Raw genomic sequence first — 113145 nt, forward strand, 5'->3', positions numbered from 1 at the left:
GAGATACCCTCGAGAGAGCACTCGAGCGCCGCCCCGGATCAGCGCGGAGAGGGGACCGACCGACTCGCCGTCGACCATCGCGTCGGGCTGTTGGACCCGGAAGTACGTCTCCTGGCGCTCGACGAGCTGCCAGCCGTACTTCTCGAACGTCGCTTTGCTCAACTGATTCGGGAAATCGAACACGATCTCGAACCCGTCGGCGGCGAACCGATCGAGCCCGATCCTGAACAGTTCGGTGAACAGCCCCTCCCGCCGGTGTTCGGGTCGAACCGCGCCATCACAGGACTGAACGGCGGGAATCTGCCGCGAACCGGTGTGTAACTCGAGGACCCAGAAGCCGACCGCGCCGACGAGTTCGCCGTCGAACTCGGCGACGTAAACCGGGATATCTTCGGTGTACGGGTTGGTTTCGTACTTCCACGCGAACCAGTCATCGGACAGCGTCGAATCCAGCACCTCCTGGTACACCGCGAGTAGTTCCTCACGATCTCCCTCGCGGTACTGCCGGATGGTGTACTCGCGGTCGCCGCTGGCGTACTGTCGCTCCAACGAATCCATCCGATCCCGTCCGAACATACCCTGTCCAACGACCGATCGGCCATAGTAATACATCCGGTATTTCGCACCTCGAGCGGGGTAGTCTCGCGCTGACCGCAGTACCGGCGCGCTAGTGGTCGCTGCACTGATAGCTAGTTGCTCGATCGAGTGACGGTCTCGAGAGCACACCATCCGGACAGTTACGGTCGCACTACTGCGCTCTCGAACTCGTGTGGACTGTCCGCGAGGGCGTCTTGTCCCACGTAGTCCGTCGCGGGACCATTACCATTTGCTTGCACTGCTGTCAAAACGTGGTCGTCTATCAGTCGTACTTTCGAAACCCCATCTCGCGGGCCATCTCTCGAAACGACTGTCGGCAGAGCCAGATGTCGTACTTCGCGATCAAGCCCTGTTCTCGGCCAGTGTCTCTACAGACGCGTTCGTTTCCGGTACGTTTGGCGCTCGGGTCGGCGTTGTCGGTTGTTTCGCCCACGGAGTTAGTCGACGCGTCACTGGTCATGCCAACTCCCCCGCCCGGCGTCTCAGTGACGGTTCGATCGTCGTGTCCTCGGAGAGTTCCTCGAGCACAGTCGTGGCGTTACAGTCGCCCAACCCGTTGAGTGCGTGACGACGGAACTCGCCGCTGAGGCCACCCGTCTGGACGAGAATTGCGAGATTCGTCTCTTCGTTCGCTCGGACGAGTTCGTCGATGGCTTCGTAGCGTTGCGTTCGCGAAACGTTCTTCTTGACTGCCGTTTGGAATGTCGTAGACATCGTGTAGTGGATTATCGTGCGTCTGCAAGCGTGCGATACGATCCTTCTCGGGCCGAGATCCACGCCGTAACCAGCGAGTCCTCGGACGCGACCGAGTAGATCGTACACAGATCCGGCCCCGAATCGGTCGGTTCAACGACCGCGAGACACTCCGACGCTGGTTCTTCGACGGCCGGTGGTGACCCCGCTTCGATCGCGTTGTCGTTCGAGTCCTGATGAGTCAATCTGCGATTCCGATCTCTTCTTGGCTATCGTGGTCCGGTTCTCCTGGCTCCCCTTCTTCGGCCTCGTCGGGTTCCTCGAACGTCGGGAAGCGATCGTCGAAGGCCTCCCAGTCGGCCTCCATCTCCTCGTCGGTGAGCAGACAGAGTTCGAGATGGTTCCGGATCGACTCGTGGTCCATCTCGGTCCCGATGACGACGAGTCTCGTTCCGCGATCCCCCCACTCGTCGTCCCAGGTCTCCTCGAGTTCGGGATAGGCGTCGAACTGCTCCTCGCGTTCCTCGGGCGGGAGCGTTGCGATCCAGTTCCCGGCGGGTGCGACTCGGATCGATCGTCCCGCGACGTTCAGCATGAGCGCCATCTCCTCGCGGCCGGCGAGCCAGAAGTGACCTTTCGATCGGACGACGTTCTCGGGGAACGCGTCGAGCAGTTCGGCGAACCGTTCGGGGTGGAAGGGACGTTGCGCGCCGAAGACGAACGAGGTGACACCGTGTTCTTCTTCGGCCGATTCGTGAGGCTCCTGAAGTTCCTGCATCCAGCCGGCCGATCGGCTCGCCTCCTCGAAATCGAACCGACCGGTGTCGATGATGTCGTCAGTCTCGATTCGACCGTGCGTCGTCCGAACGATCTCGGCTCGAGGTTGGAGCGTCTCGACCGTCGCTTCGATCTCGGCCAGCGTCGCTTCGTCGACGAGATCACACTTGTTTAACAGGAGCACGTCACAGAACTCCACCTGCTCGACGAGCAGGTCGCCGAGGTGTTTTTTCGTCCCGTCGTCGTCGAGAATCTCGTCCGACTGCATCGCCTCGTTGAACTGGTGGGCGTCGACGACCGTCACCGTCGTATCGAGGTGGCAGCCCTCGAGTGGCTCGATTCCCGTCTCCTCGTAGAACTCCGTGGGATCGACGTCCGACTGGTCGAATCCGAGCGTGAGCGTCTGTGCGACGGGGAGCGGTTCGGCGACGCCCGTCGACTCGACGACGATCGCGTCGAACTCCCGTTCGCGGGTGAGTCCACCGATCGCGTCGAGCAGGTCGCCGCGTAGCTCACAGCAGATACAGCCGTTCGAAAGCTCGACCAACTCCTCTTCGTCCGCAGAAATGTCGGACGATTCGGCGACGAGGTCCGCGTCGACGTTCACCTCGCCCATGTCGTTGACGAGCACGGCGAGGTCTCGATCGCCGCTCTCGCGTAGGAGATGGTTGAGCGTGGTCGTCTTGCCAGCGCCGAGCGTCCCGGAAAGCACCGTCACGGGGATCGTCTGCTCTTCCATGTGTTACCAACGGGACTCTACTAGCTAATATAAGTTATTATCTTTCTTAAAGTTCTTATTAACTTTCGAGGATTGTGTTCGGACACTGACGCGGCAGATCCCATATGACGACAGACAACTCAACCCGGAAGTTCGGCTGTACCATTGTCGGAGGCGGTATCCACGGCACGTATCTCGCCCAGCGTCTCCTCGACGAGACGCAGTTTGACAGGGACGACGTACTCATCGTCGACCCGCACGATCGGTTGCTGGCGTCGTTTCGCGAGAAGGCCAAAGCCTGTGGGATGGAGGCACTCCGATCGACGTTCGTCCACCACATCGGAACCGAACCGTTCGGTCTCGAGAGTTTCGCCGAAGCGAACGATCGGGAGGACGAACTCGTTCCGACGGTCGACTACCCGCCGCGGCCGTCCATTGATCTCTTCCTGGATTATTCGGAATCCGTGATCGACCGAAAGGATCTCGGCTCGCTGCATCGTCGGGCCGCCGTCGACGCAGTTCACGAACTCCCCAGCGAGGCGGGGCTTCGACTCGAGACGACTGCGGGACCGATCGACACCGAACGCTGCGTCTTGGCGATCGGCTACGGCGGTCGGTACCGCTGGCCCGACTGGGCCGTCGAACTCGACGGCGTCGAACACGTCTGGGACGGGTTCGTACCCGACGCGTCGGTCGATCGAACCATCGTCGTCGGCGGCGGCATCACGGCCGCCCAAGTCGCGTGTGACTTGAGCAAAACGCAGTCGGTGTCCCTGCTCTCACGGCATCCGTTCGAATGGGAGGTCTCCGAGGCGGATCCACCGTGGATCAACTGGTCGCACATCGAGGAAACCCTCCACCAACATCCACCGGGATCGAGCGACCGGCTCGAGGTGATTTCGGCTGCTAGGAACACTGGAACGATTCCGCCGTACCGCTATCAGGAGTTCGAGGACCGAATCGACGAGGGCGCACTTACGCTCGCACAGGGAGCGGTCGACTCGGCCGCGGTCGAAGACGGATCGGTTCGGCTCTCGCTGGATCACGGGTTGGAGCTACTAGGCGACCGCGTCGTTCTCGCGACCGGATTCGAACCGGTGTTCGATCACCCGTTCGTCGATCAAATCGCGGACGGACTCGATCTAGCGCGTGGCTATCGAGGGATGCCCGTTCTCGACGATGACACGCTCGCCTGGCAGGGCGAGGACGGACGACCCGTTCCGTTGTACGTCTCCGGGGCACTCGCGCTCGGATCGGTCGGTCCGTACGCGCCCAACGTTCCGGGAGCCAGGCGAGCAGGCGATCGGATTACGGCCGCGATCACCCAACGCATTCGTCGTTCTGACGCGACAGGTATGAACGAATCAGTGCACCGAACGGAAGTTTTCGACTGAGCTAGCTTCTACTGGGGTCCAGAACAATTCACACACTGACCGCAAAACTGCCCTGCGAATAGGAGTGAATCGAATTTTAGTCACTACTATCGAATGGCTTCCGGTCACGGCTTCGTCTCGCACATTTCGGCCCCGAGTTTGGACTCGAGAAACCCAACGATGAGCGCTCCCGCTCTCCTGGCACCGATCACGTTGCGAGCGAACGGACCGAGGACCTGCTGTGCGGCGACGCCCGAAACCGCGATCCGCGAGGGCGATCCGTCTCGACGCATCCACCGGAGCGTCTCGTCGTCGAGGACGGGTGCCCCACAGTAGCCCGTTTGCAGTGTCGATTGCCGGCGGAGGTGGCGAAACAGTCCACCGTCGTACGGCGAACCGAACCCCGTCGCAAAGATCAATTCGTCGAGACAGAACGCAGTGCCGTCTTGACAGGTAGCGACGACCGTTCCGCCAGCTTCAGTCGCGACCGTTATTTCGGATCGCTCGAGTTCGATTCGCTTGCGCTCGAGCGCCCGCTGTAGTCGGCGAAACACGTACGGTGGCATCGTACCATCGTATCGAGCCTCGGCTACCAGTTCCTCGCGGGCACGCGACGCCGGTGGATGTTCGTGGAATTTCTCGATAACGCCCGAGAAGTGCATCCAGTCGGTGCTCGCCTCGAGTGTCTCGACGCGAAACGGGCTTCGGGCGAACAGAACCACGTCTCGTCCCGGCAGTTGGGAGAGCGTCGTGGCGAGTTGGGCGGCAGTGATTCCGCCACCGACGATGCCGACGGATGCCGTTTCGCCGACCGAATCGCGGTCGAAAGATGGATCCAAGACGTGGGTCACCGGTTGTGTCGAGATCAGTTCCGTTGCCCACTCCGGATAGGTAACAGAGCGACCGTGTCCGACGGCGAGGAGACACCACCGGGTTGATATGCGGCCCTCTGTGGTTTCGATCTCCACGGCACGCCGCGTGTCCTCGATTGCAGTGACTCGAGCATCCGTGTGAAGCGATTCGAGATCGTATCGATCACAGATCCACTCCGCGTGGTCGAAGAACAGCGATGTCGTCGGTCGTTCCGCACCGACCGTCGTCGGACGCAGTTCGTCCTCACGGCCACGTGCCTGAGCGAAATCCCTGAGAGAGAACGGATCGGTAGCGACGTGGTGGACGAACGGCGATCTGAACTCGACCATTCCACACTGGCGACACGTTCGCCGAAACGACTCGAGGAGGCCAACTGGATCGACGATACGCAGCTTGTTGGGATCGATCAGATCCGCCTGAAGGAGCCGAACAGCCAGATGAACACCGTGGACGCCGCCACCGACGATCGTGACGACGGCGTCAGTATCCGTCTCCGACATCACCGTCAGCGGAGCCATCGAGGAGAGAACTGCAACCGACTCGAGCTGGTGCAAACATCATCTTCGATTTAGCGCCGTGCCAGCACGTGGCCATCGTGGCACCGACAGTTGCACTGGAAATAGGCCGCGATATATCCCGCCGTTCCGAACGAGTCGACGAGTGTCTCAGCATCCCCTCGCTCCTCGACTTCGACGTTGACGATCGATCGTTCGTCGCATTCGAGCGCCTCGAGTGCTCGCTCAGCCCGCTGTCGATCGGGCTGGAGGGCCTCGATAAGTATCGATTCGACGGTCCACTCTGGAAGCACCGGCACGCGTCCGCCGGCGATCGCCGTCGAAATATCCTCGTCAGTGTAGAAATACTCCGCGAGCTCCGGGCCGTCGAACGTTCGAAGTCGTTCCTTCGCCGCCTCGTGGAACCGATTGACTACGAGGAAACACTCGATGTCATGCTTGCTCACGCGACGCTCATATTTCGTGGCACTCTCGAGTTTCTCGGGCGTCGTGACGACGAACACTACATCCAGGTGTTCCGTTCGTTCACCGACCGCTTCCACGCCCGGCGGACAATCTTCGACCGTCCATTCGACTCCGAGCGCGTCGTCGGTGCTCGTCTCGCGGTCTTTTACCAGCCGCGTTGCCTCACCAGTAATCTGTACACGGGTTCGCTCGGCCAGTCGGGACGCGACGAGCGCGGCGATCGTCGTCTTCCCGACACCCGGATCGCCGGCGAACGCGAGACGACGCGTCTCGCACTCGGACTCATCCTCGAGCGCTCCGATCGCCGTTGGGTTCGTTGACACAGTTGTTGCTAGCAAACACATCTACGATGATCAAATTTGTTATTTTAGAGTTGGGGATTAATAATACCGGTCGCGAGCACGGCTCGAGCGTTCGGACACGGCCATGAACAGAAAGCCGACGACGTCTGGGGCTCCTAAGCGTACGCAAAAGAAGGGACGCTACAGGCGCAGAACCAGAGACAGTGTATACACCCTGAGAGTACAATTGAAGGGAGTTACCGCGCTTGTGTCTTATCGATTACGCTTCCTATCATATAATACCAACCCATACAGGGTAGTATATGACCCCGGCCGTTAGTCCCCCTTCACATTGCGTAATTTGGCGAGGAACTGGTCTGGATTGTCCGTCGCAAGCCTGAACATCGCCGTATGGATCTCCCATGGATATGCGGTGAGGAATTCGTCATGTTCGATTTCCAATTTGGCGATCTCGCGTTTGAATTCATCACCGTCCTCAACTCGGATTGTTACTGGTTCGCTCGTCATGCCTATACCTAAGCGATGGGAGAGTATTGGCGATTGGTTAATGCGTTAAAGTAGCGAATCGATAATGCAGTGCTCGAGATCTGCTCTCTCGAGGGTCATTCGCCGGTCGCGATGAGGGGTTCGCAGGATGTGGGGGTCGTCAAGAGGTATATTATTGTTCCCGGTGCGCCATATGCTGTCATGTCGGGTGATTTGCCCGATAACGAGGAGTTAGCACGGTTGATTGTGCAGGAAGTGGGTCAGGAGGGGGACGCTGATGAGGATGAGGTTCAGCGGCTGGCAGATCTCACGGAGAAGACGAAGATTTCGGAGGATGAGATAAATGAGATTATTGAGGAAGCTGATGACGGGGAGGAGTTGGTAGAGAGGTACACCGAGAGGACTGCGGAATTGATGGATGATGTCGATCCCGATGATCTTGGATCTGGTGAGTGGTTGGTTGGGATAACGTTAGCGAGTTGCGTCGAGGTGGTGCAGTACGCGTCTGATTTGGTTTACAACTCCGTCACACTTTCTGATGGCTATATCTAATAGATCATATATATTATTCTAATCTATGTTGTGTGAGGTTTAACAGATAAGCTGTGTCAATAGCAGACATGGGGAGAACTAATACATCCTCTCAATCGTGCACTATCAGAAGACGAAGCTATCTACTCGGAACCGTAGGCGTAGTAGCGTTGAGTGGGTGTGCAGGTGAAGGAGAAGAAGAAAATGAAGAGGAAGAACAAGAGCCAGAAGATATTGTGGCTGCATGGATCAACGATAACAGGGGTGACATTACCAGTGCATTTGACGAAGTGGAAGAAGGTGAGGATTTTGTTGGACGAGAACGCTTCGTAGCTGCGCTATCTCATTTCTATGATGGATTTGAAGCATTACAATCTCTGCATGAGGATATTGAAGGACGAGCTGGTGATGCCGATGACGAAAATCTATCCGAGTTATGGACTATTACGGATGATTATCTTTTCAATCTCTCGGAGGCGGCCGCTAGTCAGTATCTTGCGATGAATGAGATGGCGGATGGGAACAGATATGTGGCAATAACTGAGTACGATCATGCAACTGAATTTTATCAAACCGCGTCTGATTACGCAGAGGAGTTAGATAATAATCTGGATAATGCAATTGAGGATTCAATACCAACGCATAGGCCCACTGAGATCTTGTAGTCCTAATTCTGGAATATGAATCGACGCACCCAATATTCACAATTAAAACCAACTCGAGTTACGCTCGCCGAGATCGCGAACGTTCGTTATTGTCCACCCACCTCTCCCATTTATTATTCTAAACCATGAATGTCAAGGTAGGCACAATGAACGAACTCCGAACGCTTAGAGACGCGTTTTATATGGGATTGATGGGAGTGTTGAGCCTGTTCATTTTTGTCGCGGCAATGCGCATTTGGGCCGCGGACTCACCGGGAGAGTCAGTTGAAGTGTTCGCACAGTCTGTCTCGATTCTTGTTCTCGTCGCCCTTCCGACGTCGGAGATTGGCATAATCCTCGCAATGATTATGGCGACGGTCGGCGCAGCGATCCCGTTATCTGGTCGTAACCCGCACCTCATCCTTGCTGCAGTATTCGCAGGGATGGGTTGGGGAGCCGCTAATATTCTCGTTAAACTGGTGTTCGGCATCTGAGGTCAAATTCAACTACTTACGAGAACGTTCACTCGAGCCGATAATTATTTGCGATTACCATTACTGGGTGCGACCATGAACAGACGCGCGTTCGTCGCAGCCGCGGTCTCCGGGTCGGCTTTGCTTGCCGGTTGCTCGGAAGCGGAGGAATTGGCGAGCGAAGCGACATCGGCGGCTAGTAGCGGGACTTCGCTCGGCGACACTGCAATGTACGGCGATATCGAAGTCACAGTCAGTGACTCGATGACGGCTGAGCAGTTCTTTCTAAATGATGAGGAGATCGAGTCCCCGGGGAACGGCACCTTCGCCCTATTCGAAGTTGAATCTCACAATACGGACATTACCGAGCGGGAAGTCCCGCATGTGAGCGACACTCATTATGAAACGCTCGAGAAAGAAGAGAATACGTTCTACATGGGAGATATCAACGATATCAGAGTCTACGGCGATGGTGAGGGTGGGCACTTCCCAGATGTCGAGTGGCGGGGAGAGTTCCAGATGGAGGAGCAGGATGATGGGATGATTACTATGGGCAGTCAGATGCAGTTCCGCGTTGATGGAGAAGAGCTGGACCCGTATCCAGTCGGCGTTAGTCGACCGAGAATTGACGCAGATACAACGGTCATAGGCTGGGTGGTGGGTGTGATTGATCGCGATGCGACTCCAGCTCTCAAAATCAATTTTGACGAGACGGAGGTGATGTGGGAGGCTAACGATTAATTTCATCGGTCGCCGCCTTGTCCCGCATATATGTCAAGGGTTTTGCTCACATTCTCACGGTGACCTTCCGCGTCTTGAGCTACTCCGGGGCGTATCTGAACGCTCGTAATCGACCATTCGCCGTCAAACATACAATCCATCTTTCAGTGACCACCAACAACGGTGAACCACCCTCTGCTACCCATGGTATGGTCAATCCCTTCGTTTTCGTTCACGATCCCCCGAAACTCGCCTCGTGTTATCGGCCAAGTGGGGAAGTCCTCGAATAGTAGCGATTCGTAGTGATCTCGAAGTTGCCCTGTCGAAACCCACTACGCTTTCCAGAAACCGGGTGGAGAGGGGATCGACGCTCCTGCAATTGCATAACAGTAGTTCGCAATGCGATTTCTTTATTCAAAGTTGGGCGTGAAAATAGCGTTCAGTATAGGTGAAGGACTTACCACTGCGGTCGCGTCGCAAGCGCAGCACCCGCGAGCGACCGTCGGGAGCGAGCGGCCTTTTTAGCGTAGATTTTTGGAGGAGCGGTGAGCGAGCAACGCGAGCGAACCCGACGAGAAAAAGGTACTTCTGCACACGTAGCTACCGAATTGCCTGTTTCAGTTTCAGGCGTGATCCTGAATAAAGAAATTCTGATACTATCTACTGGTAGCCTTAGATTTTCTTTGGTTCTCATGGTAACATACAGGGGTGTATGGGAGGTATATGACACCCTGATATGTAATCCCATGCCCTCATATGTGAGTTATCAATTATGATATCGGACCAGATAGTCCGCTTTGGAAACATTGAATCCGTCCTAATCGCACACGGGAGTGGAGGAGGAACCTGCGACGGGTTGAACTTTAGATGGAAACGCCCGCCAAAACTAAGTAGGAGTCGACGCCGTCTTGTGAATCCGAATTAATTTCAGAAGGGATGGGCGCTACAGGATTTGAACCCGTGGCAACTTGGTCCGAAGCCAAGCACTCTGTCCAGACTGAGCTAAGCGCCCTCACTTCAGCATTTTCCGGCGACCCCGTATAAGTCGCTCGGTTTGGAGGCATTTCGACAGCCACCATCACGCACACTATCGGCACTTCTCAGTCGATGAAAAGTGCCGCCCAGGGTCTTTGCCGTGTACCCCGAACACCTAGCTACTCATGACGGTGAACGAGCCCCCACTCCCCGACGATGGCCAATCCAGCGACGCACCGCTCGAGTTACTCACCGACGACGAGGACGTCTGGACCGCCGTCCCTGCCGATGCGACGGGCGACGATCGGGTCTGCAAGTGGCTCTCGATCGACGCCGACGCGCTCTGCGATCTCGAGGAGTGGCGGTGACCGCCGCGCTCGAGTGAAACCGATCGCCGACTGTCCCCAATTGCACCGCCGTCTGTGCCGTGTTCCCGCCCGAGTGTGGACCGTACCGTTTAACCACCAGCGCTGAGCACTCCCGGCAATGACAGCGGGGGAGACGATCCGCGGGGTGCTCGAGTTGACGCGGCCGGTGAACGTGATCGCGGCGAGTGCGTTGCCGTTCATCGGCGCGTTCGTCGCCGGCGGCGTCGCCGACGATCCGCTCGCGGTGGCGGCTGCGGTCGCCGCGACCGGGTTTGCGGTCGGGGCCGGAAACGCGATCAACGACTACTTCGACCGGGAGATCGACCGGATTAACCAGCCCGACAGGGCGATTCCCCGCGGCGCGGTGAGTCCGCGGGGGGCGCTCGCGTTCAGCCTCGTCCTCTTTGCGGGTGCGGTCGCGCTCGCGCTTACGCTCCCGACGGCAGCGCTCGCGATCGCGGGGATCAACCTCGTCGCGCTGGTAGCTTACACCGAACTCTTCAAGGGGTTACCGGGGCTCGGCAACGCGCTGGTTGCTTATCTGGTCGGGAGCACGTTCCTCTTCGGTGCCGCCGCGGTCGGCGACATGGGACCGGCCGTGGTGCTCTTCGTCCTGGCGGCGATCGCGACGCTGACTCGAGAGATCGTCAAGGATGTCGAGGACATCGACGGCGACCGCGAAGAGGGGTTGAACACACTCCCGATCGCGGTCGGCGAAACGCGCGCGCTGCAGATCGCCGCTGCCCTGATCGTCGTCGGCGTCGCCGCGAGTCCGATACCCTACCTACTGGGGTACTTCGGCGTCGCGTACCTACTCGTGGTAGTCCCGGCGGACGCGATCATGTGCTATGCGGCCTACGAGAGCTTCGAGGATCCCACCGCCGGACAATCACACCTCAAATACGGAATGTTTCTCGCCGCGCTGGCGTTCGTCGTTGGCCGGGCGGCGGTGACGATGCCGGTCGGGTTCTGAACGCGATTCCGAGACGGTTCAACGACGAACGCGGATACAACCAGTATAAATTAGCATTGGTTGTGCTCCTACAATCAAAAGTAATATAAGCTGGATCACGCATTCTCATAGCAACGCCGAAGTAGTCAGCGGAGCCAGTAATGGACGTCACTACGGCTGATGGATGTGAGTATCTGGTATGTATGACCTCGCCGATGTCATTCCGGACGCCGAAATCGATCCGGGGGCGAATCTGCTCGTCGCGGGCCCGCCACTGACCGGGAAGCGACAGATCGCGTTCGATATCCTCGCGAGCGGTGCCGATCGAGGCGACGGATCGATCGTCGTCACGACGAAAGACAGCGCCGACAAAGTTCTCGAGACGTTCACCGACTCCACCACCAGCACCGACGCCAACGTCGGTGTCGTCGACTGCGTCACGAAACAGCGCGGGATCGGCACGGTCGACGACGACCCGCGGATCAAGTACGCCTCCTCGCCCGTCGATATGACCGGCATCGGGATCAAGCTCTCCGAGTTCCTTCAGGAGTTCTACGAGGGCCGCGGGCTGACCGAGAACCGCGTGCTACTCCACTCCGTCTCGACGCTGCTTATGTATTCGAATCTCCAGACGGTGTTTCGCTTCCTCCACGTCTTCACCGGCCGCATCCAGAGCGCCGACGCTATGGGCGTCTACGTCATCGATTCGACGGCCCACGACGACCAGACGATGAACACGCTCAAACAGCTGTTCGACGCCGTTATCGAACTCGAGGAGACCACCGATGGCGAGGAACCCGAGATCCGGACGGCCGGGCTCTCGACCTGAGACATCTACACCGTCGCGCCGAGACATCCGCCGCTTTCTTGCTGGTCCCCGAAACGTTTCACCCACGACCCCCCTACGCTTGCGTATGCCCGTCGACACCATCGACGACCTCGCAGACGTGTTCGAGTACGAAACCATCGCCGTCGTCGGCTGCTCGAGCACCCCAGGAAAGGCCGCCCACGACGTGCCAAACTACCTGCGCAAGCAGGGCTACGACGTGATCCCGGTCAACCCCTTCGCCGACGAGATTTTCGGTCGGCCGGTCCCCGACTCGCTGGCGGACGTCGAATCGGAGATCGACATCGTCTGTCTCTTCCGCCCCAGCGAGGAGATGAGCGAGATCGTCGACGCGGCGCTCGAGCGCGATGACATCCAAGTCGTCTGGGCCCAGCGGGGAATCCGCGACGACGAGGCGGCGGCTCGCGTCGAAGACGACGGCCGGGTAGTCGTTCAGGACCGGTGTATGATGGTCGAACATCGCCGGCTCGCGGCGTGATCGGTTCCTAAGTCAGAGCGGATAACCAGCGATGTCAGGCCGTCCTCGTCGCACGTCGCTCGAGCGTCGAGAGCGCCTCCTCGAGCGACGTGCTCATGACGCCGTCGGCGACCGTCGCGACGTGGGTGAGCGCGACGAGCACGTCCGCGAGTGGGTCGGCCGGCAGATCGGCGACGGCGTCGGCCAGCATCTCAGGGTCGACGGCAGCCGCAGTCTCGGAATCGGCGACTGCGCCGAACGGGAGGTCGGCGACGACCGTCTCAGCGGCACGTCGTCTCGTCCGCTCGTCATCGGCCACCTGCGTGCGGATCTCGCGTTGCCGAGCCAGCGGCACGGACTGTGCAACCGGAATCGAACACGCCGACTCGCAGTACCATGTCAGTGCGCGAGACACCGCGTCGAGAATCGCCTCGTTCGGTCGATCGACGGTTTCCAGGAGGTCGCGAACGCCGGTCTCGAGGGCGACTCGTCGATCGGCGAGTAACACCTCGAGTCGCCGGGGTGCGTCGGACGCGAGAAACGACTCGACGGCCGCCGCGGTCGAGTCGGATGCGGAGAGATCGCCGTCGTAGAGCGCGATCGGGACGTTTGCTACGCCGTTGGCGACGTCCTCTGGGAGGTCCTCGACGTCATCGACGACTGTGAGAACGAACATGGCGTCTCTCGTGACCGTCCGAAGTCCCTCGAGTTGCTCGTCCGAGTAGCCGTCGACCGCGCCGATCAGCGAGACCGCGAGGTCGGCCCAGACGCCGCCGCGTTCGTCGACGCGAGCGATGGTATCTTCGAGCGTCGCCGTGGACGGCTCGAGCGCCTCTTTTCCGAGTTGTCCCCGCCCGATCTGCCGGACCGTCTTCAGGACGGGCGACAGATCGACCTCGGCGGGGAGCGAGTTCGCGGCCTCGAGAGCGCTGGTAAAGGCAAGATCGCCGAGCGTGACGTGTTGGTTCAGTCGACGTTTTCGATCCGCCGCCCAGCAGTCGGCCTCGTCGATCGCATCGTCGTGGAGACTGCTCGTGACGAAGAGGGTTGTCGGGATCGAGGCCAACGTCGCGGCGAGCTCGTCGTCATCGGTCTCGAGGACGACGGCGGCGTAGGTGAACGCGCCGAGCAGGCCACCCTGTGCGGCGTATCCCTCGTACTTCGTCCGCACGGCGGGGGAGAGCTCTCGTTCGGCGGGGAGAGCGAAAAGCGGCTGGTCCATACGCTCACCTGTCAATAGTGCATGATCAATGTACTGGTCACCGAGCCAGCAGCGTCTCGGACAGGGACGGACGACTGCCGCACGACTCGAGTTAGCCCTCCCACTCCTCGAACGATCGGTAGATCCCCTTCGAGAGGTAGCGCTCGCTCGAGTCCGGAAACACCGTCACGACCGTCTCGTGGGGCGCGTCGATCTCTCCCTCGGAAATGCCGCGGGCGACCCGTTTCGTCGCGACGCTCGCGGCCCCGGCGCTCGAGGCGACGAGGTGGCCTTCCTCGCGAGCCAGCCGTTCGAGTTCCGCGTGGGCCTCGCGGTCGGGGACGGCGTGGACGGCGTCGACGAGGTCCGGCTCGAACAACTCGTTGGTCTCGATGTTATGCGTGCCGATGCCCTCGGTCTTGTACTCGCCTTCTTCGCGGTCTTCGTCGAGGAACTCGCCGTACAGTGACCCCTCAGGTTCGACGGCCGCGACGTAGGTGTTCGGGTCCCGCTCGCGTGCGTATCGCGCGATGCCCATGAGCGTCCCCGCGGTGCCACAGCCGGCGACGACGGCTCCGACCTCGCCCTCGAGCGCCTCGTAGATCTCGGGGCCGGTCGTCGCATAGTGGGCCTCCGTGTTGAGCGGGTTCGAGAACTGCTGGGGGACGACGGCGTCGTCGAGTTCGGCCGCCAGTTCGTGTGCGCGCTCGATCGCTCCGCCCATCCCCGCGTCCGTGGGCGTGTTGATGATTTCGGCGTCCAGCGCGGCCATGAGCTGCTGTTTCTCCAGACTGAAGCGCTCGGGCACGACGAAGATCGCGTCGAGCCCCAACTGTTTCGCGGAGATCGCGAGCCCGATCCCGGTGTTCCCCGCGGTCGGCTCGACGATCGTTCCGCCTTCGTTCACGTCACCGCGCTCGAGCATCTTCCGGATCATGTAGCGGCCGATCCGGTCTTTCACGCTCGCGCCGGGGTTGAACGACTCGAGTTTCGCGTAACACTGGACGTCCTCGGGACCGTCCTGAAGGGCGACGAGTGGCGTCCGACCGATCGTCTCGAGGACCGAGTCCACCGGCTGCTCGTGGGTCGTCATCGTGCTGGCAAAAGTTGCCCCTGCTGTTAGGTTTTACTCATCGGCCGGGACGCGGTAGTCGGTACCGAACGGCCTACTCGGCGGTCGCATCGGGCGCTTCGGTGTCGCTGGCGTCCGCGTCACCGTCGGCAGACCCTGCGTCGTCGCCGTCCTCGTCGTCACCATCGGCCACGGCTTCGGCCTCGTCGATGGCTGCCTCGGCAAGGATCTGTTCGCCGTCGATTCCCTGCTCTTCGGCCAGTGCGAGCAAGAGGGCGCGCTGTTCGGTTAGCTGATGGTCGATGCTCTTGACCGTGTCGTGAGTGTCGTCGACCTCTTCCTCGAGGCCGATGATGCGCTGTTGGAGCTCCTGTACCTGCTTGTACATCGCTTCGGCGCGGTCCGACAGCCCCTGGATCTTCTTTGCAGTGCTTCCAAGTCCCATGTCTATCCGATGTGTTGGGTAACTAATGGGCCTTTTCCTCCGTCGGTCGCGTTCGCTGCCGGTTACGCCGCGCTCCCGTTCTCGAGGAACGCCGCGCTCGCGGCGTTGAACGCTTCGGGTCGGTCCTGATTGACGAGGTGGCCCGATTCCGAGAGCTCCAGGTGCTCGCCGGTCGCGACTTCCGAGACGAGTTGTGCGCCCTGTTGCTTGACCAGCGGGGCCTCCTGTTCGCCGTGGACGACGAGCGTCGGCGTCTCGACGTGCGAGAGGTCGGAGGCCTCGTACCGATAGAGCGCGCCGAATACCTTCCGGAACTCGCTGCGGGAGATGTCGTCGACGGCGTCCATCGCCGTCTCCCGAACCTCGGGATTCACCGACAGCCAGCGCTCGCCGGTCGTCGCCTGAATTGAGTACAGCATCGAACGGAACGTCGTCTGCGGGCCGGTCATCGACAGCGAGGTCGACAGCGCCGGCAGCGGCGACATGAGGGGTTTCATCATCGGCGGTAGATCCATCGGCGGCATCGATCGCACCGCCCCGCCGAGGACCGCGCTCGCCGCGCGGTCGGGGTGGCGATCCATGTACTCCTGGACGACCATCGAGCCTAGCGAGAGGCCACAGAGGATTGGGTTCTCGAGATCGAGTTCCGAGAGGAGCGCCTCGAGGTCGTCGGCGAAGAGTTCGATCGAGTACCGGTTGGGTTCGGTCGCGCCCGTCTGACCGTGACCGCGGACGTCCATCGTGATCGCTTGGTACTCGTCCGCGAAACGGTCGACCTGTGGCTTCCAGGCCTGTCCGTTCATCCAGCCGCCGTGAATGAAGACCAGCGGCTGGCCGTCGCCGCGCGTTTCGTACCAGAGCGTGCCGTCCTCGAGAGCGAGTTCTGCCATTAGTACGTGATAGGTCGGCACAGGTAAAGAGGAACGGGTTGCAGGACGTGCGAACAGCGATCGGTCGTCGCGCTTCGAATCGACGGATCGTCCTGTTCGGATCGACTTCCGTACAGCCGAGCGTCCTGCGATCCTGGCAACGATGATCGCCACGTCCTCCCCAGCCGATTCGTTCACACCCTTCGTGTGCTCACTCATCCAACGGAAGACGCTTTGCGTCTTCCGAGCCGTTCGCTCGTGTTACTCGCGAAGACCTCGCACGATGTTGGCGACGCACCCTCGCTATAGTCGGGCACGCCGCCAGCGTGCGCCACCGCACGTGGCTCGGTCGGTCCGAAGCGACGTGTGGTGCCGAAGACGAGCGATACTCGAGAAACGTCAGTCCTACCGATCGGAGCCGACCCACCGGTCCCAGACGCTCTCGAACTCGGACTCGTCCTCGGTGATCCGCTCCCATTGAGCGAGACCGCGCTCCTCGCGGGTGCCCGGAATCGTGTTGTCGAGAACGAGGGCCGCGAGTCCGCCGACGGCCATCCCCGTCGAACCGATGATGAACACGGTGTCGACGACGGCCTCAGCAGCGGTCTCGAGCGGAGCCGGATAGCCGGCGAGTGCGGCCTCGAGACCGACCGCGTCGCGGAACGCGAGGGTGGACTCGAAGTTGCCCATGTAGGCGGGCATCGCCAGCCCGATGAAGAGGGCGAAACCGACGACGAAGAGGTTTCTCGAGGAGTCCAAATCGACGTGTTTGAGGTTCCCGATACCGACGGCGACGATCTGGGCGAACATGGCGATGAACAGCCCGCCGACGATGGGATCCGGAATCGTCGCGATGAGTTGGCCGAAGTAGCCGATGAAGCCGAATATTAGCATGATAACCGCGCCGATCTGGACGACGTAGCGGGAGGCGACGCCGGTTAGACCGATCGCGCCGATGTTCTCGGAGTAGGAGGTCGATCCGCCGGTGCCCATCACGCCGGAGAAGACGTTCATCAGTCCCTCCATCCCGATCCCGTGATTGATCCGTTTCTCGCTGGGTGCCGCGGCACCGGTCAGGTTGGCCACGGCGTAGTAGTCGCCGATGCTCTCGACGATCGAGGCGAGCACGCCCGCGAACATCCCGATAATAAAGGCGGTCGTGAATTCGGGGATCCCCCACTGGAACGGGTAAATCGGCAGGATGAACGTCGTGTCTGTGACCTCACCCAGCGGAACGTATCCGGGGTGCTCCCCGCCGAAGACATCGGCGACCGAGAGCCCGGCGGCGACGAACCAGGCGATCCCGATCGCCAGAATCACCGGATACAGCCGAAACGCCTTGTGTTTGATGTCGAGATACTGTGAGAACAGCAAGATCAGTCCGAGCGTCAGTCCGAGCAGCAGCCAGCTCTGATCCGGCGTCGTGATCTGGGGCGCGTCGAACAACGCCAGCCCGATCAGCGCGATCGTCGGCGCGATGACGACGGGCGAGAGGAACCGTCGGAGTTTCCCGACGAGACCGAAGTATCCCATCGCGACCTGAACCGCCGCGGCAACGATGATCGCTCCCTGTAGTTGTAGTAAGGCCGCCTGCCAGTCGTCCCCCGTTCCGACGCCGCCTGCGGTGACGACGGCGACGATGGCGAGTGCAGGCGCGAGCATCGAGAACGGCGCACCCTGGACGATCGGATACCGGTTTCCGAACGTCGTCTGGGCCAGCGTCGCGATCCCCGAAACGATGAAAAAGGTGCCGACGAACTGCGCCGTCACGTCGGCGGGCATCCCCATCGCGCTAGCCAGAATCAACGGCACCGCGATGTTCGCCCCGACCATCGTCAGGTAGTGTTGGATCCCCAGCACCGCCGATTCGCCGACTGGCGGCCGGTCGTCGATGCCGTACTCGATATCGTCACTGACGTCGCGATCGTCTGGATCACCGCCAGCGTCAGCACTTCCGTCTGCCGATTCGTCCCCCGTTTCAGTCATGTCTCGTCGGATAACGAGCGACCGGGGTCAAATGGATGTTGATCCGTCGGGCGCGACGCTCCGACAGAACCGGGATCGGCGGACGCTCACCGAATGTGCCGCCAGAGGTGTCCGCAGTTGTCGCACTCGAGGCGCCGTTCAACCCGACCGTCGAATACGCGTCGCTCGAGTTCGGCTCCGGCGTCGGCCAGACACAACGGACAGTCGTGTCGCTCGCTGCTGTTCACGAAACACGATTATCGGGCCGCGACCTGTGCGATGTGCCTACTTAGTTGGGGGAGTCGTCCGCCGCTGCCCGATCGGCCGCAGCGCGAACCGTCTCGGCCGACAGCGACGAGAGGTCGACCAGTTCGCCGTCGGCTTCGGCTGCGACCAGTTTCGAAAGTCCGGCACGGGAGTCGTCACCGGCGTCCACGACGATAACGGTCGCGTCGTCGGCCGCAAGTCCCCGCGCAGCCCGACGCGTGGCCTCGGTCGGACTGCCGTCAGCCACGTTCGCCCGGCCGTCCGTCACACAGACGACGACTGAAGCGTCCGTCTCCGCTCGCTCGAGCACCCGTCTCGAGGTCTCGAGCCCCGCCGGGAGCGGTGTCCGATCGCCCGACGGTAACTCCTTCAAGTGCCGCGCGGCCAGCGAGACGCTGTCGGTCGGCGGCAGGAGGACGTCGGCATCCTCGCCCGCAAAGGCGACGAAGGCGACCTGGTCGCGGTGTTCGTAGCTGTCCCGCAGGAGCTCGAGGACGACCCCCTTCGCGGTGCGCATCGCGGGTCGCATCGAAGCGCTGGCGTCGACGGCGAAGACGATCGTCACCGACGTTTCGCCGGCGCGGACCGACTGGCGGAGGTCCCGTTTTTCGATCTTCGAGTCCCCTCGAGCGGCGGCGGATCGAACCGACGCCGCCGCGTCGATGGGGCCGTCTCCCGACGCCGGTTCGGTTCGAACGCGCGCGCCGCGGTTGTCGACACTGGGTGTGGTGCTCGCTCGAGCGCCACCGTTCCCCGTCGCCCGTTGGCTCTCGACGTTCGGCGAGTCGAGGTCGGGTGCTCGCGCCTCGCCGACGTCGGCAACCTCGCCGCGTCGCTGGCCGGGGACGAGGGGCCGAGCTTCGTCCTCCTCATCACCGTCACCGTTTCCGCCGTCGTCATCGTCCGAATCCCGTTCGCTCGAGTCGTTTGCCTCGCTATCCGTGCCGGAGTCAGCGTGGGAGGGTTCGGGAGTACCCCCTGCTGGCTCGGTGCCGTCGTCGAATTGGCGTTCGGATCCGGAGTCGTCGGTCTCCGGGTCGGTATCCCCGTCCGAGTCGTCGGTCCCGTCGTCACCATCCTCCGAGTCGGACTCGCCACGGACCTCACGTCCATCGCCGCCGGACTCGTTTCCCGACCCACCCTCCTCTTCTCCGTCGTCAGCCTCGTTCTCGTCCGACTCACCCGCGTCGCCGTCCTCACGATCTTCGGGTGCGTCCTCCTCGAACCGGTCCTCGAGTATATCCTCCAAATCCGGTTCGTCCTCGAACGGCGTGCTCCGGAGTCGGTGCGGAAGGGCGTAGCGCGCGGCCTCGTGCACGTCCGGCTCGATGACAGTCGTCCGGCCCTCGAGGGCGGCGATGGTCATCGCGGTCCGAGCCGTCGCCACGTCGCCGCGATGGCCATCGACGCCGGCCTCGAGGCAAAGGTGGGCGATCTCTTCTTTGAAATCGGTGGGGAGGGCGACGCTCGAGAGCCGCTCGCGGGCCGCGAGGAGACCCTCCCGCAAAGCTGCCGTCTCGTCGGCGTAGGCGGTCCAGGGATCCGACTCGTCGGCTCCGTTTTCAGTGCCTGAACCGTTGGACTCGAGCGCTCGATCGATGATCTCGACGCGGTCGTCGACCTCGCGACAGCCCTCGACGGTGGCCTGAAGGGCGAACCGATCCCGTAACTGCGGCCTGAGGTCGCCCTCTTCGGGGTTCATGGTCCCGATCAGGGTGAATTCGGCAGGGTGAGAGACGCTGATTCCGTCGCGCTCGACGGTGTTGACGCCGCTTGCGGCCGAGTCGAGGATGACATCGACGAGGTGGTCGTCGAGCAGGTTGACCTCGTCGACGTAGAGAATGCCCCGGTGGGCGCGAGCGAGCAGCCCCGGATCGAAGTCGGCCGCACCGGCGAGGGCGTCTTCGACCGAGAGGGTCCCGACGACGCGGTCTCGAGTCGCTCCCAGTGGGAGGGTGACGAGTGGAACGGACCGAGTCTCGACTGGCAGTTCGTCGGGGTCGCGTTCACGGCACTCCTCGCACTGCTGTGTCGAGTCGGTGGGAGAACAGCCGTACGGACAGTCCGCGACGGCTCGCTGGTCGGGGAGGAGGTCGACGAGTCCCCGGACGGCGGTCGACTTCGCGGTGCCTTTCTCGCCGACGACCAGGGCCCCGTCGAGGCCGTCGTTGGCCGCGACGGCGAGCAACACGCGCTTTAACTCGTCCTGCCCGACGATCGCCGGAAAGGGGAGTGACGACAGCTTTTTGCCCCCAGCGTCTGCAACCATAGTTGAGCTAATACAATAGAGGTTTAAAAGTACGATGACACGGATCGGGATCTACACCGCGACGGAGAACGAACTCGGCTCGATCGGCCAGGCCGCCGAGCGCCTCGAGGGGATCGAGCTGGTCGTACGCTCGGAGAGCGACCTCGAGGACGAGCCTGACATCGAGGAGTTCGTCGAGGAATTGACCGACGCCGCCGCGGCCATCTTCTGGCTGCACGGCGCCGAAGACAGCATGCCGGGCTACGACTACGCGACGGGCGCGCTCGAGGCGGCGGGCGTCCCGTTGATCGTCAAGGCGACCGGCGACGCCTTCGCGTTCGAGGATACGACGGTCTCGGAGGGTCATCGCGACCTCGTCTACGACTATCTGGAGAAGGGCGGCACGATCAACGTCGAGAACTGCTGCCGATTTCTGACTGCCGAGTACGAGGATCGCGATATCGAGTACGACGAGCCCGCCGAACTCCCCACGGAGGGCGTCTACCACCCCGACTATCCCGGTGTCGAGTACGAGGAACTGCTTGAGACTCACGATCCCGAGAAGCCGACGGTCGCGGTCTGGTTCTACGAGTCCCACTGGACCCACGAGAATACGCGATACGTGGATACACAGGTTCGGGCGCTCGAGAAGCAGGGCGCAAACGCCCTGCCGATCTTCTGTAATCCGGCGACCGATACGGAAGAACAGGAAGACGCCGAGTGGGTCACGGACAACTGGCTCTTGGACGGTGCAGGTCAGCCCGTCGTCGATGCCGTCCTCTCCTCGTTCATGTTCTCCCTCTCCATGGACGAACGCGGCCGCAGCGCCAGTGACGAGGGCTCGAGCGCCGAGGACGTCTTCCTCGACCGACTCGGGGTGCCCGTGCTCCAGACGATCACCACAATGCGATCCCGGTCGCGGTACGAATCCAGCGATACGGGCGTGATGGGGTTCGAACTCGCGCTCTCGGTCGCCCTCCCCGAGTTCGACGGCAACGTCATCACCCACCCGATCTCGGGCAAGGAGCGCACCGACGACGAGGCCGGCATCGGCAGCGCGCCGAAACACCACTATCCGATCGAGGATCGCGTCGATCACGCGACGCGGCTCGCGGTCAACTGGGCCGAGCTTCGACACACCCCGAACGAGGAGAAGCGGGTCGCTGTCGTCCTGCACAACTACCCGCCGAGCGACGACGGGATCGGGACCGCGTTCGGGCTCGACTCGCCGGAGTCGACCGTCAATCTGCTCGAGGAACTCGAGGCTCGAGGGTACGATCTGAGCGGAAAAATGCCCCAGGACGGGCAGACACTCGTCGAGAAGCTTACCTCGCAGTTAACTCTCGAGGACCGCTGGGTCGCCCCGGAAGACGTGCGTGATCTGTCGGTAGATGTCGTCTCCTCCGACACCTACGCGGACTGGTTCGCGGAGGCCGACGAGCGATTCCAAGAGAATATCGTCGAGGAATGGGGCGAAGTTCCCGACCGGCCGTTCGCGATTCCGGGCGTCGAGTTCGGCAACGTTCTCGTCACCGTCCAACCCCCGCGCGGGTTCGGAATGGATCCCTCGAAGGTCTACCACGACTCCGACCTGCAGCCCCCACACGACTACTACGCCTTCTATGGCTGGCTCAAGAATACATTCGAGGCCGACGGAGTCGTCCATCTGGGCACCCACGGCAGCCTCGAGTGGCTCCCCGGCAAGACCGTCGGGCTCAACGGCGAGAGCGCGCCGGACCAGCTGATCGACGACATCCCGAACGTCTACCCGTACATCGTGAATAATCCCGGTGAAGGGACGCAGGCCAAACGCCGGTCCTACGCCGCCATCGTCGATTATCTGACGCCCGTAATGCGAAACGCGGGCACCTACGACGAGTTGTCCGAACTCGAGGAACTCGCGAACCAGTACCGCGAGGCCGGGATGGAAGACGCCCGCGCCGACGACGGCCAACACCTCGAGGACCTCATGCGTGAGAAAGTCGAGGAACTGGATCTCGCCGTCGAGTTGGGTATCAAAGGCACGGTCGACGAGAAGGCCGACGTTCGCGGTCCGGACGAGGCAGGTTCGACCTTGGCAGAGGGCGAAGTCGAGGGTGAGGACCTCGCAATCGACGACCTCGTCGAACGCATCCACGAGTACCTGACGGACGTCAAAACGACCCAGATTCGGCTGGGGCTTCACACGATGTCCGAACCGCCGGCCGACGAGCGCCTCGTGGAGTATCTCGTCGCGCTGACGCGCCTCGAGAATCCCGGCGCGCCGAGCCTGCGCGAGAGCGTGGCCGGCGCGCTGGGGGTCGACTACGACAAGATGCTCAACTCGCCCGGCGAGCACGATGAGGACCTCGGCATGACCTACGCCGAAGCCGCGGACGAAGTCTACGAGACCAGCGTCGACCTGATCGAGACGCTCGCGGAACACGACTTCGACGTGCCTGAGTCCGAACTCGAGGGCGGACCCGAGAACGAGGTCAATATCAACCTCCTGATCGTCGACCTCGAGACGATCGGCGACGGTCGTGCAAAGTCACGCGCCCACGACAACCTGCGGAAGGCGCTGGCGTACATCTGCGAGGAGGCCCAGCCCCGCGTGCAGGGAGCCGAAGACGAGATTCCCCGGACCGTCGACGCGCTCTCGGGCGAGTACGTGCCGCCGGGCGGCTCCGGCGCGCCGACCCGCGGCGGTGTCGACTTGCTCCCCACGGCGCGGAACTTCTACACGCTCGACCCCCGAAAGGTGCCCGCGAAGGCAGCCTGGGAGGTCGGAAGCGAGGTCGCGGAAGGTGTCCTCGAGCGCCATCACGCCGAACACGACGAGTACCCCGAAGAGATTGGCGTCGTCGCCTGGGGGACTCCAACCGTGCGCACCCGCGGCGAGACCATCGCGCAGGTGCTCGCGATGATGGGCGTCGAACCGAAGTGGACCGACGCCGGTCGAATCGACCATGTCGAGCCGATCCCGCTCGAGGACCTCGACCGCCCACGCGTCGACGTGACCACCCGCGTCTCCGGGCTGTTCCGGGATGCGTTCCCCGCCGCAGCGGGGGTCATCCACGACGCCGTCGATGCCGTGGTCGATCTCGACGAACCGCTCGAGATGAACTACGTCAAAAAGCACGTCGAGGAGGAGGTCGAGCAACTGCAGGAGGAAGACGGTCTCGAGGAGTCCGACGCTCGAAAAGCGGCCTTACACCGCGTTTTCACCACCAAACCCGGCGGCTACGGTGCCGGGACGAACAAGGCCGTCGACGAGGGCAACTGGGACGACCGCTCCGACCTCGCCAACGTCTACGTCCAGTGGGGCGGCTACGCGATGGGATCGAGAGGGCGGGTTTCGGACGCCCACGACGCCTTCGAACGGCGACTTTCCAGTGTGGACGCCACCGTCAAGATCGAGGACACGATGGAACAGGACGAGTTCGACTCCTCGGACTGGTACGCGTTCCACGGCGGCTTCATCTCCGCGGTGTCCGAAATCTCGGGCGAGGAGCCTGCCTCCTACGTCGGCGACTCCTCCGATCCCGACAACGTGGATGTCTACACGAACGAGGAGAAGGTCCGCAAGGCGATGCGCGCCCGGGTGCTGAACCCCGACTGGCTCGAGTCCATGGAAGAGCACGGCTACAAGGGCGCGGGCGACCTCTCGACGACCGTCGACGTAACCCTCGGATGGGACGCGACCACCGGCGTTATCTCGGATACGCTCTGGGAAGACGTCGCCGAGAAGTTCGCCTTCGACGAGGATCGCCAGGAGTGGATGCGCGACGTGAACCCGTGGGCCCTCGAGTCCATCACGGACACCCTCCTTGAGGCCGTCGAACGCGACCTCTGGGACGCCGACGACGAGACGGTCGACCGGCTTCGGGATCTGAATCTCGAGGTCGAGGGCGACCTCGAGGCCAGAACGACTAACGAGGCTGTGGGGGTAGCGAACGATGACTGACGACGCGATGTCGACGACTGATGAAGGTGTTCGGGCGACCACCGATACCAGAGGAACAGAGAGTGATACTTAATGAGCGATAGCCAGGAGTTCGAGAAGGAGTACGCCGATCTAGGTGCAACGACGCAGAACGCGATGGATATTGCCGAGACGAGTATGGACATCGTCCGACAGTTCGTGCCCGACGAGACGCTCGCGGACCGAATTCGACAGAAGTCCGTCCACTCGATGGGCGATATCGAGTTCCAGCACCTGATCGAGTTCACGGGCAGCGACGACCTCGGCGACGACGAGGATGCCCCTGTCCGGGCCGGCGCTCGAGCGGTTCTCGAGGAGGCGACCATCGTCACCGACATCACGATGTCCAAAGCCGGGATCACCGGGCGCGGCCACAACTGCGAGAAGCGCAAGGCGATCGGCAACGGCGCTGAACTAGCGAAAGAAACGGGGATGACCCGGACCGCCGCCTCGGTGCTCGAGTTGGACAAACAGGGCGTCTACGACGGGGCGATCGCGACGATCGGCAACGCGCCGACGGCCGCCTTCGCCCTCGCGGACTGCATCGAGAACGGGACCCGACCCGCGGCCATTGTCGCGACGCCAGTCGGCTTCGTGAAGGCCGAAGAGAGTCGCCAGCGCATTCGCGAGGTCAGCGAGGAGTACGACGTACCGGCGATCACCAACGTCGGCCGCCGCGGCGGCAGCGGACTCGCGGCCGCACTGACGAACGAGTTGATCCACGTCGCGAAGGGCGTCCGGACCGACGAGTTCGAACTGGAGCTAACGGCGGAGGCTCGAGCCGAACGCGCCACTCGAGGGGACGAATGAGCGGCGAGTACGACCTCGAGGCGGGGCCGGATCCCGCGACGTTCGCCGCCGCAGCGGCGGAACCAGACATTGACGAAGAGACCGACAGCCCGGTCTACGCTGTCGGTGTCGGTCCCGGGAATCAAGAGTTCCTGACTCCTCGAGGGCGGCGGGCGATCGAAGAGGCCGACGTCGTCGTCGGCTTTACGACCGTCGTCGAGTTCGTCGACGACCTGACCGACGCCGATCTGCTGACCTGTGGCTATAAGGACGAAGCCGAGGCGCTCGAGAAATTCGGCGAGCGCGTCGCAGCCGGCGAGTCCGGGACGGCGGTCGCGATGGGCGATCCGAACCACTCGGGCTACCAGTTCGTCGGGAAAGTACAAGATGCGGTCGAGCGAGAGGCGAGCGCTCGAGGGACCAAGCCGCGAGCGGTCCGCGTGATCCCCGGCATCTCCTCGCTCCAGATGGCCGCGAGTCGCGCCCGGACGCCGATGGAGGATACCGAGTTCGTCACGCTCCACAAGAGCGGCGACCTCGAGAGCGATATGGAACGCATGGCTCGCGCAGTCGACGACAGACACCTGCTCGTGTTACCACGTCCGTACGATCGGATGCCCGGCGATCTCGCCCAGTTCCTGCTCGAGGAAGGTGCGGAGCCGGACCTCGAGGCACTAGTGCTCGAGAAGCTGACTCACGACGACGAAGAAATTCACCGGTTCACGCTGGCGGAGTTGTCCGAACACGCTGGCGGGTGTGGCAAAGACGAGACGTCGTTTTCGGATCTGGTCGTATTGGCGGTCAGACAGCCCGTCTAGGCACACGAAATTCACCCTTTGTCCTGCGACATCGTTCCGAACTTCGATTCTTCGCTCCGTCGCGAACGCCGAGGACTCGAGGCACGTTCTCCCCACGCATCCTCGAACTCCTGGCCGAAGAGCGCGACGTAGATCACGCCGATCATGTCGGCGCTCGGGGGCTCTCAGTCCTCTTCCCAGTAGAATAGTTCCTCTCTCTGGGCCCCGCATTCGGGGCATTCGGCCGGTAACTCGTCCTCAAGTTGACCCATCTCGCCGCATTCACCGCAGCGCCACATAACGTGCGCTCGGCTCTCTGGGTCCAGTGACTCGCCGATGGGAATTTCGGTCTCCTCCTTGTTGCGCAGTTCGCTAACGGTCGGCGACTGGTCGTTATCGGGACTCATTACGGTCGCCACTACGTCCTGTGGTATGTTAAAACAAACCAATGGCAGGCGGACTGATCTGTACTCGGGGCCGATACGTCGAGAAATGATCTCGCAGTAGTCAGGGGCGACGGCTGGGATCGATACTACCAATTGAAACTATTTACACACTGATCGCACGACTACTGTGCGATCAGGTGTGCATTGACTTTCAATTGGTACTATACTCGTCGCTCTCGTATTCTCGCAACACCGTCGACACGGTGTTCGAGACTTCCTCGAGCGCGATGGCGTTCGTCTTCCGGAGGTCGCCATCCAGTGCCTTGCCGAGGTGACGAAGCGCCTCACGGAGGTGTCGTTCAGTCTCAGGGTCGGTATCGTCGGTCATGGTGGGGGGAGGGCGTAACGGATTGCGTCGGTTAAGTTCGTCGCCGGGAGCCCCATTCGCGACTGGCCACGTACTCAGTCGAGGGTGTCCCGAACCGCCGCTCGCCGCTCGGCGAACGTCGCGTCGCCGAGGACGGGCGTCGCTGACTCGCGGTCGACGGCTACCTCGTCCTCGAGTTCGATCCAGGCTCGACAGCCGCGATAGCTGCCGCGTTCCTCGATACGTTGTGGCGACTCGAGTTCGTGCACACGGAGCAACAGTACCCGCAGGTTGTCATCCGGATCGTACTTGTCGCGCAGTCCGTCAGGGGTGTAGACGTAGTGGCGAGCGAGCGCCTCGAGGGTGTCGCTCGAGACGGTGTACTCCTCGCGGACGTCAGCCACCGCTCGGATCGGCACGCCAGCGTCCGGCTTGGCACTGGCCCGGTGGTAGTAGTACTCGTACTGGGGCTGGTACCGGTCCGGCTCCTGGTGGGTGTAGGCCGGGTAGAGAGCGAACGCCTCGTTTATCGTTCCCGAATCGAGCGTGGGATGGCGAACGAGGACCGTTTGAGTGCCCTCGAGTAAGGCGTTGACCACGCCAGCGCGCTCTTTCAGTGCTGGAATCGCCGCCGCTTTGGCTTCGCTCATTGGTCTCGCTCGATCGAACGCGGACGAGTCCCAATTCGGTTTCGGTTACTCGAGATCGCCATGCCCACCGATGGATTCAAGTTCAGTTGTGCGAACGCAACTACAATGATGAACGGATTCGTCCTCGGTGGCGTCAGTTCCGGCGTCGGGAAGACGGTCGCGACGCTGTCGATTATCCAGGCGCTCGAGGACGCGGGCTACTCGGTCCAGCCCGCCAAGGCGGGGCCGGACTTCATCGACCCTAGTCACCACGAGGCGATCGCGGGCCGCCCCTCCCGCACCCTCGATCTGTGGCTCTGTGGCGAGGACGGCCTCCGACGCAACTACCAGCGCGGCGAGGGCGATATCTGTGTCGTCGAAGGTGTGATGGGGCTCTACGACGGCGACGGCTCGAGCACCGCGATGGTCGCCGAAGCGCTCGACGTGCCCGTCGTGCTCGTCGTCGACGCGAAAGCGGGCATGGAGAGCGTCGCGGCGACGGCGCTCGGCTTCCAGCAGTACGCGGAGACGATCGGTCGCGATATCAAGGTCGCCGGGATCGTCGCCCAGCGTGCCCACGGCGGTCGCCACGAGCAGGGCATCCGCGACGCGCTCCCGGATGACCTCGAGTTCTTCGGTCGAATCCCGCCGAATCCCGACCTCGAGATCCCGGATCGACACCTCGGTCTCGAGATGGGCAAGGAAGCTGCGCTGCCGAGGGAGGCGCTACGGGAGGCTGCGGAGTCACTCGAGGCCGAGCGTCTGGCAGCAGTGGCGAGCGAACCGCCCGCACCCGACGAACCCGTCCGGGCCTGCGAACCGGTCGATACGACGATTGCCGTCGCCGACGACGCCGCCTTCTGCTTTCGGTATCCCGCGACGCTCGAGCGATTCCGCGAGCGAGCCGAACTGGTCACGTTCTCGCCCGTCGCGGGCGATCCCGTTCCTGACTGCGACGGGGTCTATCTGCCCGGCGGCTACCCCGAACTCCACGCCGCGGAACTCGAGTCGACGGACACCCTCTCGGAACTCGGCCGGCGGGCCAGCGAGGGACTGCCGGTCCTCGGCGAGTGCGGCGGCCTGATGGCCATGAGCCAGTCGTTGACGACGGCCGAAGGCGACCGCCACGAGATGGCCGGCATCCTCCCGGCGGATGTCACGATGCACGACCGCTACCAGGCGCTGGATCACGTCGAACTCGAGGCGACCGAGGGAACGTTGACTGCAAACGCCGGCGAGACGATTCGGGGCCACGAGTTCCACTACTCGAGCGCCGACGTCGACGGCGACGCCCGCTTCGCGTTCGAGACGGTTCGCGGGGACGGCATCGACGGCGACCACGACGGGCTGACGGAGTACGAGTCACTGGGGACGTACGTCCACGTCCACGCCGAAAGCGGGGCGTTCGATCGGTTCCTCGAGGCGTTCGACGGGTAGTTTGCTATCTATCCCGCGTCGATATCACGGTCGTTTCGCGGTTTCGTGACGGTGGAGCGACCCGGATTTATTACGGTCTAGCGACAAGAAACCGGCATGCCGGCTGCCACGCCGACGAGCGTTATTCTCCCCACTACCGGCTGGACCGAGGCGTGCTCGGAGATCGTCGAACAGCTTCGGCCGAGAGACGAGTTGCTCGTAGTTTGCGACGCCAAACTCGAGGCAGTCGCCAACCGTATCGAGAACTATCCGGACAACGCTAAACTGGTGATCGCGGGCGAACCCGAACGCTGTTCCGGCAAGGCCAACGCGATCGCCGCCGGCATGGACGCCGCCGAACACGATCGAATCGTCTGGACCGATGACGACTTCCACCACCCGCCGGAGTGGCTCGAGACCCTCCGTGCCGACTACGACCGGTACGGCCCGACGACGGAGCTCCCACTTTTCGTCGGCTGCGATCCGCTGGCCGTCCTACTCGAACCGGTATTCGTGCTCAACGCCACGCTAGGGGTCCGTTTCACGGCGATTCCGTGGGCCGGCTCCGTCGTGTTCGAACGCCGCGACATCGACGAGGCAGCCTTTCTCGACGACCTCCGGCGGACGGTGAGCGACGACGGTCTCCTCGCGGAATACGCGGACGTCACTGCCGTCAGGCGGACGCGTCGCGTCGATATCGGCGGGTCGATCCGCGAATCGCTCGAGAACGTCGCCAGATTCGTACAGATCGTCCGCCACTGTGTACCGTTTGGTACCGCGACGCAGGCAGTTGCCGGCGCACTGCTCACCGTCGGGTGTCTCCTGTTTCCACTCCCCGCACTGGTGCTGGCAACGCTCTCGATGGGAGCCGTCTACGCCGCGTTCGGTATTCGCCGGTGGACATTCGTCCTGACGTACGCGGTGTTGCTGGCGTCCATTCCCCTCCTGATCTACGGCCTCAGCCGTCGAACGTTCGTCTGGGGCGGTCGACGCTATCGCTGGCGTAGCAAATTCGACGTGATGGTCGAGTCCGAGTGAGGACGGCCGGCTACTAAGTACGAACTGACGCTCGGCGTGGCATTCATCGATTCTAACTAGTAGTCAAATAGTTAACACCAATGCCGATGTAGTCCCGACCGTATGTCCGAATCAGTCCAGCGACTCGAGCCGCTAGAGCAGCGCCCGCTGTCCGACCGAACCTGCCTCGTCACGGGCTCCTCGCGCGGTATCGGCCGCGATATCGCGTTCGAACTCGCCCGCTGCGGTGCCGACGTGGCGGTGAACTATCGGTCAGCGGAAGAGAAAGCCCGCGAAGTGACGGAGACCATCGAAGCGAACGACGAGACGGCCGTTCCCGTACAGGCTGATATCTCCGAGCCGGCGGAGGTCGAAGCGATGGCCGAGACGGTCCGCGACGAACTGGGCGGGATCGATGTGCTCGTCAACAACGCCGGGATCACCGTCGACCGAAAGTTCGAAGACATGACCCACGAGGACTGGCAGACGGTCATCGACGTCAACCTAAACGGGACGTTCAACTGCACGAAAGCGTTCTTCGACGATATCAGACAGTCCGACAACGGCCGCCTCATCAATATCTCGAGCGTCGTCGGCCAACAGGGCAACTACGGGCAGGCGAACTACGCGACATCGAAGGGTGGCCTGTTCGCGTTCACCCGGACGCTGGCACTAGAACTCGCCGCGCACAACTCGACGGCGAACTGCGTCGCGCCCGGCTTTACGCAAACGGATATGCTCGAGAAGGTTCCTGAACGGGTTCAGGACAAGATTCGGGAGGATATCCCGCTGAATCGCTTCGCCCAGACAGAGGATATCGTCGGCATGATTCGGTTCCTCACCAGCGACTACGCGGAGTACATGACGGGGCAGGTGATCGGCATCAACGGCGGGATGGAGTGGTAGTGACGGGAGAGCCGTCTCGCTGTTTGTTGAACTGGTCGACAGATGTTCGCGCTCGAACGCACCGCCGAGGCGAGGTAGTCACAATAAACGAACCTAAACCGGAATACTGTTTTTATCACGAACTTTCATTTCGAGGGACGTGATCTAGCAACCGTATGCCAATCGAGTACAGTAACCGTGAGAAGTCGTACCAATTGTATCGAAAGGGGAAGCAGGAGGGGACCTGGGACCCGGACGACTACGACTTTGCGGCCGACAAGGACGACTGGGAGCAGTTTACCGACGCAGAGCAGAATCGGTTTTTGGCGTCGTGTGCGGGATTTTACGACGGCGAGGAGGACGTGACGCGGACGCTCGCACCTTATATGATGGCCCTCGACGCACTCGACAACGAAGAGATGCCGTTCGACACCGTCCAGGAGGAGATCTACCTCGCCCAGCAGGTCTACGAGGAAGCCAAGCACACCGACCTGTTCAGTCGGTACTTCGAGGAAGTGTTCGGTACGCAAGATACCGAACCCTACCGCGAAGGCGGCTATCAGGAGCAGGGGTACAGTACGGACAATCTGTACGACACCGCCGACGAGTTGCTCGCCGCGATCAACGGCGGCGACCAGCAGGAACTGGTGTACACGCTCGGCGAGGCGTACCTAAACTACATGGGAATTATTGAGGCCCAACTCGCCCGCGGCGGCTACCTGAGTTTCGACCAGATGATCGAACTCAAGGCCGAAGAGATGGGGCGAGACGTTGTCCTCGAGTCGTTCCAGACGGCTATCGGGAAGGTCCGACAGGACGAAACCCGCCACATCGAGAACGGCCGTTGGGTGATGAAACAGCTCGCTGAGGCAGAACCCGACATCGTCCAGGACGTCTACGAGCCACGAATCGAGGAGTACGTCGAGAACCGACTGCTTACCGATACCCAGATGGAAATGCCGTTCGAGGGCTACGACCAGAAACGAATTGGGAAACAAACGATGCAGTACCTGCAGGACACCATCGACTACATCGGCGCCGACCGATTCGACGAGTACAGCGATATTCGGCAGACGGTACAGGCACAGCGCGCTGCAGAGTAAGCCCTCGGCTCGCGAATACGGCCCTTCGCTGTGAACGAACCCCCTTCGCTCCGGTAGCGATTGCTGTGTGTGACTCCTCGGTTGGTTCTATCGCTCCCAGCAGGAGCTATTGACCAATTAGTATTGGACTAGCACAAGAAAATGTTAGCAACCCTGGTTGGTCTACTCCAAACAAAATTGTTTTAGGCACGGACTCTGTTGCCACAGGGTGATGCCACCCATCGCGCTTCCACACGATGCGAAGGCCGGACCGACCAAGCCGGAGGTCCGCGCCGTCGTCCACTCGAAGCTCGCACTCGAGGACGACGACCACTTCGCGGAGGTTGGCTCCTGTACGGGAGCCATCACGATCGAAGCCGCACAGCGAGCCGGACGGGTGACCGCTCTCGAGCGGAAACCGGAACGACTCGAGACGACCGAGAAGAATCTCGCGGCGAACGCGGAGTCGGTACGGGCCGACATCGAACTACGGAACGAGGAAGCGCCAGCGGGACTGCCAGACGACGCCGACGCGCTCTTTCTGGGCGGAAGCCGGAACTTCGAGGCCGTCCTCGACCACGCCGTCGAGACCCAAATCGACCGGATCGTGATGAACGTCTCGCGACTCGAGGTCGCGGGCAAGGCGACGGAAGCCTTCCGGGAGCGGGATATCTTAGCGGAGGTCGTTCAGTTTCAGGTGAGCCACGGCTACGAACTCGCCGGGGCGACGAGTTTCAACTCGGACAACCCGGTCTACATGCTGGTCGGAAGCGCGACACCGGAGTCGGATGCAGACAGCGATGGCGAGAACGTCGCCGACGGCAGTGGCGGTACTCGGGGTGAGGGACAATGACGCTCTTCGGCGTCGGACTCGGTCCCGGCGAGGCCGACCTCGTGACCGTTCGCGGGAAGGAGGTTCTCGAGAACGCGGACGTGGTCTACTCGCCCGGCCGCCTCTCCCGCTCCGTGGCGCTTGAGCACGTCGACGAGTCGAAGATCGGGGACCTCGATTTCCCGATGACAAAAGACGAGGAGAAGCTTCGGTCGGCGTGGAAGGAAGCCGCCGCCGAAATCGCGCCGAATGCACGCGAGGGCGACGTTGCCTTCGTCACGCTGGGCGATCCGAACGTCTACTCGACCTTCGGCCACCTGCGCCGGACGATCGACGCGTTTCATCCCGACGTGGAACTCGAGATCGTCCCCGGCGTGAGCGCCGTGACCGCGTTCGCGACCGCGATGGGCGTCGAGATCGAAGCCGGCGCGGGGCTCTCGCTGCGCGAGGCCGCGAACGGCCACAGCCCGACCGGCCCCGACCGGATGATCCTGTTTAAGGTCACCGACGCGCCGGCGACCCACGAGGGGCTCGTCGAAGCCGGCTACGAAGTGACCTACGGCCGCCGGCTGTTCATGGAACAGGGCGAGACGCTGGTGACGGAAGACCCCGCAGAGATCGACGAGCGCGACTACTACACGCTGGCGTACGCCGTGAAGGCGGACCTCGAGGTCGAGCAGGCGACGGCAGCGTTCCAGCAGGAGGGCGACGGAACTGAGGACGCCTCGAGCGAGGCGGACTCGTCCTCGAGCGGCGAGCCGGTTGCAGACGGTGGAGAAGTCGTGGTCGAAGAGATGGCGGAAGGCTGTGCGCACGGCGACTGCGGAGGCCACTGAACATGACGGAGACAAATACGAACGACGATCCTGATGCAAGCGGCGGCGACCCACAGGAAGCGATCGACGCTCAGGGGGCACTTCGCCGCGAGGAACTGGACGACCGAATTTTCGACCACAACGCCGGCGACGAACAGGAAGGGATTCCCTTCGTCGGCGCTGGCCCCGGCAACCCGCGACTGCTGACCGTTGCGGGCAAGGAACTGCTCGAGGAGGCCGACCTCGTCGTTCACGCTGGCTCGCTGGTCAACAGCGAACTGCTCGAGGAGTACTGCGCCCACGCCGAGTTGGTTAATTCGGTTGGCAAAGACCTCGAGGAACTGATCCCGCTGATGCGGGACGCCTACGAGGACGGCGAGAACGTGGTGCGACTCCACAGCGGCGATCCGGCGATCTACGGGGCCGCACTCGAGCAGATGGACGCCTTGGAACACGAGGGCGTTCCGACGTACTTCGTTCCGGGCGTCACGTCGGCCTTCGCGGCCAGTGCGACCCTCAGAACGCAACTGACGCTCAACGAGGTCTCGAATCATGTCGCGTTCACTCGGCCGCAGGGCAAGACCCTGACCGAGGAGGAAGATCACATCTCCGAGTTCGTCGGCATGGGCGACGTGACGAGCTGTATCTACCTTGGCACCCACGCGGTTCGGGATACGATGGATCGGCTGCTCGAGGACGGCCACGACCCCGAGACGCCGGTCGGCGTGATCTACCACGCCTCCTGGCCGGACGAGGACGTCATCATCGGAACGGTCGGGACGATTGCAGACAAGGTCGAGGAGGCCGGCTACCGCGCCTCCGCGATGGTCGTCATTGGCGACGCCGTGACGGGGGCCGGTTACGAGCGGTCGTTCCTCTACGGTGACTGGGCGAATCGGGGATCGTCTTCATCGGAATCAACAGGCGAACCGGAGGCGAGCGATGACTGAGATTCGCCGCTGCTACCGCGAACAAACCGAAAGCCCCTGGCGCGCCAGCCCCTTTCAGTCCCACCCGAGCGGTGGTCTGAACCGGTCGATAGGACGTGAACAGGACGATTTCGGTACGATGGAGGTTTCACAATGAGTTCAGGAACTGAGAATACAGACGACACAGACGACTCGAGTACGGATTCCGGCGGCCACTGTTCGACGGCCGACTCGGACGGAGAAGTCGCCGAAGAGATCGCAATCATCTCTTTCAGGCGGAAGATGGACACGGCCGAGGAGATCAAAGCGGAGATCGGTGACCGATACGAGACAATCGACATCATCGAGTACCACGGCGACGTCTTCGAGGAGCACTGGGGCGAGTACGACTGCTTTATCGGGCTGATGGCCTCCGGTATCGCGATGCGCAAGACGGCCCACCTGCTCGACGACAAGTGGGACGATCCCGCAATCTGTGTCGTCGACGAGGAACTGACGTGGGCCATCCCGATCACGGGCGGCCACCACGGCGCGAATCAGGTCGCACAGGATCTGGCGACGATGGGCGCGATTCCGGCGATGACCACCGCGAGCGAGGCCGCAGGCAAGCAGGGCGTCGAGTCCCGCGCGAAGGCGATGGACACCCACGTCGTCAACGGCGATTCGACGGTGAAGACGAACCTCGCCGTCCTCGACGACAACCTGGGACCCGTGGCGCGACTCGAGGGCCCGAAAGCCGTCCTCGTCGGCGACGACGTAACCGTCCTGAAGCGAAACAAGAACGACGGGATCGTCATCGGCACCGGTAGCGTCTCCGGCGCGAGCAGGGAGTCGTTCATCGCCGCGTGGGAGGAAGCGCTTGACCAGACCTCCCACGACCTCTCGGACGTCGAATTCGTTGGGACTGCAACCCGGAAGGAGGACGAGGAAGGCTTACTCGAGGCCGCCCAGGAACTCGATCTCGGCGTGGTCGCCTTCGACAAGGAGACGCTCCTCGAGCACGAGGGGCCGACGCCCTCGAAGTCCAAAGAACTGATCGGCTGGCCCGGCGTCTCGGAGGCGAGCGCGATCGCCGGCGGTGCCGAACAGGAACTGGTGCTCGAGAAGATCGGCTACGAGAACGAGGTTACGGTGGCGATTGGCCGATGAGCACCGAAGAGTCGGCTGCCGATACTGACGGCGGGACCCCCGACGACCACGGCACGCTCTACGTCGTCGGCATCGGCCCCGGTCTGCCAGATCACATGACTGCGAAGGCCAAACGCGTCATCGAGTCCTCGGAGGTCGTCATCGCCTCGAGTCTCTATCAGGAGTTCCTAAGAGACGACGGAACCCTGCCGCAGAAGGACGCCGTCGACGACGACGGATTCGTTACCCGCGAGGGCGGCTTCGAACAGGAGATCGTGCGCTCGTCGATGGGACGCCAGATCGAACTCGCCCGCGCGGCGTTCGACTACGTCCGCGAGGGGAAAGACGTCGCCCACGTCTCGGGCGGCGACCCCTCGGTCTACGGCAAATCCGACCTCATCTTCAAGATGGCCGAAGAAGAGGACGCGACGGACGTGCCGATCGAGATCGTCCCCGGCATTACGGCGGCGCTGGGCGGCTCCGCCAACGTCGGCGCGCCGCTGTGTAACGACTTCTGTACGATCTCGCTGTCGGACAAGTGGCGCGGCTGGGAGGAGATCGAGGAGAAACTTCGCGCAGCGGCCATCTCGGGCTTCGTGATCGTTCTCTACAACTGCTGGCGCAACTACGAGCAGGCCGTCGAGATTGTCCGCGAGGAGCGAACCGACGACGCCCTCGTGGCCATCGTCAACGACGCGGGCCGCGAAGACGCCGGCCGCAACGGAGAGAGCGAGTGCATCACCACGCTCGGCGAGGCCGCCGACCACGACGACAAGGTCTCCGGGATGGGAACCTCGCTGATCATCGGCAACCACGAGACTGAGACCTGGCGCAACGACGATCGAACGTATCTCGTCACCCCCCGCGGCGGGCGTGACGTCGACGACTTCTGAGAGATCAACAAACACACGACATCCAATCATGAGCACGGACACCAACGCAGACGCTGATGACGAATCGACATCGAAGTGCGGTGCCTCGAGCAGCATCGAAGCCGAGACCTCGAGCGGCTCGAACTGTGGTGCCTCCTCGAGCGAGACGAGCGATGACTCCTCGAGTTCGAAGTGTGGTGCTTCGAGTTCCGGTTCCTCGGATTCGTCCAGTTCGAGTTGTGGCGCCTCGAGTTCGGACGACAGCGGATCGAACGAACAGGAGGTCGGCGCGACGATCGAGGACTTCGACGCCGACTCAGGCCAGCTAACTGCCGTCGGACTCGGCCCCGGCCACGCTGAGGGGATGACCGAGCGCGCGAAGACGGCGCTGCTCGAGGCCGACCACATCGTCGGCTACACGACCTACATCGAACTGATTCCGGACGAGATCACTGAACAGGCCGACGACATCTACGACACGCCGATGTGCGGCGAGGTCTCACGAACCGAGGAATCTATCGACCGTACGCTGGCGGGCAACGACGTCGCCATCGTCGGCAGCGGCGACCCGAACGTCTACGCGCTGGCGGGGCTGGCGCTCGAGATCCTCGAGTCCAAGGGCGCGACGGCCTCGATGGTCGACTTCGATGTGATCCCTGGCGTCCCGGCAGCACAGTCCTGTGCGGCCCGTCTCGGCGCGCCGCTGGTGAACGACACCGTCTCGGTATCGCTGTCGGACCATCTCGTCCCGATGCCCGAAATCGAGTCTCGGTTGCACTCGGTCGCCAGCGAGAACTTCACGATCACGATCTACAACCCGTGGAGTCGCAAGCGCCGGGAGAACTTCCAGAAGTGCTGTGAGATCCTCCTCACGCATCGAGATCCCGACACGCCGGTCGGCATCGTCCACGGCGCGGGTCGCGAAGACGAGCAGGTGATGATTACGGACCTCAGCGAACTCGAGGAGTTAGGCGAGAGCGAGATTATCGACATGACGACGACCATCGTCGTCGGCACCGAGGACACCTACGTCTGGGACGACCGGATGGTCACGCCGCGTGGCTACGAGACGAAGTACGACTACTGAGCGACCGATCCGATCAGCGACTACACTACCCCACAACCCATGCCACGATACGAAGTTACCATCGAAAAAGACGCCTGTGACGGCATCTTCGCCTGTCTGACCCGCGATCCACGATTCGTCGAAGGCGAGGACGGTCTCGCGACGATCGATCCGAGCGCGGACCCCATTTACGACTGCGAGGGCGAGGTCACCGACACCGCCGAGCGCGTCGTCGCGAAGTTCGACGACGACCGAATCGACGAAGCAAAGCAGGCTGCTGCAGCCTGTCCGACTGACGCGATCATCGTTGAGGAGGTGGGCAAATGAGTGAGACCCAGCCCACATCCGACGAAGCGCTCGAGATCGAGATTCCAGCCGATCCGCTCGCCGGCCACCCGGCGTCGGCGTACCTCTGGGGCCACGTCGCCGGCAGCGGCGACGTATCCAACGATCGGATCGAGATCGTCACCAACGACGAGGCGTCCGCACAGGTCCTCGCCGCGGTCGCCGGCGGCGACCTCGAACACGAGACGACCAGCCGCGAGTACGCCCACGATACGTCGATCACGCGCACGGAAGACGAGTACACGCTGTCGATCGGAGGAGACGAGGGTGACGAGAGCGATGAATCCGGGCTGCTCGGCCGCAGCGGCCCGCTGGGACTCCCCGTCGACGGTCGCGGGAACTACCGCTTCGGAGCCTTTGCGAGCCACGATCGGGAACTGATCAGAGGGCTTCTCGAGGGCTGTGGGACGATCTGTTTCAAGTCCTCGAGTGGCACCGTCGGAATTTCGTTCGTCCACGAGGATCGGGACCTGCTCGAGCTCACGCGAGAGCTGATCGCGGACTGCCCCGTCGAAGCACCGCTGGGCGACCTCGGGGAGACCTCCTCCGGCGGCTACTGGTTTGGCGTCGACGACGACGCCGCGCCCGCGTTCGGCACCTGGCTCTACGAGAACTGCGAGGAGACTGGGCTCTTCGCGCCGAGTCGACGTCGGAAACTCGAGCGAAGCCTCGAACAGGCCGACGCGTACGACGAGTAGCCCAGCGAGAATCAACCGACGAACAGCGATCGAACCGGACACGATCCGGCACCCCACAATGAGTACACCCGACAACGCCGACGAGACCACGTCCGCTCGCGCCACGGCCTTCGACGACGAAGCGATCCTGCTGATCGGCCACGGCTCTCGCCGCGAGAAGTCGAACGAACAGGTGCGCGAACTGGCCGCCGCCCTCGAGTCGCGACTCGGTATCCCGGTCGACGCCGCGTTCCTCGAACTCGCGGAGCCGGCGATCGACGAGGCCATCGCGGAACTCACAGCCCTCACCTCGCAGGTGACGGTCGTCCACTGCTCGCTGTTCGCGGCGAGTCACGTCAAGAACGACGTCCCGCTGGCGATCGAACAGGCCCGTGCGACACAGGATATCGAGATCAACAACGGCGCGCATCTGGGAATTCACCCCGCAATCCTGGACCTGCTTGACGACCGGGCCGCTGCAGTCGAGGAGAAACTGGGTGTCGACCGAACCGAGGACGACGTCGCCGTCGTCCTCTGTGGCCGAGGCTCGAGCGATCCGGACGCCAACGGCGACGTGCACAAACTGGCCCGACTGCTGTACGAGGGCCGGGCGTTCGACCGCGTCGAGGCGTCGTTTATCGGGGTTACGGAGCCGACGCTCGAGGGGAGCCTTCACGGGCTCTCGAAACACCGCCCGGACGCGGTCGTCGTCCTCCCCTACATGCTCGGCGATGGCGTGCTTACCCAGCGCGTGCGAGACTGGACGGCGGAGTTCGATGACGAGTATCCGTACGTCGACGCGCTAGCCGGCGACCCGCTCGGCACCGACTCGAGACTGCTCGACGTCTTCGCCGACCGGTGGCAGGAAGCGAGGACTGAAAGCGTCGAGATGTCCTGTGACACCTGTAAGTACAAAGTCGACCTCGAGGGGTACGAGGAGGACGTCGGCGGCGCGCGAGCGATGCTGCGAGCGCTGGCCCACCAGCAATCCCACGCGGATCGCGAGGACATCGACGACGAACCGCACACCCACGACGCACCGGAAAAGCACGTGGCGGTCTGTACCAACCAAACCTGTGCGAAGATGGGTTCGCCGGCGGTGCTCGAGCGGCTTCGACAGGAGGCCCGCGACTCCGAACACTGCGACGCCCGCATCACGCGGTCGTCCTGTCTGGGACGCTGTGGCGACGGACCGATGGTCGCCGTCTACCCGGACGGAATCTGGTACGGTGACGTCGCGAGCGAGGACGCCGAACGGATCGTCGGCGATCACCTAGATCGCGACCGGATCGTCAGCGACCTGGTCGATCAGACGCTCTGAGAGAGGTATCGTCACGCAACTACCGACATGAAACATCACACTGGAACGCATACATGAGCTGCCACGAAATCGAAGCGCTACGACTCGGACTGATGAACGTCCTCGGCGTCGGGGACCAGAGTACCCGCGACCACGCCGAGAAGGAACTCGAGGGCCATCTCGAGGGCCCCATCGAGGCCCTCGTCGAAGCCGAGAGCCTCACAGAGATCGAACGCCACCTCGACGCCGCACTCGTCGATTTAGAGGAGGAGGTCGCCGGAATGGATACCGACGATCCCGAGTACGACTACACGCGAGGACGGCTGCTCGAGGTCCGCAACGCCGAACGGACGATTCAGCGACTGACCACGCAGGGCGAGAGCATCGTCGACGGACTCGGTGAGTCCCACGACATGCTTCACGAAACCTTCCCGGTGGAGGAGTGACGATGGCCGAGACCGCGGATGCCGAACGCGACGACGAACGGGCACAGTCGCTCGAGTTTCGGTCGGTTCCCCTGGGCGAGATCGAGACGGCCCGAAGTCGCCACATGTGGACTCGCTCTGCGGTTCACGTCGCTTCGGGTGGTGATCTCGTCGTCACGGGCGAGTGGGACGGGACCGTCACTGCTCGCGAGATCGGATCGGACTCGGAGTCGCTCGAGAGCCGTTGGACGGCTAACCATCCGGATCACGCAGTTGGGATCACAACACTCGAGAGCAATGGCGGAGCCGTCATCGTCGCCGGCCGGGGTGAAACCGGGACCATCGCGGCCTATGACGCCGCGACGGGAGAGCAGCGGTGGCGCTACGACACGGCCGACGATCTCGGCGAGGCCGTCAAAGACACTGTCTTCTATCTGCCCTACGTCGTGGCGCTCGAAACGGGAACCGACGTGGACGGTACCGAACGGCTCTACGCCGCCGCGCGACGCTACGAACGCGACGGCGAGACCCGCCAGTGGCACAGCACCGTCTACGCGTTCGAACCCGACGGAACGGTCCGCTGGACCTACGAAACCGATGCCTCGCCGATCACGATCGAGTTGGACGATGCGGGTGAACGCCTCGCAGTCGGATACAACCGCTGTATGGGCGACCACGATACGGGGCTGGTTGTCCTCGAGACCGAAACCGGCGACCTCGAGTGGAACTGGGACCCCGGCACGGAGGGAGACCGACGCGTCGGTGACGTCTCGTTCGACGGCGATTCGATCGCAGTCTCGAGTCACGGCGACAAGCGCGGCTATCTGCTCGGACCCGGTGGAGCCGAGCGGTGGCGTGTCGATCTGGCGGTCGAGACCAACCTCGACGACGAGACGCTCTACGCGTATCCGAACCACGCCCACGCGAGCGACGGGCGCGTGACGTTCGTGACCGGCAACACCTACGCCGTCGAGAGCCGCGAAACCGAGCGTCGACACCCCAACGAGCACCGAATCACGACGTTCGACGGAGACGGCGAGTTGCGCTGGGACGACGACGTACGCGGGTTCGTTCATGGCCTCACCGCCGACGGCGAGACGGTCGCCGCGCCCTGCGCCCAGAACTTCCGCGTTCGCGACCCCGAGACGCACGCCGTCCGCTGGTTCGACCTCGAGTCCGGCCCGATCGGAATCGAACGCCTCGAGGGAATTGCCACCGCAGCCGACGTGGCCGACGACACCCTCGCGGCGATCGAGGAACCGGTCGAGTACCACGACAAAGGGCAGACGCGCGGCGAGTACGTCCTGCACGTCGCCTCGCTCGAGTAACAGTACGATTGTTGCCGGTTTCTAGACTGATACGAGTGCTCCGTTTCTCGCTTCCGTAGCCCGTCTGACTCGTGAGCGTTCTGTACGACTAACAGTCGCACACGCAAGGCCAATTACCACAACGCCAACTCGCGTCTGTTTGCCCGTATAATGACAACGGGCCTAGAAGATGTTGGCTCCGAGGAGTGTTCCGATCCGAAGGAGATCGGAGATTCCTCGAGTCACTGTCACGGCGGTGAGCAAGCGAAGCTAACGGATCGCAGAGTGATGACGGACGGCGGTCAGGCGGAGATGGCAGACAAAGGCGACGAAGACGAGAAGTCGGTAGCAGATAGTGACGAAGCGTCCGCAGACGATTCAGAAGAAGAAGCGGAAGAGGACGAAGCCAAAGAGGAGGAAGCTGAGGAAGAGGAAGCCGAGGAAGCCAAAGAGGACGAAGCTGAGGAAGCCGAGGAAGCCAAAGAGGACGAAGCTGAGGAAGAGGAAGCCGAGGAAGCCGAAGAGGACGAAGCTGAGGAAGAGGAAGCCGAAGAAGACGAAGCCGAGGAAGAGGAAGCCGGAGAAGAAGAAACTGAAGAGGAAGACGAGGACGCACTGGACGACACCGGCGACCTCGTCGAAGACGACCGTGAGGAGGGCCACGCCGACGACGCCGAAGTGGTGTACGAGGGCGACGACGCCTCCGGCGTCCTGCACCTCGATCTCGACGGGCTGTTTCTCGACGTACTCGGCCTCGAGGTGAACCTAAACCCGGTTACGCTCGATATCTCGGCTCGTCCGGGAGGGAACAACCTGCTCGGAAACCTCTTGTCCGCGGTCACGGGCCTGTTGGATGGACCCGGTGCGATGCTGGACAAGGCGAAATCACTCCTGAAGAAGCCGCTGGAGCTGCTCAAAAAAGTGCCGGGGAAGGCAAAGGAAGTTCTCAGCGGACTTCTGGAGAAGCCAAAGGAGATGCTCAGCGGATTGCTGAGCAAGCCGAAGGAACTGCTCACCAAACTCCTCGGTATCGGCGGCGAGGACGCAGAAGGCGAGGAAGCGGAGACGGACGAAGAGGGCGAAGAAACGGAATCCGGCGGTCGCATCGCCTCGCTCGCAAGCTGGTTGAAGGGAATCGTCAGCAAGCCGGTGAAGTGGCTACGCGGGCTCTTCGGTAGCGCTGACGAGGAATCGGCCGAGGAGGACGACGAAGCTGCAGCCGAGGAGGCCGAGGGCGCTGAGCCCGAACTAGAAGACGAAGAAGAGGCTGCAGAGGACGAGGAAGAGGCTGCAGAAGAATCACCCGGTCGAATCTCCGCTGCCGGCAGCTGGCTGAAAGGGAAGCTCGCCGGCCTCATTCCCAGCTTCCCGATCGAGGACATCGTCGCGATGGTCGTCAGTCAGGTAATCGAACAGTTGATCGAGCAGTTAGAACCTGAGGCCGACGAGGAGGAGAGCGGTGACCAATCGGACGCAGCGTCACAGGAGGCAGCCTAAATATGAGTGAAGAATCCGAATCCACGTCACTGGCACAGCGAATCGACTTCGAAAAGATCACCGAAAACATCGACGTCAACGATCTGATCGAGGGAACGCAATGGGAAGACGAGATCGACGAAGATCAACCGCTCGGAGAGGCCCTCGGTGCCCAGATCGGCGCGCTCATCGGCCGGAAAGTCGGCGAATCCATCGGCCGAACGATCGGGGACATGGTCATTGACGAACTGTTCGGACCGGACGAAGAACCAGTGCTGGAAGAGGAAGAAGTCGAGGAGGCTGAAGAAGCGGAAGACGAGGACGAAGAAACCGAAGCGGAAGACGACGAAGCCGAGGACGAGACGGAAGACGAAGGCGAGGAAGAACTCGAGACGGACGACGAAGCGGAGGAAATGACCGAAGAGGCGGAGGAGTCCGAAGTCGAAGACGCCGCCGAAGAGACGGACGAAGCCGAAAGTGAGGGCGAAGACGAGGCGAGCGAGGACGCGGACGACGAGTCCGAATCCGGCGAGGAGTCCGAGGCGGAAAGCGAGGATGAATCGACTGACGAGGACGGCGAGGACGAGGAAGAATGACCATGCTATCGAGCCTGCTTCCGAACACGGGATCGCTCCCGATAACTCGAGGTGAACGCGATGAGTAAGGGTGGCCTGAAAGAGCTGGTCGCCAGGGAGGTAAGCGACCAGCTCGAGGTGACCGACCTGCTCGGCGATGGAAGCATTGAGGACGGGATCGACGGCGGCGAGGTCGGTGCCGCGGTCGGTCGCGAGTTCGGCGAGCGAATCGGTCGCGAACTGGGCGGGGCAATCGGTCGTGGGATCCACAAATCGATCGCCGAAGGGATCGAGAAGGAGAAAGACCGCAAAGAGATTCAGTCGGACGTCACGTCGGCGGTCCGTGAGTCTATCCATGAGACGGTCGAGGAGAACGACGCGAAGGAGTCGGTTCAAGCGTTGGCCGGGGAGGTCTCCGAGGGGAGCGGTCTCGAGGGGGTCCTCGAGAGCGATGACGAACCCGAGAGCGAGGCCGAGAGTGAAGATGACGCCGAGGAGTCCGAGAGTAAAGCGGACGATGCGAAATCGGCCGTCGCGTCGGCCGCTGAGGATGTCGGTGACGCTAGTGGAATCAGCGATATGCTCGAGGGCGACGAAGAGAGGGAGGAGTCGGACGACGGTGACTCCGAAGCGGAACCAGGAGACGAGGCTGAGAAAGAAGACGAGGGAGAAACGGACGAAGCGGAAGATGAGGCCGAAGCAGACGAAACGGAAGACGAGGCTGAGGAAGAAGACGAGGCCGAAGCAGACGAAGAGCAAGCAGAGGAAGCCGATAGCGAGGAGCAGACGGAGTCGGAATCCGAAGGCGAAGGGACTGGCGACGACTCTGAGCCGTCGGTGGAAGACATCGAGGATCTCCGACAGGACACCCTCGAGGACTTCCTTGGCGTCATGTCCTACGAGGACCTCCAGTCGGTGGCCAAAGACGTCGACGTGAAGGCGAACCTTAGCCGCGAGGAGATGACGGAAGAGATCATCGCGGCGGTGACGGACGAGGACGACGAGTCCAACGACGAGAACTCGGAAGCGGAAGCCGAAGCCACGTAACCGACCGTCGTCCTTCGGGCGTTCACTGTCCGAGATCACCGGTACTGCGAACCGACGGCCGAAGCTGATCGACAGCGACAGAGAGACACTATGAGCCAGGACCTCCACGAACGGGTGAGCGAGATACTGCACGACGCCGAAACAGCGAGCGGTTCGATGATCACCGACGACGAGTCGGACGGTCCCGATTTGCTCGAGACCGCCGAGCGGGCGAGCGACCTTCTCGAGTCGTCCGACCCGGACGATCTCCTCGAGGCGGTCGAACTGGACGAACTGCCGGACGGCAGCGAACCCGATTCGCTTCCGGCGGCCATCGCACAGGGTGACCCAGAACAGGTCGAAGAACTACAGCGGCTGCTCCACCTCGGGAATCTCGCCGACGGGGACGACGGCGGTGCGCTCGAGGGTGCAGTCGGGGCGATACAGCAGTCGATCGACGACGGAGAGGGCGAGGAGGCGGACGAGTCTGAGACGGCGGACGACGATGGGGGTGAACCCGACGATGTGCCGGAGGCTGACGAAGAGGCCGGCGACGAGGACGCGGACGAGTCCGAGAGCGAAGGTGGAGTCGTCCAGAAGGCGGTCGAGTCGGTCACCGGCGACGGTGACAGCGACGCATCGGCTGACGGCGAGGAGGAAACCGAGTCCGAAAGTAAGAGTGGTGGGGCTCGAGAGGCCGTCGAATCGGTCGCCGAAGGCGCTAGTGAGGCACTCGGAGGGGAAGATACGGACGAGTCTGAAAGCGGAGACGAAGACGAGGGTGGTGTTCGAGAGACGGTCGAGTCGGTCGCCGACGGTGCCAGTGAGGCCCTCGGAAGTGAGGAGGAAGCGGAGACGGAATCAGACGACGCCGATGCGGGCGATTCCATCGGCGACAAGCTTCGATCGACGATGGAGTCGACGTTCTCGGACATCGGCGACGACCTCGAGGGGCTACAGGAGCGACTGCAGGATCGGTCTGCCAGTTCCGTCGGCGGCGAGACCGACGACGCAGACGATGCAGAAGCCGACGAGGAGGACGCGGAGGACGAAGACGACGGACTGCTCGGATCGGGACTCGGCTCGGATCAGGATCGCGGGACGTCGTCCGGCGGGGCGACGCGCCACTCCACGATGGCGCCACCACCCTCGGAGCGCGCCGATATGAAAGGCACCACCCGTCACTCGACGATGCCCGACAAACACTGATCGTCGCTCGAGTCATACCTCACACCGCCTGTAGCCGGCACAGGACCGCTGAACGCTTATCCGGTATCCCGCCGTTTCCGTTCGTATATGAGACACGTTAGCGAGACGCAGGTCCGCGAGTGGCTGGACGAGACGGCGATTCGCGACGTGACCGCCCACACCGACGAGGAGACGGCGTTCAATCTGCAGGTCGAACTCTCACAGCTTCCGGTCCACGTGATCAAGGAAGACGAGTGGGGTCCCGTCCGAATCGTCGGTCGGAGCGGCTTCGACACCGAGCGGACGAAAGACCTCCTCCGGGACGACCAGCGGCGAAGCGAACTCCTCGAGTATGTCGGGCCGATGCTGGCGGCGACGCCCGGCTTTTATACGTTTCTCGACTCGGCAGGGGAGTCCTGCCGGCTTCGACGTGCCGAGACCGTCCAGGTCGAGTACCGGCTCTACCCCGACGGGGCCAGCCAGCAGGCCCTGATGGACGCCGTGATGGCGATCGCGACGAGCATGCGCTACGTCAGAAACGTCGTTGCGGTCATTGGCGCTCGAGCGCCCGCAGACGACGAGTGACTGGTAACCTGAGTCTCGGCGGGTCGGATCACTCGTCTTGCTTCCAGTCGTCGATGAAGAGCCGAACTCCCATGATAGGGATGAACAGGAAAAACGCGAGCATCATCGCGCCGACGAACACGGCGTTGACGAATCGTGGAGAGAGTTCGAGCGAGACGGTCCCCCATGCGATGAGAAATCCGCCGCCAAGCGAGACAGCCACGAGGACGAGCAGATCCGTCCGATTTACCGGGACTTCCTCGGTCATACCTGCGCCTACGTCCCGCGACATATAGTGCTATGAGGTTTCGTCCGAACCGCGCGGTCGCGCCGTCCTGTCCGCATCGGGCGTAGGGTTTTGGTTCAGCGGGGGGAACGGAAGGGCATGTACGATTCGATCCTCGTCGCGACGGACGGGAGCGAGACGGCGACCGTAGCCGCCGAGCACGCGATCGAACTCGCTCGACAGGTCGACGGCACGGTGGACGTGATCGCCGTCCTCGAGAGCCGAACCGAGTACGATAACGCCATCGTCGATCCGGCCGAGGTCGATCGACGACGCCGGGAGCAGGCCACGGCTGCGCTCGAGGATATCTCGGAATCGGCAGCCGATGCCGACGTCCCGGTCGAGACGGAGATCCGAACCGGCGTGCCGTCCGAGGAAATCGTCGCCTACGCCGACGAGCAGGGTATTGACGCGATCGTTATCGGAGCGCGCGGCCGCTCGTCGCTCCGCGGCGCGCTCCTCGGAAGCACCGTCGACCGAGTCGTTAGAACCGCGGCGCAGCCGGTCCTGGTAGTTGGCGGAGCCGAACCCAGCCAGTAGCGCCTCGACTCGTTGTCGGAGGCCGAACATTTACCTCGAGTGTCGTCCCAGATACTGGTATGACGTTACTCGTTCCGTTCGATGCATCGCCGCTCGCGAGCAAAGCGCTCGAAAAAGCCTCGACGTTCGGCGACCTCCTCGACGAGGAACTCGTCGTGCTGACGGTGATCCCCGACGACGCGGAGTACGCGAGAGATCGAGGATGGATTACGGAGGGAGAGCCGTTCACCCCCGACGCCATCGAAACGGGAATTCGGGACCGGGCCAGCGAGATTGCACCGGAAGCGACCTACCGGACGGAGCGCGTCAGCTCCGACGAACCCACGGCGACATCGACGACGAACGTGGTCCGAGAAATCCGCCGTATCGCCGCCGAAATCGGTGCCTCGGTGGTGTTCATCGGCTCGGAGAACGCCGGCTCGGTGATCGCCCCGCAGTCGAGCGTCGGCAACCCCGTCGCCAGCGACCACCGGTACGACGTGTACGTCGTCCGCGAACCCGGCGAGGAGATCGATCCCGCGGAGCTGGCCGACATCGACTCGACGATCGAGTGAGCAGTGCGGCGACTGGCGCATCCACCGAGAACCGTTCTCGGTCGAGAAAAAACGGCGGCCAGAAATCGGACGCTGTCAGCCAAGATCCACGGACGGGAGGAACGTTTATTCCCCTGACTGTCCTCGATCGGAACGTACTATGGTCGATCGGAACGGGTGGGGAGGCGACCGTCCCGTCCTCACCGGATCCCGCCGCAGCCCGCCGCCGTCGTTCGTCGAGCAGGCGAACGTCACGGACTCGGGCATCTACGACGAGTTCGAAGCCAACTGGCCAAACTGTTGGGAACGTGCAGCCGACTTGCTCTCCTGGAACCAGCCGTACGAAACCGTCCTCGAGGACGAGGACGCGCCCTTCTATCGGTGGTTCGCCGGCGGGCGATTGAACGCGGCCGAAAACTGCGTCGACCGCCACCTCGAGGCGGGACGCAAGACCCACACGGCAATTCGCTGGGAGGGCAAACACGGCGATCGGAAGACGTACACCTACCGCGATCTGTACGTCGCGATCAACGAATTCGCCGCAGCGCTCCGGAACCTCGGCGTCGAGGAGGACGACGTGGTGACGATCTACCTCCCGATGATTCCGGAGCTCCCGATCGCGATGCTCGCGTGCGCCCGAATCGGTGCCCCACACAGCGTCGTCTTCGCCGGGCTGTCGGCGGATGCGCTTGCGACCCGAATGGACGCCGCCGACAGCGAGTTTCTCGTCACCTGCGACGGCTACTACCGGCGCGGCGACGCCTTCAACCAGAAGAGCAAGGCCGATAACGCCCGGCTCAAACTCGCACAGGACGTTCGAACGGTCGTTGTCGACCGACTCGGCGAGGACCTCCCGCACGTCCTCGGTGACGACGAGTTCGACTATCACGATCTCCGGGACAGGTTCGCGGGAGAGACCGTCGATCCCGTCCCGAGAGACGCCGAAGATATGCTGTTCCTGATGTACACGTCGGGAACGACGGGCGAGCCGAAAGGTGTCGTCCACACGACGGGTGGCTACCTCTCTCACGTCGCGTGGACGAGCCACGCCGTGCTCGATGTCAAACCCGAAGACACCTACTGGTGTGCGGCCGACATCGGCTGGATCACCGGCCACTCTTACATCGTCTACGGCCCGCTCGCGCTCGGAACGACGACGGTGATGTACGAGGGGACCCCGGACTACCCCGACCGGGATCGGCTCTGGGAGATCGTCGACCGGAACGCCGTCGACATCTTCTATACCGCGCCAACGGCGATTCGGGCGTTCATGAAGTGGGGCGAGGACTACCCAGAACGTCACGACCTCTCCTCGCTGCGGTTGCTTGGCAGCGTGGGCGAACCGATCAGCCCGCGCCCGTGGAACTGGTACTACGAACACGTCGGCAACGGGGAGTGTCCCGTCGTCGACACCTGGTGGCAGACCGAGACCGGCGCGGTGACGATCTCGACGCTGCCCGGAATCGACGAGATGAAACCCGGCGCAGCCGGGCCCGGCCTGCCCGGAATCGACGTTCGCGTCGTCGACGAATCGGGAGCGGAGGTCGAACCCGGCGAGTCCGGCTACCTTACCATCGCTCGCCCGTGGCCGGGGATGGTCCGAACGCTCTACGACGGCGACGACCGGTTCCGTACGGAGTACTGGAACCAGTTTTCGGACCCCGACCGCGGGGAGTGGTGGTACGCCAGCGGCGATGCCGCTCGCGTCGACGAGGACGGCTACATTACCGTCCTCGGCCGGGTCGACGACGTGATCAACGTCTCCGGCCGGCGGCTAAGCACGATGGAGATCGAGAGCGCGATCACCGGCGTGGAAGGCGTCGCCGAAGCCGCCGTCGTCGGCCGCTCGAGCGAGGCGAACGGTACAGATGTCCAGGCCTACGTCAGCACCGAACGCGGCTACGACGACCAAGGCGAGGTCCGCGGCGCGATAATCGACAGCATCGAAGCGGCGATCGGACCGATCGCCCGCCCGGCGGACGTGCTCTTTACGCCCGAACTCCCCAAAACGCGCTCGGGGAAGATCATGCGTCGGCTGCTCGAGGATGTCGCGAACGATGAGGATCTCGGCGATACCAGCGCGCTCCGGAACCCGGAGATTGTCGGCGAGATTCAGGCCGAGATTCGGGGAGAGTGAGTGGGCGGCGATCTCGTTTCGCTCTTTCAAATGAAGCGAAACGGCATAGCGGGGCGGTAACGGCGGAACAATAGCGTTCCGAGTTGTAATCGCCGGGAGCGTCGATAGAATTATATTCGCGGCACTTGAACGAGCGAACAATGAGTCTCGAGGAGCCGGACTCGGCGGCGCTCTCGCGGAGCCAGTACGAGTCGCTCCTCGACGCCGCCGAAACCTACCGCGAGGCGCTCGTCGTCCGCCTCTGTGGCGACGTCGGGCTTCGGCCGACGGAGCTCGCAGAACTCACCGTCGACGACATTGAACAGGTCCGCATCGATCCCCCGCGGTACCTGATTCGGGTGCCGGCCGTCGACGACGGCTCCGGACGGACCGCCTATCTGCCGACCCAGGTCGAGCGAGAACTGCGCCGGTACGCCCGGAGCAACGGGCTGACGACCGACGACCGGATCTTTCCCGTCACGGCTCGTCGACTCCAGATGCTGGTATCTGAGGTCGCCGATCGGGCCGCCGAGTTCCTCGACCAGCCGACGCTCGCCAACGTCTCGACGAGCGACCTCCGGCAGTACTTCGCTCGAACCGCGCTCGTCGACCACGCGGTCAACCCGCGCGTCGTCAAGACCGTCGGCGGCTGGCGGAGTTTCGAGGCCCTCGAGCCCTACCTGCCCGAGCCAACCGACGCGGAGATCGTCGACGCCTTCGACGCCGCGGAACGACCGTCGGGACCCGGTCGCGGCGGATCGGGAGCCGAAACCGGGCCGATGGTGAGCGACGACAGCGTTATTCGCCTGCTGCTCGCCGCGAGCGACCGGTATGCCCTCTTGCGACTCGACGCCGACGGCTACGTCGAACGCTGGAATCGAAGTGCGGCCGCCATGTTCGGCTACCGAGCCGGCGAGATCGTCGGCACGCATATTTCGACGTTCTACACCGACGAGGCCGTCGACGACGGCGTTCCCGAGCGGACGCTCACCGCGGCGCTCGAGGACTCCGGCACCGAGACCGACGGCTGGCGCATTCACGAGGACGGCACGCGGTTCCGGGCGACCGAAGTCGTCTCGCCGCTACGAGACGAGCAGGGCCGCCACCGCGGGTTCGCCGTCTTCGTCCGCGACGCCTCGGCCGTCCACGAGGAGATCGAGTCGGTCCGAGCGCGCCGGGACGAACTCGAGGGCCGCTACGCGGTCGCGACGGCTCACCGTTCGGTCACCCGATCGCTGTTCGAATCGACCGACCACGAGGAGATCGAGACGGAGACCTGCGCCGCGCTGGCGGACGGCCGAGCCTACGAATGCGCCTGGATCGACCGGGCAACGCACTCGAACCAGCGCCGGGAGTGGCGGGTCTCGAGCGGGATCGAACCCGACGCCGTCGACCGGCTGGTTCCGGAGCGGTGGCTCGAGGGATCGACGACTGACGATCTCGTCGACAAACAGACGGGTGATGAGAGCGGAGCGGCGGGCGACGAGCGCGAACTGACGGGTGGCGAACGCGAGATGGCAGTCTCGATCGCGACCGACGTTTCGCTCACGACCGAGCGCGACGACAGCGATGAGTCGAGCGACGAGCGAGGTGCTCTCGCACGCGTCCCGCTAGTCTACGGCGACACGGTGTACGGAACCCTCTCCGTCGCAACGGAGCGTGCGGGGGCGTTCGACGCTGACGAACGACAGTGGCTCGAGACCATCGGCCGGCAGGTCGGCTACGCGATCGCCGCGACCCGACGGCGGAACCTCCTGCTCTCGGACAACGTCGTCGAACTCGAGTTCGACTGTCGCGACGCCGACTCCGTCTTCGTCGCTGCCTCGCGGCGATTCGGCTGTCGGTTCGAACTCGACTCGCTCGTCCCGATCTCGGAGTCGACACAGCTGTACTACCTGCGTCTCGAGGGCGCATCGCCGGCCGACGTCTTCGAACTCGCCGCGGACGATCCCGGCGTCGCCGACTGTCGGCTGGTCGAAACCGACGAGGAGGGCTGGCGCGTCGAGTTCGTCGTCTGTGGCTCGTCCCCGGCGCTGACGCTCACCGAGTACGGCGTCACCGTCGTCGATGCCGTCACCGAAGCGGGCGTGACGACGCTGACCGCCGAGTGTGCGGCCGACGCGGACCTGCGGACCATCGTCACCGGGCTTCGGGCCGCGTTCCCCGACTCCGAACTGGTCGGCAAACGCGAGGTCGAACGGACGGTCCAGACCGCCCACGAGTTCCGCGAGGGGCTCGAAGACCGACTGACCGACCGCCAGGAGGCGTCGCTTCGGGCGGCGTACTCCGGTGGCTACTACGACTGGCCGCGAGAGAGTACGGCCGAGGAGATTGCCGACGCGATGGGGATCTCCTCACCGACGCTCCACAACCATCTGCGAAAGGGCCAACACGAACTTTTGCGAACGTTCTTCGACGACCCGACCGAAGACGACGGATCGGAAAACACCACGTAACGGTCCGGCGTCGACTGCCGCCGAATCGACACTACACCTCTAGAGCGGTGCCCTCGCATCTACGTAGTCACACGTATTGTTTGCCCGACCGGCTCGCGGCTGGTCCGCGCCGCCGCGTCGCGCGGCCGCCCAGCGGGGGATCGACCCCCAATATAACCGACTATAGTATCCTAATACAGTCAATACACCCTAGTTATTCGACCTGATTTTGCACAGCTAGATGCCGGCTTTACTATACCGGTTGTCTATTGAGTTGGTGTATCATGTCACAGGAGGATGCCAACCTCGAGGCCCGTCTCGAGGAACAGGAGACGTTCGAGCCCCCCGAGTCGTTCGTCGAACAGGCGAACGTCTCGGACCCGGGGATTTACGAAGAGTTCGAAGAGAACTGGCCCGACTGCTGGGAGCGGGCCGCCGACCTGCTGTCGTGGGAGGAGGAGTACGACACCGTTCTCGACGACGACGACGCGCCGTTCTACGAGTGGTTCACGAACGGGCGGCTGAACGCCTCGTACAACTGTATCGACCGCCACGTCGAGGGCGACCGCGCCGACGAGGTCGCGATCGAGTGGGAAGGCGAACTCGGCGAGACGCGCAGCTACACCTATAACGAACTGCTCGAGGAAGTCGAAGAGTTCGCTGCGACGCTCCGTGAGCTCGGCGTCGAGGAGGACGACATCGTCACCCTCTACCTGCCGATGATCCCGGAGCTCCCGATCGCGATGCTCGCGTGTGCCCGAATCGGTGCCCCACACGCGGTCGTCTTCGCGGGCTTCTCCGCGGACGCGCTCGCGACGCGAATGAACGCCGGCGAGAGTGAGTATCTCGTCACCTGCGACGGCTACTACCGGCGCGGGGACGCGCTCGATCACATCTCGAAGGCCAACGAGGGCCTCGAAGGCGTCGACCACGAGGTTTCGGACGTCGTGGTCGTCGACCGACTGGGCGACGATCTCGAGCACGATCTCGCGGACAACCAGCACGACTACGACGACCTCGTCGCCGAACAGGCAGGCGCGAGCGTGGATCCGGTCTCGAGAGACGCCGAGGACATGCTGTTCCTGATGTACACGTCGGGAACGACCGGCAAGCCGAAGGGCGTCAAACACACGACCGGTGGCTATCTGGCTTACACCGCCTGGACGAGCCACGCCGTGCTCGATGTCGAGCCCGACGACACCTACTGGTGTGCGGCCGACATCGGCTGGATTACCGGCCACTCCTACATCGTCTACGGGCCGCTCGCGCTCGGGACCACGACGATGATGTACGAGGGGACGCCGGACTATCCCGAGAAGGACCGAATGTGGGAACTCGTCGAGAAGAATTCGGTCGACATCTTCTACACCGCGCCGACGGCCATCCGCGCGTTCATGAAGTGGGGAGAGCAGTACCCCGCCGAACACGACCTATCGTCGCTCCGCTTGCTCGGAACCGTCGGTGAGCCGATCAACCCGCGGGCGTGGAAGTGGTACTACAAGCACATCGGCGGCGAGAACTGCCCCATCGTCGACACCTGGTGGCAGACCGAAACTGGCGGCATGATGATCACGACGCTTCCGGGGATCAACGAGATGAAACCCGGCTCCGCCGGACCGCCGCTGCCGGGAATCGACGCCCGGATCGTCGACGCACAGGGTGAGGAGATCTCGGCCGGTGAGGCCGGTTACGTCACGATCAACAACCCGTGGCCCGGGATGCTCCGGACGCTGTACAACAACGACGAGCGGTTCATCAACGAGTACTGGTCGGAGTACTCCGACGAGGAGGCCGACGAGTGGGTCTACTTCCCTGAAGACGGCGCGAAGATCGACGAAGACGGCTTCATCACCGTCCTCGGCCGGGTCGACGACGTGATCAACGTCTCCGGCCACCGGCTCGGAACGATGGAGATCGAGTCGGCCGTCGTCGGCGTTGAAGGAATCGCCGAAGCCGCCGTCGTCGGCGGCGACCACGAGGTCAAAGGCGAGGCCGTCTACGTCTACGCCATTTCCGAAGACGGCTACGAAACCGGCGACGAACTCGAGGAACGCGTCATGCAGGGCGTACTGGATTCGATCGGCCCGATCGCGAAACCGGAGGAGATCATCTTCACGCCGGAACTGCCGAAGACGCGCTCGGGCAAAATCATGCGGCGGTTGCTGGAGAACATCGCGAGCGGCGACGAGTTGGGTAACACCTCCACGCTGCGGAATCCGGAGGTCGTCGACGAGATCGCCGAACAGGTCGACATCGACTGAGTCGACCGACTTCTTTCACACGAAACCACAGTCACGAAAACACAGACAGCGACACACGGACAACACCACATGTCAGACAATAGCTCTCAAGGTTCGGAGCCGACCGCCGAAACGGACGGCGGTGTCACGACGGAAGCGTACCTCGATAAGGAAATAAATATATTCAAGCCAGCGACGCCGTTCATGCGAGATCATCTGCGGGTGATCTGGCTCTCGTTTGTCGCATGGATACTCGTCGTCTTCGGCCCGACGACGGCGACGCTGCTGGCGCCGGATCTCATGACCGGGACGACGATTCTGGGCGGGTTTCCGCTGCACTTCTTCCTCGCAGCGATCTTTACGCCCCTCGCGGCCTTGCTGCTCTCGGTCGCCTACGCCATGCAGCGCGACCGCCTCGACAGCAAGTACGACATCTCTCACGACGAGGAAACCGAGTCCGGCAGCGCCGTCGCCGCGGACGGAGGTGAGTCCGAATGATCGAGGCGGTCGATCCGGTGATCCTCCAGGAAACTGCCCTCGACGTCGGTGAGTTCAAACTGGTGCCGGCGCTCACAGTCGCCGCGATGCTGGCGCTGTTCCTCGGCGTCGGCTACTTTTTCCGGGTCGCCGCGGTTGACGAGCTGTGGGTCGCCGGACGATCCATCGGCTCGATCGAGAACGGGATGGCGATCGGTGCCAACTGGATGAGCGCCGCGTCGTACCTCGGTGTCGCGGCGCTCGTCGCGACGGCGGGCTACTTCGGCCTGGCGTACGTCGTCGGCTGGACGACGGGCTACTTCATCCTGCTCATCTTCCTGGCCGCCCAGTTCCGCCGATTCGGGAAGTACACGGCTCCCGACTTCGTCGGTGACCGGTTCTACTCCGACTGGGCGCGCGGGATCGCGGCGTTCACCACGCTCGCGATTGCGTTCACCTACGCGATCGGCCAGGCAAGCGGGATGGGACTGATGGCCCAGTACATCTTCGGCATCTCCTATGAGGCCGGCGTCATCCTGCTGATGGCCGTCACCATCGGCTACGTCGCCCTCTCGGGCATGCTGGGGACGACGAAGAATATGGCCATCCAGTACGTCATCCTCATCGTCGCCTTTACCCTCGGCCTGTACGCCACCGGCTGGACCCAGGGTTGGTCCACTGCGCTGCCGTACTTAGAAGCCGGGCCGCAGGTCGCCGAGGCGGCGAGCATCGAGGCCCAGTTCGTCGAGCCGTTCGCGAACGCGAGCTACTACGCCTGGATCGCCCTGGCGTTCAGTCTGATCGTGGGGACCTGTGGACTGCCACACGTCCTCGTGCGGTTCTACACGGTCGACAACGAGCGCACCGCGCGCTGGTCGACCGTCTGGGGCCTGTTCTTCATCTGCCTGCTGTACTGGGGAACGGCCACCTACGCCGCGTTCGGTGGACTCCTCTACGACAGTGAGGTTAGCGGTGGCGAGGGCTTCACCGGCATGGCCGGCTCCGAGGCCGACGCACTGGTCGTGTTGACCGCCCAACTCGCCGACCTGCCAACGTGGCTCGTCGGACTGGTCGCCGCCGGTGCCGTCGCCGCGGCGCTCGCGACGACGGCTGGGCTGTTCATCACCGCCTCTTCGGCGGCAGCCCACGACATCTACACGAACCTCTACAAGGAGGACGCGACCCAGCGCGAGCAGATGCTCGTCGGCCGCGCGACGATCGTCGGAATCGGTATCCTCGTCGCACTCATCGGCCTGAACCCGCCGGCGCTGATCGGCGAACTCGTCGCGATGTCCTTCGCGATCGCCGGCACCGTCTTCTTCCCCGTGTTCTTCCTCGGACTCTGGTGGGAGAACACGACTCGAGAGGGTGCCCTCTCGGGGATGATCGTCGGCATCCTGATCTCGTTCGGCGCGATCCTGAACGATACCGCGATCCCGATGTACACTGGCGTCGAAGAGGCGGTTCTCCCCGGACTCGCGACCTACCTTCCGGGGACCTCTTCGGCACTCATTGGCGTTCCGGTCGTCTTTGCGACCATCATCGTCGTCTCGGTGCTCACGGACGAGCCCCCAGAAGACATTAAACGCCTCGTTCGACAGTGCCACAGCCCAGAACCGATGAGCCAAATGGAATCGGCCGAAGACGCCGCCGCTGACGGCGGCGCACCAGCAGACGACTAACCATGTACGACACGATACTCGTTCCCACTGACGGCAGCGACGTTGCAGCGAACGCGGTCGATCACGCGATCGACCTCGCCGAAAAGTACGACGCCGTCGTCCACGCGCTGTACGTCATCGACACCAGCGCGATGGACATCAGCCTCGGCACCGAACAGGTCGACCGCATCCGACAGGGCAAGTACGACGAGATGCCCGAGATACAGGAGCGCGCCAACAAGGCGACCGGTAACGTCGCCAGCCAGGCGCGCGAACGCGGTCTCGAGGTGACCGAATCGGTCATCGCCGGCCAACCGCACAGTCGGATCGCGGACTACGCCGACGACCACGACGTCGACCTCATCGTCATGGGGTCGGCCGGTCGCGGCGGCGTCAAACGCGTCCTGCTCGGCAGCGTCGCCGAGCGAACGCTGCGGACGACCGACATTCCGGTCCTCGTGGTCGACATCCGAGAGGACTGAGACGCGGCCCCCCTACGGTGCCGCGACTCGAGTCGGGGTCCACCTCCTGTGACCGCTCGACTCGCTCTTTTGGTGCAGCGCACTCGTTTCAGGAGCGGTGAGTCCGCCGCGATTAGCGTTCCGAGGTCGCCAACTCGAGGCTCATAAAGAAGAGAAAGTAGGCGGCGATTCCGGCGAGCATGAACAGGTAGTAGGCCCAGTCGGGGCCCTGGAGGACGCGAAAGATGAGATCGACGACCGTCACCCAGGCGATCGCGAACACCAGATCGACGAGCAGTCCCCAGCGGTCCTCGCGGGCCTCCTGGATCCACTCGCGAACGCTCGTCATCGCCCGGTCACCCACCGGCGTGCGAGATCGGTCATTGCGTGATCCTTTCGCAGGGGACCGAAAAAGCTTATCGACGACCGGAGCGCCAGTTACTCGTCCCAGTAGTCCACGTCGTCGTCGATTCGGTAGTAGCCGTCGAACGTCCGTTCGTCGCGGCCGCCCGGCGGTGAGCCGACGAAGACGCCGAACTTCTCCATCTCGGGGTAGACGGTGATATCTGGTTCGTTCATCGTCGAGACCATCAGGTATCGGAGCGACTCCTCGCTGTCGTTGACGATTCGATGGCCGCCGCTTACGTCCGCCGGGAGGGTGACGAAGTCGCCGGCCGTCAGCGACGCCTCGCCGTCCGCAGTTCGGAGCAGCCCCGTCCCCGAGAGGACGTACAACGCCTCCTCGTTGGCCGTGTGGTAGTGATACGGCCACGAGCGCATCCCCGGCGGGAGTTCGTACAGGCTACAGCCGAGTTCGTCGGCGTCGACGGCGCTCGAGAGCTCCTTGCGCCGGAACGCGGTGTCTTTAGGATTGGGGTCGTACTCGGTCCACGCGAGGTCGGACTCGTTTACCTTCTCCATACTGTAACACGACAAGAGTTCAAATATATAAGATTTTGCCGGAACCGACGCGGGCGTCGAACGTTCGGCACGTGTGGTAACCGGTTTTACTGCGGCCAACACCACGAGCCTGCAAACGGACCCGCAACGACGCCACGGTTGCCGGTTCGCTCGAGGTGCGGGCGGCCCGAAAACGAAACCCCCTAACCTCGCCCGGGAGTCCACTCGAGCATGCACGACGACAGCGAGGTCGCCGTCCTCCGACTCGGCCACCGGCCCGGCCGAGACGAGCGGATGACGACCCACGTCGGCCTAACCGCGCGGGCGCTGGGTGCCGACCGCGTCTGGGTCCCCGACAACGCCGGCCAGTCAAGAGATACCGTCGCGGACATCACCGACCGATTCGGGGGTCCCTTCGAGGTCGATTTGACCGACTCGCCGCAGGGAATCATCCGCAACTGGGAGGGACGGGTCGTCCACCTCACGATGTACGGCGAGCAGGTACAGGACGTCGAGCGCGACATTCGAGCGGCCCACCGCGAGGACGGCGACCCCATCCTCGTCGTCGTCGGGGCCGAGAAGGTCCCGTTCGATGTCTACGAGGAAGCCGACTGGAACGTCGGCGTCACCAACCAGCCCCACTCCGAGGTCGCCGGCCTGGCCGTCTTTCTCGACCGGCTGTTCGAAGGTCGCGAACTCGAGCGCGAGTGGGAGGGCGCGGACCGAGAAGTGATTCCGATGGAAACGGGCAAGCGCGTCGAGTCGACGGACGAGGAGTAACGAACCGGACTCAACCGGACGGCCGGAACAGACGAAACGGGCGGAGCACTCGCCCGCCGACCGTCCGAACGACGTGTCGAACCATCGCGACGGCCCCCATCTCGTTCTCGTCGATCACGTAGCCGTTGCCGACCCGTTCGATCGGCCCCGACTCGCCGTGAGTCTCGAGGAGGCGCTCGAAGTCGGATTCGGTCAGCCCCGTCCGCGACTGGATCTCGTCGGCGGTGAGCGGTCGATCGGCCTCGCGAAGCGTCTCGACCAGCCAGCGGTTGTGCTCCCCGATCAGGAGCAGTTCGTCGTTCGAGATGTCCGCCTCGTCCTCGCTCCCCTCGTCAGGAGGATTGCCGTTTCGCCACACGTCGATCCCGTCGAGTACGATCCAGGCACCGACGACGGTGAGCGCCGGGCCGAGCCAGGAGCCGTCGGTCAGGACACCGTAGCCGCCGGCGGCGAGGACGATCGAGCCGAGGAGGACGGTCGCGAGCGCGGGTTCGCTGTCGAGTCCCGCGGCATCAGCGACCGCGCGAACGAGCGGTGCGCCGACGACGATTCCGAGGCCGAGCGCGATCGCGGTGGACTCGAGGCCGAGCGCGTAGAGCACGCCGAGGAGGACGACCGCACCGACGAGATCCGTCGTATCGATTTCCTCGCGAAGTCGTGCTGCGAACTGGTGGCCCATTTGTAGTATTGTAGATACTACCGCTCTTAACGCTATCGAGGAAACGTGGCCGTCCCCGTTCTCGAGAATCGATGTGGAGCGGTTCTCCCTATCGATCGGGAGATCTGCTCGCCGGTCGGCCCGCAGTACCAGCGACCCGAATGGATCGCGGCCCGAACGACCGACGAAGGGCTAGCTTTTCAGCGCCTGCGAACGCAGCAGGCATATGGACTCAGACTCGCCGCTGCCCAGGACCCCGATCGAGTGGTTCATGCTCGCCCCGGCGCTCGCCGTCCTCAACGGAGTCGTCCTGCTCGCGACCGGCCACACGCTTTTCGAATCGATCGCGATGGGCGTCTTCTACGGGTTCGCGATGGCGTTCGTCGTCTTGCTTCTCGCCGTCACCTGGAACGTGCTCCGGAACAGAAACGATGCGTCGGATGCGGATTCGGCGGAGTAACGGTACAGTCGCCTGAGGTCGGCTGGCGAGGGACCACCTCACCGCATTCGATAGTATCGCACGCCGTCCTCGAGATCGTACGTTACGGTGTCCCGACTCTCGAGCGTCCCGAGCGCCCCCATCGTATCCAACACGGGGGCCATGTAGCGAACGCTACCGGCCCGCTCCTCCGCGACCGACAGCGGCGTCGCGGGTTCGATTGCGGCGAGCGCCGCTTCGGTCTCCGCGACCAGGCTATTGAGTCGCTCTCGCGTGAGGCCGACGACCCGATGGGGATCCTCGAACGTCGGCCCGTGGCCGGGGAAGGCGTGGGTCGCCGTCGTCTCCAGCAGCCGATCCATCGCGTCGTAGTATCGGTCGACGCCGTCGTAGGTGTCCCAGTCGATACCGGCGTGGAACGTCCCGGCGCGGAAGGGCTCGATCAGGGCGTCGCCGGAGAGGAGGACGGTCGCCCCTTCGAGTGCCGTCTCGAAACTCAGGTGGTTCAGTTCGTGACCCGGCGTCGCCAGCGATCGAAACTCGCGGTCACCGACCGAAAACGTGGCGTTCGGGTCGATCGGCTCGGTACTCGCCGGGTCGAGCAGGTCGACGTCGCGCCGCAGCGACTCGAGTTCCTCGTCGACGATCTCTTCGCCCTTTTCGTCGGCGTACCCCACCGACCGCGCGGTTTCGCGTACCGTCTCGCGGACCGTCTCGGGGTCCCGCTCGAGTCGCTCGAGGGCCGCCCGCGGCGCGTGAATCGTCGCGCCGGCGTCCCGCAGCGTGCCGGCCTGTCCGAGATGGTCGCTGTGGGCGTGTGTGACGAGCACGTGGTCGATATCGCGAACGGCGTAGCCGGCGCGTTCGAGTTCGTTCTCGAGTTCGGATTCGCCAGCATCGGTCGGCGTGCCGGCGTCGACCAGGATCGGTTCGGGCCCGTCGATCACGTACGCGGCGACGTGTTTCGGGGGCCACGGCACGTCGAACTCGAGGCGATGAATCGTCGAAAAAACCCGATCGCTCCGACAGGCGCCTTCGGCGTCGGTATCCATTGACTCGAAGACGGCGGTCCGGAAAGGTGAATGTTACTCTCTATATAAGAAGTAGCGCGAGTACCCCGACCCACCGTGGTCGGGGGTGAAGCGCGTCTAACCCGTACTTTATCAATCACTGAACCGTACCCGAATACAGTGCAGTCGTCCAAACTCACCCAAACCCTGTCGTTCGGATTAGACATTGACACGGGGAGTGCCGACGACTTGCAAGACAGCTGTCTCGAAGCCCGACGCATCCGTAACGAAACCAACCGCCTCGATAAACAAGGCTGGGACTGGAAAGAACTCAAATCTGTCGTCGTGGACAATGCGGATCACGTTAAAAACACCAGTCAACTCATCGTAGACAAAGCCCTCGGTGAAATCGAAACCTACCACGACAACAAAGACAACAATTGGGGCCGACCATACCCATACATCGACGGACTGTACCCGATGGTCATGAACCATAAAGAAGGGTACCGACTTTTCCTCGAAGATGATGATACGATTCGGTTCCGTATCAGTGCTGCCCCACGCAACCACGTCAAAGGCGAACTTCGTGGTAATCCAGAGCATTTCGACCGGGTGCGAACCGCCCTCACATACGATGACTGGCGCGTTGGAACCGCTGAAGTCATCTACAAACATGACGAATGGCGACTGCATGTCACCGTCACACACGAATACCACAAAGTCGCCAGTAAAACAGATGCAGACACAATCGTTGGTGTGGATGTGAACGAGGATTGCGTTGCTCTTGCTGCGATGAATCGAAACGGCTCAGTAATGGACTCAGTGGTGATTGAATACCCTGAAATCAAAGAACAACGCCACGAGTTCTTCACAAAACGGAAGCGGATGCAGAAAGTCGGACAGACAGCATTTGATTTGGTCGTGCAGACCGAGGAACGCGACTATGTTCACGACTGTCTGCACAAGGTGTCGCGTCAGGTAGTTAATTGGGTGTCGCAGTTCACGGACCCGATTATTGTCTTTGAAGACCTCAAAGACATGCGAGACTCAATCGACTACGGAACGCGAATGAACCGCCGCCTACACAGCCTGCCCTTCGCCGCACTCCGAGATATGGTGTCGTATAAAGCCGCATGGAACGGTATTCCGTCGGATGATGTTGACCCGGAATATACGAGTCAGCAGTGTCCACGGACTGAGTGTCAGCATACCTCTCGGTCGAACCGTTATAAGAAGCGGTTTAAATGCGGTGAGTGTGGATTTCAGGATCATGCTGATCGGAAGGCGGCGGTTTGTGTAGTGCAGGAGTGGTTTGGAAAGCAAGATGGAAATGTGCCGTCTCTCGAAACCCTTCCACGGGTGTGGAAGGTGAGATGGGCGGCATCGGGTCGTGGTGGAGCGACCGACTCTCACGGACCTGTTTTGGGTTCGGGTGTTCACCGACACGGAACGTCGGCGCAAGACTCGCAGAGTCGAGTGCGAGAGGAATTAAAGTCCGTTGCGCCAGCAGTACAGGACTAAACACGGACGCCCCGCGCCACCGTGCGCGCGGTACTTCACCGCAAGACGGCACGCCGGGTCGAACCGGGCGCCGTGCGCGGAGCAGTTGACAAGCTTTAATGGCTCCATGCCGTTACACGTAGGTAATGGCTTTTGAGGACCTGCTCGAGGATCCAGTCATCCAGAAGTACTTGCACGAGCTGGTCGGTCCCAAGGGGATGCCCGTCGCGGCCGCGCCGCCTGACGGGGAAGTGACCGACGAGGAGCTTGCGGAGGATCTGGATCTCGAGTTGAACGACGTGCGGCGGGCGCTGTTTATCCTGTACGAGAACGATCTGGCCACCTACCGGCGGCTGCGCGACGAGGATTCGGGGTGGCTCACCTATCTCTGGACGTTCGAGTACGGCAACATCCCGGAGAATCTCGAGGAGGAGATGTATCGGCTCCACGACGCCTTAGAAGACCGTCGGGAGTACGAGCGAAACCACGAATTCTACCTCTGTGAGATCTGTTCCATCCGCTTCGAGTTCGGCGAGGCGATGGACTTCGGCTTCGAATGCCCCGAGTGTGGCTCGCCGCTGGAATCGATGGACAACGACCGCCTCGTCAACTCGATGGACGACCGCCTCGACTCGCTCGAGGACGAACTTAACATCGACGCGGACGCCTAATGGTAGTTCTCGCAACCAAACTCTATATCGAAGGCGACGCTCGCGATCGCGCGCTGGACTCGCTGCGCTCGCTCGTGAACAACGAAATTGGCGATCTCGACGTCGAGTTCGAGATCGGTATCCGCCACGACGACTTTCCGAGCGTCACGATCGAAGGGGAGGACGCCACCGTCGCGCGCAACGTCCTCCGCGAGGAGTTCGGCGAGATCGTCCCCGACCTAGAGCCCGGCGAGACCTACGTTGGCACGCTCGAGACGTGGGACGAGGACGGCTTCGTGCTCGACGCCGGCCAGGGCGAGGGCGTCCGGATTCCGGCCGAGGAACTCGGCCTGGGTCCGGGCTCGCCGATCCAGATCCGCGAACGGTACGGACTGGTTCAGCACCTGCCGCTGCGGTTCGTCTACGGCACCGGTAACGGCGACGACGGCGGCGACCCGCCGCGACTCGCCGAGGAAGAACAGGACCGCCTCTACGAGTGGACCCGCGGAAACGGCCGACTCAATGTCAACAGCGCGACCCGCGCGGAGGTTCGGGCGACGCTCAATCGTGCCGGCCACGCCCAGGACTACGTCACGGTCGAGCGGCTCGGACTCCTCGAGCAGAGTGTAATCTGCCCCGAGGACACCGACCCACCTGGCCTGCTGGCGAGCGTCGGCGAGTACCTCCCGGCGGAACTCCGCTGTGTCGTCCCATAATATGAATCGACGGCTCGTTCTCGCGGTGCTCGCGGTCGGCTTGCTCGTCGGCCTAGCCGGTTGCTCGATGGTCTTCGGCGGTATCTCCGACGAGGACCTCGACCAAGAGCAGGAGTACGACGATCTCCGGGATAGCGACGCCGACGTCGCTATCGACCTCGAGAGCGGGAGCCTGATCAGCAGTGGCGAGTTTCGCGCGGTCTACGACTTAGAAGACAGAGAGTCGCTCTCGCTGTACAGATCCAACATCTACAGCGATCGGGCGCTCGACATCCACAGCGTCCGCTACTGGTATCCTAACGGGACGGAGGTGACGGGCTCGGAGTTGGACGTCGATCAGAGCCAGACGAGTACCGATATCCGGGTTCCGGACGGCAACGGAACGATCGCGTTCTCGGGCGACGCCGACCGCAAGTCGTTCACGCTGCCGGCCTACGTCGAGGGTTCCTACGAGGTGACGATTCCCGAAGGGCACCGGACCACCGCCTTCCTCTTCGGCGATGTCAATCCTAGCGGCTACGAACGGGAAGTCGTCGACGACCGGGAACGACTCACCTGGGACGAAGTGGATAGTACGCTCAACTTGCAGTACTACCTCACCCGCGACATCCCGCTGTTCATCGGTCTGGTGGCGGTCGTCACCACCGTCGGCGGCATCGGGATCGCGTACTACTACCGGAAGGTCAAGCGACTCCGGGAACAGCGCGAGGAGATGGGGTTAGACGTCGACATCGACGACGATTCCAACGACGGGCCGCCGCCGGGCATGAAGTGAGTCCGGCGACCCACCCGTCACTTCGTTCGGTACCGACGTGAACCGACTCGGCCTACTTTCCCAGTACACAGCTCCGATGACGAGCGTTAGCCGTGAATTGCCTGCTCGTCGAGCCAGATAACGTCCTCGCCGTCGATCTCGAGGTGTCCCTTGACGTGGGGCATATGGCCTCCCATTCGCGTCGGCTCGAGATCGCTCGGCTGGATCGTCCGCGTGATGTCGACATCATCGACGAGCCAGCCGTAGTAGGCGTCGTCGACGTCGGTAACGCGAAAGACGAGCAGTTTCGGCTCCGCGACGCGAGCCGTCGTTCGAGCCGACGAGGCAAACGCCCGCGGGAGGTCGACGACCCGCACTCGCTCGCGGCCGACCGAGACCGACCCGGCGTTCCACGGGTCGTCCGCCGTCGCCATAGACTCGTCGTCCGCCACGCCGAAGACGGATGCGACGGCGTCGGCTCTGACGCAGTATCGGTCGTCCTCGAGATCGAAGGTAAGAACGGTAACGGGGTCGTCGGAATCGTCGGGCGTTGTCGCCGATGCCATGCTGCTACGAAATTTAGCAGCGGTAAAATAAACAGTTCGGGTTCGCCGATCCGGAACGAGTAGTCGTGTGGTGACGACAACCAGCGCGGTGTGACGCGCCGTGGGAGTCAACGTTTTAGTGTTGGAATGTGATGGACGAGCAAGAACATGGTACCGGATCTCTCCGAAAAACTTCTCGGAATCGATATCGACGACGCCGACGACCCTGATCGTCGGAACGCGAACGGCCCGGACGAGGAGCAAGAGGAACTCGAACAGTTCGTCTACTTCGGGCTAGGTGAACACCGATTCGCGCTGCCGGTCGACGCGGTTCGAACGCTCGCCAACGTCTCCGAACAGGTAACGCGGGTCCCGCGGTCCCCCGACGCCGTCGAGGGCATGATCGACCTTCGGGGAGAGATCACTGCCGTGATCGACCCACACGTTCACTTTCCGGGTCTCGCGACCGACGATCAGGTCGGACGGGAACGGCTGTTGGTGTTCGACCGGCCGGCCGATCAGCAGTCAGTGGCGATCCGGGTCGACGACGTGATGGGCGTCGAAACGGTTCCCGTGAGCGACGTTCACGACGAAGAGTCGCTAGAGGAATCCCCGCTTTCGGGCGATGCACTCGCCCACCCGCTCGTGGTGGCCCTCATCGAACAGGAACGCGAGGCGACCCCCGACGTCGACCGACTCGTCTCCTCGAGTCAGCCGGAGACGTCCGTTGGGTCCAAAACCGGCGGCGAGCCCGATTCTGGCGGTGTCACCACACTGTCGCCACCGGACGGAGAGTCACAGAACGGTCCCGGATCCGCCGTCGGGGAGACTTTCGAACTCGAGACCGACGAGTCGGCCCCGCCGGAGCCAGCCGAGGTCGGCGACGGACCGACCCGGGAAGTCGTCGTCGACGGCACGCCGCTACTCGACGTCGAGACTCTGCTGTTGGCGTCCGGACAGCGACCGTAGTCGACTGAGGTCGAAATAGCGCTTTCACGAGGTCGTCGTCTGAACGGGTTCTTTGCCCCGTATTCAACGTTTATCATGACTGATAATCGAGAGACAGCATTTATGGTAGTTGTATTTCTATCAGCGTTTGGTGTACTACTGAATGTCGACAGGGGTGCTCATCGTGGACGATTCTCATTTTATGCGGAATCTTCTGAGCCAAATTTTGGAACAGGATTACCGCATTCTCGGAGAAGCGTCCAACGGCGCCGAAGCAGTCAAACTGTACAAAGAACACGACCCCGATATCGTGATGATGGACATCGTGATGCCCAAGTGCAACGGCATCAAGGCGACCGCAGCGATCAAGAAGATCGATCCGGACGCCCGAGTCATCATGTGTACGAGCGTCGGGCAGCGTGAGAAAATGAAACTTGCCGTGAAAGCTGGTGCGGACGGCTACGTGACGAAACCGTTCGAAGAACCCAGCGTCAGAAAGGCTCTCACAGACGTCGCGACTGCATGACGCGAGTACTCGTTGTCGACGACTCACAGTTCATGCGGACAGTCGTCGGCAACGCACTCACGGAGGCTGGCTACGACGTTGAGACCGCGACGAACGGGTCGGAAGCGATCGAAACGGCCGCCGCGTACGATCCGGACATCGTCACGATGGACGTCGAGATGCCCGAACTGGGCGGTATCGACGCTGTCGAGCGAATTATGGCGACGAACCCGACGCTGATCCTCATGCTGAGCGTTCATACTGAGCAGGGAACGGAGACGACGCTCGATGCTCTCGAGCGGGGCGCGATCGATTTCCTCCACAAACCCGACGGCTCCGACGGGCGAACGCTCACCGAACTCAGCAGTGAGGTCGTCGCGAAGGTCGACGAACTCGCGGACGCGAACGTGTCCTCGATCGCACTCGCTCGTGCTTCCGCGTCCGCGTACGCGACGCGAACGAACCGAGCGGACCGCGACGTGGCCACGGGACGGGCAGTCGCCGGAGCCGGAGCCGACTCGCGAGGCGGCCTCGAGGTCGGTAGCGGATCGACGACGAATCGACCGGCCGGTCCCGATGCCCGGCGCTCGTTCGGTCCGGGATCCCGAGCCGGCAGTGAGAGTGAACCCGACGACGATCCGGGACCGATCGAACTCGAGGGCGACTACGCGGACGATCCGACCCTCGTCCTCGGGGCCTCGACCGGCGGCCCGAAGATCGTCGAGGGGCTGTTCGAGCGACTCCCTGCCGATCTCGGGGCGAAAGTGCTGGTCGTCCAGCACATGCCCGAGGGCTTTACCGAACGGTTCGCCGAGCGCCTCAATCGGCTCAGCGAATACGACGTTCGCGAAGCAGGCGACAGAGAGTCGGTTCGCGCCGGCGAGGCGACGATCGCTCCCGGCAACGCCCATCTCGAGGTCGTCAACAACGTCGGCGGCCGCCTCCGCGTTCGACTCGACGACGGCGAGCGGATCCACGGCGTGCGGCCGGCGATCGATGTAACGATGCAGTCGGCAGCCGAGAAGGCCGTCGACCCGCTCTGTGGCGTCGTGCTGACCGGTATGGGCCGTGACGGAGCCGCGGGAATCGAGGCGATCAAGACCGCCGGCGGGCACACCATCGCACAGGACGAAGCGACGAGTCCGGTCTTTGGCATTCCCTGTCAGGCTATTCAGACGGGCTATGTCGACGATATCGCACCCGCAACCGAACTCGTCGAGACGATCGTCGACGCGTTCGACACGGACGGTGAGACCGATGAGTGATTATCTAACCGACTTCGTTCAGGAGAGCGAAGAACGAATTACGGAGCTGAACAACGCGTTGCTCACGCTCGAGCGTGATCCGACCGACGACGACGCGATGGAGAACATTTTCCGGGTCGCACACACGCTCAAGGGCAACTGTGGCGCGATGGGACTCGAGTCGGCGAGCGATCTCGCACACGCGATCGAGGACCTCCTCGACGCCGTCCGGCGGGACGAACTCGAGGTGACGCCCGAACTGATGGACGTTATCTTCGACGCCGTCGACGAACTCGAGACGATGGTCGACGAGGTGTCGGCCGACGGCGAGATCGACACCGACCCGACGGCGACGATCGAGGCGCTCCGCGAGCACCTCGACGACGGCATCGATTCGGCCGGGATCGGCATCCCGACGACGAGCGAAATCGAAGCCGTCCTCGAGCGGTTCGAGCCGCCGGCCGACGACGAACACGACGCCTACCTGGTCCGACTCGATATCGCGGACCGCGAGGGCGTCAACAACGGCGAACTCGTCGTCGACGCGCTGATCGACGCGTTCGATCTCATCGGCACCGAGCCACCGCGCGCGGAGATCGAAGCCGACGCGTACGGCGGACAGTTCGACGCCGTCTTCGGCAGCGCCGTCGGCGAGACCGCGATTACCTCCGGTCTCGAGCCGGTCGAGGAGGTCGACGAGTTCGAACTCGTCAACGTGACCGAGCAGTTCGAACGCGTTGCTGCCGCAGCGAGCGCGGCCGACGCGGAGTCGGGCGGCGACGGACTGTCTGCCCAGCCTGGTGAGGCGATTTCTTCGGAAGAAGCCCAGGATCTCGAGGTCGACGAACTCCTCGACGAGTTCGACGAGTTCGACGACTTAGACGAGATGGTCGAGGACGTCGGTGACGACGAACTCGACGCATTCGACGATATGGGCGACGCCGGGACGTTCGACGACCTCCTCGAGGACGATCTGGCCGTCGACGACGAGCCGGCAACCGAGTCGACCGTCGAAGCCAGCGCGGAGCCGGATCCGGGAACCGAATCCGAAGATTCGGCCGCACCGGCCGACGAAGAAGATGTCGACGACGCGAACGCCGTCTTCAACGAACTCAAAAACGAAGTCGAGATGGTCGGCTTCGACGAACTGCAGGACGAACTCGACGAGCTCGAGTTCGACGAGTTCGACGACGACGACGAGGTCGAGATGGACGAACTCATCGGCGACGAGGTCGACATCGATGACACCTCGTTCCTCGACGACGAGGAGCCGACCGAGGCTGCCATCGACGACATGCTGGTCGAGTCGGATGACGAGTCCGACTCGGCAGTTGTGACGCCGGAAGCGACGACGGCGGAGGACGAGGGCGATTCGTCGCCAGCGGACGATGCGACGGAGACCGACCTCGAGAGCCATACTGGTCTCGAGTCCGACGACAGCGATATCGCAGTCGACGACGGATCGACACCGGAGTCGGAGCCAACAGATTCGGAGCCGCCAGTCGAAGCCGAACCAGCAGCCGGCCTCGAGGCGGACGCCGTCGCCGAATCCGAGATCGATTCCGATTCGGATACCGAATTCGTGGACGACGAACTCGAGGCGGCTGCCGACGCTGAATCGGAGATCGAAGTTGAATCCGAGATAGATGCAGACGCCGAATCGGACACCGAATCCGAGACCGCTGTCGGTTCCGAACCGGACGCTACGTTCGACGATGGAGACGAGAGCGAATCCAACGTGGCTACCGAAACCGAATCGCCACCGTTGGAGTCGGAAGCAACCGAATCAGTCGACGTATCCGACGACGCCCCGTCCTCGGTCGAGGCGGGCGACGAAGAGCCAATCGGCACAGCGGACGACGGCGAAGCTATCACCGCCGACGCTGCGGACGGACTCGACGACGCGGACGCGACAGCCGAATCGGACCAAGAAACCGAGGTCGAGGACGACTTTGGGACCGCTCTCGAGGACGACTTCGATTCGACGATGTCGTTCGACGACGGCTCGGACGCGGATCCGTTCGCCGACGACGAGTTGGACAGCGACGTGTTCGACGATGATGCGTTCGACGACGAGTTGGACAGCGACGTGTTCGACGATGACGCGTTCGACGACGCCTTCGGCGACGATGCCGACTTCGCCGATGCGGACGACGGTGACCCGTTCGGTGACATCTCGGCGACACCGGTCGACGATACGTTCGGCAGCGACGACGAATTCGATGCGACAGCGTCGAGTTCGTCGGAGAGCGAGACGACGGCCACCTCGTTCGACGACGCTGCCGCCGAGACTGATGCCGACGCGGACGAGGACGTCGTCCGTCGGGTCGACGAACCGACGCTCGAGGTACCGGAGCTTTCGATTCCGGAGACGGACCAGCGAGCCGACGCCGACGAGCAGACCGACGAGATACAATCCGTTCGCGTCGATGTCGAACAGATCGACTCGCTGCTCACGCTCGTCGAAGGGTTGGTCACGAGTCGGGTTCGGCTCCGACACGCGGTGACCGAGAGCGAAGACACCGGGGCACTCGAGACGGAACTCGACGACCTGGAGGATCTGACGACGGAGCTCCAAGAGACCGTGATGGACGTCCGACTCGTCCCGCTGCAGACGGTGACGAACCGCCTGCCGCGAGTCGTCCGGGACATCGCACGCGATCAGGACAAGGAGGTCGAATTCGAGATCTCCGGCGAGGACATCGAACTCGACCGGAGTATCCTCGATCGGATCGGCGATCCACTGATCCACCTGGTTCGCAACGCCGTCGATCACGGTGTTGAACCACCGGAAGCGCGTGAGGCCGCAGACAAGCCCCGTGACGGGGCTGTCGAGGTCAACGCCACTCGGTCGCGCGACCGCGTGACGATCACGGTCGAAGACGACGGCAGTGGGCTCGATCCCGACCGCCTCCGCTCGGAGGCCGTCGAAGCCGAGATCCTCACCGAAGACGAAGCCGCCGAGCTTCCGGACCAAGAGGCCTATGAACTGATCTTCCACCCTGGGCTCACGACGGCCGACGAGGTGACCGACGTCAGCGGCCGCGGGGTCGGGATGGACGTCGTCAAACGGACGATCGAGGACCTCGAGGGGACCGTCGCGATCGATAGCGAGGCCGGCGAGGGAACGAGCGTCACGATGACGCTTCCCGTGTCGGTCGCGATCGACGACATCCTGTTCGTCGAGTGCGGCGGCGAGGAGTTCGGCGTCCCGACGAAGACCGTCCTGGACATCGAACCCGCGGACCGACTGAAGACGGTCGATGGCGAACCCGTCCTGGCCGACGGTACCGACGAGTACCCGGTCGTTCGCCTCGACGAGACTCTCGAGACGCCTCGAGCCGGTGCGAACGGGGACGGCATGCTCGTCCGCATTCGAAACGACGTTCGGCCGGTCGCGCTCCACTGCGATCACGTCCACGGCCAACAGGAAGTCGTCGTCAAACCCTTCGAAGGGTTCATGAGCGACATTCCGGGGCTCAGCGGAGCGACGGTACGGGGACGGGGGGAAGTAGTCAATATTCTTGACGTGACGACACTATAACAATGAACGAATACCCATACCCACGGAGGAACCAATGACGCTAATGGTTGACATTCGAAAGCTGAGTTTCATCAACGAAATGGCAAAGGTCGGGACGAACGGCGTCGCCGATAACATGAGTAAACTAACCGGCGAGAACGCCCAGATGGAGGTGACGAAGACGAACTTCGTCGACGTCGACGACATCGAGTCCCAACTCGACGCCGGCAAACGCGTCGGCGTTCGCGTTCGATTGCTCGATCCGCCACACGGGCACATTCTCATCCTCTTCCCCGAAGCGAGCGCGAAGAAGATCACGGCGATCATGCTGCGCGACGTCGTCGACGATATGAGCGACGTCTCGGGCAAGATGGCCCGAAGTGCCGTCGAGGAGATGGGGAACATGATGGCGAGTGGCTTCATCGACGGCTGGGCGGACGTCCTCGGCCGCGCGATCGACATCGCGGCTCCACAGCTCGTCTACGCACCGACGGGAGACATCGTCACTCGGACGGCCGGGCTCGGCGGCGACGATCTCGCACTGTTCTTCGACTCGGATCTGACCGTTCCGAGCTACCAGATCGAGGCCGAAATCTACGCGTTCCCCGATCTCGAGGAGTTCGTCGAAATGGTCAACGGCATCGAAGTCCAACCCGCATGAAACTCGACGTCAACGCACTCGGAACGTTCTATCGAATGGCCCGGGAAGGTGCCGGGCTAGCCGCGGGTCGACTGACCCACATGACGGAGGTCGAGACACAGGTCGGCGTTACGAAGCTCAACTTCATGCGCGGCCGCGAGATTCGTCGCGATTTCGAGGACGCAAACGAGAAAGTCGCCGTCCGCGTCAAGCTCACCGGCGCTATCGAGGGCTACTCGATGGTCGTCTTCGAGCGCGAGAACGCGCTTCGAGTCGTCGAAACACTGCTCGCGGAATCCGATTCGAAGACCGATATCGACGTCGAAGCGGGCGAGTTCGACGAGATGACACAGAGCGCTGTCACCGAAGTCGGCCACATCATGAACAGTGGGTTCATCGACGGCTGGGCCGACGTCTTAGAGACCGTCATCGACGTCTCGACGCCCGAGTTCGTCGAGGGCGTCACGGCCGAGCCCTTCTTCGCCGACATCGACGAGACGCCGGACCAGGACGATCTCGCCTTGCTCTTCCAGAGCAGCATCGAGACCGTCGGCACCGAAGTCGGCTTCAGCCACTACCTCTTCCCGAAGCGAGAGTCGATGGCCGCACTCCTCGAGCGCCTGCGGACCAGCGGCGGTATCGAGTACGACAAACTCGACGGCTTCGACCGAATGGCCGAACGCGGTGCCGAGGAGGTCGCCAAGACGGCGACGACGCTGACCGGCATCGACACCAGCGTCGAGATTCGACGATTGAACTTCGTCTCGCTCGAGGCGATTCCGGAACAGGTCGCAGACGAGACGCTGGTCGGCGTCGCCTTCGAGTTCGACGGGATGCCCAGCGGCTATCTGCTCTTCCTGTTCGACGAGGAGTCCGCTCACGAGATCGTCGACGCGATGGTTCCCATGGAGGTCGACGAAGACGGCTTCGGCGAGATGGGAACGAGCGCGATCAAGGAACTGGGCAACATCATGGCGAGTGGCTTCCTCGACGGCTGGGCGAACGTCCTCGACACGACGATCGACCACTCGACGCCGGAATTCATCCACGATATGGGTGCCGCAGCGGTCGACCCCGTGATCATCCAGCTCGGGGAGAATCAGGAGTTCGCGTTCGTCTTCGACACGGTCGTGATGGCCGACGGTCGAGAGTTCGACTGTGAGGTGTACGCGATCCCCGACGAAAACGACCTCGAACGTGCGCTGAACAACCTCGATGTCGATCGGATCGAAGAGACGCCGACGACGGCAGAATTCCAGGAACTCGAGAACTCATGAAGACGTACGGATCCGAACCGGGCGCGCCGACGCCGGTCCAGGTCGGCATCTCCGAACTGGTCGTCAGCGAAGGTGACGATACGCTGAAATCCTACGGGCTGGGCTCGTGTCTCGCGGTTGCACTGTACGATCCGGACAGCGACATCGGCGGGTTGGCCCACGTCATGCTGCCGGACGGCGACGCCGCCGATAACAGCGACCGGAAACCGGGCAAGTACGCCGATACGGCGATCCGTGCGCTGCTGCGACGGATGGTCGAACAGGGTGCCAGCTACACCACCGTCGAGTCGAAGATCGCGGGCGGCAGTGACATGTTCGAGTTCGAGAGCTTCGGCGACGGCGTCGGACAGCGAAATATCGTCGCTGCGAAGGAGGAACTCGAGAAACTCGGCGTTCCCCTTGTCGCCGAAGACGTCGGCGGCGAGTACGGGCGAACCGTCGAGTTCACCCCAGGTACGGGATCGCTCGTCGTCAAAACCGCCGACGAACGCGCCGAGAACGGAGTGACGGAACTGTGACCGACGACGCGTTCGATGCCCTCCTCACGTTCGTCGAGGACGAACTGGCGTTCGCGACGAGCCACTACAACGACAGCTACCTCGATAGACGCGTCTCCTCGCGCATGCGCCGGACCCGAAGCGATACCTACGCCGACTACCTCGAACTGCTGCGGGCCGATGCCGACGAACAGCAGGCCCTGCTCGAAGCGATGAGCATCAACGTCACCGGTTTCTTCCGAAATCCAGATGTCTGGGCCGGGATCCGCGAGGTCCTCCAGTCGCTCACCGAGTCCAACGAGACGGTCCGCGTCTGGAGTGCGGCCTGTGCCGACGGTCGCGAACCGTACTCCGTCTCGATGCTCGCACACGATGATCCCGACATCGACGAGTCATCCATCCGGGTCCTCGGCACCGACATCAGCGAACCCGCACTCGAGACGGCCCGAAACGGCGTCTACGAGGAGTCCCGAACCGTTGACTTCGACGATCAGCTCTCGTTTCTCGACGAGTATACCGATTACGTCGAACAGGACGACCGAATCTACCGGATCGCAGAGGAGGTCAAAGGGACCGTAGAGTTCGAGCGCCACGACCTGATCAACGACGACCCGAAGACGGGATTCGATCTCGTCATCTGTCGGAACCTGTTCATCTACATCGACAACGAGTACAAAGAGCCGATGCTCCGAACGATCGCCAGATCGCTTCGGGAGGACGGCTACCTCGTCATCGGTAAGGCAGAGACGATCCCACCGACCCTGAAGTCCGCTTTTTCCGTTCGTGACGCCCGACTTCGGATCTACCACCGAGAGCCCCTGGAGACGAATCGACTCTCGCGGGAGCAATCGCAGTCCAATACGTAACTGTCGGCTACCGCACCGACCAACTCGACCGCGTTTCGGCCGCTCGTGGTGGGCGACGTTCCGGCCACTGAAAGACACACGGATGCTTACATACCGGTACGCCGAATACCACCGTAGATGAGTGTACTCGATCTCGACGCGTACGTCACCCGGTCACGTGCGCTCGTTGACTCGACGCCGCCGTCGACGCGTCGGGAAACGCGCACCTGGCTCGTCGATCCCCTCCTCGAGACGCTGGGTTGGGACGTCCACGCCGACTCGTGTCTGACCGATACGATCGTCGACGGGACCCGTCTCGAGTACGTCTGTTCGGTCGACGGCGTGCCCGCGATGCTCGTCGCCGTCGATCCCTTCGGTGACTCCCTCGAGAAGTCTCGCGCCGTCGCCTTGCTCGAGACGATGGCGTGGACGGGGATCGACCGGGCGATCTACACCGACGGCCGCGACTACCTCCTGCTCGCCGGGACGACCGACGTCGAACGGCTGGCCTGTCGGCTCTCCTCTCTGTCGGATCACGAATCGGCCATCGCTCACTACACGCACGACGCCGTCGGTCGGTCCCTTGAGCGCCACTCTCGGGAGTTCGTCGCTCGCCAACTCGCTATCGAACGATCGAATCTGGCCGAGGCGATCGTCGACGAGTTGACGGACGCTACCGAACAAGGTGAGGCCTACGCGAGCGAGTTCGAGTCCGCAGCCGATCGCTTTCTCGAGCAACTCGTCGCCTCGTTCGCGGACGGAGGGTCCGGCGGTGCCGTCGCGGAACTCGACTCGGCCGGCAGCGACGATGTCTCGGTCGAATTCTCCGATCCATCGGCTTCGGGAGCCAAGCCGGACGGGTCGACTGGCGAACGCTCGACATCGCTGGGCGAGGGCTACATACAGCGTGACCGAACCGACGAGTCGACGTCATCGGGGGAAGCCGACGAGGCACGGACCGACGGGACGGACTCGAGGGCAGCCGACGCGACCGAGTCCGACTCCGTAGCCGACGCCGGAGCCAGCACGGAGTCCGAACCCACCGACTCAGATGTGGCGCACTCGTCCGACGATACGGACGACAAAACCGAGTCCGAAGGCGACGGTGAGTACGTCGTTCGGTTCTTCAACGACCGCGGCTCGGTCGGCGCGATCGGTCACTCGAGTGCGGACCAAGCGCTCGTCGCCACCGCGGAGTACCTCTTCCAGCGGGGGCTCTCGGGCGTCACCGTCCCCTGGCATCCCGACGAAGATGAAGACGAACGCGCCGTCCTGCATGAGTCGCCGACTCACCCCGACGGGACGCCCATGTCCGAGCCACAGCAGCTATCGAACGGACTCTACCTCGAGACGGCCGGCGACACCGACGAGCGTGCGGCGCGTGTCGACGCGCTGGTGGCTCGAGCCGGCTTGCGGGCGATGTTGACCGGTGACTGGGAGGAGTGAGGTTGGCTCGAGCAGTCTGAAAAGGGTCTCGAGATCAGAACGCAATTTCAGTTTCGACGATTGTTACGACAAGTCGGTCGATGCCATCGCACGTCCCCTCGTCTTCATCGTCGTCCCACTCCCAGCCGTTACTCTTGAGAGCGGATTCCCACGCAGTGTCGTACTGACCGTCCGCACTGTTGGCCTCGATCGAGATCGCATCGCCATCATCAACGTCAATAACGGTGGAATATCTCTCATCGACGCTCATCGTGACGCCGAGTCCCTCGCTACTCCGTATCGAGTGGTCTCCACCGGTGATACTGACCAGTGAAATGATCGCCGTCCCGTCATCCTCTTCGTTTCCGTTACAGGTGATTCGTGGCTGTTTTAGGACGGCGCTCCCGGTCTCATCCGCACGGACGAGTCCGCCACCCTCGTAGGCGACCGATTCGCCGCCGTCGTGGTATCTGAACTCGCCCAGATTGATCAGATCATTGTCGGGGTTGTACTCATCTAATTGGTCCACGACCGGATCGTCGTCAATTGTTATATTGAGCGTCGTCCCGTCACCACTCGTCGTCACCGTTCCCTCCCGCATCGAAATCTCGCCGTAGCGCTGATCGACGCCGCTGTAGCGCAGCACGTCGTTGAAATTGTCCGAGAGCGCGTCCATCGCTCGCTCGGCATTTTTGAGCTGTTCGTTCTCCTGATAGTCGTGCATCGCCTGAAAGCCGACGGTGTACAGTAGCCCGACCGAGACGAGGATCATCCCGAAGACGAGCACGAACGCGACCACTTCGGAAACGCCTCGATCGTCGAATCGCGTGTTCGGACTCGAACCGTCTCGCCGATCGATCATCGGTCACCACCAGCGAGCGTGATTCCATCGTCACTATCGTACGTGATCTCAATCGATCCACCCGTTACCGAATTCCCTTCGAGTTCTCTTTCGACCGCAATTGGGACGTGGACCGTCACGTCGACATCGTGTGATGACAGCTCGAGGCAAGGTCTACTATTGTGGATGAGGGGAGCCTCGTCGTCGCGACAGTTCTCGAGTAACTCGACGGTATACTGAGAGTTCGAAATCGTTCGCGGATGGTCCGCGACGAGGGTCACGTCGTCATTTTCGTCTGCCGCAATCCGGTCGACATTGTCGATTTCACCGGCGAGTCGCTCGCCGACGGTCTCGAGCGAAGTTTCGGTCGATCGCTCCGTTTGCGAATCCAGCATCGCATTACCGGCCAGCAGCAGCATCGCGATAAGGATCGTCGTGATCGCGATCGTCAGGACGTGAGTGAGCGCAACGGACATCCCGCGGTCGGTCTCGCGTGCTGGACCGATCATGATGGGCACCCCGCTTCGATCGTCCGATTCTGCTCGTAACTGAGATCAGTTGAGTCGTACGTTATATCGACTGTCGCATTTTCTCCGGGATAGATATCACCTTCGGTAACATCGATATGTACTGCTGTTGGACTCGAATGAGCTGTCGAATTCTGGTACGTTCCCGCAAATGCCGTGATGTTCTCTTCGACTTGGCTACTGTCCCCTTCTGTCTTCTCGAGAAGACAACCGATTCCCTGGGTAATCTCGAGTTCGGTCTTCTCTGCCGTAGTCGCACTTTGACCCGTATCGGCCGACGAGAGCGTCTCAGTGTAGAGGACGCCGTTGAAGATGACGACAACGCCGAGGATAATGAACGCGAGTGTGATGGCACCGATGAGAATTACCTGACCGCGGTCCGGTGTGTCGTCTGTCTGCTGATCATTATTGCATCTCGGCGTGAACGAATCATCACTCACCATATTGATATACGGACCTCCACGACGTTGTAGATCACAGCGTCTTCGTCATCGTTCGCTGGGGGAATTGGATAGTTCGCGTCTTCATCACTGATGTTCATATTGGAATCTGTGGTCAAACTATCGTTTTCGTACAGTGTAACGGTGTAGCTCGCCGTTACGGACTCTGATTCACCCTGGTAGACGAGATCCTCACTTTCATACTCACCCTGGCTCCCGTTCCAGTAGACGAGTTCGACGTTGTAGCTCATGCCACTCTCTGTGAATCGATCGACCATAATCTCGCCAAGCACGAACTCGTCGTAAAATTCCGAGTCAGAATCACTAGTTGCTTGATAGTCTCCTTGACCGTTATCGTCGGCATTCTGGAACTCCTCATCTTCGTGATCCCAGTAGCGGATCATTTCGGAGAGATTCTTCTTGTCCTCGTCCGCCGTTGCAGCGATCATCAGCGCGTCCTGGGTCTCCTGTTGCATCTGCGCTTCGACCGTCCGATCTGCTAGTCCGCCTGTTGTCGGCGTGATGACGATCGATTGTAGCGCGAACAGGAGTGCCATCAGAACAACCATCGCGCTAATGAATCCCTCGAGGGTGTAGGCCTGTCCACGATCAGTTGTAGTGTTGTCTCGCATGATATCACCAGATCCGTACGACGAGTCGACACGCTGGCTCGCACTTGTCAGGGCCGTCCTCAACCGTCACGATCCGAGCCGAACTGGCCGCCGACTGGTCGTCGTACTCAGGTCCGAACCCGAAGCCCTCAATCGTCGTACTCCCGTTAAGCGATTGCAAACTCACGTTCACCCGTTCGATGGAGTCATTGTCCTGATTCGTCCTGAGACCGAGTCGTTCGACTTGATCGTCTTCGAGGCCGTCGGCATCATTCCAGCTTATTTCGTTCGGTGTCTCGGATACCGAAAGGTTGTGTACGACCCGATCCGCAACCCGATCGGCCTGTGCCGTCTGCCCACCACTCGTCGACGAATCGAACGGCGTCAGCATCGTCGGGAGAAACGAGAACACGAACGCGACGGCGAGGATGAACACGCCGATCCCGACGATGAAATCCTGCGTGGTCTGCCCGCGGTCACGCAGCGAGAGCGACACCGTCCGTGGCCGGGGATCTCGAGTTCGTGTCCGAGTGGGTCGTCGATCTCGAGTCATCTTAGGCCACCAGTGTCCAGCCGACGAGGGCGATCGTCGCCAGTCCAACGGAGTACTTCAGGCCGCTCAAGATGTCGGCGTCCCGGATGTAGCCGCAGATGAACCCGGAAATGATCGCCTGCATCGTGACGGCGTGGAAGAACAACACCGCCAGCATATCGACCTGAATGTTCTCGCTCAGGTCAGCATCCGCGAGTTCTCCACCGCCAGCACCACCGGCATCTGCGGCGTCAGCATCCCCACTACCGGCTTCCAGTCCCGCCATCGTATCGATGAACTGCGTCTTGAGGATCGCGATCACGGCGAGGACGGTCAGGAACGTCATGATGATAATCACGACCTGCATCCGGGTTCGGGACTTCCGTTCCCGTTCGATATCGTCGTGATTCTCGCTGGCGCGTGCGGCCGTTCGGAGCACGTCCGAAATCTGGTTCGACGCCTCTTGGGCTTCGGTGATCAGACGAGTCGTCCGGGCGAGTCGGGGGATGTGGTACTTGTTGTTGAACTCGAGAAGCGCGTCCTTCAGGCTCGTCCCGTAGTTGACCTTCGTGTGCATCATCTCGAACTCGCGAGCCAGTTTGCCGCTCGTCGTGTCCGAGACGGCCTTGAGCGACTCGAGCAAGGTCAGCCCGGTGTCGTTCGAACTCGAGAGTTTGCGCAGGTCCTCGGACAGCTGACTGACGACGGCGTTTCGGTGGCGAACGTTCCACTCGCGGAAGACCGCAAGCGGAATCGCGATGACGTACAGCGGGACGTAGATGTAGAGGAACGTCCCCCAGATGGGGTTGTCGAGGAGTTGCTCCCACGAGAGCGGTGCCGAGCCGTTCATCATGGCGGTCGCGATGATCACGAGCGACGCCGGCAGCGTCAACGCGAGCGTGAACAGGGGGTTGTCCCGGAAGAAGATGTGTGGCTTCTGAAGGACTTCCATCGTCTCGTAGGTCCCCTCGCGGTTCTTGATGCGGTCGAAGACGCTGTGTTCGCCCGTGAACTGCTCGACGAGCCCGAGGTTGAGCAGCCCCTGATCGCGCGGGGTTTCGATGCGGCGATCCTCACCGCCCATCGAGAGGTAGCCGTCGCCCGGCTCGTCGTGTTTGACCGTCGAAACCAGCACCAGAAACCCGATTCCGGTCAGCGGAATCAGGCCGTAGACGGTCATATACAGCATCTGGTTCGAGACCTCCGCGTCCGGAATCATCTGCATGACGACCATGATGATGATCAAGAGCAGCGGGAACAGCGACAGGGTCATGTACATCTCGCCGAACAGTTCGAGCGTCTCGAGCGTGAGCTCCTGTTCCTGCTTGGCGGTTCGCATGTGCTTTTCCTTTTTGTCCTCGAGGAAGTTCTCCATGTCACCGCCGCTGTTGACAATCGAGAGCATGTCCGTCAGGAACTGAGAAAGTTCGTCGCTCGGCGTCTCGAGTGCCTGTGTTCGGATCGCGGTTCGGTAGTCGACATCGAAGTACTCGGTCTCCTTGACGATGCTCTGGAACTCCTTTGCGACTTCACCGTAGGTGTCGTCGGCCTCCGCCATCGCCTCGATAATCTCGAGCTGATTGAGGCCGCCGACCGACAGCGCGTACATGAACGAGACCGAGTCAGTCATCAGCATGTTGATCTCGCGCTTGCGGGCGGATGCGCGGGAGTACGGAATCGCGACTAGCGAGCCAAAACCGAGGGCGAAACCGATCGAGCCGAAGATGAGTCCGGTGACGAAGACGAGCGCCGGCACCCGAAGCAGTTCGATGATTTCGAGGGCCAGTTCGCTGCTGACCGGGAACCCGAGGATAGTGTCGACCTGAATGAGACCGGTCGCAAAGAGGGTGTATCCGAGGAGGAGTCCGAGTAGCCACAGTGCCAATCCGCTGATGAAGCCGATCCCGAGCGCTCGAGAGAGATACAGTTCGACCGTATCAGTCATCCGAGCCTGGGCGAGTTTCGTCTCGACGTCAGTGACGAACTCGCTGTCCTCGCTGAACAGCCGGTCGTACAGGGGATAGAACGTATCGCCCAGGACGTCGGAGCTACCCGACACGCCACCGGAGCCCCCGCCGCCGGTTTGTAAGCTCATGAATCCGTCTCCTCGCTATCGTCGAACAGCGATCCGTCATCGCCGTCGTCGTTTTCGTCCCGTTCAGTGTCGTCGGGTTGCTTGAAGATCGAATCGTCCGTCTCAGTTTGCCCGGCGTCGCCGAACAGCGATCCGTCGTCGCCGTCCGGCACGTCGTCATCGTCGTCGGCGAAGATGGGATCGGCGTCGTTTTCGAATATCGATTCCGACTGGTCGACGTGCTCTCCGTCCGGTTCGCCGGACGATTCCGCCGCTGGTTCGTCGGGTGCATCGCGAGATTCGTCGTCCAGCGACTCGGAGGGGTGGTCATCTACCGACGGCTCCACGTTCTGATCGCTGTCAACCGTGGCTCCGCGCTCGTCCGTCGCCTGCTCATCACTGCGGCTGTCGTCAACAGCTCGTGCCGTGTCGGGTTCGTTCGAGTCCTCGAGTTCGTTCTCTGCCGTCTCGTCCGCCGACGGCACGTCCAGTTCGATCGTCGGCGCCTCGACACTCTCGGCGTCATCCGAATCGTCGGTCATCTCCGGCGCCGAGTCGTCGGTTTCCGCCGCCGTTGCGTCGTCAGTGGCCTCGATCTGGTCGCTGAAGTCGCCTGCCGCTTCGTCGGACGCGTCGGGATCGAAGATCGACTCGAGGTCGTCCCCGGGAAACATCGAGTCGAAGTCGGAGGTATCGGGAGTCGCCTCCGACACGGATCCGTCCGCCGGAGACGTCGTCTCACCGGCGTCGAGTCGATCGATCGTCTCGCCCATGTCGTCGAACAATCCGCCCATATCACCGTCTTCGGGGTCGTCGGTGGGGAGGACTGTGGTGTCGTCGTCCGACTGTGAGACGGCCGACGCCGATTCGGTCTCCGAACTGGTCGTCGCAGCGGGTGGCGATTCGGTTTCGGCCGGCTCTTGGCTAGCCGTGTCGAGGCCACCCGTTTCCGCACGCCGATCGGCGCCACTCGCGGACGAACCAACGGCGGAATCGGCGGCCGTTGCTTCGGCAGCCGTCCCGCCGGTGGCACTCGCGCTTCCGTCGTCCGACCCGATATCGAAGCCGGTGTCGTCACTGAGCCACGCCGGTTCGGCGTCTCCCTCCTGCGAGCCGGCCCCGAACCCGCTCGAGCCGTCGCCGAGTTCCCACTCGTCGTCCTCGATGGTCTCGTCGACCTCGCCGGCGAACTCGAACTCGTCGGCGTCGGCGCGGTCGACCTCGATCGGGTCTGCCTCCTCGACCTCGCCGAGCGAGCTCGCGAGTCCGCTCGGCACCTTGCCACGGTACTCCTCGAACAGCGACTCCTCGGCTCGCTCGAGAATGTCCATCGAGAGGTTGTACGTCTCGTCGCTCGCGTCCGGGCGGGGGACGAGCTCTTCTTTTTCGGGGTCGACGTCGATCAGGACGCTCTCCATCTCCCGGAGGTCCTCGAGACTGTCCTCGAGTTGGCCGTTCGCGATGAGCGTCAGGATCGTGTCCGGGTCGTTGATAAAGGCCTGGGCGGTCGCCGCGACCTCGGCGTACGTGTTCAACCCGTTCTTGATGAGGTAGGCGAGGATGACCTCTCGTTTGAACAACTCTTCTTCGAGTTTCTCGTTGCTCCAGCCGCGGTCGAACTGGATCTCCTCTAAAGTGTTCGAGTCCCCCATCTTGAGGTACTCGTCGGTCTCGGCCTGCCACTGGTAGACGTCCTGTACGTTAATTTCGTCGTGTTCGGCCTCGTAGTGGTTAATCTCCGTGAGGGATTTGTTTCGCCGAACCTTCCGGCCCTGCACGCGGGTCTGGGTCTGGATCGAGACCAGATCCAGCGCGGTGAACATCGTCTTCGAGACGTTGATCGGGTCCGTCGTGAAGCGCTTGAGGACTTCGTCCACGGAGTCGGCGTGGAACGTCGTGTAGGTGGTGTGACCGGTCGACATGACCTGAAAGAGCGTCCGACCCTCCTCACCACGAATCTCACCCATCACGATGTAGTCGGGCCGCTGACGCAGTGCGGCCTCGAGCAGGTCGAACTCGTCGACGTCACCCTGCTCGTCGTCCGAGAACGAGGGTCGAGTGACGCTCGCGATCCAGTTTCGCTGCGGAAGCTCGACCTCGCGGGTGTCCTCGATGGAGACGATCTTCGCGCTACTCGGGATGAACAGCGAGACGGCGTTCAGCGAGGTCGTCTTCCCGGATGCGGTACCGCCAGCGAAGATCAGGCTCTTATGGTTCTCGATGCAGAGCCAGAGGAAGGCCATCTCGTCTAAGCTAAAGGTGTTCCAGTTGATGAGGTCGATCGGAGTAAAGGGGACGTCCTTGAACTGACGGATGGTGTAGTTGGTCCCGTGGTCGGACACCTCCTTTCCCAGCGTCAACTGCGCACGCGAGCCGTCGGGCAACGTCGCGTCGACCTGCGGGAGCCGTTTACTAATCCCCTTACCCGAGCGCTGGGCGAGTTTGACGACGAAGTCGTCGAGTTCGTCCTCGCCGTGGTAGATGTTCGAGATGATCTGCTCGTACTCCGAGTGGTAGACGAAGACCGGCGAGTTGTAGCCGTCGACGGAGATGTCCTCCACGTTGATGTCGTGTTTGATCCCGTCAATGCGCTCGTAGCCGATGAAGTTCCGTTTGAGCTGGTAGAGCAGCTTCTCGACCTGGTACTCGTTTAAGGTATCCGGGTCGTCCGCGAGAATCGCCGGCTCCGGTCGAACCTCGATCCCCTCGAGCTGTGTCGGTCCCGACGCTTCCTCATCTTCCTCGTCGCTGTCGAGCAAGTTCTGAAGCGTCTCGAGGATGCCCTCCTGTGTGCTCCCGGAGGTCTTCTCGAAGAGGTCGTACCGTTTCAGCAGGCGCCGTGTTTCGTCTTCGATGACGACCCGCCGGCCGTCCTCAGTCGCTTTCTCCTTGATTCCGTCGTCGGAGTACTTGATCGCCGTCCTGAGTTTACCCGAGAGGAACTCCTGGAGTTCGATCTCGATTTCGTTCAGGTACGGCTCGATCATGTAGTACTTCTTTTCGTTTTCTTTCTCCGAATGGAAGATGATCACGTACGCGTAGGGTTTGTTCACCCAGTAGCGCTCGACCTCACGGAAGTGGGTCTTCTTGTCCATCGGGACCGCCTTCTCGAGGTCGTAGCGGTTCGAGACGGTGGTGTTGCCGTCGGCCGTCGAGAAGAACTCGTCTTCCTCGATATCGTCCTGAATATTGACGGTCCGCTCCTCGACGAGTTCGTCCAGTTCCATCGCGACTTCGTCACCGGCGAAGAGTCGCTGCTCTAAGGTGTCTGGATCGAATCCGAGATCATCCTCTTTATCGTGGCGAACGATTTCGCCGTCACCATCGCGCGGCCGGGAGCCATCCTCCTCGTAGTAGTACTCCCACTTGTGATGTTCCCACGTCCAGACGTCTTTGGTGACTGGCGTCGTCTCCGGATCGACATAGTCGAGAAAGGTCTCCTGAAGTACGTCGGCGTTGTCGCCGGCGACTGGCAGTAGCTTCGATCGTAGATCGTCCGGTTGAAAGCCGAGATAGGCCGCCGGATCGAACTCGACCTGTTCCCAGTCGTCCCCGCTCGGAACAGTCTGTCCTGCCGATTCGTCGGTCTCGAGCCCGAGTTGATCATCACCCGTGGGTTCGTCGGGATACAGCGTCGAAATCTCGTCGCCGTACCCGTGCTCATCCATGAACTCTTCCCACGTGTATTCGCCGACGCGAGCGCCGGGACTCGAATCCGAGTCCGCACTCGACGCGTGAGACCGGTTGTCCGCCGACCCAGGGTCGGATGCCCCCTCATCAGAAAAGTCCCCGGCATCCGACTGGTCGGCCTCGTCAATAGCCATTGTCGTCACCCAAACGCTTACCCTTCAAAAAATTCATCCACACATTACCACTTCTGATAACTCCGCGCACAGGGCTGTGTGCCCGTTGTATCGCCACGTGTATGTTTGTTGCCATTACTGTAGACACAGTACGATCACTCCGGTTGATTACCCCTACTTCTCTGACGATACTATTTATAATGTTGGACGAAATTATCGATCGAGTCGACTCGAGCGCACGATCGATTCGCCCCCGACTGGGTGAACGGGTGCGGCCGGGGAGAACACATATGCGGCCGGCACCAGTATCGATCGACCGATGAACACAACGCAGCAACCGGCTCGAACAGCCGAGGAACACCGTCGAAGCGCGTCCACCCTGCGGGACGAAACGGACCCGTCGCCTGAACGGGTGAGCACACGATGACCGAGCAGTTCAGCCTCGAGGGGCGGGTCGCGATCGTTACCGGCGGTGGACGCGGCATCGGCCGGGCGATTGCGCTTGGACTCGCGGACGCCGGCGCCGCGGTGGTGCCGTCGGCGCGCTCGGCCGACGAAATCGAAGGCGTCGCGGACGAGATCGAGGCAAACGGCGGCGATGCGATGGCCGTCCCCGCCGATGTCACGGATTCGGACGCCGTCACCGACGTGATCGAGCGGGCCGACGACGCGTTCGGCGGCGTCGACGTCGTCGTCAACAACGCCGGCTTCAACCCCGACGACGCGCTCGGCCGGCCCGAGGACGTCGCCACTGAGAGCCTCGACCGCGTCCTCGACGTCAACCTCAACGGCGCCTACGAAGTGACGGCCGCGGCGGCCGACCACCTCCACGAAAGCGACGGCGGATCGGTGATCAACGTCGCGAGCGTCGGCGGTCTCGTCGGTCTCCCCCGACAACATCCCTACGTCGCGTCGAAACACGGCCTCGTCGGTCTCACGAAGAGTCTCTCTCTCGACTGGGCACCCGAGGTCCGGGTCAACGCCGTCGCGCCGGGCTACGTCTCGACGGAGCTGACCGAGGACCTCGAGTCAAACGACCGTCTCAGACAGTCGATCATCGATCGAACGCCGCTGGACCGATTCGCCGAACCCGACGAGATCGCCGGCCCGGTCGTCTTCCTCGCCAGCGACGCCGCGAGCTACGTGACGGGGGGCTGTCTCGCGGTCGACGGCGGCTGGACGTCGCGGTAGTCTGCGGACCAGCCCGCCGAGCTGCAATTTCCCTTCCACCAGTAGCCTGGGTATCAGTTTCCACAACCAGTGTATCCATTCACCCGGTGCCAGTGAAGCATCGTAAATGTATTTGGGAAGGTTCCACACGCACGGGAATTCTCTCCCACACCTATCGTACGGCCGCGCGAAGGACCTGTATGCAGTACTCCGACTCGGAGCAAGCACAAGAGCTCGCCAGCCGCGCCCACGAACTGATGGAAGAGGTCGTTCTCCCGCTCGAGCGCGACCGACCGGGCGGGATGGCCGTCTCGAGTGGCACCGTCGCGGACCTCCGCGAATCGGCCCGCGAGTACGGCGTCTACGCACCCCAGATCCCCGAAAAGTACGGCGGAATGGGGATGAGCTTTCGCGACGCGCTGCCCGTCTTCGAGGAGGCTGGTCGCAGCCTGCTTGGCGCCGCCGCGATGCGCGTCGACGCCCCCGATGAGGGCAACATGCACCTGCTGGAACTCGTGGGCGACGAGATTCAGAAGGAGACCTACCTCGAGCCCCTCGTGCAGGGAGAGATCGCGTCCGGCTTCTCGATGACCGAACCGCTGCAGGGGGCCGGCTCGGACCCGAAGATGATCCAGACGACCGCCGAAAAAATCGGCGACGAGTGGGTCATCAACGGCCACAAGTGGTGGACCTCCAACGGCGTCGAGGCCGATGTCCTGATCGTCCTCGCACGAACCGATCCCGACGCCCACCCCTACGAGGGCTGTTCGCTCTTTCTCGTCCCGGCCGATGCCGACGGTGTCGACGTCGTTCGTGACGTTCCCCACATGGGCGGCGGGCCCCGCGGTGCCTCCCACGCCGAGATTCTCTACGAAGACGTCCGCGTGCCCGAGGAACACCTGCTCGGCGAACTGAATCAGGGGTTTACTCACGCTCAGGAACGACTCGGCCCCGCCCGGCTCACCCACTGTATGCGCTTTTCGGGAATGGCCCAGCGCTCCCTCGAGATCGCGAAAGCCTACACCAGCGAGCGCGAGGGCTTTGGGTCGACGCTCTCGGACAAGCAGTCGCTGCGCTACCGGATCGCCGACGCCGAAACTCGACTGCACGTGGCTCGGACAGCGATCCGTGATGCGGCCGACCGGATCGATGCGGGCGAGGACGCACGCATCCCCGTCTCGATGTGCAAGGTCTTCACCGCGAACGTCACGCAGGAGGCGATCGATCTCGCGGTCCAGTGCTGTGGTGCCAACGGTATCGGGAAGGATCTCCCGCTCGCCGACTTCTACGAAGCCGTCCGCAAGTTCCGAATCGTCGACGGCGCCGACGAAGTCCACCGGCGCGTCATCGCGCGCGACGCGTTCGAAGACACGCACGACGAGGAACTCGAGCCCCTGACCCGCTTCGGCGAGCCGAACACGCAGAGCGCCGGCGGCCACTGACTCGCGGCTCACGACCGGCGGACTGTTGCCGTTTCCTTCATCGATCCTGTTTTAAGACGCGTCGCTCGAGTCGATCGATGGGCTGCCGACTCGAGTACCTTCCTGATGGCCAGTCTCGAGGGTGAGAGGGCCGAGCCACCGTTCGCAGGAAAGCTGGTGTGGCGGAGGACGTGAGGAGCAGACGGGCGTGTGGGATTCGAACCACGGTCGTTCCGCTTCGCTCCACTCCCTGATTCGAATCCCGTCGTGCCGGTTCGCTCGACGACTCGTTTCACTCGTCGTCTCGCTGCACGGGCGTGACGGGATTCGAACCCGCGATCAGAAGGTTAGGAACCTCCTGCCCTCTCCGCTAGGCCACACGCCCCGTCAGAAAAGCGTTAGTTCGATTCCGTTTCGGTCTCTTCCTCGGTAACCGGCTCCGTGTCGACGAAGTCGTCGTCGGAGTCGGTGTCGAGTTCACCTTCGGCCTTGGCGGCGGCGAACTCTTCTTCTTCACCCTCCTCGAACCCTGCTTCGCGCATCTCCTCGAGTTCTGTTTCAACTTTTTCACGACCCTTCTGGAACTCGCCCATGGCCTCTCCGGTCGACCGGGCCAGCTTCGGGATCTTGTTCGCCCCGAAGAGCAGAATGGCGATGAAAAGGATGATCAGTAGTTCCGGACCCCCTGGAATAGGGGCAAACAGCGGTGCGATTTCGACTACCATCTCTATGCGTGGCTAGTCCGCTGGCAATTATAACCTTTTTGGACCACTTAGAAAAACAAGTATCGGCGAAAGTCCGTTTGAGAGCGGTTTTCGAGCTAATTGTAGGATCCTGGGGCCGTAATATAGTTTCGGTTTTCGAACTGACCCAACGCGTCGGCCGGTCGCCAAACGGAGCGACACACTGCAGTATCGGCCGTAAAGCGACAGGTTCGGTCGGCTCGAGGGCGAACGATCGCGCCAAAATTCGCGCCCGCGGTCACCAGTGATCCGTTCCGCGAACGAAACTGTCTTTCCGAGTTACCGTCAAACAACGGGTGATGCCAGAAACCGGAGACGCAGCACCCGACTTCACTGCACCGCTCGCGAACGGCGACGTCGACTCGTTTACCCTCTCGGATCGCCTCGCGGACGAGGCCCCGATCGTTCTCGCCTTCTTCCCCGGCGCGTTCACCAGCGTCTGTACGACCGAGATGTGTGCGTTCCAGGACCGTCTCGCGAACTTCAACGACCTCGACGCCAGCGTCTACGGCGTCAGCCGCGACTCGCCGTTTACGCTCAACGAGTTCCGCGACCAGAACGACCTCGAGTTCGGTCTCATTAGCGACTACAACAAGGAAGTCATCGACGACTACGGCATCGCGATGGACTTCGCGGACCTCGGCGTCTACGGCGTCGCCAAGCGCTCGGTGTTCGTCATCGACGCCGACGGCGAGATCACCTACGCGTGGGTCAGCGACGACCCCGGCGTCGAACCCGACTACGACGAGGTCGAGGCCGCCGTCGAAAACGCAGCCTGAGCGGATCGGTCGATCGTATCCGAAGGCACCCTATCGATCATCGAACTCCCTCGTCGCAGGGCTTTTTTAGTCGGCAGCCGACGTTCGCGTATGAGCGATTCTGCAGGCGACGACGCCGGGCGTCGCGTCTACCGTCCTGATGCCGACCATCACTTCCCCGACACCAAACTGAACCGCGTCCTCGAGTTCGTGCTCGAGGACGAGGAGATTCAGACCTATCTCGAGGCCCAGAACGTCAACGCGGTCGACCGGATGCAGTACAACGACCACGGCGCGAAACACATCGAGATCGTCCGTAACCGCGCACTGTGTCTCTACGATCTCCTCAAAGCTGGGAACGTCGATTTCAACGGCGCGCGCCAGCAGGGACTCGAGGAGGAAGACGAGTCGGTGATCATCGCGCTCGCGGCGACGCTCCACGATATCGGCCACGTCGTCCACCGCGACGAGCACGCTTACTACTCGATTCCTCTCGCGGCGGACGTCCTCGAGCGCGTTCTCCCCGAGTTCTACGGCGTAGCCGAAACCGTCCGGATGAAAGGCGAGGTGCTCCACGCGATCCTCTGTCACCACCGGACCGAGACGCCGCTGACGACCGAGGCCGGCGTGATCCGCGTCGCGGACGCCCTGGACATGGAACGCGGGCGCTCGCGGATCCCCTACGAACACGGTGGCCGGGGCATCAACACGCTCTCGAGTCAGGCGATCAGCCACGTCACCCTGCAGGAAGGCGACAGCAGCCCCGTCATGGTCGAGATTGCCATGACCAACGCCGCCGGCGTCTACCAGGTCGACAACCTGCTCAAAGCGAAGCTTCAGGGCTCCGGCCTCGAGGATCAGATCCGGATCGTCGCGGTCAACACGAACGAGAACCGCGAGCAGTTGGTCGAACGGATCGAGCTATAAAACGAACTTTTACTCTGCGGTGCGCCTTCGGCGCACCTCGGTAAAACTTCGATGAAAAGCACTCCTCCCTCCGTTTCGTGACGCTCAGCGTCACTCCACATCGGTCGTCGGCCCGCTCGTTCGCCCTACGGGCTCACTCGCGGTGACTGTCGTTGGATCGCCAGCCCTCCCCCGGATCGCGGAAGCGCCGCAGATCGCGGTGCTTCCGCTCTCGGCCGTCGAAATCGGATAACGAACGGGGTCGTCGTTCAAAATTGGACTCAGACGATCTCGAACCCGGAATCCGTCCGCTCGAGGTACCCTCGCTCACGAAGCGTGCCGGTGATCGAGAGCACGGTGCCCTTCTTGACGTTGAGATCGTCACAGAGACGCTCGATCGTCGCGCCGTCGGTCGTCACAACGTACAGATAGACCAGTTTCGCCCGCGGTGACTCGAGATCGTCTGGGACCGGTATCGTCGACTTGAGTTGTCCGTCTGCGTGCATACGCCAGCGTCTATTTTCGACGATATTAAAACTGAGTATCGTCATCTGTCGAACATCGAGCGGCTGAAAACGTCAAACCGGAAGCGAAGCGGCGGGGGCGAGTCAGAGCGCTTTTTGGTATCGACCGTCTCCTCACCGCTCATGAATCTCCAACTCATCCTCTTGGGACTGCTAACCGGGACGCTCACCGGTGCGTTCTTCGCGCTTTTCGACGTCCCAATTCCGGCACCGCCGGAGCTCCCGGGACTCATGGGAATCGTCGGTATCTATCTCGGCTACAAACTCGTCCAGCATCTAGGCGTCAGCGTCGACGTCCTCGAGTCGGTCGGTTTTTGACGAGAACCGTCACGTCGGTTGTCGAACGGGTTGTGATGTGTGGTATCAGGGCGCAGCATCGAGGTCCGCAGCGAACTCGCGAGCCCGCGCTCTGATCGCCGCGGCGTCCACGACGAGCACGTCGCCATCTCGCATCAGGACGTCGCCGTCGACCATCGTAAACTGCACGTCGTCGCCGTGAGCGGCGAACACCAGGTGCGAAAGCACGTCGTGAATCGGCGTGGCGCGGGTGATATCGGTCTCGAGGCCGACGATATCGGCCTTCCACCCCTCACGAAGCGCCCCGACTCGATCGAACCCCGCCGCGCGGGCCCCGTTGATCGTCGCCATCTCGAACACCGTCTGTGCGGGAAGGGCCTGGGGCTCGAGCCGATCGACCTTCTGGAGCAGACTGGCCTGACGCATTTCCGTGAACGGATCGAGCGTGTTGTTACACGGCGGGCCGTCGTTGCCCAGTCCCACGTTGATTCCCCGGTCCAGATAGTCGAGCACCGGCGCCACGCCGCTTGCGAGTTTCATGTTCGAGGACGGGCAGTAAGTGACGTGCGTTCCCGTCTCCGCGAGCAGTTCGCGCTCCGATTCGTCCGTCCAGACGCAGTGGGCGAGCACGACATCCTCGCCGGTCAGCCCGACCTCGTCGAGCCAGTGGATGTTCCGCCGGCCGGTCTCGTCCTCCACCGACTGGATCTCACCGCGGTTCTCGCTTGCGTGCGTGTGAATCCGCACGCCGTCGTAGGCGTCCGCGAGCTCTCGACTGCCGCGGAGACACTCCTCCGTACAGCTCACGGCGAACCGCGGTGTCACGGCGTACTGAATGCGGCCGTCCTCGATCCCGTGATACTGCTGAATCAGCCGTTCGCTCTCCGTGAGGGCCTCGTCGGTGTCCTCTAACAGCCCCGGCGGCGCTTCCTTGTCCATCATCACCTTCCCGAGTCGACCGCGAATCCCCAGTTCTCGAGCGGCCTCGAAGGCCTCCTCCGCGTGGGCGACCGAGAGGTGATCGACACAGCCCGTCGTCCCGCTCTCGATCATCTCGAGGTAGCCGAGTTCGGCCGCGGCGCCCATTGCCTCCGGCGACAGCGACGCCTCCATCGGGAGGACGTACTCGAAGAGCCAGTCGAGGAGTTCGGTGTCGTCGGCGATGCCGCGGCCGAGACTCTGGACCGAGTGGACGTGCGCGCCGACGGTTCCCGGCGCGAGGATGTCGTACGAATCCCGCTCGTGGTCCGGATACTGCTCGAGACAGGTCGACCGATCGCCGACGGCGACGATGCGGTCGTCCTCGACGACGACCGCCCCGTCGTGAATTACGGTTTCAGCGTCAACGACGACGGTTCCCGACAACAACATATCGAGACTCGATAGCCGGCGGCGGCCCTTATCTCTGTGGATCTCAGGACGATCTAAGCGACATCGACAGCTGCGAGAGTCCCCACGCGAGCGAGATGAGCACGGCGAACGTGAGGTAGCCGACGCCGAGCGGCAGGAGAATCAACGGCAGGTAGTCGGCGAAGAGGTAGAACGTGACCGCGAGCACCGGAACGAGAACGAGATTCAGCCGGACGAATCGCTCGATACCCATTACGTGAGGGAAACTGGACTGGACATTTAGCCTTGCTGGTGTCGGTCGAGAACGTAGTCGACGGGAGCCGGCCATCGGAAAACGGTCCGCAGTGAGCCGTCAGTAGCTGCGGTCTTTCGGCTCGTAGGTCTTGTCCTCGCCCTCGAGGATGACCGGGCGGTAAAAGATCTTCGGCTCGCCCTCTTCCCAGGAGATGAGCGTGTGCTTGAGCCAGTTTTCGTCGTCGCGGATCTGGTTCTCCTGGCGCCAGTGGGCACCGCGGAACTCGTTGCGCACGAGCGCGCCGAGCGCGATGGTCTCGGCGACGTCGATCAGGTTGCGCGTCTCGATGGTCTGCTGGAGGTCAGTGTTGAACGTTCGCGAGGGATCGTCGACGTAGACGTCCTGATACTCCTCGCGGCACTCGCGAATGAGTCGCAGGGCTTTCTTGACGCCCTCCTCGGTCCGGAAGACGTTCACGTAGTCCGTCATCGCGTTCTGGAGCTTCTGTCGGATCTCGGCGTGTTGGACGCCGGTATCCTTCTCCATCAGGTAGTCGACGTGCTCGCGGGCGCTTTCGACCTGGCGCTCGAGGATGCCCTCGGCGTCAGCCGTCATTCCGCCGTCCGCAGCGACGCCGCCGCTGCTGTCGAGACCGGCGCTACCGGGCTGGACGGGCAGTTCGGTTTCGGTTTCGTCCTCGACGTCGTCACCGTAGCCGGTCCGGATCTGGGGCTCGCCGAGGTCGTCGCCAGCGGCGTGGCGTCCGGCGCGCTTGCCGAAGACGATCAGTTCCGGCAGGGCGTTGCCGCCGAGTCGGTTGCCGCCGTGGACGGAGACGCAGGCACATTCGCCGGCCGCGTAGAGACCGTTGATACAGGTCTGTCCGTTCTCGTCGACCTCGATGCCGCCCATCGCGTAGTGCTGGCCGGGTTTGACCGGCATCGGTTCGATGAGGCCGTCGACGCCCTCGAAGTCCTCCGCGAGGTGGAGGATGTTCTCGAGGCGGTCCAGAATGCGCTCCTCGCCGAGGTGGCGCATGTCGAGGTGGACGTACTCGTCGTTGACGCCGCGACCCTCCTGGACTTCGGTCAGTTCGGCTCGCGCGACGACGTCGCGGGAGGCGAGTTCGCCATCGTTGTTCGCGTAGCCGTGCTCGAACATGAACCGCTCGCCATCGTTGTTGTAGAGGATCCCGCCTTCACCGCGGACACCCTCACTGATGAGGACACCCGTCGAGGGGAGGGAGGTCGGGTGGAACTGGATGAACTCCATGTCCTCGAGCGGCGCGCCCGCGCGATAGGCCATCGCGTGGCCGTCGCCGGTACAGGAGACGGCGTTCGTGGTGTGATCGAAGGCCTGACCGGGACCGCCGGTCGCGAGGATAACGCCGTCGTTCGCCTTGAACCCTTCAACCTTCCCGGACTGGACGTCGTAGGCGACGACCCCGTGACACTCGCGCTCGTTGGGGTCGTCCTCGTCGGTCGTCGCCAGATCCATGACGTACCACTCGTCGTAGACCTGAATGCCGCGTTTGACGACCTGCTCGTACATCACGTGCAGCAGGTGGTGACCCGTCTCCGCGCCCGCGTAGGTGGTCCGCGGGAACGAAAGTCCGCCGAAGGGACGCTGGGAGACGCGGCCGTCCTCCTCGCGGGAGAACGGCATCCCCCAGTGCTCGAGCGTGATCGTGTCTTCGGGGGAGTCCTGCGTGAGGGTCTCGACTGCCGGCGCGTCGGCCAGGTAGTCCGACCCCTTCATCGTGTCGTAGGCGTGGAGTTCCCAGTCGTCGCCCTCGCGGAGCGCGGCGTTAATTCCACCCTCCGCTGCACCCGTGTGACTGCGAACCGGGTGGAGTTTCGAGACGAGTGCGACGTCCGCACCCGCCTCGTCCGCTGCGACCGCAGCACGGAGACCGGCGCCGCCGGCGCCGACCACGATAACGTCGTGTTCGTACATGTTACCAGAACTTCAGGTTTTTCTTGACCGCTTCCCGCTTGAGCTCCTGAATGTGCTCGGTGAGCGGGATGTCTTTCGGACACACCTCGGTACAGGAGAACTGGGTCTGGCAGCGCCAGACGCCGTGTTCCTGCTCGATGATGCGGAGTCGGTGCTCTTTGACTTCCTCGTCCTCGCGGTCGTCCATCGCGAAGCGGTAGGCCTTGTTGATCGCGGCCGGACCGAGATACTCGTTGTCGCCCGCGGCGATGTTACACGAGGACATACACGCGCCACACCAGATACAGCGCGTGGACATCTTGATCTTCTCGCGGTTCTCTCGGGATTGGCGCTGTTCCTCCAGATCGCCCGTCGGGAGGTCGTCCTGCTGGAGGTAGGGCTCGACGGTGTGCATCTGGTCGTAGAAGTGGTCCATATCGACGACCAGGTCCTTGACGACCTCCTGGTGGGGCAGCGGCTCGATCCGAACCGGGTGCTCGAGATCGGCCATCTGCGTCTTACAGCCCAGTCGCTGCTTGCCGTTGACGAAGAAGGCGTCCGATCCACAGACGGCCTGCCGACAGGAGTGTCGGAAGGTCAGCGACGAGTCGTAGTGGTCCCGCGCGTACATCACGGCGTCGAGGACCGTCATCCCCTTCTCGAAGGGGACGTGGAACTCGTCGAAGCGTGGTTCCTGTTTGTCCGCGACCTCGGGGTCGTAGCGGAAGACCTTGATGAGGACCGTCTCCCCATCGAGTTCGCCGTCGTCGGCCGTCCTTTGATCGATCTCGCCGGTTTCTTTCTCTTTCTCGTCGACCGGCGACTCGGCCCCCTTCATTTCGGGGTCTTGCGGTGCCTCCTGACTCTCCGGCTGTTCGGGTTTCTGCTGTTGAGTACTCATATGATCACCACCCCTGCCATAGCCATTGCAACGATGATTCCCTGCACGATGAGTGCCACGCTCGCGATGACAAGCACTGCGAGCACGACCTTCTTCTGCGTTCCCTTCAGGCCCTGATTGACCAGCGCGTTGTAGACGCCGTTGACACCGTGGAACGTCCCGGCGATCAGGAACAGCACCATCGTCAGGAAGTAACCGACGTTCTCCATGCGAGCCTGCGTGCCCGCGAACGTGACATCGGCCGCGTGATTCACGAAGTGTAGCTGGAAGAAGTGGAAGGCGAGAACGACGACCAGAAACGCCGCCGTGATCCGCTGGAGCAGCCATCCGGTGCCGCCGGGCGTGAACGAGGAGTATCGTTCCGCCATTAGAGGGCCACCCCGTCCATGAAGGTTGGGACGCTCGCAACGGTGATGATTGCCGTCAGCACCAGCGAGGCGTAGAAACTCTTGTCCTGTGCGTCCAGCCCGACGCCGAGATCGACCATCAGCAGTCGAAGCCCGTTCAGGATGTGGAACACAGCTACGGCGAGGAGACCGACCTCGAGCACGCGGACGATGAACAGCGACTCGAGTCCCTGAATCGTCGTCGTGTAGATGTCATCGCCCGATGCAACCAGCGAGGCGTCGCCGCTCGCTGCGCCGACGGCTGTACTCAGCACGGCGATGTGGGTGAACAGATAGCCGATTAACATCCACCCGGTGAACTTGTGGAAGATCCACGCCCACATGCCGGCCGAGAACTCCTTCCATCGGCCGAAGTCCTCGATGAGACCGCGATTGTAAGACTGACTCATACGCTCATGTGCACCGTTAGACCGTGGGGGTATAGAAGTTACTTTTATCGCTTCTATCTTGTCTTTCGCGCGAACATGAGTGGGGCGAAACAAACCAGATTTGGCGACCGATCCCGAACAGGTTCGCAACCCGAGCAGCGGTGTGGCCGTCGGTCGTCACGTGCGCCGTCAACTCGGGGCCGGTTGTCGCGGGCCTCGTCGACCGCCGGTCCCGCCTCCGTGCGCTATCCGTTTTCGGTCTCCTCGTCGCCGGTCGGCCGGAGTTCGGAACGCGAACTCGCTTTGGTTCGTTCGCGCTCGAGTGCCGTTCGAGTATCCGGCGAAAGCCCGACGAGATGGCACAGCGGGTTCCCCGGGTAGACCACCGGGTTCTCGAGGACGCCGACGATGAGCCCGGTAAAGGGAGCCTCGACGGTGACGATGTCGTCTTCCTCCTTGAACGGGTTCGTGATCGCACAGATCACCTCGCCCTCGCGGACGAACTCCCCGCGACCGCGTTTCATGTCGACGATTCCGCCGGCGTCCGCGCGGATCCAGGTCTTCTCGTTGTCGTCGTCGATGACGGTCCGCCACCCCGGCCAGTGGACCGAAGACTCCCGGTGGAGCCCGAACTCGGCGAGGACGCTCGCGACGCCGGTTAGCGCGCGATCGATCAGGCGGCGTTGGAATCGGTGGGCTTCGCCCATCTCCACGGTGATCGTCGGAACGTCCTCTTGCGTGGCCTCCCGTCGGAGCGTTCCGGAGGGCCCCTCGCCGGCGATGATGACGTTCGAACTGAACGACTTCGCGAGACGCTCGACGATGGGCTTGTCCATATTAGCCCGCACGTGCAGCATGTTGGTCCGCCCGCGCGTGGAGGTATGAAAGTCGATTCCGAGGTCGCAGGGCTCGATGAAGTTCGTGAAAATTCGGTGGGCCATCCGCCGGGCGCTGGTCGACCCCTCGCGGCCGGGAAACGACCGGTTCAGGTCCCGGTCGTAGATCGGCAGGTAGCGTTCCTGGGCGAGAAAGCCCGGCACGTTCATCACCGGGAGACAGACCAGCGTACCGTGGAGCATCGAGTGGTCCCAGTCGTGGGCGACCTCGCGGACGACCTCGATACCGTTGAGTTCGTCCCCGTGGGCCGCCGCCGAGAGACAGACCGTCGGGCCGGGATATTTGCCGTTGATCACCGTTACGGGGATTCGTACCGGGTCTCCGAGGTACGTCTCGCTGATGCCGTACCGGATGTTGGCCGACTCGCCGGGATCGACCCGTCCGCCGTTATACGTAAACGCCTCGGCCGGGTCGGACGAACCGTCGTCGGGCGGTTCGTCGTTCTCGTCGTTCATACCAGTGTCTCCGCGGGAAGCAATGTGAATGTTCTCCTGTCGCCGCGAGAGAGGCCCCGTTCGGTCCGCAGATGTCGGCGAATACTCACTACGCACCGTTCACGCAGACGAGTATCCGATGTCACCGAAACCCCCTCGTTCCGCGGACAGAAGTCCGGGAAAAACTGACCTCGTGGGCATACGTTTTGTACGAGGGCATGGTACTAGTGGCTATGGAGATTCGTGAAGCGACCGACGACGACATCGACACCATTCGATCGATCGCCCACCGCTCGCTCGAGTCGACCTACACCGATTTCCTCGACGAGGAAACTGTCGACGACGCTATCCACCAGTGGTACGGCGAGTCGTTCGCCGAAGAACTCGCGGACGACCACTCGCTCGTCCTCGTGATCGAACGCGACGACGAGGTTGTCGGCTTCTCTCAGAACGACCTGATCGGCCAGCGCTACGACACCGGGCGGATCCTGTGGCTCCACATCGACCCCGACGCCCGCGGCGGCGGGACGGGCGTCCGCCTGCTCGTTCGGACCCGCGAGAAACTGCTGGAGAACGGTGCCGACCACGTTCAGGCGCTCGTCCTCGAGGACAACGAGGGGGGCAACGAGTTCTACCAGGACCACGGCTTCGAACGGGCCGGCCAACGCGATGTCGAGATCGGCGACGAGACCTTCACGGAGAACGTCTACGCCGAAGGCAAGATCGGCGACGAGGGCTGGGGGGCCGTCGACGAACTCGAGATCGACGGCGAGACCGTCTACGTGAGCTACGGCGAGGCTGCCCGCGGCGAGAAGTCGCCGTTCTACGGCGCCTACAAGACCGAAGATCAGGAGGAGCTCTACGCCTGGTTCTGCGGCAACTGCGACTCGCTGGACAACACGATGGACACGATGGGGCGAATCGAGTGTAACGTCTGTGGCAACCGACGGAAAGCGACGCGCTGGGACGCGTCCTACCTCTAACCCAACACCGACGGGACTGCTCGGTTGAGAGTCGTCTCCGGAGACCGGTCGTGTCGACTCCGAGCGCGAGTCGGTTCCAAGTACGTTCGGCTTACCGTTTCGGCCGCGGTTTCTCTTCACTCCTCGAGTCGGAAATCGGTCCGGGCGACGCATCGCCGGCGTATCAGTCGATTGGCACTGTAGCTGAACGTTTCACGACCAGTATCGCGACCGTACGCCGTTTGTCTCCGCATTACAATTGCCGGATCAGTCCACCGAACAACTACGTCGGTCCTCCGGCCGATCGGTCGCCGAAGCCACCACGTCGTCCAACGGAGTTCGAATGAGTAGACAGGAGCACATCGTCCACGGGTTCAAAGCAACGTTAGTCGCTCGAGCAGTCTACATGCTCTCGAGCGCGCTGTTGATGTTCGTTCTGGCGCGGTATCTCCTCGATACCGACGGATACGGAACGCTGTACTGGGTGATCGGCATTCTGGCGATGGTGCAGTTGATCGCCGACCTCGGGATCGGAAAATCCGCCGCCCGGTACATCTCGGAGTACAGCGAGAAGGATCCGGGACAGATCCCCTACTTGATCAGGTCGACGATCACGATCAAGCTCATCGCGATCACGTTCGTCGTCTACCTCCTCTTGCTGTTTCACGAGCAGATCGCCACCGCGCTGGGCAACCCCGAAGCCGCGCCGTTTCTCGCGGCCGGCGTGATCTACATCGCCGTCTTCTCCTTTAGCGGCTTCACACAGATCGCCTTCCAGGGGTTCAACAATCTCACCTACAGTGCCGGCGTACAGGCTCTCAGTGGGTTCGCACGGCTGATCTTCGCCGTCGGATTCACTCTGATGGGACTGGGTGCGCTCGGCGCGTTCTTCGGCTACATCGTCGGCTACGCGATTTCGGCCGCCGTCGGGTTAGCACTGCTTTACTACACGTACTACGCGCCGTACGACTCCGCGGAGTCGTACGAGGACGGCCTGTCGCGACGGCTCCTCGAGTACAGCGTGCCGCTGACGGCGACGCGCAGCGCGAACGTCGTCGACAAACAGATCGACACCGTCCTCGTCGGCGTCTTCCTGACGCCCACCGCGGTTGCGTTCTACACGATCGCAAAGCAGATCACCGACTTCGTGCTCTCGCCCGCGGAGGCGCTCGGCTTCACCATCTCGCCGAACTTCGGCGAGCAGAAGGCTTCGGGACAGCTCGCGGAGGCCCGACAGATCTACGAGACGGCGCTGACGAATACGATGTTGCTCTACATCCCCGCGGCCGCCGGACTGGCGATCGTCGCGGGTCCGTTCATCACGATGATCATCGGCGAGAACTACGCGGGTGCGGTGCCCGTCCTCCAGATCCTCGCCGGCTTCGTCGTGTTGCAGGCGATTACGAACCTGACCAGCGACAGTCTGGACTACCTCGGTCGTGCTCGCCATCGGGCGATCGCGAAGGGCGGAACGGCCGCGGCCAACTTCGGGCTGAACATCGTCCTCATTCCGACGATGGGCGTCGTCGGCGCTGCGGCGGCGACGGTCGCCACACACACGGTCTACGTCGCGGTGAACCTCTACATCGTCCACCTGGAACTCGATCTCAATCTGTTGCGCCTCGGTCGATCGATCGGGTTGATCTGTGCCATCACGGGCGTGATGGCCGTCGCCGTGTTGGTCGTGATGCCGATGGTCTCGAGCGTTGCGGTACTGTTCGGCGCGATCGCACTCGGCGCGGCCACGTGGGCCGTCCTCGCCGTCGCGAGCGGACTGGTGGATCCGGGGGAAGTTCGCGCAGCGATCACGTGACGAACTCTCGGAAAATCGAACAGAAACCGGGTATATCGGTCACCTTCCATCGTTCGATGACAGTATACTTTTCCCCCACCTCAACATCTACCGTAGTATGGCCGTCGACGATCCTGTCACAGTTGGAGTATTAAGTCTACACACGAGCAAGGAGACGAAGGCGATTTTGAACGCCGTCGAAGGACTCGGTCACGAGACCGAGTGGCTCCGTTCCGAGAATACGTCGATCAGCGTCAGCGACGGTAGCGTCGTCTTAGAACCCGACGTCGACGTCATCGCGAACCGAATGCTGCTCTCGAACACCGAACAGCCCGCCGAGGAACTCGGGCTGGCAAACACCTTCGCACAGCTGGTTCCGACGCTCAACGAGCCGTCGACGGTGCTGACGGCGATCCACAAGCTCGCGACGGCGACGACACTCGCAGCCAACGACGTCAGAACGCCCGACGTCACTCTCGCGCTGAGCAGCGAGAAGTTGAACGCCGCTCGCGAACAGTACGGCGAGGAGGCCGTCTACAAGACGGCGATCGGGACCCATGGCGGCGGGACGTGGAAAGTCAGCGGTGACGATCCGGTCAACGCCAAAGTCGGCAACCGATACGCCTTCCTGCAGGAACTCATCGACCGCGACGACGACCGCCACTTCGACGCTCGCGTCTACGTCGTCGACGGAGAGATCATCAGCGCGATGTACCGCTACGCGCCGGACAACGACTGGCGAACGAACGTCGCCCTCGGCGGCGACGTCGAGGACGCGACCGACGACCTCCCCGAGGAGGCGCGGGATATGGCCCGCCGAGCGTCGACCGCGATCGGCCTCGACTACGCCGGCGTCGACCTCGTCGAAGGCGACGAGGGCTGGTTCGTCCTCGAGGTCAACCCGACCGCCGGATTCAAGGGACTCTACGAGGCCACGCACGTGAGTCCGGCGCCATACATCGCCAAACTCGCGATCGAAGAGGCCGGCGGCGAGGTCGACGACGACCGCGTCAGCGACCTCGCGAACGTCCTCGACGACTCCCGACCGACGGCCCAGCCCGTCGAGACGACGTCGATGGAGACGGAATCCGCAATCATCGGCTACACCGAAGAGATCGTCCTGTCGGGAACCAGCGGCTCGAAATCCGTCCTCGCGAAGTCCGACACCGGTGCGACGCGGACGAGTATCGACACCAGTCTCGCGGCCGACATCGGAGCCGGCCCGATCAAATCCATCACGCGCATCCGCTCGGGCAGCAGCAAAACGGCCAAGAGCCGGCCCGTCGTCGACGTCGTCGTCGGCGTCGGCGGCAACCAGCACACCGTCACCGCGAGCGTCGAAGACCGCAGTCACATGGACTACCCGGTCATCCTCGGCCGGGATATCCTCGGTAACTACCAGGTCGACGTGGGTCGGCGAGCCGACAAGGACGTTCCCGACACCCCCGAAGAAGAGGAGTAATCGGCGAGACTGGGCAACGCCAATTTCGCTCTCGATGACCGACGACAGCCGTCTCGAGCGAACTCCCTGGCGACACGTCGCGTTTCGCTGTTCGAATCCCACTCGGATGGATCGAAACCTGGCGGCCAAAAACGTGAACTCAGTAACGGAAGAGAGCCACCGTCGGCGGCGAAAACGATTGCGAGCGCCCGACGACTGAAGTTCTCGGTTAGCGATGGACCTCAGCAGTTGCGCAAAGAGATAGTACGGAGACAGTTCGGGAAATTTTATGATGACGGAAAATGAGTTGCGCTACAGCGAAGAGTTAATTCTCGGATTAGGAAATCTTAATACGGGAAAGACACAATCCCCCCATGATGAATAAGTCAACCCGAGACTGGTGGCCGAACCAGTTGAACGTGGACATCCTCGATCAGAACGTCCCAACGTCCAATCCGATGGACGAGGACTTCGACTACGCCGAGGAGTTCCAGAAGCTTGACCTCGACGAAGTGAAAGCGGACATCGCGGACGTCATGACGACGTCCCAGGACTGGTGGCCGGCCGACTACGGCAACTACGGACCGCTGTTCATTCGAATGGCGTGGCATAGCGCCGGGACGTACCGGACCAGCGACGGTCGCGGTGGCGCGGCCGGCGGTCGACAGCGTTTCGCGCCACTCAATAGCTGGCCCGACAACGCGAACCTCGACAAGGCGCGTCGAGTGCTCGCGCCGGTCAAACAAAAGCACGGCCGCAAGCTCTCGTGGGCCGACCTGATCGTGCTGGCCGGAAACGTCGCCCTCGAGGAGATGGGATTCGAGACGTTCGGCTTCGCCGGCGGACGCGAAGACGAGTACAAGCCGGATGATGCCGTCGACTGGGGGCCAGAAAATGAAATGGAAACCTCCGATCGGTTCGACGAGAAAGATACCCTCGAGGGAGGGCTCGCCGCCACCGTGATGGGCCTCATTTACGTGAATCCAGAGGGTCCGGACGGTGAGCCGGATCCGGAGTGGTCGGCGGAACGGATTCGACACTCGTTCGGTCAGATGGCGATGAACGACAAAGAGACGGCCGCGCTCATCGCGGGCGGACACACCTTCGGAAAGGTCCACGGCGCTGACGACCCCGACGAACACGTCGGACCGGAACCCGAAGCGGCCCCGATTGATCAGCAGGGGCTCGGCTGGGAGAGCAGTCACGGCTCCGGAAAGGGAGCCGACACGATCACCAGCGGAATCGAAGGACCGTGGAACACCACACCGACCCAGTGGGACACCAGCTACCTCGACAACCTGCTCGAACACGAGTGGGAGCCCCAAAAGGGGCCCGGCGGTGCCTGGCAGTGGACCACGAAGAGCGGCGAACTCGACGAGGCCGCACCGGGTGCCGAAGAGCCGTCGGAAAAAGAGGACGTGATGATGCTGACGACGGACGTCGCGCTCAAGCGCGATCCCGAGTACCGGGAAATCATCGAGCGCTTCCAGGAGAACCCGATGGAGTTCGGGATGGCGTTCGCGAAAGCGTGGTACAAGCTGATCCACCGCGACATGGGCCCGAAAAAGCGGTTCCTCGGCCCGGAGGTTCCCGAGGAGGAGATGCTGTGGCAGGATCCCATCCCCGACGCCGACTACGACCTGATCGGCGACGAGGAGGTCGACGAACTCAAAACGGCGCTCCTCGACTCGGAGCTCTCGCGCTCCCAGCTCGTCAAGACGGCCTGGGCGGCGGCGTCGACCTACCGCGACAGCGACAAACGCGGCGGTGCCAACGGCGCTCGTATCCGTCTCGAGCCCCAGCGGAGCTGGGAAGTCAACGAGCCCGAGACGCTGGACACGGTGCTGTCGACTTACGAAACAATCCAGGAAGAGTTCAACGGCTCGCGGTCCGACGACGTGCGAGTCTCGCTGGCTGATCTGATCGTGCTGGGCGGCAACGCGGCTGTCGAACAGGCGGCGTCCGATGCCGGCTACGACGTGGAGGTTCCGTTCGAACCGGGCCGCACCGACGCATCCCAGGAACAGACCGACGTCGATTCCTTCGGGGCGCTCAAACCCGACGCTGACGGGTTCCGCAACTACCTCTCGGACGAGGCCGACCGATCCCAAGAGGAGCTGCTGGTCGACAAGGCCGACCTTCTCGATCTGACGGCACCCGAGATGACGGTGCTGGTCGGCGGCATGCGCGCGCTCGACGCGACCTACCAGGATTCCGGCCTCGGCGTCCTCACCGACCGGCCGGGGACGTTAACCAACGACTTCTTCGTGAACCTGCTCGACATGGACTACGAGTGGGAGACGTCCGACGACTCCCACGACGTCCTCGGTTGGGAGGCCGCCTCGGACACCGAAGAAGACCAGGGCCAGGTCTTCGATATTCGCGACCGCGAGACGGGAGAGGTCGAGTGGACGGCGACCCGTGCGGACCTCATCTTCGGGTCGAACTCCCGACTTCGAGCCATCGCGGACGTCTACGCGGCCGACGATGCCGAGGAGAAATTCGTACATGACTTCGTCGACGCGTGGAGCAAGGTCATGAAACACGATCGCTTCGACCTCGAGTAACGACTCGAGTCCCGACACCGATCTCTCTGTTACCCGTTCTTTGCGGACATCGCGCGACGCCACGGCGGTCGTGATCGACCAGCGTCGTCACTCGACGTGCTCGTCGCCGCCTCTGTGCTGGATGATTACCTCGTCGTCGGTGATCTCGTTGATCTCTGAACTCTCGACGGGATAATCGTCGTCACCGTGGCCGCCCCAGTTCAGTCGCGCTTTGAGCCGATCCGTCAGGCCCGGCTCGGGGTCGATATAGGCGGTCTGGCCCTCGACCTCCGCGACGATGCCGATCTGCTCGCCCCGCTCGTCGACGACGTCTTTCCCCTGATCGTCCGCCGAGAGTTCGACCGGTCCGGTGTCGACTGCCGGCGTGTCGGTCCCCGCCTCGGCTTCGGTGGCGCTCTCTCCCATCGTCGCACCACCGCCTGCACCGGCAGCGCTGGACTCGGCCGGCGAATCGATCTCGCCGTACTCTTCGACGTCGATGATCTCGCCCTCGAGGAGGTCGCTGCCGACAACCTCGGACTCGAGCAGTTCGGTCTCCTCGAGCGCGAAGCGCATCTGGCTTCGCTCGTCGATCCGCTCCTCGATGGTGCGGCGCTCGAGCAGTTCGCTCCGGACGGTGTCGCCTTCGCCGCGCTTGCTCTGGACGACCTCTCGGTCGACGACATCGTCGGTAGCGACGTCCGTACGCACGACGTCGCTGTCGAGGATCGATCGCTGGACGCTTTCGAGTTCGACGTTCGTCTCGACTTCGTCGTGCTCGACCTCGTCGTGCTGTTCGATGTCGACGTCGACCACCCGGCTCTCGATCGTGTAGCGTTCGACCTCTTCGACCGTCTCGAGGCGAGACTCGTCGGTCGTCACCTCGATGAGGTCCGCGCTGACGAACTCGGTGTCGACGATTTCTCGGGAGAGGAGTTCCGAGTCGACGACGGTACGTTCGGCGAGTTCGGTGTCAACGACCTCGCTCTCGATCGTGTCGCGTTCGACGACTTCGGTCTCGACGACCTGCGTCTCGACGATCTCGGTCGTCACCGTCTTTCCCTCCCGGAGCTGGTCCTCGAGTTCGCTCCGACCGAGTGACGCGCGGTCGAACGCGGCCTCGCGCTCGACGATTTCGAAGTGGCCCAGCCCCTCGTCGGCGGGTTCGTCCTCGTGGTAGACGAACACCAGGTTCTCGTTGTCGAACGTCTCCGTGAACTCATCCCAGGTGTACTCCTCGTGGTCCTCCTCGAGGTGACCCTGATGGGCAAAGGAGTGACCGTGATCGTCACTGTCGCGGACCGTGACGGGAACGGCGTCGCGGGCTTGCGCCCACTCGCGGATCCGTTCGGGATCGGTTGTCATCCGTCGCTGTTCGGGGCCGTCGTCTACGGGTGGTTCGTTTGCCATCTCGTTTCCAATCCCGCCCGGATCGTACTTGAGTCGGCATGGCCGTCTCGTCGGTCAGTATCTCGTTTCTCGAGACGCCCCGTTCAGACTGTATCGTCGGGGGCGTAATCGTCCGTTGTCCAGCCGGGACCGCCGACCCTCGGAACGGGGGTCGGTGACAGTACCGGATTACCGTAGCCGACCGACCGAAACCGTCGCGACCGGCGACCGTTTCACTCCGTTTCCCCTCGGAAACTCGTGTTTGTGCGCCGATTCCCGGAGTATCCGCGAGCCGCCACCCGTGCCCGCTATCCCGATTCGTACTCGGCCCAGATGAACCGCGTTGCGACGCTTCGGTACGGCCGCCACGCCTCGGCGATCTCGCGCATCTCCGGCCGCGTCAGCTCTTCGTCGCCGTTCCCGTACAGCTGCTCGATGCCGCGGCGAACGGCGAGATCGCCGAGCGGGAGAACGTCCGGTCGCTCGAGAACGAACAGGAGGTACATCCGGGCCGTCCAGTCACCGATTCCCTTGATTTCGGTGAGCAGGTCGATCACGTCGTCGTTCGAGTGGTCGGCCAGCCCCTCCCTGGTGTAGTCGCCCTCCTGAAACGCGCGGGCCGCGTTTCGGACGTACTCGATTTTCTGTCGCGAGAGTCCAGCCGATCGAAGCGCGTCGTCCTCCGCTGCGAGGACGGTCTCGGGCGTGACGCGGCCGTCCAACAGCTCGAAGAATCGCTCGCGAACGGCGGTCGCGCTCGCTGTCGACAGCTGCTGGTTGATGATCGAGATACACAGCCGTTCGAACTCGCTCCAGTTCGGTTCGACGTACGGGTCGTGTCGCTCGACGAGTTCCGCCATCACGGGGTCCTGCCGGAGAACCGGCTCGGCGTCTGCTAACATCTGTGTGGTTCGAATGGGAAGCGCGAAGCGTCAAAGGCGTCTCGGTGACGGTCACCGATCGGCAGAACCCGATCGATGGGCAGCGTTATTCGAGGTGGTGATAGTCGAGTTCGTGATTCTCGTCTATGGCCGCTCTGACCGCATCCGACGGATCGGCAACGCCGCGTCGCCGGATTCTGAGGCCGCCCTCGTCGGCCGAGAGGACGAGGTTCACTCGCCAGTCCGAGTCGGTCTCGGGGAAGTCGGTTCGGTAGTGAGCCCCCCGAGATTCGGTTCGCTCGAGTGCGGTCCGAAGCATCGTCTCCGCGACCGTGAGACTGAACGAGAGGTCGACGGCGTACTCGAACGATTCGGACGTCCGATCGCCGTCGACGCGGAGGTCGGCGGTCCGCGCTCGAAGTTCGGCGACGGCCGCCAGCCCCTCGCGGAGCGACTCCTCGTCGCGAAGAATGCCGGCGGTATCCCAGAGTACGTCGCCGAGTTCCTCGAGGAGTTCGATCGGGCGAACGCTGCCCTCGGCCGCGGCGAGGTCGTCGAGCCCCCGAAACTCCCGTTCGGCGAGAGCCTGCTGTGCGTTGGTGACGGTGGGAACGCGGTCCCTGCTGGTAACCGCGTTCGCCACGTGGCCACCGACGAGCTTCCCGATGGCGACGGTCTCCGCCAGGGAGTTGCCGCCGAGCCGGTTCGCGCCGTGGACGCCCGCGACGGTCTCACCGACGGCGTACAGCCCATCGACGCCCGTCTCACCGGTTCGGAAGTCGATGTCGACGCCGCCCATCGTGTAGTGGGCGGTCGGTGCGACCTCCATCGGTTCTCTCGTGATGTCGACCCCGAGCCCCTCGAAGCGCTCGACCATCGTCGGCAGGCGCTCGCGGATGTAGTCGGGATCGCGGTGAGAGATGTCGAGGTAGACGCCGCCGTGGTCCGTACCGCGGCCCTCGCGGACTTCCTGTGCGATCGCTCGCGCGACGACATCCCGCGCGTCGAGTTCCATCTGGTTCGGCGAGTAGCGCTCCATGAATCGCTCGCCCTCGGCGTTGAACAGCCGCCCGCCCTCGCCGCGGACCGCCTCGGTCACGAGTCGGCCGTCCCACTCCTCGCCGTAGCGTTCGCCGACCATCCCCGTCGGGTGGAACTGGACGAACTCGAGATCCATCAGCCGAGCGCCCGCCTCGAGGGCCAGCGCCTGGCCGTCGCCGTTGTTCTCGTCGTCCCGCGAGGAGTGACGGTGGTACAGCGCGGAGAACCCGCCCGCGGCGAGCACGACGTGGTTCGTGCGGAACAACAGCCCCTCGCCGGTCTCCATGTCGAAGCCCACGGCGCCGTCAACGCGCTCACCGTCCGAGAGCAACCGGGTGATCATCACGTTGTCGCGGTAGGGGATCTCGAGCGCTTTGGCGCGGTCGATCAGCGTCTCGAGCATGGCCTCCCCCGTCCGGTCGCCGACGAAGCAGGTTCGGCGGGAGGACTGTGCACCGAAGTAGCGCTGGTTAATCGCGCCCTCTTCGGTCCGATCGAAGGACATTCCCCACTCGTCGAGTTCGTGAATGCGGTCCGGCATGTGCTTCGCGGTCAGTTCGACGGCCTCGGGGTCGTTCAAGTGGTGGCCCTCGTTCAGCGTGTCCGCTGCGTGAATCGTCCAGTCGTCCTCGTCGAGCGAGCCGAGTGCGGCGTTGATCCCGCCCGCGGCCCACGTTGTGTGGGCGTCGCCGTGATCTCGTTTCCCGATGACGAGCGGCTCGAGGCCCGACTCGGCGAGTTCGATCGCGACGCGTGCCCCGGCGGCACCCGCGCCGACGACGAGGACGGGTGTGGTGACGGTGTCGTACTCGATCTCGCGGTCGCGGTCACCGCCGTCGTGGGTGTTGATTCGACCGTCGACGCCGGCGTCGTCGGTCGTCGGTACACCGTGGTCGGTCGGCGGTATTTTTGTCATCAATATAACGGAAGGGGCGACCGGGAATAAGCCGATCACCCAACCATGCAACCTCCCGAAAACGGTCGAACACGCGCGTTCAGCCCGGGGATTTAGTAATCCGCGTCAGCTACGTTCGAACGGATGCAACCGGTCGTTCACCTCGCCGTCGGTTACCTCTGTTATGCAGCATACACGCGATTGCATCACGGACGCGAGCCAGCCGATCTACCCGCGCTCGTCGCCGTCTTCGCGGCCGGGCTCGCGGACCTCATCGACAAGCCGCTCGACGCGGCCGGCGTCGTCCCGGTCGGCCGAACCATCGGCCACTCGCTGCTGTTCGTGATTCCGCTGGTCCTCCTCGTCTGGATCGTCGCGAGCCGTCGAGACCGACGGCTCCTCGGCGTGGCCTTCGCGATCGGCTACCTCTCGCACGTCGCGACGGACATCCCGTGGCACGTCTTTTCGGGCGACTTCGACGAACTCGGCTTTCTCCTCTGGCCGGTGACGGAGATGCCCGCGTACACGGGAGTCAAACCCCTCGGAACCGTCGCCGGGATCGAGATTACGACGCTGTGGCTCGAGGCGGTGATCCTCGTCGCCGCCGTGGCTTGCTGGTGGATGGACGGTCGACCCGGCGTCGGCCTGTTCCGTCCCAGCCACAGAGCATGACAAATAGTGAAACAGACACCTCGTTTGGGGAAATATCATAACCGCTGCGTCCGTTGGTTGTGGTATGAGTCCCGAACAGAGACAAACCGTCGAAGATGTTATGTCAACGCCACTAGAGACCGTCTCGAAGGACGCGACGGTCGTCGAAGCCGTCCAGCAGATGCGTAATAAAAACATCAACGCGTTGGTCGTTCCGACGACGCCGCGGGCGATCATCAGCAGTACGGACGTCCTCGATGCCGTCGCCGACGGACAGGACATCACGGATCTGACGGTCGCAGACGTAATGACGACTGACGTCGAAACCGTCGCACCGGATCTGTACATGGAAGAGGTCGCCGCGATGATGACCACCTACGGAATCAAACACCTCCCGGTCGTCGACGACGACTACGTCGGAATGGTCTCCTCGACCGACGTCACGGCGCACTTATCGTAAGCCGGCCGTCCGCCCGATTCGCACGCTGGAACGCTTTTTAATAGATTCAGTCGATCAGTGCCCACCGTCGCCGCGTCCCTCGAGTCCGTCGGGCGTGTCGGGTTCGACGTTCGCCAGTCGCATCGCGTTACCCGTCACGCCGAGGCTCATCCCCATATCGCCGATGACGACCGCGTGGATCACCGTGACGATTCCGAATGGGGCCCCGGCCGCGAGGACGGCCTTGACGGCCAGACTCGACCAGACGTTTTGGCGAATCACGCCGTTGGCTTTTCCGGAGAGTTCGTAGAGGTAGGGCAGTCGCGTGAGATCGTCGCCCATCAGCGCCACGTCGGCGGTCTCGAGGGCCGTATCCGTCCCCGCCGCACCCATTGCGATCCCGACGCTGGCGGTCGCGAGCGCGGGCGCGTCGTTGATGCCGTCGCCGACCATGGCGACGTGCGCCTCACCGTCCTCCCCTCCGTACTCGTCTTCTAACCGTCGAATCCACTCGAGTTTCTCGTCGGGCAGGAGTTCGGCGTGGTACTCCTCGATCCCGACCTCGCTCGCGATCGCGCGGGCGGTCCCCTCGTTGTCGCCGGTGAGCATGACGACGCGAACGCCCTGGTCCTGGAGCTGTGAGACGGCCCACTTCGCTTCGGGCCGAACCCTGTCGGCGACGCCGATGACGCCGAGCGGTCGCTCCTCGGTGCCGACGATCACGACGGTCTTACCCTCGGACTGGAGGTCAGGGACGACTTCGCTGAGCACGTCCAGACAGCCCTCCCGGTCGCACTGGGATTCACCACTGTATCCCATCTCGGCGAGTGCCACGCCGCCGTCGGTCGTCGCGTGGACGTGCTCGAGATCCGCGAGTCCGTCGAACAGGCTAGGTTTGCCGACGTAGTGGGTGGTGCCGTCGATCTCGGCGCGGACGCCCTTGCCCGTCAGCGCCTCGAAGTTCGAGACCTCGGATTCGGTCCCGTCCTCACTGTCAGCCGCAATGCCTTGCTCGTCGGCGTAGCCGACGATCGCCTGTCCGATCGGGTGCTCGCTCCGGCGCTCGAGCGCACTCGCTCGGCGGAGCAGGTCGTCCTCGTTGGTGCCCTCGAGCGAGATCACGTCGGTCACCGTCAGATCTCCCTCGGTTAGTGTCCCCGTCTTGTCCACCGCGAGAACGTCGCTGTCCCCGACGGCCTCGAGGTGTTTGCCACCCTTGATTAGCACGCCGTTGCGCGCCGCGCTGGTGATCCCCGAGACGACGCTGACGGGCGTCGAGATGACCAGCGCGCAGGGACAGGAGATCACGAGCAGCGTCAGGCCGACGACGAACCAGTAGCTCCATGATGCGCCAAACAGCGCGGGCGGCACGACGACAGCGGCAACCGCGAGCACGACCACGATCGGCGTATAGACGCTCGCGAAGCGGTCGATGAACTGCTCGCGATCGGTCTTCTCCCGTTCTGCGTCCTCGACCATGCGGACGATCCTGGCGATCGTCGAATCGTCGGCCTCGCTTTCGACCTCGACCTCGAGATAGCCCGATTCGGGGATCGTGCCGGCAAAGACCTCGTCGCCTGCAGCCTTGTCCACGGGGACGCTCTCGCCGGTGATCGGCGACTGGTCGATCGCGCTCTCGCCTTCCAACACGACACCGTCGGCCGGGACCTTCTCACCCGGCCGCACGATGACCGTGTCGCCGACTGTGAGTTCGTCCGCAGGAATCGTCTCCTCGGTGCCGTCCTCGCGTTTGACGGTCGCGGTGTCGGGCGAGAGATCCATCAACTCCCGAAGCGAGTCGCGTGCGCGGTCCATCGAGAAGCGCTCGAGCAGTTCCGCGACCGAGAACAGCACCGCGAGCATGGCCCCCTCGAACGGATGGTGCGCCGCCACGCTCGCGACGATGCCGAGGCTCATCAGGAAGTCGATGTCGAGACTCCGATTGCGAACGGAGTAGTAGCCGTTGCGGAGGATCGGCGTCCCCGCGACCGCGACGGCCGCGATGAACAGCAGGTGCGAGAGTTCGTAAGTTCGGCCCGCGAGGGTGGCCAGGGCCGGATCGAGCGCGGGGAAAACGAACTCGAGGGTCATTCCGATCGTGACGAGTACGGCACCGACCGCGGTGCCGACGGCCCGACGGCTCTTCCAGACGGAATCCCGGTCGTCGATTGGATCGCTGTCGTCGGCGGCGGGTGACGCGTCGTAGCCGGCGCTCTCGATTGCGCCGAGAACGGTCTCCGAATCGGCCCCGTCGGCGACCGTCACGGTGACTCGACCGGACGCAGGCCGAGTTTCGATGTCATCCACGCCGTCCGTGCGCTCGAGCGCGTTCTCGACCTTGCTCGCACAGGAGGCACAGTCCATGCCGGGGACCGAAAACGTGCGTTCGGCTGCCCGACCATCGATTTCGTAGCCCGCTGCACGTACGCGCTCCCGAATCCTGGACTCGTCGGTCAGCGTCGGATCGTAGTCGACCACGAGGCGACCGCTGGTCACCCGCGGATCGATGCCGTCGATCCCGTCGAGTCGCCCGACGCTGTTCTCGACCTTCCCGGCACAGGTCGGACAGTCCATGTCGGGAACGCGGAGTTCGAGGGTTCGACTCGAGTCCGGTGGCGTAGACGGGGAGGGAGCCTCGCTCATTACCTGCTCGTAGTCGCCGGGCCGACATACCGGTTATTTGGCGTGCGCCAACTCGAGGCTTGTTCCGAGACAGTTCCGACTCTCGTGTCGATGTCTTAGCGTCCGAATCAGCGAACCATCGAGGGTCCCAGGCGTTATTTGGCCCTGACTGACGTACCCTCCTCGATGGCAACACGCGTCAGGCTCGACGATTGGGAAGCGGCGGTCGACGAACTGCGCCGATTCGGTGACCCCGGAGGCGTGACGACTGGAGACGACTGGATTCGGCTCGATTTCGGCTCCGCACACGTCGAAGTGACGCAAACAGGTCACGTCAGTACGGGAATGCCACTCCACGAGTTCGAACGGGACGGGGAGGTAGACCTCTTGGTGGACCACAAGGAAGGAGCGCTCACGGTCGAGGCCGACAACGTGACCTACACGTTCAGAAGGCCTGGCGGGTGAAAAACCGCGAGTGATGAACTGCCCCTCCCGCCGACGGCTAGACGTCCGCAGCCAGCGTTTCGAGCGAGTCGTCCTCGTCGACGAACGTTGTCGCGAGGCTGGCTTCGGCCCGGCGGAGTCGGTAGGAGAGCGTCGATCGAGGGATCCCGAGTCGCTCGGCGAGGTCCGAGAGTTCGATCCGGCGCGGCGTCTCGTAGTAGCCGTGGTCGACTGCGGCTCGCAACGCGTCGCGCTGTTCGTCCGGCAGGTCCTCCGCGGGTTCGGGGTGGGACCGGTCCGGATCGAGTTCCGTCAGCCGCAGCATCTCCATTCCCGTACACTCGCCGACCTCCTCGCCTAACGCGTCGAAGAACTCGTGGATCGGCGCGTCGCTTCCCAGCACGATCCGCCAGCGGTAGCGCCGGCCCTCGCGGTAGGTCTCGAAGAGGAGCCCCTCGCCGAGATACTCGAGGGCCACGTGGGGAACCGACGTACAGACCTCGGTTCGATCCCAGTAGGTGTAGACGACTAATGTGTCGTTCGAGCGGTCGAGCACCTGCACCTCACAATCCG

112 protein-coding genes and 2 tRNA genes (2 of these 114 only partly in view) are annotated in these 113145 nt (G+C 62.8%); 67 read left to right on the top strand and 47 right to left on the bottom strand.

Features of this window, described 5'->3' with window-relative positions:
- The 5 genes from NATTI_RS0104045 to NATTI_RS0104065 all read right to left on the bottom strand — a co-directional run.
- On the bottom strand, positions 1-576 hold the 5' end (the start) of the coding sequence (locus tag NATTI_RS0104045) for a GNAT family N-acetyltransferase (protein ID WP_019991619.1). Its footprint begins 594 nt before the window's first position; 576 of the gene's 1170 nt are visible here — the first part of the coding sequence; it begins with the start codon at positions 574-576; the stop codon falls past the left edge of the window.
- A 283-nt stretch (positions 577-859) separates the two neighbouring features.
- A complete protein-coding gene (locus tag NATTI_RS0104050) occupies positions 860-1057 on the bottom strand; it encodes a 30S ribosomal protein S14 (protein ID WP_019991620.1) in 198 nt (65 codons plus the stop codon).
- Positions 1054-1311: a hypothetical protein gene (locus NATTI_RS0104055; RefSeq protein ID WP_006089327.1), complete on the bottom strand. Its 258-nt coding sequence runs from the start codon at positions 1309-1311 to the stop codon at positions 1054-1056. The genes NATTI_RS0104050 and NATTI_RS0104055 overlap by 4 nt, the downstream gene beginning before the upstream one ends.
- An 11-nt stretch (positions 1312-1322) precedes the next feature.
- Positions 1323-1535 carry a DUF7511 domain-containing protein gene (locus tag NATTI_RS27600; RefSeq protein ID WP_006089326.1) on the bottom strand — a complete coding sequence of 71 codons (213 nt, stop codon included), beginning with the start codon at positions 1533-1535 and terminating at the stop codon, positions 1323-1325.
- Positions 1532-2806 carry a GTP-binding protein gene (locus NATTI_RS0104065; protein ID WP_006089325.1) on the bottom strand — a complete coding sequence of 425 codons (1275 nt, stop codon included), beginning with the start codon at positions 2804-2806 and terminating at the stop codon, positions 1532-1534. Before NATTI_RS0104065 ends, NATTI_RS27600 begins: the two co-directional genes overlap by 4 nt.
- Before the next feature lie 104 nt (positions 2807-2910).
- Between NATTI_RS0104065 and NATTI_RS0104070 the strand changes: the two genes are divergently transcribed.
- A complete protein-coding gene (locus NATTI_RS0104070; protein ID WP_006089324.1) occupies positions 2911-4179 on the top strand; it encodes an FAD/NAD(P)-binding protein in 1269 nt (422 codons plus the stop codon).
- Between the two features lie 104 nt (positions 4180-4283).
- On the opposite strand, the gene NATTI_RS0104075 is transcribed toward NATTI_RS0104070, so the two are convergent.
- The 3 genes from NATTI_RS0104075 to NATTI_RS0104085 all read right to left on the bottom strand — a co-directional run bounded on the left by NATTI_RS0104075 (position 4284) and on the right by NATTI_RS0104085 (position 6820).
- Entirely contained in the window at positions 4284-5549 is a 1266-nt protein-coding gene (locus NATTI_RS0104075) for an FAD/NAD(P)-binding protein (RefSeq protein WP_006089323.1), read from the bottom strand.
- A gap of 50 nt (positions 5550-5599) precedes the next feature.
- Positions 5600-6334 carry an ATP-binding protein gene (locus NATTI_RS0104080; RefSeq protein WP_006089322.1) on the bottom strand — a complete coding sequence of 245 codons (735 nt, stop codon included), beginning with the start codon at positions 6332-6334 and terminating at the stop codon, positions 5600-5602.
- A 294-nt stretch (positions 6335-6628) separates the two neighbouring features.
- Entirely contained in the window at positions 6629-6820 is a 192-nt protein-coding gene (locus NATTI_RS0104085; protein WP_006089321.1) for a hypothetical protein, read from the bottom strand.
- Positions 6821-6889: 69 nt separating this feature from the next.
- Between NATTI_RS0104085 and NATTI_RS0104090 the strand changes: the two genes are divergently transcribed.
- The 4 genes from NATTI_RS0104090 (at position 6890) to NATTI_RS0104110 (ending at position 9188) form a co-directional block, all read left to right on the top strand.
- Positions 6890-7351, top strand: a complete 462-nt coding sequence (locus tag NATTI_RS0104090; protein WP_006089320.1) for a hypothetical protein — start codon at positions 6890-6892, stop codon at positions 7349-7351.
- 68 nt (positions 7352-7419) lie between these two features.
- A complete protein-coding gene (locus tag NATTI_RS25985) occupies positions 7420-7995 on the top strand; it encodes a hypothetical protein (protein WP_152423936.1) in 576 nt (191 codons plus the stop codon).
- Between the two features lie 146 nt (positions 7996-8141).
- Positions 8142-8468 (top strand): hypothetical protein, encoded by a 327-nt coding sequence (locus NATTI_RS0104105; RefSeq protein WP_152423935.1) that lies wholly within the window; start codon positions 8142-8144, stop codon positions 8466-8468.
- Positions 8469-8543: 75 nt separating this feature from the next.
- Positions 8544-9188 carry a hypothetical protein gene (locus NATTI_RS0104110; protein ID WP_006089318.1) on the top strand — a complete coding sequence of 215 codons (645 nt, stop codon included), beginning with the start codon at positions 8544-8546 and terminating at the stop codon, positions 9186-9188.
- A 916-nt stretch (positions 9189-10104) separates the two neighbouring features.
- Here NATTI_RS0104110 and NATTI_RS0104115 read toward each other — a convergent pair.
- Positions 10105-10179: transfer RNA gene (locus NATTI_RS0104115), tRNA-Arg, on the bottom strand.
- A gap of 148 nt (positions 10180-10327) precedes the next feature.
- On the opposite strand from NATTI_RS0104115, the gene NATTI_RS0104120 reads away from it, so the two are divergent.
- The 4 genes from NATTI_RS0104120 (at position 10328) to NATTI_RS0104135 (ending at position 12787) form a co-directional block, all read left to right on the top strand.
- Positions 10328-10510, top strand: coding sequence for a DUF7511 domain-containing protein (locus tag NATTI_RS0104120; protein WP_006089317.1), 183 nt, complete (start codon positions 10328-10330; stop codon positions 10508-10510).
- A gap of 118 nt (positions 10511-10628) precedes the next feature.
- On the top strand, positions 10629-11483 hold the full coding sequence (locus tag NATTI_RS0104125) for a geranylgeranylglycerol-phosphate geranylgeranyltransferase (protein ID WP_006089316.1): 855 nt from the start codon (positions 10629-10631) through the stop codon (positions 11481-11483).
- 178 nt (positions 11484-11661) lie between these two features.
- Positions 11662-12291 carry an RAD55 family ATPase gene (locus tag NATTI_RS0104130; protein ID WP_006089315.1) on the top strand — a complete coding sequence of 210 codons (630 nt, stop codon included), beginning with the start codon at positions 11662-11664 and terminating at the stop codon, positions 12289-12291.
- A gap of 85 nt (positions 12292-12376) precedes the next feature.
- Entirely contained in the window at positions 12377-12787 is a 411-nt protein-coding gene (locus NATTI_RS0104135) for a CoA-binding protein (protein WP_006089314.1), read from the top strand.
- Between the two features lie 34 nt (positions 12788-12821).
- Here the strand turns inward: NATTI_RS0104135 and NATTI_RS0104140 are convergent, their stop codons facing one another.
- The 6 genes from NATTI_RS0104140 to NATTI_RS0104170 form a co-directional block, all read right to left on the bottom strand.
- Positions 12822-13988 (bottom strand): hypothetical protein, encoded by a 1167-nt coding sequence (locus NATTI_RS0104140; protein WP_006089313.1) that lies wholly within the window; start codon positions 13986-13988, stop codon positions 12822-12824.
- A 91-nt stretch (positions 13989-14079) separates the two neighbouring features.
- Positions 14080-15060 (bottom strand): PLP-dependent cysteine synthase family protein, encoded by a 981-nt coding sequence (locus NATTI_RS0104145; protein WP_006089312.1) that lies wholly within the window; start codon positions 15058-15060, stop codon positions 14080-14082.
- Positions 15061-15133: 73 nt separating this feature from the next.
- Entirely contained in the window at positions 15134-15484 is a 351-nt protein-coding gene (locus NATTI_RS0104150) for a DUF5798 family protein (protein WP_006089311.1), read from the bottom strand.
- A gap of 62 nt (positions 15485-15546) precedes the next feature.
- On the bottom strand, positions 15547-16374 hold the full coding sequence (locus NATTI_RS0104155; protein WP_006089310.1) for an alpha/beta fold hydrolase: 828 nt from the start codon (positions 16372-16374) through the stop codon (positions 15547-15549).
- Positions 16375-16758: 384 nt separating this feature from the next.
- Complete coding sequence (locus NATTI_RS0104160) at positions 16759-18339, bottom strand: uracil-xanthine permease family protein (protein WP_006089309.1); 1581 nt, start codon at positions 18337-18339, stop codon at positions 16759-16761.
- Positions 18340-18607: 268 nt separating this feature from the next.
- Complete coding sequence (locus NATTI_RS0104170) at positions 18608-20854, bottom strand: VWA domain-containing protein (protein ID WP_006089307.1); 2247 nt, start codon at positions 20852-20854, stop codon at positions 18608-18610.
- Between the two features lie 34 nt (positions 20855-20888).
- On the opposite strand from NATTI_RS0104170, the gene cobN reads away from it, so the two are divergent.
- The 3 genes from cobN to NATTI_RS0104185 all read left to right on the top strand — a co-directional run bounded on the left by cobN (position 20889) and on the right by NATTI_RS0104185 (position 26404).
- On the top strand, positions 20889-24779 hold the full coding sequence (gene cobN, locus NATTI_RS0104175; protein ID WP_006089306.1) for a cobaltochelatase subunit CobN: 3891 nt from the start codon (positions 20889-20891) through the stop codon (positions 24777-24779).
- A gap of 72 nt (positions 24780-24851) precedes the next feature.
- On the top strand, positions 24852-25607 hold the full coding sequence (locus tag NATTI_RS0104180; RefSeq protein ID WP_006089305.1) for a precorrin-8X methylmutase: 756 nt from the start codon (positions 24852-24854) through the stop codon (positions 25605-25607).
- Positions 25604-26404: a cobalt-precorrin-7 (C(5))-methyltransferase gene (locus tag NATTI_RS0104185; protein WP_006089304.1), complete on the top strand. Its 801-nt coding sequence runs from the start codon at positions 25604-25606 to the stop codon at positions 26402-26404. Before NATTI_RS0104180 ends, NATTI_RS0104185 begins: the two co-directional genes overlap by 4 nt.
- A gap of 11 nt (positions 26405-26415) precedes the next feature.
- Here the strand turns inward: NATTI_RS0104185 and NATTI_RS27285 are convergent, their stop codons facing one another.
- From NATTI_RS27285 to NATTI_RS0104205, 4 genes are all read right to left on the bottom strand, one after another.
- Positions 26416-26550 carry a hypothetical protein gene (locus NATTI_RS27285; protein WP_019991626.1) on the bottom strand — a complete coding sequence of 45 codons (135 nt, stop codon included), beginning with the start codon at positions 26548-26550 and terminating at the stop codon, positions 26416-26418.
- A gap of 18 nt (positions 26551-26568) precedes the next feature.
- A complete protein-coding gene (locus tag NATTI_RS0104195; protein WP_006089303.1) occupies positions 26569-26790 on the bottom strand; it encodes a DUF7130 family rubredoxin-like protein in 222 nt (73 codons plus the stop codon).
- Between the two features lie 190 nt (positions 26791-26980).
- Entirely contained in the window at positions 26981-27157 is a 177-nt protein-coding gene (locus NATTI_RS26410) for a hypothetical protein (RefSeq protein ID WP_006089302.1), read from the bottom strand.
- Positions 27158-27231: 74 nt separating this feature from the next.
- Positions 27232-27786: a DUF1802 family protein gene (locus tag NATTI_RS0104205; protein WP_006089301.1), complete on the bottom strand. Its 555-nt coding sequence runs from the start codon at positions 27784-27786 to the stop codon at positions 27232-27234.
- A 108-nt stretch (positions 27787-27894) separates the two neighbouring features.
- Here NATTI_RS0104205 and NATTI_RS0104210 point away from each other — a divergent pair, with 108 nt between their 5' ends.
- The 20 genes from NATTI_RS0104210 (at position 27895) to NATTI_RS0104305 (ending at position 46711) form a co-directional block, all read left to right on the top strand.
- Positions 27895-29202 carry a cobyrinic acid a,c-diamide synthase gene (locus NATTI_RS0104210; protein ID WP_027119052.1) on the top strand — a complete coding sequence of 436 codons (1308 nt, stop codon included), beginning with the start codon at positions 27895-27897 and terminating at the stop codon, positions 29200-29202.
- Between the two features lie 96 nt (positions 29203-29298).
- A complete protein-coding gene (locus NATTI_RS0104215) occupies positions 29299-30219 on the top strand; it encodes a glycosyltransferase (RefSeq protein ID WP_019991628.1) in 921 nt (306 codons plus the stop codon).
- A 102-nt stretch (positions 30220-30321) separates the two neighbouring features.
- Positions 30322-31104 (top strand): 3-oxoacyl-ACP reductase family protein, encoded by a 783-nt coding sequence (locus NATTI_RS0104220; protein WP_006089298.1) that lies wholly within the window; start codon positions 30322-30324, stop codon positions 31102-31104.
- A gap of 155 nt (positions 31105-31259) precedes the next feature.
- The gene (locus NATTI_RS0104225) at positions 31260-32186 is read left to right on the top strand and encodes a ferritin family protein (protein WP_006089297.1); all 927 of its coding nucleotides are present in this window, start codon (positions 31260-31262) and stop codon (positions 32184-32186) included.
- 211 nt (positions 32187-32397) lie between these two features.
- A complete protein-coding gene (gene cbiT / locus NATTI_RS0104230; RefSeq protein ID WP_006089296.1) occupies positions 32398-33018 on the top strand; it encodes a precorrin-6Y C5,15-methyltransferase (decarboxylating) subunit CbiT in 621 nt (206 codons plus the stop codon).
- Entirely contained in the window at positions 33015-33833 is an 819-nt protein-coding gene (locus tag NATTI_RS0104235; protein WP_006089295.1) for a cobalt-factor II C(20)-methyltransferase, read from the top strand. The genes cbiT and NATTI_RS0104235 overlap by 4 nt, the downstream gene beginning before the upstream one ends.
- Before the next feature lie 2 nt (positions 33834-33835).
- Complete coding sequence (locus NATTI_RS0104240; protein ID WP_006089294.1) at positions 33836-34762, top strand: cobalt-precorrin-4/precorrin-4 C(11)-methyltransferase; 927 nt, start codon at positions 33836-33838, stop codon at positions 34760-34762.
- A gap of 132 nt (positions 34763-34894) precedes the next feature.
- Entirely contained in the window at positions 34895-35890 is a 996-nt protein-coding gene (gene cbiG, locus NATTI_RS0104245) for a cobalt-precorrin 5A hydrolase (protein WP_006089293.1), read from the top strand.
- The gene (locus NATTI_RS0104250; RefSeq protein ID WP_006089292.1) at positions 35887-36762 is read left to right on the top strand and encodes a precorrin-3B C(17)-methyltransferase; all 876 of its coding nucleotides are present in this window, start codon (positions 35887-35889) and stop codon (positions 36760-36762) included. The genes cbiG and NATTI_RS0104250 overlap by 4 nt, the downstream gene beginning before the upstream one ends.
- A 28-nt stretch (positions 36763-36790) precedes the next feature.
- A complete protein-coding gene (gene cobJ, locus NATTI_RS0104255) occupies positions 36791-37828 on the top strand; it encodes a precorrin-3B C(17)-methyltransferase (RefSeq protein ID WP_006089291.1) in 1038 nt (345 codons plus the stop codon).
- Positions 37829-37867: 39 nt separating this feature from the next.
- Positions 37868-38134 (top strand): ferredoxin, encoded by a 267-nt coding sequence (locus NATTI_RS0104260; protein ID WP_006089290.1) that lies wholly within the window; start codon positions 37868-37870, stop codon positions 38132-38134.
- Positions 38131-38850, top strand: coding sequence for a hypothetical protein (locus tag NATTI_RS0104265; protein WP_006089289.1), 720 nt, complete (start codon positions 38131-38133; stop codon positions 38848-38850). Before NATTI_RS0104260 ends, NATTI_RS0104265 begins: the two co-directional genes overlap by 4 nt.
- 58 nt (positions 38851-38908) lie before the next feature.
- Complete coding sequence (locus NATTI_RS0104270) at positions 38909-40150, top strand: CbiX/SirB N-terminal domain-containing protein (protein WP_006089288.1); 1242 nt, start codon at positions 38909-38911, stop codon at positions 40148-40150.
- 53 nt (positions 40151-40203) lie between these two features.
- Complete coding sequence (locus tag NATTI_RS0104275) at positions 40204-40575, top strand: DUF3209 family protein (protein ID WP_006089287.1); 372 nt, start codon at positions 40204-40206, stop codon at positions 40573-40575.
- 2 nt (positions 40576-40577) lie between these two features.
- Complete coding sequence (locus NATTI_RS0104280; RefSeq protein WP_027119053.1) at positions 40578-41882, top strand: outer membrane protein assembly factor BamB family protein; 1305 nt, start codon at positions 40578-40580, stop codon at positions 41880-41882.
- Between the two features lie 150 nt (positions 41883-42032).
- Complete coding sequence (locus NATTI_RS0104285) at positions 42033-43358, top strand: hypothetical protein (RefSeq protein WP_006089285.1); 1326 nt, start codon at positions 42033-42035, stop codon at positions 43356-43358.
- Between the two features lie 2 nt (positions 43359-43360).
- Positions 43361-43933 carry a hypothetical protein gene (locus NATTI_RS0104290; protein ID WP_006089284.1) on the top strand — a complete coding sequence of 191 codons (573 nt, stop codon included), beginning with the start codon at positions 43361-43363 and terminating at the stop codon, positions 43931-43933.
- A gap of 60 nt (positions 43934-43993) precedes the next feature.
- Positions 43994-44959 (top strand): hypothetical protein, encoded by a 966-nt coding sequence (locus NATTI_RS0104295; RefSeq protein WP_006089283.1) that lies wholly within the window; start codon positions 43994-43996, stop codon positions 44957-44959.
- Between the two features lie 90 nt (positions 44960-45049).
- A complete protein-coding gene (locus tag NATTI_RS0104300) occupies positions 45050-46147 on the top strand; it encodes a hypothetical protein (RefSeq protein WP_006089282.1) in 1098 nt (365 codons plus the stop codon).
- 87 nt (positions 46148-46234) lie between these two features.
- The gene (locus NATTI_RS0104305) at positions 46235-46711 is read left to right on the top strand and encodes a hypothetical protein (RefSeq protein ID WP_006089281.1); all 477 of its coding nucleotides are present in this window, start codon (positions 46235-46237) and stop codon (positions 46709-46711) included.
- 28 nt (positions 46712-46739) lie between these two features.
- On the opposite strand, the gene NATTI_RS0104310 is transcribed toward NATTI_RS0104305, so the two are convergent.
- Entirely contained in the window at positions 46740-46958 is a 219-nt protein-coding gene (locus tag NATTI_RS0104310) for a hypothetical protein (protein WP_006089280.1), read from the bottom strand.
- A gap of 117 nt (positions 46959-47075) precedes the next feature.
- On the opposite strand from NATTI_RS0104310, the gene NATTI_RS0104315 reads away from it, so the two are divergent.
- The 8 genes from NATTI_RS0104315 to NATTI_RS0104350 all read left to right on the top strand — a co-directional run bounded on the left by NATTI_RS0104315 (position 47076) and on the right by NATTI_RS0104350 (position 57460).
- A complete protein-coding gene (locus NATTI_RS0104315; protein ID WP_006089279.1) occupies positions 47076-47516 on the top strand; it encodes a universal stress protein in 441 nt (146 codons plus the stop codon).
- A 59-nt stretch (positions 47517-47575) separates the two neighbouring features.
- Complete coding sequence (locus tag NATTI_RS0104320) at positions 47576-48070, top strand: universal stress protein (RefSeq protein WP_006089278.1); 495 nt, start codon at positions 47576-47578, stop codon at positions 48068-48070.
- A gap of 139 nt (positions 48071-48209) precedes the next feature.
- Positions 48210-50186 carry an acetate--CoA ligase gene (gene acs, locus NATTI_RS0104325; protein ID WP_006089277.1) on the top strand — a complete coding sequence of 659 codons (1977 nt, stop codon included), beginning with the start codon at positions 48210-48212 and terminating at the stop codon, positions 50184-50186.
- A 140-nt stretch (positions 50187-50326) separates the two neighbouring features.
- Positions 50327-52621, top strand: coding sequence for a bacterio-opsin activator domain-containing protein (locus NATTI_RS0104330; protein WP_006089276.1), 2295 nt, complete (start codon positions 50327-50329; stop codon positions 52619-52621).
- Positions 52622-52884: 263 nt separating this feature from the next.
- On the top strand, positions 52885-54861 hold the full coding sequence (acs, locus tag NATTI_RS0104335) for an acetate--CoA ligase (RefSeq protein WP_006089275.1): 1977 nt from the start codon (positions 52885-52887) through the stop codon (positions 54859-54861).
- Positions 54862-54930: 69 nt separating this feature from the next.
- Positions 54931-55338, top strand: coding sequence for a DUF4212 domain-containing protein (locus tag NATTI_RS0104340; protein WP_006089274.1), 408 nt, complete (start codon positions 54931-54933; stop codon positions 55336-55338).
- A complete protein-coding gene (locus tag NATTI_RS0104345; RefSeq protein ID WP_006089273.1) occupies positions 55335-56999 on the top strand; it encodes a solute symporter family protein in 1665 nt (554 codons plus the stop codon). Before NATTI_RS0104340 ends, NATTI_RS0104345 begins: the two co-directional genes overlap by 4 nt.
- Positions 57000-57001: 2 nt before the next feature.
- Complete coding sequence (locus tag NATTI_RS0104350) at positions 57002-57460, top strand: universal stress protein (protein ID WP_006089272.1); 459 nt, start codon at positions 57002-57004, stop codon at positions 57458-57460.
- A gap of 112 nt (positions 57461-57572) precedes the next feature.
- Here the strand turns inward: NATTI_RS0104350 and NATTI_RS0104355 are convergent, their stop codons facing one another.
- A complete protein-coding gene (locus NATTI_RS0104355; protein ID WP_006089271.1) occupies positions 57573-57788 on the bottom strand; it encodes a hypothetical protein in 216 nt (71 codons plus the stop codon).
- Positions 57789-57877: 89 nt separating this feature from the next.
- Entirely contained in the window at positions 57878-58360 is a 483-nt protein-coding gene (locus tag NATTI_RS0104360; protein WP_006089270.1) for a cupin domain-containing protein, read from the bottom strand.
- A 210-nt stretch (positions 58361-58570) separates the two neighbouring features.
- Between NATTI_RS0104360 and NATTI_RS0104365 the strand changes: the two genes are divergently transcribed.
- Complete coding sequence (locus NATTI_RS0104365) at positions 58571-59119, top strand: tRNA (cytidine(56)-2'-O)-methyltransferase (protein ID WP_006089269.1); 549 nt, start codon at positions 58571-58573, stop codon at positions 59117-59119.
- 10 nt (positions 59120-59129) lie between these two features.
- Here NATTI_RS0104365 and NATTI_RS0104370 read toward each other — a convergent pair whose 3' ends face one another.
- A complete protein-coding gene (locus NATTI_RS0104370; RefSeq protein ID WP_006089268.1) occupies positions 59130-59798 on the bottom strand; it encodes a hypothetical protein in 669 nt (222 codons plus the stop codon).
- 205 nt (positions 59799-60003) lie between these two features.
- Here NATTI_RS0104370 and NATTI_RS0104375 point away from each other — a divergent pair, with 205 nt between their 5' ends.
- Positions 60004-60237: a hypothetical protein gene (locus tag NATTI_RS0104375; RefSeq protein WP_006089267.1), complete on the top strand. Its 234-nt coding sequence runs from the start codon at positions 60004-60006 to the stop codon at positions 60235-60237.
- A gap of 38 nt (positions 60238-60275) precedes the next feature.
- Here the strand turns inward: NATTI_RS0104375 and NATTI_RS0104380 are convergent, their stop codons facing one another.
- Complete coding sequence (locus tag NATTI_RS0104380) at positions 60276-61268, bottom strand: MBL fold metallo-hydrolase (protein WP_006089266.1); 993 nt, start codon at positions 61266-61268, stop codon at positions 60276-60278.
- Between the two features lie 138 nt (positions 61269-61406).
- Here NATTI_RS0104380 and NATTI_RS25990 point away from each other — a divergent pair, with 138 nt between their 5' ends.
- The 4 genes from NATTI_RS25990 to NATTI_RS0104400 all read left to right on the top strand — a co-directional run bounded on the left by NATTI_RS25990 (position 61407) and on the right by NATTI_RS0104400 (position 64867).
- The gene (locus NATTI_RS25990; RefSeq protein WP_027119054.1) at positions 61407-62747 is read left to right on the top strand and encodes an RNA-guided endonuclease TnpB family protein; all 1341 of its coding nucleotides are present in this window, start codon (positions 61407-61409) and stop codon (positions 62745-62747) included.
- A gap of 125 nt (positions 62748-62872) precedes the next feature.
- Positions 62873-63397: a transcription factor TFIIE subunit alpha gene (locus tag NATTI_RS0104390; protein WP_006089263.1), complete on the top strand. Its 525-nt coding sequence runs from the start codon at positions 62873-62875 to the stop codon at positions 63395-63397.
- Entirely contained in the window at positions 63397-64092 is a 696-nt protein-coding gene (locus tag NATTI_RS0104395; protein ID WP_006089262.1) for a DUF2110 family protein, read from the top strand. The genes NATTI_RS0104390 and NATTI_RS0104395 overlap by 1 nt, the downstream gene beginning before the upstream one ends.
- Position 64093: 1 nt before the next feature.
- Positions 64094-64867: a DUF5803 family protein gene (locus tag NATTI_RS0104400; RefSeq protein ID WP_006089261.1), complete on the top strand. Its 774-nt coding sequence runs from the start codon at positions 64094-64096 to the stop codon at positions 64865-64867.
- 86 nt (positions 64868-64953) lie between these two features.
- On the opposite strand, the gene NATTI_RS0104405 is transcribed toward NATTI_RS0104400, so the two are convergent.
- On the bottom strand, positions 64954-65412 hold the full coding sequence (locus NATTI_RS0104405; protein WP_006089260.1) for a chemotaxis protein CheW: 459 nt from the start codon (positions 65410-65412) through the stop codon (positions 64954-64956).
- Positions 65413-65559: 147 nt separating this feature from the next.
- Here NATTI_RS0104405 and NATTI_RS0104410 point away from each other — a divergent pair, with 147 nt between their 5' ends.
- From NATTI_RS0104410 to NATTI_RS0104450, 9 genes are all read left to right on the top strand, one after another.
- The gene (locus NATTI_RS0104410; protein ID WP_006089259.1) at positions 65560-66360 is read left to right on the top strand and encodes a chemotaxis protein CheW; all 801 of its coding nucleotides are present in this window, start codon (positions 65560-65562) and stop codon (positions 66358-66360) included.
- Positions 66361-66502: 142 nt separating this feature from the next.
- Entirely contained in the window at positions 66503-66865 is a 363-nt protein-coding gene (cheY, locus tag NATTI_RS0104415) for a chemotaxis protein CheY (RefSeq protein ID WP_006089258.1), read from the top strand.
- Positions 66862-68109, top strand: a complete 1248-nt coding sequence (gene cheB, locus NATTI_RS0104420; protein ID WP_006089257.1) for a chemotaxis-specific protein-glutamate methyltransferase CheB — start codon at positions 66862-66864, stop codon at positions 68107-68109. The genes cheY and cheB overlap by 4 nt, the downstream gene beginning before the upstream one ends.
- Complete coding sequence (locus NATTI_RS0104425; protein ID WP_006089256.1) at positions 68102-71632, top strand: Hpt domain-containing protein; 3531 nt, start codon at positions 68102-68104, stop codon at positions 71630-71632. Before cheB ends, NATTI_RS0104425 begins: the two co-directional genes overlap by 8 nt.
- A gap of 34 nt (positions 71633-71666) precedes the next feature.
- The gene (locus tag NATTI_RS0104430) at positions 71667-72272 is read left to right on the top strand and encodes a chemotaxis protein CheC (protein WP_027119055.1); all 606 of its coding nucleotides are present in this window, start codon (positions 71667-71669) and stop codon (positions 72270-72272) included.
- Entirely contained in the window at positions 72269-73528 is a 1260-nt protein-coding gene (locus NATTI_RS0104435; RefSeq protein WP_006089254.1) for a chemotaxis protein CheC, read from the top strand. The genes NATTI_RS0104430 and NATTI_RS0104435 overlap by 4 nt, the downstream gene beginning before the upstream one ends.
- Entirely contained in the window at positions 73525-74046 is a 522-nt protein-coding gene (locus NATTI_RS0104440; protein ID WP_006089253.1) for a chemotaxis protein CheD, read from the top strand. The genes NATTI_RS0104435 and NATTI_RS0104440 overlap by 4 nt, the downstream gene beginning before the upstream one ends.
- Positions 74043-74891: a CheR family methyltransferase gene (locus NATTI_RS0104445; protein WP_006089252.1), complete on the top strand. Its 849-nt coding sequence runs from the start codon at positions 74043-74045 to the stop codon at positions 74889-74891. Before NATTI_RS0104440 ends, NATTI_RS0104445 begins: the two co-directional genes overlap by 4 nt.
- A 117-nt stretch (positions 74892-75008) precedes the next feature.
- Complete coding sequence (locus NATTI_RS0104450) at positions 75009-76316, top strand: hypothetical protein (protein ID WP_006089251.1); 1308 nt, start codon at positions 75009-75011, stop codon at positions 76314-76316.
- A 34-nt stretch (positions 76317-76350) separates the two neighbouring features.
- Here the strand turns inward: NATTI_RS0104450 and NATTI_RS0104455 are convergent, their stop codons facing one another.
- From NATTI_RS0104455 to NATTI_RS0104485, 7 genes are read right to left on the bottom strand one after another with little or no spacing between them, the layout of a single operon-like run.
- Positions 76351-77157: a DUF7289 family protein gene (locus tag NATTI_RS0104455; protein ID WP_006089250.1), complete on the bottom strand. Its 807-nt coding sequence runs from the start codon at positions 77155-77157 to the stop codon at positions 76351-76353.
- Positions 77154-77645: a DUF7266 family protein gene (locus NATTI_RS0104460; RefSeq protein WP_006089249.1), complete on the bottom strand. Its 492-nt coding sequence runs from the start codon at positions 77643-77645 to the stop codon at positions 77154-77156. The genes NATTI_RS0104455 and NATTI_RS0104460 overlap by 4 nt, the downstream gene beginning before the upstream one ends.
- Positions 77642-78106, bottom strand: coding sequence for a hypothetical protein (locus tag NATTI_RS0104465; RefSeq protein WP_006089248.1), 465 nt, complete (start codon positions 78104-78106; stop codon positions 77642-77644). Before NATTI_RS0104465 ends, NATTI_RS0104460 begins: the two co-directional genes overlap by 4 nt.
- Positions 78100-78735, bottom strand: coding sequence for a DUF7288 family protein (locus tag NATTI_RS0104470; protein WP_019991632.1), 636 nt, complete (start codon positions 78733-78735; stop codon positions 78100-78102). The genes NATTI_RS0104465 and NATTI_RS0104470 overlap by 7 nt, the downstream gene beginning before the upstream one ends.
- Positions 78736-78739: 4 nt before the next feature.
- Positions 78740-79267 (bottom strand): DUF7287 family protein, encoded by a 528-nt coding sequence (locus tag NATTI_RS0104475; protein ID WP_027119056.1) that lies wholly within the window; start codon positions 79265-79267, stop codon positions 78740-78742.
- A 1-nt stretch (position 79268) separates the two neighbouring features.
- Entirely contained in the window at positions 79269-81341 is a 2073-nt protein-coding gene (locus NATTI_RS0104480) for a type II secretion system F family protein (protein WP_006089245.1), read from the bottom strand.
- Entirely contained in the window at positions 81338-85144 is a 3807-nt protein-coding gene (locus NATTI_RS0104485; RefSeq protein ID WP_006089244.1) for an ATPase, T2SS/T4P/T4SS family, read from the bottom strand. Before NATTI_RS0104485 ends, NATTI_RS0104480 begins: the two co-directional genes overlap by 4 nt.
- 402 nt (positions 85145-85546) lie before the next feature.
- Here NATTI_RS0104485 and NATTI_RS0104490 point away from each other — a divergent pair, with 402 nt between their 5' ends.
- Both NATTI_RS0104490 and NATTI_RS0104495 read left to right on the top strand, forming a co-directional pair.
- Positions 85547-86314 carry an SDR family NAD(P)-dependent oxidoreductase gene (locus NATTI_RS0104490; RefSeq protein WP_006089243.1) on the top strand — a complete coding sequence of 256 codons (768 nt, stop codon included), beginning with the start codon at positions 85547-85549 and terminating at the stop codon, positions 86312-86314.
- A gap of 179 nt (positions 86315-86493) precedes the next feature.
- Positions 86494-87735: an acyl-CoA dehydrogenase family protein gene (locus NATTI_RS0104495; protein WP_006089242.1), complete on the top strand. Its 1242-nt coding sequence runs from the start codon at positions 86494-86496 to the stop codon at positions 87733-87735.
- 291 nt (positions 87736-88026) lie between these two features.
- On the opposite strand, the gene NATTI_RS0104500 is transcribed toward NATTI_RS0104495, so the two are convergent.
- Together NATTI_RS0104500 and tatA are read right to left on the bottom strand one after the other, a co-directional pair.
- Positions 88027-88099, bottom strand: a tRNA-Arg gene (locus NATTI_RS0104500).
- Positions 88100-88112: 13 nt separating this feature from the next.
- Positions 88113-88439 (bottom strand): twin-arginine translocase TatA/TatE family subunit, encoded by a 327-nt coding sequence (gene tatA / locus NATTI_RS0104505; protein ID WP_006089241.1) that lies wholly within the window; start codon positions 88437-88439, stop codon positions 88113-88115.
- A gap of 317 nt (positions 88440-88756) precedes the next feature.
- Between tatA and NATTI_RS0104510 the strand changes: the two genes are divergently transcribed.
- Together NATTI_RS0104510 and NATTI_RS0104515 are read left to right on the top strand one after the other, a co-directional pair.
- On the top strand, positions 88757-89236 hold the full coding sequence (locus NATTI_RS0104510; protein ID WP_006089240.1) for a redoxin domain-containing protein: 480 nt from the start codon (positions 88757-88759) through the stop codon (positions 89234-89236).
- Between the two features lie 90 nt (positions 89237-89326).
- Positions 89327-90142 (top strand): HD domain-containing protein, encoded by an 816-nt coding sequence (locus NATTI_RS0104515; RefSeq protein ID WP_006089239.1) that lies wholly within the window; start codon positions 89327-89329, stop codon positions 90140-90142.
- Between the two features lie 260 nt (positions 90143-90402).
- On the opposite strand, the gene NATTI_RS0104520 is transcribed toward NATTI_RS0104515, so the two are convergent.
- Positions 90403-90627, bottom strand: coding sequence for a winged helix DNA-binding protein (locus NATTI_RS0104520; protein WP_006089238.1), 225 nt, complete (start codon positions 90625-90627; stop codon positions 90403-90405).
- 141 nt (positions 90628-90768) lie between these two features.
- On the opposite strand from NATTI_RS0104520, the gene NATTI_RS0104525 reads away from it, so the two are divergent.
- The gene (locus NATTI_RS0104525) at positions 90769-90963 is read left to right on the top strand and encodes a XapX domain-containing protein (RefSeq protein ID WP_006089237.1); all 195 of its coding nucleotides are present in this window, start codon (positions 90769-90771) and stop codon (positions 90961-90963) included.
- A gap of 45 nt (positions 90964-91008) precedes the next feature.
- Here the strand turns inward: NATTI_RS0104525 and NATTI_RS0104530 are convergent, their stop codons facing one another.
- The 7 genes from NATTI_RS0104530 to NATTI_RS0104560 all read right to left on the bottom strand — a co-directional run bounded on the left by NATTI_RS0104530 (position 91009) and on the right by NATTI_RS0104560 (position 97490).
- Positions 91009-92313, bottom strand: coding sequence for a 5'-deoxyadenosine deaminase (locus NATTI_RS0104530; protein ID WP_006089236.1), 1305 nt, complete (start codon positions 92311-92313; stop codon positions 91009-91011).
- A gap of 43 nt (positions 92314-92356) precedes the next feature.
- Complete coding sequence (locus NATTI_RS0104535; RefSeq protein WP_006089235.1) at positions 92357-92545, bottom strand: hypothetical protein; 189 nt, start codon at positions 92543-92545, stop codon at positions 92357-92359.
- Positions 92546-92644: 99 nt separating this feature from the next.
- A complete protein-coding gene (locus tag NATTI_RS0104540) occupies positions 92645-94483 on the bottom strand; it encodes an FAD-binding protein (protein ID WP_006089234.1) in 1839 nt (612 codons plus the stop codon).
- A 1-nt stretch (position 94484) separates the two neighbouring features.
- Positions 94485-95363 carry a succinate dehydrogenase/fumarate reductase iron-sulfur subunit gene (locus NATTI_RS0104545; protein WP_006089233.1) on the bottom strand — a complete coding sequence of 293 codons (879 nt, stop codon included), beginning with the start codon at positions 95361-95363 and terminating at the stop codon, positions 94485-94487.
- A complete protein-coding gene (locus tag NATTI_RS0104550) occupies positions 95360-95731 on the bottom strand; it encodes a succinate dehydrogenase hydrophobic membrane anchor subunit (protein WP_006089232.1) in 372 nt (123 codons plus the stop codon). The genes NATTI_RS0104545 and NATTI_RS0104550 overlap by 4 nt, the downstream gene beginning before the upstream one ends.
- Positions 95731-96159, bottom strand: coding sequence for a succinate dehydrogenase, cytochrome b556 subunit (gene sdhC, locus NATTI_RS0104555; protein ID WP_006089231.1), 429 nt, complete (start codon positions 96157-96159; stop codon positions 95731-95733). Before sdhC ends, NATTI_RS0104550 begins: the two co-directional genes overlap by 1 nt.
- Positions 96160-96383: 224 nt before the next feature.
- Positions 96384-97490 carry a succinylglutamate desuccinylase/aspartoacylase family protein gene (locus NATTI_RS0104560; RefSeq protein WP_006089230.1) on the bottom strand — a complete coding sequence of 369 codons (1107 nt, stop codon included), beginning with the start codon at positions 97488-97490 and terminating at the stop codon, positions 96384-96386.
- 212 nt (positions 97491-97702) lie between these two features.
- Between NATTI_RS0104560 and NATTI_RS0104565 the strand changes: the two genes are divergently transcribed.
- From NATTI_RS0104565 to katG, 4 genes are all read left to right on the top strand, one after another.
- Positions 97703-98452, top strand: a complete 750-nt coding sequence (locus NATTI_RS0104565; protein ID WP_006089229.1) for a GNAT family N-acetyltransferase — start codon at positions 97703-97705, stop codon at positions 98450-98452.
- A 322-nt stretch (positions 98453-98774) separates the two neighbouring features.
- Positions 98775-100244: a flippase gene (locus NATTI_RS0104570; RefSeq protein WP_019991633.1), complete on the top strand. Its 1470-nt coding sequence runs from the start codon at positions 98775-98777 to the stop codon at positions 100242-100244.
- A gap of 97 nt (positions 100245-100341) precedes the next feature.
- The gene (locus tag NATTI_RS0104575; protein ID WP_019991634.1) at positions 100342-101685 is read left to right on the top strand and encodes a RimK family alpha-L-glutamate ligase; all 1344 of its coding nucleotides are present in this window, start codon (positions 100342-100344) and stop codon (positions 101683-101685) included.
- A 356-nt stretch (positions 101686-102041) separates the two neighbouring features.
- Positions 102042-104231, top strand: a complete 2190-nt coding sequence (gene katG / locus NATTI_RS0104585; RefSeq protein WP_006089226.1) for a catalase/peroxidase HPI — start codon at positions 102042-102044, stop codon at positions 104229-104231.
- Positions 104232-104318: 87 nt separating this feature from the next.
- On the opposite strand, the gene NATTI_RS0104590 is transcribed toward katG, so the two are convergent.
- From NATTI_RS0104590 to NATTI_RS0104605, 3 genes are all read right to left on the bottom strand, one after another.
- The gene (locus tag NATTI_RS0104590; protein WP_006089225.1) at positions 104319-105620 is read right to left on the bottom strand and encodes a hypothetical protein; all 1302 of its coding nucleotides are present in this window, start codon (positions 105618-105620) and stop codon (positions 104319-104321) included.
- Between the two features lie 287 nt (positions 105621-105907).
- Positions 105908-106501 (bottom strand): DNA-3-methyladenine glycosylase family protein, encoded by a 594-nt coding sequence (locus NATTI_RS0104600; RefSeq protein ID WP_006089224.1) that lies wholly within the window; start codon positions 106499-106501, stop codon positions 105908-105910.
- Positions 106502-106586: 85 nt separating this feature from the next.
- Positions 106587-108437, bottom strand: a complete 1851-nt coding sequence (locus NATTI_RS0104605) for an L-aspartate oxidase (protein WP_006089223.1) — start codon at positions 108435-108437, stop codon at positions 106587-106589.
- A gap of 123 nt (positions 108438-108560) precedes the next feature.
- Here NATTI_RS0104605 and NATTI_RS0104610 point away from each other — a divergent pair, with 123 nt between their 5' ends.
- Positions 108561-109088, top strand: coding sequence for a metal-dependent hydrolase (locus NATTI_RS0104610; RefSeq protein WP_006089222.1), 528 nt, complete (start codon positions 108561-108563; stop codon positions 109086-109088).
- 100 nt (positions 109089-109188) lie between these two features.
- Positions 109189-109527, top strand: coding sequence for a CBS domain-containing protein (locus NATTI_RS0104615; protein ID WP_006089221.1), 339 nt, complete (start codon positions 109189-109191; stop codon positions 109525-109527).
- 54 nt (positions 109528-109581) lie between these two features.
- On the opposite strand, the gene NATTI_RS0104620 is transcribed toward NATTI_RS0104615, so the two are convergent.
- Positions 109582-112149, bottom strand: a complete 2568-nt coding sequence (locus tag NATTI_RS0104620) for a heavy metal translocating P-type ATPase (RefSeq protein ID WP_019991639.1) — start codon at positions 112147-112149, stop codon at positions 109582-109584.
- A 165-nt stretch (positions 112150-112314) separates the two neighbouring features.
- Between NATTI_RS0104620 and NATTI_RS0104625 the strand changes: the two genes are divergently transcribed.
- A complete protein-coding gene (locus NATTI_RS0104625; RefSeq protein WP_006089218.1) occupies positions 112315-112593 on the top strand; it encodes a hypothetical protein in 279 nt (92 codons plus the stop codon).
- A gap of 37 nt (positions 112594-112630) precedes the next feature.
- Here NATTI_RS0104625 and NATTI_RS0104630 read toward each other — a convergent pair whose 3' ends face one another.
- A protein-coding gene (locus tag NATTI_RS0104630; protein WP_006089217.1) for a helix-turn-helix domain-containing protein crosses the window boundary here: on the bottom strand, positions 112631-113145 show its 3' portion. 232 nt of this gene lie beyond the right edge of the window; the window shows 515 of its 747 coding nt (coding positions 233-747); its start codon lies beyond the right edge, outside the window — the gene reads right to left on this strand; its stop codon occupies positions 112631-112633.

Origin of the sequence: Natronorubrum tibetense GA33 (assembly GCF_000383975.1) — an archaeon.
Classification (GTDB): Archaea; Halobacteriota; Halobacteria; order Halobacteriales; family Natrialbaceae; genus Natronorubrum; species Natronorubrum tibetense.

What these genes read in the sequence shown, in the direction of transcription:
- NATTI_RS0104050 (WP_019991620.1), bottom strand. Translation starts at nt 1,057, where the DNA reads ATGACCAGTGACGCGTCGACTAACTCCGTGGGCGAAACAACCGACAAC.
- NATTI_RS0104055 (WP_006089327.1), bottom strand. Translation starts at nt 1,311, where the DNA reads ATGTCTACGACATTCCAAACGGCAGTCAAGAAGAACGTTTCGCGAACG.
- NATTI_RS0104065 (WP_006089325.1), bottom strand. Translation starts at nt 2,806, where the DNA reads ATGGAAGAGCAGACGATCCCCGTGACGGTGCTTTCCGGGACGCTCGGC.
- NATTI_RS0104070 (WP_006089324.1), top strand. Translation starts at nt 2,911, where the DNA reads ATGACGACAGACAACTCAACCCGGAAGTTCGGCTGTACCATTGTCGGA.
- NATTI_RS0104075 (WP_006089323.1), bottom strand. Translation starts at nt 5,549, where the DNA reads ATGGCTCCGCTGACGGTGATGTCGGAGACGGATACTGACGCCGTCGTC.
- NATTI_RS0104085 (WP_006089321.1), bottom strand. Translation starts at nt 6,820, where the DNA reads ATGACGAGCGAACCAGTAACAATCCGAGTTGAGGACGGTGATGAATTC.
- NATTI_RS25985 (WP_152423936.1), top strand. Translation starts at nt 7,420, where the DNA reads ATGGGGAGAACTAATACATCCTCTCAATCGTGCACTATCAGAAGACGA.
- NATTI_RS0104105 (WP_152423935.1), top strand. Translation starts at nt 8,142, where the DNA reads ATGAACGAACTCCGAACGCTTAGAGACGCGTTTTATATGGGATTGATG.
- NATTI_RS0104110 (WP_006089318.1), top strand. Translation starts at nt 8,544, where the DNA reads ATGAACAGACGCGCGTTCGTCGCAGCCGCGGTCTCCGGGTCGGCTTTG.
- NATTI_RS0104120 (WP_006089317.1), top strand. Translation starts at nt 10,328, where the DNA reads ATGACGGTGAACGAGCCCCCACTCCCCGACGATGGCCAATCCAGCGAC.
- NATTI_RS0104125 (WP_006089316.1), top strand. Translation starts at nt 10,629, where the DNA reads ATGACAGCGGGGGAGACGATCCGCGGGGTGCTCGAGTTGACGCGGCCG.
- NATTI_RS0104130 (WP_006089315.1), top strand. Translation starts at nt 11,662, where the DNA reads ATGTATGACCTCGCCGATGTCATTCCGGACGCCGAAATCGATCCGGGG.
- NATTI_RS0104135 (WP_006089314.1), top strand. Translation starts at nt 12,377, where the DNA reads ATGCCCGTCGACACCATCGACGACCTCGCAGACGTGTTCGAGTACGAA.
- NATTI_RS0104140 (WP_006089313.1), bottom strand. Translation starts at nt 13,988, where the DNA reads ATGGACCAGCCGCTTTTCGCTCTCCCCGCCGAACGAGAGCTCTCCCCC.
- NATTI_RS0104145 (WP_006089312.1), bottom strand. Translation starts at nt 15,060, where the DNA reads ATGACGACCCACGAGCAGCCGGTGGACTCGGTCCTCGAGACGATCGGT.
- NATTI_RS0104150 (WP_006089311.1), bottom strand. Translation starts at nt 15,484, where the DNA reads ATGGGACTTGGAAGCACTGCAAAGAAGATCCAGGGGCTGTCGGACCGC.
- NATTI_RS0104155 (WP_006089310.1), bottom strand. Translation starts at nt 16,374, where the DNA reads ATGGCAGAACTCGCTCTCGAGGACGGCACGCTCTGGTACGAAACGCGC.
- NATTI_RS0104160 (WP_006089309.1), bottom strand. Translation starts at nt 18,339, where the DNA reads ATGACTGAAACGGGGGACGAATCGGCAGACGGAAGTGCTGACGCTGGC.
- NATTI_RS0104170 (WP_006089307.1), bottom strand. Translation starts at nt 20,854, where the DNA reads ATGGTTGCAGACGCTGGGGGCAAAAAGCTGTCGTCACTCCCCTTTCCG.
- cobN (WP_006089306.1), top strand. Translation starts at nt 20,889, where the DNA reads ATGACACGGATCGGGATCTACACCGCGACGGAGAACGAACTCGGCTCG.
- NATTI_RS0104180 (WP_006089305.1), top strand. Translation starts at nt 24,852, where the DNA reads ATGAGCGATAGCCAGGAGTTCGAGAAGGAGTACGCCGATCTAGGTGCA.
- NATTI_RS0104185 (WP_006089304.1), top strand. Translation starts at nt 25,604, where the DNA reads ATGAGCGGCGAGTACGACCTCGAGGCGGGGCCGGATCCCGCGACGTTC.
- NATTI_RS27285 (WP_019991626.1), bottom strand. Translation starts at nt 26,550, where the DNA reads ATGATCGGCGTGATCTACGTCGCGCTCTTCGGCCAGGAGTTCGAGGAT.
- NATTI_RS0104195 (WP_006089303.1), bottom strand. Translation starts at nt 26,790, where the DNA reads ATGAGTCCCGATAACGACCAGTCGCCGACCGTTAGCGAACTGCGCAAC.
- NATTI_RS26410 (WP_006089302.1), bottom strand. Translation starts at nt 27,157, where the DNA reads ATGACCGACGATACCGACCCTGAGACTGAACGACACCTCCGTGAGGCG.
- NATTI_RS0104205 (WP_006089301.1), bottom strand. Translation starts at nt 27,786, where the DNA reads ATGAGCGAAGCCAAAGCGGCGGCGATTCCAGCACTGAAAGAGCGCGCT.
- NATTI_RS0104210 (WP_027119052.1), top strand. Translation starts at nt 27,895, where the DNA reads ATGAACGGATTCGTCCTCGGTGGCGTCAGTTCCGGCGTCGGGAAGACG.
- NATTI_RS0104215 (WP_019991628.1), top strand. Translation starts at nt 29,299, where the DNA reads ATGCCGGCTGCCACGCCGACGAGCGTTATTCTCCCCACTACCGGCTGG.
- NATTI_RS0104220 (WP_006089298.1), top strand. Translation starts at nt 30,322, where the DNA reads ATGTCCGAATCAGTCCAGCGACTCGAGCCGCTAGAGCAGCGCCCGCTG.
- NATTI_RS0104225 (WP_006089297.1), top strand. Translation starts at nt 31,260, where the DNA reads ATGCCAATCGAGTACAGTAACCGTGAGAAGTCGTACCAATTGTATCGA.
- cbiT (WP_006089296.1), top strand. Translation starts at nt 32,398, where the DNA reads ATGCCACCCATCGCGCTTCCACACGATGCGAAGGCCGGACCGACCAAG.
- NATTI_RS0104235 (WP_006089295.1), top strand. Translation starts at nt 33,015, where the DNA reads ATGACGCTCTTCGGCGTCGGACTCGGTCCCGGCGAGGCCGACCTCGTG.
- NATTI_RS0104240 (WP_006089294.1), top strand. Translation starts at nt 33,836, where the DNA reads ATGACGGAGACAAATACGAACGACGATCCTGATGCAAGCGGCGGCGAC.
- cbiG (WP_006089293.1), top strand. Translation starts at nt 34,895, where the DNA reads ATGAGTTCAGGAACTGAGAATACAGACGACACAGACGACTCGAGTACG.
- NATTI_RS0104250 (WP_006089292.1), top strand. Translation starts at nt 35,887, where the DNA reads ATGAGCACCGAAGAGTCGGCTGCCGATACTGACGGCGGGACCCCCGAC.
- cobJ (WP_006089291.1), top strand. Translation starts at nt 36,791, where the DNA reads ATGAGCACGGACACCAACGCAGACGCTGATGACGAATCGACATCGAAG.
- NATTI_RS0104260 (WP_006089290.1), top strand. Translation starts at nt 37,868, where the DNA reads ATGCCACGATACGAAGTTACCATCGAAAAAGACGCCTGTGACGGCATC.
- NATTI_RS0104265 (WP_006089289.1), top strand. Translation starts at nt 38,131, where the DNA reads ATGAGTGAGACCCAGCCCACATCCGACGAAGCGCTCGAGATCGAGATT.
- NATTI_RS0104270 (WP_006089288.1), top strand. Translation starts at nt 38,909, where the DNA reads ATGAGTACACCCGACAACGCCGACGAGACCACGTCCGCTCGCGCCACG.
- NATTI_RS0104275 (WP_006089287.1), top strand. Translation starts at nt 40,204, where the DNA reads ATGAGCTGCCACGAAATCGAAGCGCTACGACTCGGACTGATGAACGTC.
- NATTI_RS0104280 (WP_027119053.1), top strand. Translation starts at nt 40,578, where the DNA reads ATGGCCGAGACCGCGGATGCCGAACGCGACGACGAACGGGCACAGTCG.
- NATTI_RS0104285 (WP_006089285.1), top strand. Translation starts at nt 42,033, where the DNA reads ATGACAACGGGCCTAGAAGATGTTGGCTCCGAGGAGTGTTCCGATCCG.
- NATTI_RS0104290 (WP_006089284.1), top strand. Translation starts at nt 43,361, where the DNA reads ATGAGTGAAGAATCCGAATCCACGTCACTGGCACAGCGAATCGACTTC.
- NATTI_RS0104295 (WP_006089283.1), top strand. Translation starts at nt 43,994, where the DNA reads ATGAGTAAGGGTGGCCTGAAAGAGCTGGTCGCCAGGGAGGTAAGCGAC.
- NATTI_RS0104300 (WP_006089282.1), top strand. Translation starts at nt 45,050, where the DNA reads ATGAGCCAGGACCTCCACGAACGGGTGAGCGAGATACTGCACGACGCC.
- NATTI_RS0104305 (WP_006089281.1), top strand. Translation starts at nt 46,235, where the DNA reads ATGAGACACGTTAGCGAGACGCAGGTCCGCGAGTGGCTGGACGAGACG.
- NATTI_RS0104310 (WP_006089280.1), bottom strand. Translation starts at nt 46,958, where the DNA reads ATGACCGAGGAAGTCCCGGTAAATCGGACGGATCTGCTCGTCCTCGTG.
- NATTI_RS0104315 (WP_006089279.1), top strand. Translation starts at nt 47,076, where the DNA reads ATGTACGATTCGATCCTCGTCGCGACGGACGGGAGCGAGACGGCGACC.
- NATTI_RS0104320 (WP_006089278.1), top strand. Translation starts at nt 47,576, where the DNA reads ATGACGTTACTCGTTCCGTTCGATGCATCGCCGCTCGCGAGCAAAGCG.
- acs (WP_006089277.1), top strand. Translation starts at nt 48,210, where the DNA reads ATGGTCGATCGGAACGGGTGGGGAGGCGACCGTCCCGTCCTCACCGGA.
- NATTI_RS0104330 (WP_006089276.1), top strand. Translation starts at nt 50,327, where the DNA reads ATGAGTCTCGAGGAGCCGGACTCGGCGGCGCTCTCGCGGAGCCAGTAC.
- acs (WP_006089275.1), top strand. Translation starts at nt 52,885, where the DNA reads ATGTCACAGGAGGATGCCAACCTCGAGGCCCGTCTCGAGGAACAGGAG.
- NATTI_RS0104340 (WP_006089274.1), top strand. Translation starts at nt 54,931, where the DNA reads ATGTCAGACAATAGCTCTCAAGGTTCGGAGCCGACCGCCGAAACGGAC.
- NATTI_RS0104345 (WP_006089273.1), top strand. Translation starts at nt 55,335, where the DNA reads ATGATCGAGGCGGTCGATCCGGTGATCCTCCAGGAAACTGCCCTCGAC.
- NATTI_RS0104350 (WP_006089272.1), top strand. Translation starts at nt 57,002, where the DNA reads ATGTACGACACGATACTCGTTCCCACTGACGGCAGCGACGTTGCAGCG.
- NATTI_RS0104355 (WP_006089271.1), bottom strand. Translation starts at nt 57,788, where the DNA reads ATGACGAGCGTTCGCGAGTGGATCCAGGAGGCCCGCGAGGACCGCTGG.
- NATTI_RS0104360 (WP_006089270.1), bottom strand. Translation starts at nt 58,360, where the DNA reads ATGGAGAAGGTAAACGAGTCCGACCTCGCGTGGACCGAGTACGACCCC.
- NATTI_RS0104365 (WP_006089269.1), top strand. Translation starts at nt 58,571, where the DNA reads ATGCACGACGACAGCGAGGTCGCCGTCCTCCGACTCGGCCACCGGCCC.
- NATTI_RS0104370 (WP_006089268.1), bottom strand. Translation starts at nt 59,798, where the DNA reads ATGGGCCACCAGTTCGCAGCACGACTTCGCGAGGAAATCGATACGACG.
- NATTI_RS0104375 (WP_006089267.1), top strand. Translation starts at nt 60,004, where the DNA reads ATGGACTCAGACTCGCCGCTGCCCAGGACCCCGATCGAGTGGTTCATG.
- NATTI_RS0104380 (WP_006089266.1), bottom strand. Translation starts at nt 61,268, where the DNA reads ATGGATACCGACGCCGAAGGCGCCTGTCGGAGCGATCGGGTTTTTTCG.
- NATTI_RS0104390 (WP_006089263.1), top strand. Translation starts at nt 62,873, where the DNA reads ATGGCTTTTGAGGACCTGCTCGAGGATCCAGTCATCCAGAAGTACTTG.
- NATTI_RS0104395 (WP_006089262.1), top strand. Translation starts at nt 63,397, where the DNA reads ATGGTAGTTCTCGCAACCAAACTCTATATCGAAGGCGACGCTCGCGAT.
- NATTI_RS0104400 (WP_006089261.1), top strand. Translation starts at nt 64,094, where the DNA reads ATGAATCGACGGCTCGTTCTCGCGGTGCTCGCGGTCGGCTTGCTCGTC.
- NATTI_RS0104405 (WP_006089260.1), bottom strand. Translation starts at nt 65,412, where the DNA reads ATGGCATCGGCGACAACGCCCGACGATTCCGACGACCCCGTTACCGTT.
- NATTI_RS0104410 (WP_006089259.1), top strand. Translation starts at nt 65,560, where the DNA reads ATGGTACCGGATCTCTCCGAAAAACTTCTCGGAATCGATATCGACGAC.
- cheY (WP_006089258.1), top strand. Translation starts at nt 66,503, where the DNA reads ATGTCGACAGGGGTGCTCATCGTGGACGATTCTCATTTTATGCGGAAT.
- cheB (WP_006089257.1), top strand. Translation starts at nt 66,862, where the DNA reads ATGACGCGAGTACTCGTTGTCGACGACTCACAGTTCATGCGGACAGTC.
- NATTI_RS0104425 (WP_006089256.1), top strand. Translation starts at nt 68,102, where the DNA reads ATGAGTGATTATCTAACCGACTTCGTTCAGGAGAGCGAAGAACGAATT.
- NATTI_RS0104430 (WP_027119055.1), top strand. Translation starts at nt 71,667, where the DNA reads ATGACGCTAATGGTTGACATTCGAAAGCTGAGTTTCATCAACGAAATG.
- NATTI_RS0104435 (WP_006089254.1), top strand. Translation starts at nt 72,269, where the DNA reads ATGAAACTCGACGTCAACGCACTCGGAACGTTCTATCGAATGGCCCGG.
- NATTI_RS0104440 (WP_006089253.1), top strand. Translation starts at nt 73,525, where the DNA reads ATGAAGACGTACGGATCCGAACCGGGCGCGCCGACGCCGGTCCAGGTC.
- NATTI_RS0104450 (WP_006089251.1), top strand. Translation starts at nt 75,009, where the DNA reads ATGAGTGTACTCGATCTCGACGCGTACGTCACCCGGTCACGTGCGCTC.
- NATTI_RS0104455 (WP_006089250.1), bottom strand. Translation starts at nt 77,157, where the DNA reads ATGATCGATCGGCGAGACGGTTCGAGTCCGAACACGCGATTCGACGAT.
- NATTI_RS0104460 (WP_006089249.1), bottom strand. Translation starts at nt 77,645, where the DNA reads ATGATCGGTCCAGCACGCGAGACCGACCGCGGGATGTCCGTTGCGCTC.
- NATTI_RS0104465 (WP_006089248.1), bottom strand. Translation starts at nt 78,106, where the DNA reads ATGGTGAGTGATGATTCGTTCACGCCGAGATGCAATAATGATCAGCAG.
- NATTI_RS0104470 (WP_019991632.1), bottom strand. Translation starts at nt 78,735, where the DNA reads ATGCGAGACAACACTACAACTGATCGTGGACAGGCCTACACCCTCGAG.
- NATTI_RS0104475 (WP_027119056.1), bottom strand. Translation starts at nt 79,267, where the DNA reads ATGACTCGAGATCGACGACCCACTCGGACACGAACTCGAGATCCCCGG.
- NATTI_RS0104480 (WP_006089245.1), bottom strand. Translation starts at nt 81,341, where the DNA reads ATGAGCTTACAAACCGGCGGCGGGGGCTCCGGTGGCGTGTCGGGTAGC.
- NATTI_RS0104485 (WP_006089244.1), bottom strand. Translation starts at nt 85,144, where the DNA reads ATGGCTATTGACGAGGCCGACCAGTCGGATGCCGGGGACTTTTCTGAT.
- NATTI_RS0104490 (WP_006089243.1), top strand. Translation starts at nt 85,547, where the DNA reads ATGACCGAGCAGTTCAGCCTCGAGGGGCGGGTCGCGATCGTTACCGGC.
- NATTI_RS0104495 (WP_006089242.1), top strand. Translation starts at nt 86,494, where the DNA reads ATGCAGTACTCCGACTCGGAGCAAGCACAAGAGCTCGCCAGCCGCGCC.
- tatA (WP_006089241.1), bottom strand. Translation starts at nt 88,439, where the DNA reads ATGGTAGTCGAAATCGCACCGCTGTTTGCCCCTATTCCAGGGGGTCCG.
- NATTI_RS0104510 (WP_006089240.1), top strand. Translation starts at nt 88,757, where the DNA reads ATGCCAGAAACCGGAGACGCAGCACCCGACTTCACTGCACCGCTCGCG.
- NATTI_RS0104515 (WP_006089239.1), top strand. Translation starts at nt 89,327, where the DNA reads ATGAGCGATTCTGCAGGCGACGACGCCGGGCGTCGCGTCTACCGTCCT.
- NATTI_RS0104520 (WP_006089238.1), bottom strand. Translation starts at nt 90,627, where the DNA reads ATGCACGCAGACGGACAACTCAAGTCGACGATACCGGTCCCAGACGAT.
- NATTI_RS0104525 (WP_006089237.1), top strand. Translation starts at nt 90,769, where the DNA reads ATGAATCTCCAACTCATCCTCTTGGGACTGCTAACCGGGACGCTCACC.
- NATTI_RS0104530 (WP_006089236.1), bottom strand. Translation starts at nt 92,313, where the DNA reads ATGTTGTTGTCGGGAACCGTCGTCGTTGACGCTGAAACCGTAATTCAC.
- NATTI_RS0104535 (WP_006089235.1), bottom strand. Translation starts at nt 92,545, where the DNA reads ATGGGTATCGAGCGATTCGTCCGGCTGAATCTCGTTCTCGTTCCGGTG.
- NATTI_RS0104540 (WP_006089234.1), bottom strand. Translation starts at nt 94,483, where the DNA reads ATGTACGAACACGACGTTATCGTGGTCGGCGCCGGCGGCGCCGGTCTC.
- NATTI_RS0104545 (WP_006089233.1), bottom strand. Translation starts at nt 95,363, where the DNA reads ATGAGTACTCAACAGCAGAAACCCGAACAGCCGGAGAGTCAGGAGGCA.
- NATTI_RS0104550 (WP_006089232.1), bottom strand. Translation starts at nt 95,731, where the DNA reads ATGGCGGAACGATACTCCTCGTTCACGCCCGGCGGCACCGGATGGCTG.
- sdhC (WP_006089231.1), bottom strand. Translation starts at nt 96,159, where the DNA reads ATGAGTCAGTCTTACAATCGCGGTCTCATCGAGGACTTCGGCCGATGG.
- NATTI_RS0104560 (WP_006089230.1), bottom strand. Translation starts at nt 97,490, where the DNA reads ATGAACGACGAGAACGACGAACCGCCCGACGACGGTTCGTCCGACCCG.
- NATTI_RS0104565 (WP_006089229.1), top strand. Translation starts at nt 97,703, where the DNA reads ATGGAGATTCGTGAAGCGACCGACGACGACATCGACACCATTCGATCG.
- NATTI_RS0104570 (WP_019991633.1), top strand. Translation starts at nt 98,775, where the DNA reads ATGAGTAGACAGGAGCACATCGTCCACGGGTTCAAAGCAACGTTAGTC.
- NATTI_RS0104575 (WP_019991634.1), top strand. Translation starts at nt 100,342, where the DNA reads ATGGCCGTCGACGATCCTGTCACAGTTGGAGTATTAAGTCTACACACG.
- katG (WP_006089226.1), top strand. Translation starts at nt 102,042, where the DNA reads ATGAATAAGTCAACCCGAGACTGGTGGCCGAACCAGTTGAACGTGGAC.
- NATTI_RS0104590 (WP_006089225.1), bottom strand. Translation starts at nt 105,620, where the DNA reads ATGGCAAACGAACCACCCGTAGACGACGGCCCCGAACAGCGACGGATG.
- NATTI_RS0104600 (WP_006089224.1), bottom strand. Translation starts at nt 106,501, where the DNA reads ATGTTAGCAGACGCCGAGCCGGTTCTCCGGCAGGACCCCGTGATGGCG.
- NATTI_RS0104605 (WP_006089223.1), bottom strand. Translation starts at nt 108,437, where the DNA reads ATGACAAAAATACCGCCGACCGACCACGGTGTACCGACGACCGACGAC.
- NATTI_RS0104610 (WP_006089222.1), top strand. Translation starts at nt 108,561, where the DNA reads ATGCAACCGGTCGTTCACCTCGCCGTCGGTTACCTCTGTTATGCAGCA.
- NATTI_RS0104615 (WP_006089221.1), top strand. Translation starts at nt 109,189, where the DNA reads ATGTCAACGCCACTAGAGACCGTCTCGAAGGACGCGACGGTCGTCGAA.
- NATTI_RS0104620 (WP_019991639.1), bottom strand. Translation starts at nt 112,149, where the DNA reads ATGAGCGAGGCTCCCTCCCCGTCTACGCCACCGGACTCGAGTCGAACC.
- NATTI_RS0104625 (WP_006089218.1), top strand. Translation starts at nt 112,315, where the DNA reads ATGGCAACACGCGTCAGGCTCGACGATTGGGAAGCGGCGGTCGACGAA.